Source organism: Stenotrophomonas sp. STEN018 (assembly GCF_056760235.1).
In genome coordinates this window covers 57,672-141,441 of the sequence record NZ_JBRREK010000005.1, presented here as the reverse complement: position 1 = coordinate 141,441, position 83,770 = coordinate 57,672, and the positions used below count along the sequence as shown (strand labels likewise).

Sequence of the window (83,770 nt, the reverse complement as noted above, 5' to 3'; positions counted from 1 at the left end):
TATTAAAATACATTTTTTCTTGCGCTTCCCTCCCCCCGCGTGGCGTGGGGGCCGTGGGCCCCCTCCCGGGGTTGGATGCTTTGCCTCCCTCCCCGCCCCCCCCCCCCCCGCCGCTCCCACAAGCTTCAAAGCCTCGTGTCAACTTTCCGACTCCGGCCCATTCACCTCCTCCGGCACAGCCCTTGCATCTGACTGGGCAGCAATCCTGAGGAGCTCCACGTGGCCGTTGCCGCAGATAAAAACCGCAAAGCTGAACCCACCAAGGAAGCGGCAAGCAAACCGCGGCGCTCGTTGTTGGTTCCCGCACTGATCGCCGTGTTCGCTGCCGCCGCAGCCGGCGGCGGGGTCTGGTACTTCACCCAGGGCAAGGCCCACGCCGAAGCCAGCAAGGATGCCAAGCCCAAGACGCCCGCTCCGGCCCAGTACTTCGCGCTGGACCCGGCCTTCGTGGTCAACCTCAGTGGCCCGGTTGACGGCCCCCGCTACCTGCAGGTCGAAGTGCAGCTGATGACCCGTGATCCGCTGGCGCTGACTGCGCTGCAGACCCACGCCCCGGCCATCCGCGCCAAATTATTGATGCTGTTCTCGCAGGTTGAGCCAACCCAGATCGCCGATCGCGCGGGCAAGGAAAAACTGCAGGCCTCCGCGCTGGCCGAAGTGCAAAAGCTGATGAAGGCCGAAACCGGCCAGAACAGTGCTGACGAATTGTTGTTCACCAGCTTTGTGACCCAGTAAGGCGCCACGATGAGCATCAACGACCTACTGTCCCAAGACGAGATCGACGCCCTGCTGCACGGCGTCGATTCCGGCTCGGTCAATACTGCCGAACCGGCGGCGGCGCCTGGCGAAGCGCGTTCGTACGACTTCGCCAGCCAGGACCGTATCATCCGCGGGCGCATGCCGACCCTGGAAATGGTCAATGAGCGTTTTGCCCGCTTGTGGCGCATCGGTCTGTTCAACCTGATCCGTCGCTCGGCCGAGTTGTCGGTACGGGGGATCGAGCTGGTCAAGTTCGGCGACTACCTGCATTCGCTGTATGTGCCGACCAATCTCAACCTGATCCGCTTCAAGCCGCTACGCGGCACCGGCCTGATCGTGTTCGAGCCGACCTTGGTGTTCGCCATCGTCGACAACTTCTTTGGTGGTGACGGGCGTTACCCCACCCGCATCGAGGGCCGCGAGTTCACCGCGACTGAAATGCGCGTGATCCAGCTGATGCTGAAGCAGACCTTCACCGATCTGCGAGAGGCCTGGGGCCCGGTGATGAACGTCGATTTCGACTACATCAACTCCGAGATCAACCCGCATTTCGCCAACATCGTCAGTCCGCGCGAGTACGTGGTGGTCAGCCGCTTCCACGTCGAGCTCGACAGCGGCGGTGGCGATATCCACATCACCTTGCCGTACTCGATGCTGGAGCCAATCCGCGAGCTGCTGGACGCCGGCATCCAGAGCGACCGCAACGACCGCGACGAGAGCTGGGCCATCATGCTGCGTGAGCAGCTGGATACCGCCGAAGTCGAGCTGTCCAGCGTGCTGGCCAAGCGCCGCATGAGCCTGCGCGAGCTGACCAAATTGAAGATCGGCGATGTACTTCCGATCGAAATGCCCAAGCAGGTGCCGCTGTGCGTGGAAGGCATCCCGGTTTTCACCGGTGAGTTTGGTGTATCCAACGACCGCAACGCCATCAAGATCACTGCTACCCATCCTCCGGGAAAGCGCCCGAGCGTCCCCGTGATTCAGGAAAACACCGATGAATGACAACCACTCCCCCGAGACTGAAAACGCCGCAACGCCGGCACAGTTCAGCAACCTGCAAGCCGACAACAGCATCAGCACCGATCTGGACCTGGACGTCATCCTCGACGTACCGGTGACCTTGTCGCTGGAAGTAGGCCGCGCTCGCTTGCCGATCCGCAACCTGCTGCAGCTCAACCAGGGCTCGGTGGTGGAGTTGGAGCGCGGCGCGGGTGAATCCTTGGACGTGTTCGTCAACGGCACCTTGATCGCTCATGGCGAAGTCGTCGTCATCAACGACCGCTTCGGTGTGCGCCTGACCGATGTAGTCAGCCCCAGCGAGCGTATCCGGAGACTGCGTTGATCGCATTGCTCGCCTATGCCGCACCGGCCGCCAAGGCGGCGACGCCGGTGGGCCAGCACGCGGCCAGTGCGCCCGGCCTGTTCGGCGCGTTCTTCACCTTGCTGCTGGTGCTGGGCCTGATCATCGGCCTGGGCTGGCTGCTCAAGCGCATGCCCGGCGGCGCGTTCCGCCCCGCCGAAGGCCTGAAGGTGGTCGCCAGCATCAACGTCGGCGCCAAGGAGCGCGTGGTAGTGGTCGACGTAAACGGCCAGCAGCTGCTGCTGGGCATTACCGCCGGCGGCATCAGCACCTTGCACCAGCTGCCTGAGCCGCTGCCGCAGACGCCCGCTCCGGCCCTGCCCAATCTCAAACAACTACCGAATTTCGCCCAGTTGCTGGCACAGAAGCTGCGCAAGGACTCCTGAACATGTCGGGCCAAGGTTTCAACTCTCGCGGTTTCAACTCACGTGCGCTCTGGCAAGTACTGATCGTGCTGGCGATGCTGGCATTGCCGCTGTTTGCCTGGGCCGCACCCGGCCCGCAGGTACCAGCGCTGCCGGACGTAAACGTCGGCAAGATTGGCGGCGCGCCGGTCAGCCTGCCGTTGCAGACCTTGTTGTTGATGACGGCAATCACCTTGCTGCCGTCGATGCTGCTGGTACTCACCGCGTTCACCCGCATCATCATCGTGCTCGGCCTGCTGCGCCAAGCACTCGGCACCGGGCAGACCCCGTCCAACCAGATCCTGCTTGGCCTGGCCTTGTTCCTGACTGCGATGATCATGATGCCGGTCTGGGACAAGTCATGGTCCACCGGCATGGCACCGTATCTGGATGGCAAGATCGACTTCCAGACCGCATGGCAGCTGTCCACCGCACCGCTGCGCGCCTTCATGCTGGCGCAGGTCCGCGAGACCGACCTGATGACCTTTGCTGGCCTCGCCGGGCAAGGCCCCTACGCCAGTCCGGATGCGATTCCGTTCCCGGTGCTGGTTGCCTCCTTCGTCACCAGCGAGCTGAAGACCGCGTTTGAAATCGGCTTCCTGATCTTCATCCCGTTCGTCATCATCGATCTGGTCGTGTCCAGCGTGCTGATGTCGATGGGCATGATGATGCTGTCACCGATGCTGGTCTCGGCGCCGTTCAAGATATTGCTGTTCGTGCTGGTGGATGGCTGGGTATTGGTAGTCGGCACCTTGGCAGCGAGCTTCAACGCGGTGTAGTTGTCGACCGCTGTTACGACGAACTTCTGCGATGCTCAATGAAAGTCACGGCTGCGTACGTCCAGACTGCCCAATAGCGGGGACAGATCATCCAGGCGGCGTGCGATCAGATGACGCACGCCGTTCTCGGCTTCTAGCCGGCCGCTGACCTGCATCAGCCGTGATTCCAGAAACACCTGCCGCTGGCGCTCGGCCAGCTGCCGCCAGACCACCACATTGATCTGGCCGAACTCGTCTTCCAAGGTGATGAAGGTGACGCCGCTGGCAGTTGCTGGCCGCTGACGCCCGCGCACCAGCCCGGCTACCAGCACATTGCCGGTGCTGCGCATGCTTTCCAGATCCTTGGAGCTGCGGCAGCGGCGTGCACTCAGCTGTCGCCGCAGACGCGCCAGCGGATGCAGCTCCAACGTGGTCCCGAGCAAGGCGTAATCCGCGCTCAGATCCTCGCCAGCGCTGGGCATCGGCAAGGCGACATCGGCTTCGGCAGTCGCCGGTTGGTCATCAAACAAGGGGCGCTGGTCTTCGACGCCGGCAATCGCCCAGCGTGCTCGATGCCGGTTGCCGGCCATGCCGCGCAAGGCACCGGCATCGGCCAGCAGGGCGCGTGCGCGTGCGTCCAGATCAGCCCGTCGACACAGGTCGGCGATATCCGTAAACGTGGCCTGTGCCCTCGCCCGCTCGATCCGCAGCGCGTCTTCGGCATTGAAGCCACGCACCAGGCAAAAGCCCAAACGGATCGCCAGCTGCTTACCGTCGCGCTCCCATTCCAACGAACAGTCCCAGCCGCTGTAACGCACATCCAGCGGTCGTGTCGCCACACCGTGCCGGCGCACATCCTGCAGCAGCTGATCCGGGCTGTAGAAACCCATCGGTTGGCTGTTGAGCAGTGCGCAGGTGAACTCGGCTGGATGGTGGCATTTCAACCAGCTGCTGGCATAGGCGATCAGCGCGAAACTGGCCGCATGGCTTTCTGGAAAACCATAGCTGCCGAAGCCCTTGATCTGCTCGAAGATGCGTTCGGCGAACTCCAGCGGATAGCCGCGATCCAACATGCCTTGGGTGAGTTTCACCCGATGCGGCTCCAGCCCGCCATGGCGCTTCCATGCTGCCATCGAACGGCGCAGACCATCGGCTTCGTTGGCGTTATAACCGGCCGCCACCATTGCGATCTGCATCACCTGCTCCTGGAACAGCGGCACGCCCAAAGTGCGTTCAAGCACCGCCTCCAAGGCTTCGGAGGGATAGCTGACCAACTCCTCACCGGTACGGCGGCGCAGATAGGGATGCACCATGTCGCCCTGGATGGGGCCAGGGCGGACGATGGCCACCTCAACCACCAGATCATAGAACTTGCGCGGCTGCAGACGCGGCAACATCGCCATCTGTGCACGCGATTCGATCTGGAACACGCCGACGGTATCGGCACGGCTGATCATCTCGTAGGTAGGTTTGTCTTCCTTTGGGATCGTCGCCAAGGTGAAATGCAGCCCGTGATAACGCTGGATCAGATCGAAACAACGGCGTACAGCGGTGAGCATGCCCAGCGCCAGCACGTCGACCTTCATCAAGCCAAGTGTTTCCAGGTCATCCTTGTCCCACTGGATGACGGTGCGCGCCTCCATAGCTGCGTTCTCTACCGGCACCATGCTGTGCAGGGCGCGTTCGGAAATAACGAAACCACCCGGATGCTGGGACAGGTAATGCGGGAAGTCGATCAGCTCGTTGGCCAGTATCAGGATGCGCCGCAGCAGCGGGCTGTCCGGATCAAAACCATGCTCACGCAGACGCTCTGCATCGGGCACGCCATCCGACCACTGGCCGATGCTGGAGGTCAGCTGGGTGATCACATCGCCGGGCATGCCAAGCACACGTGCCACATCACGCAGCGCGCCGCGCCCACCGTATTGCGTGGCTACCGCGGCCAAGGCGGCCCGTTCGCGGCCATAGCGTGAGAACACATACTGGATGACTTCTTCGCGTCGCTCGTGCTCGAAGTCGACGTCGATATCCGGCGGCTCATCGCGGTCATCCGAGATGAAGCGTTCAAACAATAGATGGCTATGCGAGGGGTCCAGCTCGGTGATGCCCAGCACGAAGCAGACCACCGAATTGGCCGCCGAGCCGCGTCCCTGGCAAAGAATGCCGATGCTGCGCGCATAGGCCACCAGATCGTGCACGGTGAGAAAGTACGAGGCGTACTTCTTCTTGGCGATCAGGCCAAGCTCTTTTTCGATCAGGGCCTGCGCCTCTGCGCTAGCACCTTCCGGCCAACGCCTGCGCACGCCACGCGCCACCAGCTCCGTCAGCCAGCACTGTGCGGTGTAGCCGGCAGGCACCACCTCGCTTGGATACAGGTAATTCACCGCTTCTTTCAGGTCGAACCCAGCGCAGCGTTCGGCGATGCACAGCGTCTGTTGCAAAAGCTCGGGCGGATAGATCGCCTGCAACGCCGATAGTGGACGTAGATGCCGCTCGCCGTTGGCAAACAAGCGCTGCCCGGCCTCGGCAACAGTGACGCGGTAACGAATGGCGGTCATCACATCCTGCAATGCCCGGCGTCCACGCGCATGCATATGCACATCACCGGCAGCGACCAATGGCAGCTGCAGCTGCTCACCAAGCGCCTGCAGTTGCTGCAGGCGAGCGTCATCATCGGCACCGTGATGCAGCTCCACCGTAATCCAGCAGCGTTGCGGGAACCATTGCCGAAGCTGCATGCCCTCGGCAGGTTCCGGCTGCCCAGCAGGCAACCACAAAGCCAATAGGCCGCTGCGATCAATCGCCGCAAGGTCCTCTGCCAACAGGCGATATTCGCCCTTTTCCGCGCGTCGCCGTGCCTGCGTGATCAACCAGCACAACGCCTGATAGCCTGCAGCGTTTTCCACCAGCAGCACCAGCTTGGGCCCGTTCTCCAGCTGGATCTCACTGCCGACGATCAACTGCAAGCCGGTTTCCTTCGACGCACGCCAGGCACGCACAATGCCGGCCAGCGTGCATTCGTCGGTGATCGCCAGCGCTTGATAGCCATGCGCCTTGGCCCGCGCAAACAACTCATCCGCAGTCGATGCACCGCGCTGGAAACTGAAGGCGGACAAGCAATGCAGTTCGGCATAAGCGGCATTCATGCGAACCAGCCCTGCAGCATGAAACCACCCTCGCCGCCCACCTCACGCCAGGCCCAGGCCTGCTGGCCGAAGCGGGTGCTGACCCGGTAGTAATCCCGGCGTACGTCATCGCCGTCCCACCAGCCACTTTCGATCCGCTCCGGTGCCGACAGCAGTTCCGGGCTTGCTCCCGGCCACGGCTGTGGCGTGCGCAGCAACCAACCGGGACGTATTGGTGACGGCAAGTTACTGGCTGTTGCAACTGCAGCAGGGGCAAGCTCGCCACGCCAGGCATATTCAGGCCGATGGTCGGCATGTACACGCAACCCGTGCACGGATTGATCGCCCAGCCGGGCGCGCAGACGTTCGCGCAGCTGCTCCCACGGCATGCTCTGCTGCGGACGGGTATCAAACAACTCGCGGTGTTCCGGCACAAACGCCGGCAACTGATCGGCGCGCAGGCCAAACTGGCGTACCGGTGCCGGGATCTTGGCTTGTTCCAAACGGCTGCGGGCGATCTCGAACAACAGGCTGGCATCGCGCTCGGCCGCAAGCAGGCCGATTTCCAGCGTGGTTGCAGGCCGGTCTTCGTGCTCCAGCAACAGCACAAAACGCTGCACGCTGCCATCGCGGCCAGCAAGAAACGCGGCAAGATCCGAGGTCAAACGCCGCAACGGGAACAGCAAGGCCTGCGAGGACTCCACTTCGTAACCCAGTTCGATGCGCAGCTCGAATACATCCGGCGGCTGATACGGTTGCAATACAAAAGCCCGCTCGCCGAGCAAGGCATCCAGCTGCCGCAGTACATCCGGCGCAAAACGCCGGTTGACGCTGGCCCGTGGCAAGCCCTGCAATTGTTTGACGGTGCGGATGCCCATGCGCGCGAATGCCGCCGAGGCGCTGGCACCAAAGCCAGCCCGCGCCACCGGCAGCTGCCCGAGTAATGCGGGCAAGCCAGCTTCATCCACGTTCAGACCATCGCGCGCATTGGCCAATGCGCGTGCGGCTACCGGATTGGGAGCCAAGGCGATCCGGTGGCGGAAACCCAGCGCGTCCAATTCCTGCCGCAGACGCGCCTCGAACTTCGGCCACGGCCCGAACAGCGCCAAGCTGTGCTCGATTTCGATGATCAGCGCCTGCGCATACTGCAGACTTACCTGCGAACTGAATTGATAGGCCCAGGCCGCCAGAAACTGGTGCCAATGCAACTGCGCATCGGGCTCGTACGGGTGTATTTCAAAGCCGGTTGCCAGCGCTTGCGCGGTCACCAGCGATTGCCCCGCCTTCAAGCCCAAAGCCGCCGCTGCGGGATTGACCGCGTGCAGCACCCGCCGCTGGCTCGGCCCACTGATCAACACCCGCGCCGCTTCCGGCTCGGCACAGGCGCGCAACACGCCGTCCATGGCCAGATGCGGCAATAGAATGCAGGCCCAGCGCATCGCTTACTGCCCCCGGGCAAAGGGCAATGGACGCGTTGGCACCATGCCACCACGACACTTCAAGACCCGCAGCTGCGCCGGCTGCGCATCGATGGCGATACGCAAGGCGGCCGGCGAAGGATTCCTGGCCGCTTGCAGCGGCCGACTGGCAAAGCCCAGCGTCTGCCCCGATTCGGCGGCCACCTGCAGCCGTCGCAAGGCCTTGTCTTCGGCCATCTGCGGCCAGCACAGCACGGCACCGCAACTGCCAGAACGCAGGCATTGTTCAGTGGCCCACAGCGCATCGCGCTGATCCGCGGCCTGCACCACCTGCAACTGGCGCAGGTCGATACCCGCTGCCTGCCAGGCCGGTGCGTACGGAATATGCGGAGGTGCCACCAGCACCACGCGTTCGCCAGCCTGGGTCAAACGTGCCAATGACGGCCACAGCAGACGCAGCTCACCCACGCCTTCGGCTGGCAACAGGATTTCGCTCAGCGCGGACTCCGGCCAACCACCAGTAGGCAGAACCTCATCCAGTTGCGCATAACCCGTGGATTGGCGGCTGGCCGGCAACGGCGCAGGCCGGCCACGCCAGATCCGGCGCTCATGCAGCAGGCTATCGAGGGCAACAACCGCACCCATCAGCCGCGCCGCACCAGGCCACAGAACACGCCCTCGATGGCGAAATCCTGATCGTGCTGCACTTCAATCGGCGCATAAGCCGGATTGCGTGGCAGCAGGCGCAACTGGGTGCCGCTACGTGACAGCCGCTTGATGGTCAGCTCGCCATCCAGCCGCGCCACCACCGTCTGTCCGTTGCGCGCATCACTGCTGCGCCTGACCCCGACCAGATCACCGTCGAAGATGCCGTCGTCGATCATCGAATCACCCTGCACCCGCAGCAGGTAATCCGGACGCGCAGCAAACAGGCGTTCATCCAACGCGAGGGTATCGACCAGCTCGGCATCGGCGCCGATCGGCGTGCCCGCCGCGACCCGGCCAAGGATGGGCACCTGCAGCAGCTCCGCACGCGGCGCCAGCCCGACCGGACGAATCCCACGTGCCTGCCCGGCAGCCACCTCGATCAGGCCGGCCTCGCTCAAGGCCAGTACGTGTTTGCGCGCCGCACCGCGTGATGCCAGCCCACAGGCGGCGGCAATCTCGGCCAACGAGGGCGCCTGTCCGTGCCCATTCACCTGGTCACGGATGTAGCGAAGGATAGCGGCACGACGCGGGCTGAGGTCAGTCATGGAGTACATTTGTACTCCATCTACACAAAGCTCGCCAGAGGCTGAGCGCCGCTATTCAGGTGAATACGAAAAACACAGCGCCGCTGCTATCTTTTGCTGCATATGGACCCTAAAACCTCCATAAAATCGCATCCGTCCCTGCCTCAGGCATTGCGCAGCGTGCCGCTGCGTACCATTGCTCCGGTCACCACGCTGGCCTTGCTGTTCTTCTCGATTTGGCTGTGGTTTGACGGGCAGCACCTTGTTGCCGCAGCCAGCTGCCTGTTGTCAGCACTGGCCCTGCTGGCCAGCGTATGGATCCATCAGCGCAAGCCCCGCTTGGAGACAGGCGGCGTGCTGCTGTGCCTGAGCACGGTAGGCGGCAGCCTGCTCTCCGCCTGGCAGCTGGGCAGCGACGCACTGCCGTGGACTTACCTGACCTTGATGTCCAATTTCTTCATCGTCCGCAACCAGATCGCCACCCCGCTCAATCTGTTGCTGGTTGCTGGCCTGCTGCTCATGCCAAACGTGCTGCTCGGCCATCCTGCACACCTGCAGGCACTGACCGTGATCGTGCTGGTGTTCGGCTTTGGCTACCACTTTTCACGCCGCCTGCAAGGCGACCGCACTCGCCTGGAGATGCTGGCATCGCTGGATGCACTGACCGGCGTCCCCAACCGACGTGCTTTGGAAAAATCATTGCAAGCGCATATCGATGGCGTCCGCGATGAACGCTACCGGCAAGGCCTGGTGGTGATCGACATCGACAACTTCAAAGAGGTCAACGACCACTACGGCCATGGTGCAGGTGATACCGCCCTGTCAGATCTGGCTGCCATCCTGCGTTTTGAACTGCGTGAGAACGACCAGGTATTTCGCTTTGGCGGCGAGGAGTTCGTGATTCTTGCCGATACCGGCAGCCATGAAGCGCTGGTCCGGTTTACCGAACGCCTGCGCAAGGCGGTCCATGAATCGCTGCGCGGGCCAGGCGGCCGCATCACCATCTCGGTAGGTGCGGCGATGTATGCCGGCGAGCAGCGTTGGCAGGACTGGTTTGCGCGTGCCGATACCGCGCTGTATGAGGCCAAGGGCAAGGGGCGTAACAGCGTGGTGGTTGCGGAGTAGCTTTGGCTTCGACTCCCTCCCTTGCGCCGCAGGCGTAGAGGAGGGTTGGGGAGGGGTAGCTTTCGCTTTTGCCCTTGCTTCCGCAGTGCATGCAGCGCTTTTCCCGCGAGCCAAAGCCAGAGCCCCCTCATCCGGTGCTGCGCACCACCTTCTCCCGCAAGCGGGAGAAGGGAGCGAAAGCGAAATCAACAGCTGCAACAGCAACCAAAACCAAAGCAACAGCCAAAGCAACAGCCAAAGCCAAAGCCAAAGCAGCAACAGCCAAAACTACCCCTCCCCAGCCCTCCCCTGCGCCTGCGGCGCAAGGGAGGGAGTAAAGAAGGGCCGCTTGCGCGGCCCTTCTTTTAAATCATCAAGCAACTGCTTCGATCAGGAACGCAGCGGGATCACCCGGATCTCGACGCGGCGGTTCTGCGCGCGGCCCGCATCGGTGCTGTTGTCGGCGATCGGATAGGCCTTGCCTGCGCCCAGGGTTTCAATGCGCTCGCGCTGTACACCCTGCGCGGTCAGGTACGCCGCCACGGCATCAGCACGCTCCTTGGAAATACGGTTGTTCACCGCATCGGTGCCGATACTGTCAGTGTGGCCGACCACTTCGATCATGGTCTGGTTGTACTCGCTCAAGGTGCTGGCAACACCATTGAGTGCACCGTAGAACTGCGGCTTCAGCGTGGTCTTGTTGAAATCGAAGGTAATGCCGTCGGGCAGGCTCAAGGTGATGTTGTCACCATCGCGCTGCACGTCGATACCGGTGTTGGCAGTGCGCTCACGCAGTGCGCGTTCCTGACGGTCCTGGTAGTTGCCAACTGCAGCACCGCCGAGTGCGCCGATACCGGCACCCACCATTGCGCGCTGACGACGCTCGGTGGCGTTGCCGCCGCTGAGCAGGCCGGCAGCAACACCGATGGCCGAGCCGATCAACGCGCCCTTGCCGGTCTTGTTCTGCTGCTGGGTCTGATTGCCGTACTGGTCCTGCTGCACATACGAGCCACCGGTGGCACAGGCCGAGAGGACGGCTGCCGCCACCAAGCCAATGGAAAGATTACGAACAACAGTAAGGGTGGTCATCTGAGTCTCCTGATAGGCCGGACTGGCCAGCGTGGATTTGCCGGGCAAGCATAAACATCACGACGCACTACCTGCGTGATCCTCAACCTTCGTCACAGGTGTCCATTCATCTAACTGTCTTGCGCGTTAAGCCAGTGTCAGCGACAACGCTGGTAGGCGGCCAAGGCCTCATCGCGGCCCTGCGCAAGGTCCACCAGGGGCCGGGTCGGGTAGCTTGGCGCATGCTCGGCCAGCAGCTGCGGGAACTGCCAGGGCGCGAACCGCGCCTTCAACGGCAGCGCGGCCAGTTCGGGCACCCAACGGGTGATATAGCGCGCGTTCGGGTCGAACTTCTGCGCCTGCGTCACCGGGTTGAATACGCGGAAATACGGCGCCGCATCCGCGCCGGTACCGGCGATCCACTGCCAGCCCATGCTGTTGTTGGCCAGGTCGGCATCCACCAAGGTATCCCAGAACCAGCGTGCGCCTTCCTTCCAGTGCATGCGCATGTGCTTGCACAGGAAGCTGCCCACCAGCATCCGCACCCGGTTGTGCATGTAGCCGGTGGCCCACAACTCGCGCATGCCGGCATCGACGATGGGGATACCGGTACGGCCCTGCTGCCACGCTGCCAACATCTCCGGCTGCGCCGGCTCCCAGGCAAAACGCTCGAAGCGCGGATTGAGATTGACGTCGCTGGTCTGCGGGAAATGATGCAACAGGTGGCAGGAGAACTCGCGCCAACCCAGCTGGCGGATATAGCCATCGATGTCCGCATCACGGCCGGCGCTGCGCATGCCTTCCAGCGTGTACGCGATCCGCCACGGCGCGATCTCACCGAAATGCAGGTGCGGCGACAGCAGCGAAGTACCAGTGCGATCCGGCAGGTCGCGCTGTTCGCGGTAGCCATTGAGTGCGCCTTCGGCGAATACTTCCAGCGCTTCCTGTGCCCCGGCCTCGCCGGGCTGCCAGTGTTCCCAGAAGCCGGCATCCCAACCCAGCCGCGGCTTCAGCGCGAGTGCCTGCAAGGTAAGACCAGACAGCTTCACCGGACTCAGTTTGCGCGGCGCTTCGGACAGCTCAGGCAGCCGCCAACGGGTCAATGCGTTGCGCCAGAACGGGGTGAATACCTTGTACGGTCCGCCTTGCAGCGTGGTCAGTTCCCACGGTTCGAACAACAGATAGCCGTTATGGCTTTCCACCTGCAAACCCTGCTCGCGCAGGCCACGCTTGATCGCCGCATCGCGCGGTTGCGTGGCCGGTTCGTACTTGCGATTCCAGTAGACCGCTTCAGCACCGCTTTCAGCAATCAGCGCCTGCAACTGCGCCATGCTGTCGCCACTGCGCAGCACCAAGGCCGAACCGATGGCGCGCAGCTGTGCATCAAGCTGCTGCAGTGAATGATGCAGCCATGCGTCGGAGGCCGCGCCCGGCGCCCAAGCCCCCTCTTCCTGCGGTGCATGGATGTAGACCGGCACTATCTGGTGACCCGCGTTGATCGCGGCCTGCAACGCCGGGTTGTCACGCAGCCGTAGATCGCGGCGGAACCAGACAATGGCGGTGGACATGCAGCAACTCCCGCTTATTCGAATGAACCGACCGAATCGTGGCTCAGATTGTCAAAGCGGGTGTACTCGCCGAAGAACTTCAATTTGCACGAACCGGTGGGGCCACCACGGTGCTTGCCGATGATGATCTCGGCCAGGCCCTTATCGGGCGAGGTTTCCTTGTTGTAGTAATCGTCGCGGTAAATGAAGACGATCATGTCCGCATCCTGCTCGATAGCGCCGGATTCGCGAAGATCGGCCATCACCGGGCGCTTGTCGGTACGGGTTTCCAGGGAGCGGTTGAGCTGTGACAGTGCAATCACCGGCACGTTCAATTCCTTGGCCAGACCCTTCAGACCACGCGAGATTTCCGAAATTTCGGTCGCTCGGTTCTCGCTGTTACCCGGCACGCTCATCAGCTGCAGGTAGTCGATCACGATCAAACCAAGATCGTGTTCGCGCTTGAGTCGGCGGCACTTGGAACGCAGGATTTCCGGCGACACACCGGGGGTGTCGTCGATGAAGATCTTGGTTTCCTTCAGCATGCGGATAGCGCCGGTTACACGGCTCCAATCCTCGTCTTCAAGCTGACCGGTACGCAGGCGCTGGGCGTTGATGCGGCCGTTGGAGGAAATCAGACGCATCGCCAGCTGCGATGCCGACATTTCCATCGAGAAGATCGCCACGCCCTTCTTTGACTTGATCGCCGCGTACTCGGCGATGTTCAAAGCCAGCGTGGTCTTGCCCATGGCAGGACGTGCAGCCAGGATGATCAGATCGGTCGGCTGCAGGCCGGCGGTCATCGCATCGAAATCGTTGTAACCGGTCGGCAGACCGGTGATGTTGCCACCGTTCTCGAAGCGGTTGCGCAGTTCTTCGAAGGCGTCCTTCAGTGCACCCGGCATGGCAACAAAGTCGGTACGCCCGCGCGCGCCCTGCTCGGCAATGGCGAACACCGACTTTTCCGCAGTCTGCAGCAGCTCGGAGCTGTCGCGCCCTTCGGGCTGGAAACCGTCGTTGACGATATCCGTACCCACCTGGATCAGCTGCCGCAACACTGCCTTGTCGCGCACGATTTCGGCATAGGCGCTGATGTTGGCCGCCGACGGCGTGGTGCTGGCCAGTTCGATCAGGTAGGCACCATCACCGACCAGATCCGACTTGCCCTGCGATTCGAACCACTCGCCCAGGGTGACGGCGTCGAACGGACGGTCACGCTCGGACAGATCGTGGATCGCCCGGTAGATCAGCTGGTGGTCGCGCCGGTAGAAGTCCTTGTCGGTCAGCACCTCGTTGACCCGGTCATAGGCCTCCGGGGCCAACATCAAGCCACCAAGCACGGCCTGCTCGGCTTCCACCGAATGAGGGGGAACGCGCAAGGAGTCGATGCGCTGCTCGCTACGATCAGAACGATCGTTGCGGTCACCGCGGTCGCGGTCGGAACGGAAACCAGTACGGGCGGACATGAAAAGCGTTATTCCTGCAATAAGGCCGTGCGGCCATGGTAGGTGGGCATTGCCCACCGGGATACGTACAAGTCTGTGGATAACCTGTCTACAACCCAAGCCTGCAAGGACTGGGGATTGGGCTGGCATACAGAAACAAGCACCCGGCGCCGTTGCAGCGCCGGGCGTGGATTATCGCATGGGTGGCGCCAGGCCCGCCCGGCCGCGCCTCAGGCCTTGTGCTGGCGCTCGATCCAGAGCAGGAACTTGTCGACAAAACCCTGCAGGAACTGATGGGTGCCGTCGTTGCTGATGCTGCCATCAGCCTCGATCAGGCCCTCCTTGAAGTGCAGGAAGGCCTCCGGCTGCGGCATAACCGCCAGGTCAACGAACACCAGTACATTGCGCAGGTGCTGCTGGGCCAGGGCACTGCCGATGGCACCGATGGAGGCGCCCACCACCGCTGCTGGCTTGCCGGCAAAAGCGTTGTCGCCGTAAGGGCGGGAGGCCGTGTCGATGGCGTTCTTCAGCACACCGGGGATAGAGCGGTTGTACTCGGGAGTGACGAACAGCACCGCATCGGCAGCGCGCACCTGGTTCTTCATGCGCGTGCCCTGCGCCGGGAACTGGCTATCGTGATCCTGATTGTAGAGCGGGATGTCACCGATCTGGATGTAGTCAAACTTGACCCGATCACCTGCCAGCTTCTCCAGCGCCAGCGCCAACCGCCGGTTGATGGATTCCTTGCGCAGACTGCCGACGAAAACCGCGATCTTGTACTGGCTCATGACGACCTCGCTCGGTAAGAAGGGCACAGGCTAGCCAGAATGGGCTTCGTAGCAGGTGAAGGCAACGTCTTGGCGAACCATCAGCGCCGGATGCGCAGCATCAAAGGCGCAGACGCCCGGTAAGCCCGCCATAGGCCAGCCTCACGGTGTCGAAGCCGTACTTCGATTCCAGTCTTTTGATGATGAAGTGACCGCGCGCCATGTCCTGGTAATAGGCAGTGAACATGGTGTTCAAGGTCGCTCCGGCCACCGCACCAATCACCGGCACGGCCTGCGCAACAAACTTCTCCGATACCACCACACCAAAGCGCGCAGCGATCTTCTCCACGATCCTGGCCAGCCACTTGCCGGCCTCTTTCGGGCCCAACCCGAGCAGCACACCGTGACTGCCGCTGACCGCACTGCCTGCCAGCTCCGCTGACAGGTGCCGCATTACCTCGGTGGTGAAGCCACGCGCCAGGTAATAGCCGGTCTCGCTGGCGTCGTCCTGACCGGAGTCACCACCCAGCGCGAACACCTCCAGACAGGCCTGCCGGGTCGCCATCTCGTTCAGATCGAAACCTTCGCTACGGGCAACATCGGCCACCGCGCGCATGATGATGGTAGTGGACAGTGGCAACTCGATTGCCAGCGCCGGCAGACCACCCGCTCCGCCCAGCGCACCAGATGCGGCCGCCGCCAGCTTGTGCAGGCGCGGTGATGCCGGTTTGCCGGGCTGCTTGTTGTCCATCGTCCACAGCGCCGTCTGTGCTGCCTTGTACAAGGCCGCCTCGGTCACACCCTGGATGCGTGAGGACACTGCTGTTGGCAGCTTGCGCACGGCGAACTCCAATGGCCCGCCGATCAGGTTGGCCATTTTTGCGGTAAGCGTGGGCGATTCCAGCAGGCCCACCGCACGCTCCAGATCGGCCAGATCCTGCGCGTTGTCGTGCAGACGAAGGGCGATCTCGTTCATTGTGTTCAGCCGGCTTCCGGCAAGCCCGCCAGCACGCCCATGAACTGCCGGTAATGGCGCAGTTCGGCAATGGAGTCGTGCACGTCGCTGAGCGCGGTATGGCTGGAGGTCTTGGTGACTCCAGCAGCAACCACAGGCGACCAGCGCTTGGACAACTCTTTGATCGTCGACACATCGAGATTGCGGTAATGGAAGTACTTCTCCAGCCGCGGCATCTGCCGGTGCAGGAAACGCCGGTCCTGACAGATCGAGTTACCGCACATCGGCGAGGCGCCGGCCTTGATCCAGTCCTGCAGGAACGCGATGGTCTTGGCTTCGGCCTGACCCAGCGTGGTGCTGCTGTCCAGCACCCGCTGCCACAGGCCCGAGCGCTGGTGCTGATTGCGGTTCCATTCGTCCATCGCTTCCAGCGTGGACAAGGAATGGTTGATGGCGTACTCAGGGCCTTCGGCCAACACATTGAGTTGACCGTCGGTGACGACGGTTGCGATCTCGATGATGGAATCGTTGTCCGTATCCAGACCGGTCATCTCCAGATCAATCCAGATCAACCGATCATTGCCCGCGCTGTTGTCCGCCATGTGCTGCCTCATGCTTGGGGCCGGCGGTCAAGCGCCGCACGGCCAGAATATCGAAGCGCACATGATACCCCTGCCAAAGGTGGGGGCTGCGTCAAAGGTCGTCGAGGGTCAGCAGCGGTCGCCCGCGCTTGGCCCGGAAATAGTTGGTAAGGCGCAGGCTGGCCTCCTGCGCCAGCACCCCGCCCTGCACCTGCACGCGATGGTTATGGCGTGGATCGGTGAGCAGATCGAACACGCTGCCGCAGGCCCCGGTCTTGGGATCGGTAGCAGCAAACACCACCCGTGCGATACGCGCATGCACCAGCGCCATCGCGCACATAGCGCAGGGCTCCAGCGTCACGTACAGGGTGCTGCCAATCAGCCGGTGATTGCCCAGCGCCTTGCCAGCCTGGCGCATCGCCACGATCTCGGCATGCGCACTGGGGTCATGGTTGGCGATATTGAGGTTCCAGCCCTCGCCTAACAGCACGCCGTCAGGGCCCACCAGCACCGCGCCGACCGGGATTTCATTGAACTCAAGCTGCGCGCGATCGGCCAAGGCCAGTGCGTGGCGCATCCAATGTTCGTCGCTGGGGGCTGGATCGATCTGGGACATGCGGGGAATACAGGGGTGGAAGCGGCGCAAGGGTAACGCAGATGGCTACCACCTGCTGCTTCAGTGCCTGTCACCCAAGCCGGAAGAAGCCGTGATGCGTTCTACTTCAGCGAAGAAGGTAGCGAACGCGCCGGGCATCTATCTGTGGGAGCGGCGTAAGCCGCGAAGCTGACCTCGCTCAACCCGTGGCTCCAGTGTCATCTCATGACCCGCTTGCTCCGCGGCTTACACCGCTCCCACAAAAATCGAATGCCCGCGGACCTCATCATCTGAACAGGCAACCTGGCTCTACGGGGTCGCAGCGTTCTCGCGTTCCTGCACCGAAACCCGGTTTCTGCCACTGTGCTTGGACGCGTACAGCATTTCATCCGCTGCCTTCAGCACCGCCTCGATCGCAAAACTGCTCTGCGGCCAATTGGCCAGGCCCAGCGAAATCGTGATCGCGCCGACCTTGGCGATGTTCATTTCCTCCACCGCCACCCGCAGACGCTCGGCTACCTGCCCCGCTGTTGCCAGGGTGGTGGATGGCAGCAGTATCAGGAACTCCTCGCCGCCGACGCGCAACGGCACGTCATAAGCGCGGCAGGCCTCGCGCATGCGCTGGGCGAGCTGCTGCAGGACGAGGTCGCCGACGTCGTGGCCGTGGCTGTCGTTGACTCGCTTGAAGTGATCGATATCGATCGAGATGACCGAAAACGTACTGCCCTGGCTCTCGAAGTTCGCCAGCGCTTCATCCAACCGGCGGCGGTTGCCCAGTTTGGTCAGCGGATCGGTGGTGGTGTCCTCGCGCAGCTTGCTGAAACTCTTGTGGATCGCATCAACACCGATCAGCAAGGCCTTCTTGAGCTCGCGTGACTCGAAGTACCAGGACTTCACCGAGCGGATGTCCTTGGCCGAGGACGGATCCTCCATATTGCGCGCACCATCGGCCAACAAGCGCAGCGGACGCGAGATAAGCCGCGCGCTCCACAGCACCAGGATCAAGGTCAGGATCGTCGCCGGCAGCGCTCTGTACAGCGTGCTCTGCATCAGCTGGGTCAAGGGTGCGAGCGTGACCTCTTCGGGGCGTTGGGCGACTATGCCCCAGCCGGTCGAGGCTACCGGCGCGTAGCCAGCCAGCATTTTCACGCCTTGCGAGTTGACCGCATGCCCTTTGCCCGCCTGCCCCGAGGCGACGCGGTCGACCACGACGTTCTTCTCGACAAAATCACCGATCCGGTCCGGATTGGGGTGATAGATGATGCGCTTCTGCTTGTCGACCACGAACAGGTAGGAGCCATCGACATAGAAATGCTGGCCGAGCAGGCGGTCGAGAATGTTTTCTTTCTGCAGGTAGATCGCGCCACCGACCGCACCAAGATAGCTGCCAGACGCGGACACGATCGGATGATTGATGAAGACGATGAAGTTACCTGTTGCCGACTGATACGGCGCACTGATCAACGGCTGCTTTTCACGCAATGCGGTCTTCACCGCCTCGCTGTTGAGCACCCGCCCCTGCAGACCCATTGTTTCAGGCGAGGTCGCCAGCACCTTGCCGCTGGCGTCGAAGATGGTGATGGAGTTGAAGCTCTTGCTCATCATGCGCAGGCGCGCAGCCTCCTCCCCCAACTGGGAGACATCATCCATTTTCATCGCGAGCAGCTGCGCGGTATAGGCAAGCTGCAGCTGGGACGCCTGCAGGAAGTCCTCGGTGCTCTTGGCCAGCTTGTTGGCGTAGGCGTAGTTGCCGTCCAGCGTGGTGTCGACCAGCTGCTGACGCTGCACGGTGTAGCCGGCATAGAACGTATTGGCGAACGGCACCAGTGCTCCGATCAACGTGAGCACCAAAATAAGTTTTCGTAAATCCATGGATCCCAACGCGGACGCTTGAAGGTAGTGCCGCGACGAACCCACGCATGCCCGGGCGCGCAGCTCCCCCAAGCTGGGCCCATTTTACCAGCGTAACTGTCCTGATTGACCGATACCGGTGTCATCCCGGCGCAACCAACCAAGCAGACGATTTGCCTTCGCGCACAAAAAAGCCGCTGGTGTCAGCGGCTTTTCTGAATATCTGGCGGGCAAAGTGGGATTCGAACCCACGGAAGGTTTAACCCTTCGCCGGTTTTCAAGACCGGTGCCTTAAACCGCTCGGCCATCTGCCCGTAACGTACTGCTACCCCGGATAACGCTCCGGGGCGCGCATTCTCGCATGCCTGCGGGCTTTTTTGTTCAACCTGCTTCGATTGCCAGCGAACCGGCCATCGAGGCGCGGATCTTCTCCTTGGCTCGCTCGCAGGCGCCGCCACAGTGCAGGCGCGAGGCCTCCAGCTCGGTCGGCAGGTGTTCAGCCAGGAAGTCGATGAATACCCGCACCGCCGGCAATAGGCCGCGACGCGAGGCAAACACCGCGTGGCAGATGCCCTGCGGCAGCGACCAGTCCGGCAACACCACTTCCAGCTCGCCGTTGCGAACGGCTTCGGCGCAGACGGTTTCCGGCAGCATGGTGATGCCGAAACCATCCTTGACCATGGCCTGCAGCAGCGGGAAGTCGAAGCCCGCAACGCGTGGCTGCAGTTCGACCCGGCGCACTTCACCGCCAGGACCGTGCAGCTCCCAGCGCTGGCGTGCTTCGTCTTCGCTGATGCTCAAGGTGACGTGATTGCCGAGGTCTTCCGGCGAGGACGGCCGCCCTGCCCGATCCAGATAGGCAGGGCTGGCAACCAGCAACTCCTGCACCTGGCCAAAGCTGCGCATCACCAGACTGCCGTCATCGTCCAGCCGCGAGCGCACCCGCAGCGCCACGTCATAACCTTCATTGATGATGTCGACGCGGCGATTGCTGATGTTCAGCTGCAGCCGCACTTTCGGGTATTGCTCGAGGAATTTCGGAAGCAGTTTGGGCAGCTGCATCTGCGCCAACGACACCGGCACGCTGGCACGCACCAGCCCACGCGGCTCGGCACTGAGCCTGTCCACGACTTCGCGCGCAGCCTGTGCTTCGGCCAGCATGGTCTGTGCATGCCGATGCACGCTGGTGCCAACGTCGGTGACCGCAAAGCGGCGGGTAGAGCGTTGCAGCAGGCGTACGCCGAGGTCGGTCTCAAGCTGGCTGATGCGTCGGCTGAGACGTGATTTCGGGATGCCCAGCGCCCGCTCGGCTGCAGCAAAGCCGCCATGGTCGACCACCATGGCGAAGTAGTAGAGGTCGTTGAGGTCCTGCATGGATTGAGCCCATCATTGGAACGAACTGGTAAATTTAATCACCTTTGTCCTGTATTTACAAATCAGACCACAAACAGTCCTGATTGGAGCCGGTCCGGGGGAAGTGATCGCTACGGGCGATGCCTATTCATTTTCCAGGGCGTAGCCATGCTGCGCTGAGGCATTACCAGCCACGCCCGGTTTTGTGGGAGCGGCGTCAGCCGCGAAGCCTGCAATCCATGAGATTGCCGGCTTTGCGTAATTTCGACGAACCGGGCTTCGCGGTTCATGCGCTTCCGGCGGGCATCTCTGGGCTTGCGGGGATCGGGGGCTGACCTTTTGCCGGACAGGTCCTGCCGAGCATGGCTCGGCACTACAGGCGATGGCGGTAGCTGTGCGCATTTGTAACAGCGGCATAAGCCGCGAAGCCCGCAATCTTTGAGATTACGGGCTTCGGTGCAACTTCGACGAACCTGGTTTCGCGGTTTATAGCCCCTGCAGGTATTTCGGTCCCTGCAGGCCTTGGGGCTGACGCTTTACCGGGCAAGCCCTGCCGAGCATGGCTCGGCACTACATCGCTGGATCGGCAATTCGTTGCTCAGACGATGCTTTCGGCGCCGCCCATGTACGGGCGCAGCGCTTCCGGAATGGTGATCGAGCCGTCGGCGTTCTGGTAGTTCTCCATCACTGCGATCATTGCGCGGCCTACCGCAACGCCCGAGCCGTTGAGGGTATGCACCAGCTCCGGCTTGCCGTTGGGGTTGCGCCAGCGCGCCTGCATGCGGCGCGCCTGGAAGTCACCACAGTTCGAACACGAGGAGATCTCGCGATAGGTCTGCTGCGACGGTAGCCAGACTTCCAGATCGTAGGTCTTGATCGCCGAGAAGCCCATGTCGCCGGTGCACAGCAGCACCTTGCGGTACGGCAGGCCCAGCTTCTGCAGCACCGCTTCGGCGCAGCCGGTCATGCGCTGATGCTCGGCATCGCTGTCTTCGGCGGCGCAGATGCTGACCAGTTCCACCTTCTCGAACTGATGCTGGCGGATCATGCCGCGCACATCGCGGCCGCCGCTGCCGGCTTCGGAACGGAAGCACATCGAATGCGCGGTCATGCGCACCGGCAGACGCTCGGCGTCGATGATCTCGTCGCGGACGATATTGGTCAGCGGCACTTCCGAGGTCGGGATCAGATAGCGCGTGGATTCACCCAGCGCAGTCTTGAACAGGTCTTCCTCGAACTTGGGCAGCTGGCCAGTGCCGCGCAGCGAGTCAGCATTGACCAGCACCGGCACATTGGTTTCTTCGTAGCCATGCTCGTTGCTGTGCAGGTTGAGCATGAACTGGCCCAGCGCACGGTGCAGGCGCGCGATCGAACCGCGCAGCACGGTGAAACGCGCGCCGGACAGCTTGGCCGCGGTTTCCGCGTCCAGGCAGTTGTTGCGGGCACCCAGTTCGACATGGTCGAGCACCGGGAAGTCGAACTCACGCGGGGTGCCCCAGCGCAACTGTTCGACGTTCTCGCTCTCGTCCTTGCCGGCCGGCACATCGGCGGCGGGCAGGTTCGGGATACCCATCGACAGGGTTTCGATCTGCTCGCGCAGCACGTCCAGCTGGGCTTCCGAGCTCTTCAGCTCATCGGCGAACGCGGCAACTTCGGCCATGATCGCCGACACGTCCTCGCCCTTGGCCTTGGCATGGCCAATCGACTTGGAACGGCTGTTGCGCAGGCTCTGCAGCTCCTGGGTGCGCACCTGGATGCGCTTGCGATCAGCCTCCAGCGATTCGAAGGCGGCCACATCCAGCACGTAGCCGCGCGTACTGCGCAGGCGTTCGGCAAGTTCGGCGGGCTGCTGGCGAAGAAGGGCTGGATCAAGCATGGCTGGGCACTGTGTACGGGTGTGAGCTGTAGATTATCGCGCGAACTGCGTCTGTCTGCCGCGTGATTCACCTTTCCTGTGCAAGAATCGGCCTGATCCACACGGTCAAGACCATGTCTGCCCCAAGCTCCCGTTCCGACCAGAATTTCACTTTTCATCTGCCTCGCAGCAGTTTGAAGATTGCCGGCATCGCCTTTGGCGTTGGCGTATTGCTGTTCCTCGTGGTCTGGCTCAGCGCCCGCCGCGACAACGAGCTCTACCGCGCCGATCCGGCCCAGCCGCAGGCCAACAGCGCCGTACTGGCGCCATTGCCGGCGCCACTGCCCGCCGGCGCAGGTGCCAGCGAGATGCCCGATGCGCGCCCGGAAGCCGTGGAAGAAACCCCTGAACTGGTGGAAACCGCGCCCGCCCCGCCACCGCAACCCATCGCCGAGACTGCACCCGTCGAGCCCTCTCCCGTAGCACCGGCTGCAGCCGCCGCCCCCAGCGACCAGCCAGTACCACTGCCAGGCCAGAGCCCTGCCCCGGAATACCCTGCTGCGGCGCTGCGCCGTGGTGAAAGCGGCACGGTGATCGTGCACGTGGATGTCGATGCCAGTGGCGCGCCGCTGGACGTGCGCCTGGTTCAGCGCAGCGGCTCCCGTGATCTGGACCGTGCCGCCCAAGAGGCGGTGCGCAACTGGCGTTTCCAGCCGGCGCAAAGTAATGGCCAGCCCATGCAGGGCAGCCTGGAAATCCCGTTCGACTTCAAACCGTCGCCTTAAACTGAACCCCGGCTCCCCAAGGGGGCCGGTTCATGCCAAAAGTCATTCGCCGTTTGGGAGTGCAGGACCAGACTTGCTGCGTAGACGTTACGCAGAGCCAACATGTCGATGTCCAGCATCCCGCAGCACAGCACAAGTCATCATCCAGTACCGGCCCGCCCACATGGCGTTGCTGCGGCTTGGCTGTGGGGCCTGTTGGTGCTGGCGGTTGTGAGCGTCTTCAGCCTGTTGGGCTACCGCACCCTGCAGACGCCTGTGGCAACTGGCCCGGTGTCCATCACCACGGCCGATACCACCTCGGTGGTCAGCGTTGCCGGCAATCGTGACGCTGAGCCGCTGGCCAGCAACCCAACGCCCGCCTACCCTACCGCCGCACTGAACGCCGGTGTCGAAGGCGATGTGATCGTGCGCCTGCAGGTGGATGCCAACGGTCGGGTCAGCCAAGCCGCGGTGATCGGACACGAGGGCGGCGTTGATCCAGCCCTGGATCAGGCCGCCATCGCAGCGCTGCAGCAATGGCGCTTCCAGCCCGCGATGCGGGATGGACGCGCAATCAACAGCGTCGTACAGGTACCGGTGGAATTCAGGACCGGACGCTGAGTCCGAAGCCGGCACCACTGGCCAGGCTGTCGAAGCCCGGGAACGAGGTCGCCACGTTGGCGACATCATTGATACGCACTTCACCGGTGCTGAGCTGACCGGCAATGGCGAAGGCCATCGAGATACGGTGATCGCCGTGGCTTTCGATGGTGCCGCTGCCCAGCGGGCCGCCGAAAATGGTCGCACCATCGTCGGTTTCATCCACACGCAGGCCCAGATTACGCAGGCCGGTCGCCATCGCCGCAAGACGATCAGACTCCTTCACCCGCAGCTCGGCCGCACCGCGTACGACGGTCTGGCCTTCGGCCGCAGCTGCAGCCACGAACAAGGCCGGGAACTCGTCGATCATGTCCGGCACCAGCGCCTCCGGAATCTCCACGCCCTTGAGCTGCGCATAGCGCACAACCAGGTCAGCGACCTGCTCGCCACCGTGCTCGGCGTGGTTCTCCTCGGTGATATCCGCACCCATCAAACGCAGCGCAGCCAGCAGGCCGGTACGACGCGGGTTCAAGCCAACCGAGCGCAGGCGTACTTCCGAGCCGGGAATGATGCTGGCGGCAACGATGAAGAACGCCGAGGACGAGAAGTCCGCCGGCACCGAAATATCGGTCGCACGCAGACGCTGGCCACCGCGCAGGCGCGCCTTGCCCGGCTCGAACTCGATCTCCACGCCGAACGCGCGCAGCATGCGCTCGGTGTAATCGCGGGTCGGATGCGGCTCGACCACCGAGGTTTCGCCCTGCGCATACAGGCCAGCCAGCAGCACGGCGGACTTCACCTGCGCACTGGCTACCGGCAGTTCGTAATCGATGCCCTGCAACGCCTGCCCGCCATGGATATGCAGCGGCGGGGTGCCATCTTCCTGGGTGTCGATACGTGCGCCCATCTGCGCCAGCGGCCCGGTCACACGACGCATTGGTCGCTTGGACAAGGACGCATCACCTATCAGAACGGTGTCGAACGGTTGCGCGGCCAACAGGCCGGCCAGCAGGCGCATTCCGGTGCCGGCGTTGCCGCAGTCCAGCTCACCTTGCGGTGCCTTCAGGCCATCCACGCCTACGCCATGGACGATCCGCTGCGAGGCCGATGGGGTTTCAAATCGCACGCCCATCTGCTCGAAGATATGGGCGGTGGCGCGGGTGTCCTCGCCTTCAAGAAAACCATCGATATGCGATACGCCATCGGCCAGCGCGGCAAACATCACCGAACGATGCGATACCGACTTGTCGCCGGGAATGGCGAGCGTGCCCTGCAGGGCGGAACCTTTGCGTGCAATCCAGTAGGGCTGGGAACTCATGCGGTCTCTCTAGTATTCAGTGCGCCAGCGGCGCGTCAGCAAACCCTTCTCCCTCCGGGAGAAGGTGCCCGAAGGGCGGATGAGGGTAAGGGCGAAGCCTGTCTGCACTGATTTGAACAGCGCGTGCCACCCAACCCTCACCCCAACCCCTCTCCCGCAGGGAGAGGGGCTCGAAACTCAGGGCACGGCGACCGGGTAGGAGCCGAGTACCTTGATCTGCGCCGAGTGCGCCTTCAGCTCGGCCAACGCAGCCTGCATCGATTCGTCTTCAATATGGCCAGCCAGGTCGATGAAGAAGCCGTACTCCCACTTGGCCTGGTGCGAGGGCCGTGACTCGATGCGGTTCATGCTGATGCCGTGCCGCGCGAACGGGCTGAGTACGTCGAACAGTGCGCCCGGCTTGTCGTGGATGAAGACCAGTACCGAGGTGCGGTCATGGCCCGAGGACGGGAACAGCTGGCGGCCAATCACCAGGAAGCGCGTGGTGTTGTCAGCGTCGTTCTGGATCGGTTTGGTCACCACTTTCTTCAAACCGTAAACATGCCCTGCACTCTCGCCACCGATGGCCGCTGCGTCTTCCGCATTGCGGGCGCGGCGGGCACCTTCGGAGTTGCTGGAAACCGGCACCTTCTCGGTCTTGGGCAGGTTCGCCCGCAACCACGCCGAGGTCTGCATGAAGGCCTGCGGATGCGCGTAGATACGCTCGATATCTTCGATGCGGCCGGTACGCGAGAGCAGATACTGCTGCACACGCAGCTCGACTTCGCCGCAGATCTTGAGGTTGGAGGTCAGGAACATGTCCAGGGTGATCTGGATCGTGCCCTGCCCGGAATTCTCCACCGGCACCACGCCGAAATCGGCGTTGCCGTTTTCCACTTCCTGGAAGATCTCTTCGATGTTGGCCAGCGGCAAGCCCAGCGCGGAGCGGCCAAAATGCTTGTGCGTCGCCTGTTCGGTGAACGAGCCTTCCGGGCCGAGGTAACCGATCTTCAGCGGCTCCTGCTGGGCAAGACAGGCCGACATGATCTCGCGGTACACATGCACCAGCACTTCGTCACTGAGCGGACCTTCGTTGCGGTCCACCACCATGCGCAGCACTTGCGCTTCACGCTCCGGGCGGTAGTAATCAACAGCTGCCGCGAGCTTGCCCTTGGCCTTGCCCACCTGATGGGCGAAGTTGGCCCGCTCGGCGATCAAGGCCTGGATGCTGCGGTCGATCTGGTCGATCTTGGCACGCACATCCGACAGTACCGGCTTGGCGACGGTCAGCGTTTCGGCGGCAGCTTTCTTGCTGACGGCGACTTTCTTGGCTGCAACCTTCTTGGCCGGCGCTTTCTTGGCGGCAGGTCTGGCTGCGGTGGCCGGCTTGGCTTTGCTGGCGGTCTTGCTTGGCTTGGTCGCCATGGAATCGTCTACCTGTTACAGGCCGGCGCACTGCGCACGGCGGGAGTGGTTCAACCGTTGCGCTGCTGGAAGTCACGCATGAACGCTGCCAGCGCCTGCGCACCTTCCAGCGGCATGGCGTTGTACAGCGAGGCACGAATGCCACCGACAGCCTTGTGGCCCTTAAGCGCCAGCAGACCGGCAGCCTTGGACTCGCTGACAAAGCGCGCGTTGAGCTCGTCGCTGGGCAGGAAAAACGGGATGTTCATACGCGAACGCACCGCCGCAGCCACCTCGTTGCGATAGAAGCCACCGGAACCATCGATGGCGTCATAGACCGCCGACGACTTCGCAACACTCAGCTTGGCAAAGGCTTCCACGCCGCCCTGGGCCAGCATCCACTTGAACATCAGCCCGGCCAGATACCAGTTCCAGGTCGGCGGCGTGTTCAACATCGAATCGCGTGCGACATGCGAGCGGTAATCGAAGATATCCGCACGCGGCTGGCCGGCACGCTCCAGCAGGTCGCGCCGGATGATGACCACGGCAATACCTACCGGGCCCAGGTTCTTCTGTGCGCCGGCATAGATCACGCCATAGCGCGACACATCGATCGGCTCGGAGGCGATCGACGAGCTGAAATCGGCGATCAACGGCACTTCGCCCACATCCGGCACGTCGCGGAATTCGATGCCGTGGATGGTCTCGTTGGCGGTGATGTGTACATAGGCCGCGTCGTCCGACAGCTGCCATTGCGAGCGCGCCGGGATATCACGGTAGCCACTGGCCGCACCGCTGGCGGCGATGTTGACATCGACATAGGGCTGGGCCTGCTTGACCGCGGTGTTGCCCCAGTGGCCACTGACCACATAGTCCACGCGCTGGCCGGGGCTGGCGAAGTTCAGCGGCAACAATGCCTGCTGAGTGGTGGCACCGCCACCGAGGAAAAGCACCGCGTAATCGTCGGGAATGCCGATCAGACGCCGTAGATCGGCCTCAGCCTCGGCCGCCACGGCCATGAAATCGGCGCTGCGGTGGCTGATCTCGACAATGGACGCGCCTACGCCATTCCATTCCAACATCTCCGCCTGCGCCTGACGCAGGACCGATTCCGGCAATGTCGCAGGGCCGGCACTGAAATTGAATGCGCGCGTCATGTCACACCTGTTGAGCAGAACCCCTAGTATGCCGCAGCGCAGCAGCCTTGGGCCATCCGGAAAAGGTTGCATCTGCACCCATTTCGGCCTGCCGCTTCAGCCCTGCCCGGACACCAGGTCCACTGCTGCTGAAGCCGCTGCTCAGCGTGCGCCGAACAGCAGCAGCGCACTGATCGCCGCGCCCAGCAGCAAGGCGCTGAGCAGCAGCCAGGGCCAACGCCGTGGCAGCTTGGGCTTTGCCGTTGCCAACGTCGATGGCTTGAGCGCTACCGGCTCGTCCTCATCCTCGACCGGGAATGCAGCCCCCGCAGAGACCGGACCCAACGGAATTTCCAGTACAAATCGGTGGTTGCCTTCGAACACTACCTGGTCCCCAGCCTGCAGCCAGCAATGCCGGGCGATTACGCCATTGACCAGACTGCCGTCGGCCGAGCCCAAGTCGCGCAGCAACACCTTGTCGCCGTGCCGCTCGAACCGGGCATGGCGCTCGGCGAAGGCCGGGTCGTCGATAAGAATGTCGCTGGCCGGATCACTGCCGATGACGCGCGGCTTGTCCAAGGTGAAGCTACGCCCGTGATGGCGCCCACCTACACCGCGCAGCAGCACCCGCAGATCTTCACTGCCATCACTCGGGGCTTCGGGCGGATGCGACACCTGCTCGCAGTCACCGCGCAGCAGCATTTCCGCGCCGTCTGCGTAGACCGAATCACCTGCGCGCAGCAGGGCCATACGCCGCACCGGGCGGCCATTGACGTGGATGCCGCGGCCACCATTGGCAACCTGCAGCCAGACCCCCCGCTGATCGGTACAGAACTGCGCCAACAGCAATGGGCCGACGCTGCCGTCGCCCAAGCGGACTTGACCCGAGGCATGGCGCACAATGCGCTGGACACCCGGCATCAATGACTGATCCGGCTGCTGACGATTACTGAAATGAACTTGCAGAGTGCGCACCGGCAGCAGACTAGCAGGTCATCCGGTCATGCAGAAGATGTACGCGAGGCTTGGACTACGCCGCGCAGGTCCGCACAATGGCGCATCTTTCTTACAAACAGCAGTTCAGGCCACACGCCATGTCCAATATTGATATCCAGCACCCCCATTCCCTGTCCGATGACAAGGCGCGCACCGCCATTGCCGAAGTCGCTGAGAAACTGCAGGAACGCTTCGACGTGGTCACCCGCTGGGACGGCCCGGTGCTGCACTTCAACCGTTCCGGCGTGGACGGTGCCATCGAGCTGTTGCCGGGCGCTGTGCGGGTCAAGGCCGAGCTGGGTTTCCTGCTGTCGGCAATGAAGGGCATGGTGGAATCTGAAATTCAACGCGTGCTGACTGACAAGCTCGGCTGAGCTGGCCCCGTCACACAACTCAAGCCGCCAAGCCGTTACGGTGTAGCTGGACTCTTCAACCCCGCATAGGAGCATCGTCATGACCACGTACGAGCAACGCCCGGAAGACGAGGACGACAGCATTGGCGCGCAAGGCCAGGCCGAGCGTTTGACCAAAAAGGTGACCGAGTCGGCGCAGCAGGTATGGCTGGCCGGCTTGGGTGCGCTATCGCGTGCACAGGCCGAAGGCAGCAAGCTGTTCGAAACCCTGGTCAAGGAAGGCCAGAACACCGAAGCCCGCTCCCGTGAGCAATCGCGCAATGGCGAAAGCCTGCGCGACACCGTGGAGAACACCCTGGGCCAGGCCCGTGAGCGCGCCGCCGACACTTGGGACAAGGTCGAAAAATCGTTTGAAGACCGGGTGCACAGCGTGCTGCGGCGCATGGACATCCCCTCGCGTTCGGATATCGAGGCGCTGAACGATCGCCTCGACGCCCTCAACCGCCGGCTTACCCGCGCTGAAAGCCGCGCCGCCCACGATGAGCAACAAGCTGAAGATCAGTAATGTTGCAAAGCAGCAATGCTTGCGTAAGAATCAACCTACCCGCCAGCAGTACCGCGCCGTAAGTCTCCCTCCCCTCACGGCATCGGATGGCGGGTTTTTCATGCCTGCGATTTGTCCAGGCCGCCAGATGCCGGGTTTCGAACCTGCCAGCGAGCGATAATCCGCTGTTAACCGCGCCGCTTCCGCAGCATCAGGCGGCGGACGCAATCGCTGGAGGCACGCATGCAAACCCCGCACCCGGACGCTGATTCCGGCACCCAGACCCGTCACGCCCTGCACGGCCACTACCCGCGCGCCGAGACTGTGGATGACTTCCGCCACAATCTGGGGCTGGTCCGCGAGCGGATCGCTGCGGCCTGCCAGCGCGTCGGCCGCGACCCTGCCAGCGTGCGCCTGTTGCCGGTCAGCAAAACCATCGACGAAGCGCATATCCGTCTGGCCTATCAGGCCGGCTGCCGCCTGCTCGGCGAGAACAAAGTGCAGGAAGCGCACCACAAATGGGAGGCCATGCAGGATCTGGGCGACCTGCGCTGGTCGGTCATCGGCCACCTGCAGACCAACAAGGCCAAGCTGGTGGCGCGCTTCGCCGACGAATTCCAGGCCTTGGACAGCCTGCGCCTGGCCGAAACCCTGGAGCGTCGGCTGCAGGCCGAAGGCCGCTCGCTGGACGTGTTCGTCCAGGTAAACAGCTCCAACGAGGCCAGCAAGTACGGGCTGGCTCCCGACGCGGTTGCCGATTTCCTGCAGGCCTTGCCGCGCTCCGGCGCGTTGCGGGTCCGCGGCCTGATGACCCTGGCCCTGTTCTCCGCCGAGCCCGAGCAGGTCCGGGCCTGCTTCGTCCGCCTGCGTGAGTTGCGCGATCAGTTGCGTCAGCACGCACCAGCCAACATCGCGCTGGACGAGCTGTCGATGGGCATGTCCGGGGACTTCGAGATAGCCATCGAGGAAGGCGCCAGCGTGGTCCGGGTCGGCCAGGCCATTTTTGGTGCACGGGCGCTACCAGACAGCCATTACTGGCCGACCACCACGCCTGCAGATTAATTCGCAGGCGCAGCTCAAAAAAGGCGAAGTCAGCCTGCTCTTACGGTCATCAGGGAAGATAGACTGGGCCCCTTGTCTGAGCTTTACAGGTATGTCGATGTTTTCGTGGATTTTGGCCCTGTTGCTTGCATTGCTTTTGTGGGGCCTGGCTTCGGTATACCTGTGGCTGGTCGCCCGTCGTCAAACCGAGCGTCAGCATGGTCTGGCGGCACTGGCCGGCATGCGTTGGCGCGAGTTTTCCCGCATCGTGCATCAAGCCATGGCCGAACAGCGCGATCTACACCCGCTCACCGATGCCGAAGAAAACGACCGCGGCACCAGCAGCGATTTCCTGCTGCAGCGTGACGGCCAGCGTTGGTTGGTGTCGTGCAAGCACGGCCGCGCCTATCGCTTCGATGCTGGCGCGATCCACGAACTGGCATCGGCGATCAGCCTCACCGGCGCCGTTGGCGGCCTGCTGATCACCGAGGGTCATGTTGAACGCGACGGTCTGGTCGAGGCGGAAAAGCATTCGATAGAAGTCATCGATGCGCGCCAGTTGTGGGAGCTGCTCAAGCCTTATATGCCCACCGAAACACGCGAGACCGTTACCGGAATCGCCCGCCGCGAAGCCGTTCGGCACACCGGTATTGCTGGCTTGGCAGCAGTCACGTTGGGCCTGCTGGCCGGCATGGGCTACATGACCATGCAAGGAGATCCCCCAGCAACTGCGCCGATCGCCACGGCGCCGCGCGTTGTCGCCGAACCCGCTGCCGAATCAGCAGCTCCGGCTGCAGCCGAGCCTGCCACTGAGCCGGGCACGGCCAAACCTGCGGCCACCGCTGCAGCCAAGAGCGCCCCTCACCCGGGCGATCTGGTCCAGGATCCGGACGCTGCTACCTTGCTGCGCTACCAGCAATCCGTTTCAAAATCCCTGGCCGCTACCTCTGGCGTGGTCAGCGGTATCTGGTTGACCCGCTCCACGCTCTCGGTCGAACGCAGTGGCGATGATGCCCAGGTATGGCCGCTGATCTGCCAGCAGCTGCAGCGCTACCCCGCGCTGCGCACCACCCGGGTGCAGCTCAACCCGCGCCCGGGCGTGAATGAGCCGGTCCGCTGGCGGCAGTGCAGCACGATCTGAGCAACAGCGGCATCCAGCCAAGCCACCGGCTTGGCTGGACGTTGAATGAGACGGGTTGAATCAGACGCGTAGAATCAGCGTGCGCCCGGCGCAAAGCGGGCAATCAGGTCGTAGGCGTCGCCGAGGAACATCTGCCGCACCCAGGTGATGGGCAGCTCGCCGCGCCAGGTCTGCCGGTCGATGACCAAGCAGGCCGTGCCCACCGGCACCTTCAACAGTGCAGCTTCATCGGCGGTTGCGGCCACCGCACTGATGCGGTGCTGGCCGCGTGTCCATGACACGTTCTGCAGCAGCCAGCTGCCCGGCGCATGGATGGAGAAATCCACTTTCAGGGTTTCCGGTACCGCTTCGGGATTGATCAGGCGGCGCTCCAACGCCAGCGGCTTGCCGTCGGCCAGGTGCAGGCAGCGCATCGCCAGCAGCTTGCCCTCGCCTACCAGCAGCAGCTCTTCAGCCAAGGTTTCCCTGGCCTTGCGATGCGCGCGCTCCAGCAGCTGGAAGCCATATTCGTGGCCGCGATCAGTGACCGCCACCTCGATATCGGGAATCTCCAGTGCCACCTGCTCAAGATGCGGTGGCTGCCGTGCAACGAACGAACCGGCGCGACGGCGGCGCTCGATCATGCCGCTCTCGGCCAGCGCGGTGAGCACTTTGTTCACCGTCATCCGCGAGCAGCCGTACTGCTCCATCAACTCGTGCTCAAACGGAATACGGAAGCCAGGCTCCCATTCGCCGCTGAGGATGCGGCCTTCGATGTCACTGCGGATGCGGTGATTAAGGGTGGGAGCTTTCTTGCCCTTCACTCGGGTTTCCTGAAAGAGACGGCGTCTGGTTGATACCGGACCTTAGCCCAGTATCCGCGCAAGCGCGGCACGGTAACGCGCGTTGATCGCATCGCGGTTCACGTGGCGACCATCGCGGACCACGGCCCGGCCGTTGCGCCAGACGCTGCGAAGGGCGCCATTACGTGCGGCGAACAGCCAGCTGTCAAGCAAAGCGTCGCCACTGCGGTTGAGCATGGCCGGATGCTGGGCATCCAGTTCCAGCAGGTCGGCGGCAGCGCCCACACTCAAACCGGCCTGCACGCCCAATGCCTGTGCGCCACCCTCGCCAGCCTGCTGATAGAGCCAGCGGCCGCTGGACAGGTCGCCAGGTGAGAGCACATTGCGCCCGCGCAGCTGCAGACGCTGGCCGTATTCGAGCAGACGCAGCTCCTCGGCTGCATCGATCAACACATTGGAATCGGAACCCACACCGAAGCGACCGCCGACCTGTACGAACTCGCGCATCGGGAACAGGCCGTCGCCCAGATTGGCCTCGGTGATCGGGCACAGGCCCACCACCGCGCCACTGGCCGCCATCAACTGCACTTCCTTGTCGTTGACGTGGGTGGCGTGGACCAGACACCAGCGCGCATCGACGGCGGCATTGGCGTACAGCCACTCGACCGGTCGTTGGCCGCTCCAGGCCAGGCAGGCGTCCACTTCACGGGTCTGTTCTGCGATATGGATATGGATCGGGCCCGGCGCCAACGCGACCAGCGCCTGCAATTCTTCCGGCGTGCTCGCACGCAGGCTGTGCGGTGCCAGGCCAAGCACCGCATCTGGCGTATCTGCCAGCGCCCGCTTGCAACCTCCCAACAAGTCCGCAAAACCATCGATGTCATGCAGAAAGCGTCGCTGCGCGGGGGTCGGGGCGGCCCCGCCAAAATCACTGTGTGCGTAGAACACCGGCAGCAAGGTCAGACCCAGACCGGTTTCATCCGCAGCTGCTGCAACCCGGACCGACATCTCGGCGTGATCGGCGTAACGGCTGCCGTTCTCGGTGTGATGCAGATAATGGAACTCGCCGACGCGGGTGAAACCGCTTTCCAGCATTTCCATGTAGGCCTGCGCGGCGATGGCCTGGAAGGTGTCCGGATCAAGCCGGTCCAGGAACCGGTACATCAGCTCACGCCAGCTCCAGAAGCTGTCGCCCGAGCGCCCTCCAACCTCGGTCAGCCCTGCCATCGCGCGCTGGAAGGCATGGCTGTGCAGATTGCCCAAGCCAGGCACCACCACGTCCAGACGCTGCGACTGGCCGTCCCAGACTTCACCAGCAGCCACCGCCGTGATCACACCGGCGACGCTGTCGATACGCACATCCTGCGCCCAGCCCTGCGGCAACAAGGCTTGGGCAGCATGGAAACGAACAGTTGGGGCCGGCTTGATCGTTGTCACTGGACACTCTCCGATGGTCACCGTTATTGTATATACAAATAGGCACGGAGAGGGACAATGCGCTGCGACACGCTATGGCATAACGCCAACCTGATGACCCTGGACAACGCCTCGGGCGGACTGGGCAGCATCCGCGACGGCGTGATCGCCGCCCGCGACGGCCGCATCCTGCATGTCGGCCCTGCTGCAGATGCCCCTGTATTTGAAGCCGATAGCCGCATCGACTGCAATGGCCGTTGGATCAGCCCCGGCTTGATCGACTGCCATACCCACCTGGTCTATGCCGGCAACCGCGCAGGTGAGTTCGAACAGCGTCTGCAGGGCGTGAGCTATGCGCAGATCGCCAAGGCTGGTGGCGGCATCGTTTCCACCGTCAGCGCGACCCGCCTTGCCGATGACGATGCCTTGATCAAGGCCAGCCTGCCTCGGCTCGATGCAATGCTGGCCGAAGGCATCACCACCATCGAGATCAAATCCGGCTACGGCCTGACCCTGGCCGACGAACGCAAGCAGCTGCGCGTTGCGCGTGAGTTGGGCGTAATGCGCAAGGTGGAGATCGTGCCGACCTTTCTTGGTGCACATGCAGTGCCACCCGGCCACGAGGCACAGGCTTATATCAACGAAGTCTGTGCAGTGATGATTCCCGCCATCGCGGCCGAAGGATTGGCTGAAGCGGTCGATATTTTCTGCGAGAACATCGCGTTCTCGCCAGCGCAGGCACAACAGGTTTTTGACGCCGCCAAGCAACACGGCCTGGCAATCAAGATCCACGCCGAGCAGCTGTCCAACCAGCACGGTGCGGAATTGGCTGCGCACAATGGCGCGCTGTCCGCCGACCATATCGAACACCTGGACGAAGCTGGCATTGCTGCGATGCGCGCGGCTGGCACCGTCGCCGTGCTGCTACCCGGCGCTTACTACTTCACCCGCGAGACCGTGTTGCCGCCCATCCAGGGCCTGCGTGATGCAGGCGTACCGATGGCCTTGGCCACCGACAGCAACCCCGGCACCTCGCCGCTGACCAGTCCGCTGTTGACGATGAACATGGGTGCCACCTTGTTCCGCATGACCGTGGCCGAGTGCATCGCCGGCTTCACCCGCGAAGCTGCGCGCGCACTGGGCCGCGCCAATCGTGTCGGCAAGCTGGTGGCCGGCATGGAGTGCGATCTCGCCATCTGGGACATCGACGCCCCCGCCGACCTGGTTTATCGGATCGGCTTCAATCCTTTGCATGCCCGCGTCTGGCGCGGGCAAACCGTTTGAATCTCCCCGCTTCAATCTCCCACGTTGAATCTCGTACTTTGAACCTCGCACTGCTGGAGCATGCATGAGCACTACCTTGACCCTCCTCCCCGGCCACGTTCCGTTGGCGCAATGGCGGCAGATCTACCGCGGCGCCAATGTGCGCCTGGACGAATCGTCGCAAGCGGCGGTTCTGCGCAGCGCACAGGTGGTGGATGCCATCGTCGCCAAGGGCGAACCGGTGTATGGCATCAATACCGGCTTCGGCAAGCTGGCCAGCGTTCGCATCGAGCGTGAGGATCTGGAAACCTTGCAGCGCAATATCGTGCTGTCGCATGCCGCCGGTGTAGGCGAGCCGATGCCGGCCAACGTAGTGCGGCTGATGATGGCGCTGAAGCTGACCAGCCTGGCCCAGGGCGCCTCGGGCATCCGTCCGCAGACGCTGGCGCTGCTGGAAGCGATGCTGCAGAAGGACGTGGTTCCGGTTGTGCCCTGCCAGGGTTCGGTTGGCGCTTCCGGCGACCTCGCGCCGCTGTCGCATCTGGCCAGCGTGATGATTGGTGTTGGCGAAGCCTTTGTCGGCGGCGTGCGCATGTCGGCCGAAGCGGCCTTCAAGCAGGTCGACCTGCAACCGCTGGTGCTGGGCGCGAAGGAAGGTCTGGCGCTGCTCAACGGCACCCAGTACTCGACTGCCTACGCACTGGCTGGTCTGTTTGAAATCGAAGTGGTCTTCCAGGCCGCACTGGTCACCGGCGCCTTGTCGGTGGAAGCAGCCAAGGGCTCGGATACGCCATTTGATCCGCGTATCCACAGCATCCGTGGTCAGCGTGGGCAGATTGTCACCGCCGCTGTGCTGCGCGAGCTGATGCAGGGCTCGGCGATCCGCGAATCGCATCGCGACAACGACGTGCGCGTGCAGGATCCGTACTGCCTGCGCTGTCAGCCGCAGGTAATGGGTGCGGCGCTGGATGTGATGCGTCAAGCAGCTACCACGCTGGAAATTGAAGCCAATGGCGTCTCCGACAACCCGCTGGTGTTCACCGATACCGGCGAAGCGCTGAGCGGCGGCAACTTCCATGCCGAGCCGGTGGCTTTTGCGGCAGACATGCTGGCGATGGCGATCTGCGAGATCGGCTCCATCAGTGAGCGCCGCACCGCGATGCTGGTGGACCCGGCACTCTCTGGCCTGCCGGCCTTCCTGACCCCGAAGCCGGGCTTGAACTCCGGCTTCATGATTCCGCAAGTCACCGCAGCGGCGCTGGTGTCGGAGAACAAGCAGCGCGCCTACCCGGCCAGCGTCGACTCGATCCCGACCTCGGCCAACCAGGAAGATCATGTATCGATGGCGGCGCATGGTGCACGTCGTTTGATCGCCATGGCTGAGAACGCCGCCAACGTCATTGGTATCGAACTGCTTGCTGCGGGCCAGGGCTGCGACTTCCATGCACCGCTGCGTTCGAGTTCACCGCTCGAGCAGGTGCGTTCGACCTTGCGCGCGCAGGTGCCGACCCTGGTAGACGATCGTTACTTCCATCCGGACATGGTTGCTGCGACCGCGTTGGTGCGGGCTGGTGCGTTGACGGCTGGCTTGGCAGTGCAGTTGCCGGGCGTTGATGTGAAGGACAAGGCCTGATTCAAGAGTATGCAGAGCTGCTGGCTAGCGCTGGGGCGCTATCGCAAAGAGCGCCCTCAGCTGCCCTTCGGGCATCCTCTCCCGCGAGCGGGAGAGGCAACAGCAAGCGGCTCTGCAATCTGTCAGACCAGGCTCAATTCACCGCAAGTCGCGACGCGCCCCCTTGACCCGCCTGCGGGAGAAGGTGGCGCGCAGCGCCGGATGAGGGGAGCTTTTGACCTTCACCGTGTAAAGCGCCCCCTTCTGCCCTTCGGGCATCTTCCCCCGCTAGCGAGGGAAGAACAAAGCCCGCCATGCCCCAGGAATCCCCATGACGAACTCCACTGACTGGCTGCAGATTCACCATGGTCACGCTCCGCTGATCGTCAGCTTTCCGCATACCGGCACCGAACTGCCGGCATCGCGTGTCGGCCATTTTGTATCGCCGTGGCTGGCACGCCGCGATGCCGACTGGTGGGTGCACGAGCTCTACGCCTTCGCCAAGGCATTGGGCGCCACCACCGTGCGCACCGCCATCTCGCGCTCGCTGATCGACGTAAACCGCGATCCGTCCGGTGTCTCGCTGTATCCCGGGCAGAACACCACCGGCCTGTGCCCGCTCACCACCTTCGACAATCAGCCGCTATACCGCACCGGGCACGAACCCGACGAAGCAGAAATCCAGTATCGACGCGAGACCTGGTTCGACCCCTACCACGCGGCACTGGCTGGCGAAATCGCGCGCCTGCGCGCTCAACACGACACTGTAGTGGTCTACGACGCGCACTCCATCCGCTCGCTGATCCCGCATCTGTTCGACGGTGAGCTACCGCAGTTCAACATCGGCAGCGCCGGCCCCAGCGGCGCGCCGGATACCTCCTGCGACAACGCACTCACCGACGTAGTCGAAAACCTGTGCGCAATGAGCAGCATGTCCCACGTGCGCAACGGTCGCTTCAAGGGTGGCTGGATCACCCGGCACTACAGCAACACCGCCAACGGCGTGCACACCTTGCAGATGGAGTTGGGCTGCCGTGGCTACATGCACGAACCCGCACCTGAAGACGTGGACGAGCACAGCTGGCCCACTCCCTACGACCCCGAACTCGCTACCCCCGTCCGCAACACCTTGCAGCAAGTGCTCGGCGCTTGTCTGGAATTTGCTACCAGGAGAAATGCATGACCCGCCACGACCCCACCCGCAACCCGCGCGCACCGCGCGGCAACACGCTCAACTGCAAGTCATGGCAGACCGAAGCGCCGTTCCGCATGTTGCAGAACAACCTCGATGCAGAAGTTGCCGAAGACCCGACCTCGCTGGTGGTCTACGGCGGCATCGGCCGTGCCGCACGCGACTGGGAAAGCTACGACAAGATTCTGGAAACCCTGCAGCGCCTGGACGACAACCAGACCCTGCTGGTGCAATCCGGCAAGCCGGTTGGCGTGTTCCCCACCCACCCAGATGCACCGCGCGTGCTGATCGCCAACTCCAACCTGGTGCCACATTGGGCCAACTGGGAGCACTTCAACGAGCTCGATAAGAAGGGCTTGATGATGTACGGGCAGATGACCGCCGGCAGCTGGATCTACATCGGCAGCCAGGGCATCGTCCAGGGCACCTACGAGACTTTCGTGGAAATGGGTCGCCAGCATTACGGCGGCAGCCTGACCGGCAAGTGGATCCTCACCGCCGGTCTGGGCGGCATGGGTGGCGCACAACCGCTGGCCGCGTCGCTGGCCGGCGCCAGCAGCCTGACCATCGAATGCCGCCAGAGCAGCATCGACTTCCGACTGCGTACCCGCTATGTCGACGAACAGGCCACCGACATCGACGATGCACTGGCACGCATCGCCAAGTACACCGCCAGCGGTGAAGCCAAGTCGATTGCCCTGCTCGGCAATGCCGCCGAAATCCTGCCGGAACTGGTACGTCGTGGCGTGCGTCCAGACTGCGTCACCGACCAGACCAGCGCCCACGATCCGGTGCACGGCTACCTGCCGATCGGCTGGAGCGTGGAGCAATGGCTGGCCGAACAGCAGGCCAATCCGGAGAAGGTCCGCGATGCCGCCAAGGCCGCGATGCGCGTGCACGTGGAAGCCATGCTTGCCTTCCATGCCGCCGGAATTCCAACCGTCGACTACGGCAACAACATCCGTCAGATGGCGTTCGACGAGGGCTTGAAGAGCGCCTTCGATTTCCCCGGTTTCGTGCCGGCCTATGTACGCCCGCTGTTCTGCCGCGGCATCGGTCCGTTCCGTTGGGTGGCGCTGAGCGGCGACCCGGAGGACATCTACAAGACCGACGCCAAGGTCAAGGAAATCATCGCCGATGATCCAAACCTGCACCGCTGGTTGGACATGGCACGTGAGCGCATTGCCTTCCAGGGCCTGCCAGCGCGTATCTGCTGGGTTGGCCTGGGCTTGCGCCACAAGCTCGGCCTGGCCTTCAACGAGATGGTGCGCAATGGCGAACTGAGCGCGCCGGTGGTGATCGGTCGCGATCACCTGGACAGCGGCAGCGTCGCCTCGCCCAACCGTGAAACCGAATCGATGAAGGACGGCTCCGATGCAGTCTCCGATTGGCCGCTGCTCAACGCCATGCTCAATGTCGCCGGTGGCGCTACCTGGGTAAGCCTGCACCACGGCGGCGGTGTTGGCATGGGTTACTCGCAGCACTCCGGCGTGGTCATCGTCTGCGACGGCAGCGAAGCTGCAGATCAGCGCATCGCGCGGGTGCTGTGGAATGATCCGGGTACCGGAGTGATGCGTCACGCCGATGCCGGCTATGACATCGCCATCGACTGTGCCAAGGAAAAGGGATTGGACCTGCCTGGCATTCTGGGCTGAGCGGACTGATCCGACTTTAAACACAACGGGCAGGCCTTTGGCCTGCCCGTTGTGCATTCTGCGTTACGACACACGTGCTGGTTGCAGGCAGTACGCTCAAGCGCGACGGCCATAGCGCCAGCCATCCAACGGCTCTCTTTGCACCGGCACATGCGCTTTTCAGCTGCCATTTCATGTCCGAACAAAGACCCGCGTAGTTGCGATATGCCAACACCGCGCCAGCTTGCAACCGACCTCTACATTCTTCTACCCGTAGCCGCGCTAGAATCCGCGGGTAACCCACAATGAGATTTGCCATGCTGGATCAGGATGCCCTGCTGGCCCCGATTGACGGACACGCGGCGACCGGTGAAGACCTGTCGTTCTCGGTTGAGTTTGATCGGATCATCGAAAACCGTCGCGCCGACGACCCCACACTGGACCAAGGGGCGTGGCAGACCGACATCAAATATGCCGACTGGGGCAGCGTGCTACGCGATTGCAACCAGTTGCTGTTGACCCGTACCAAAGACCTGCGGCTGGCCGGCTGGCTGTGCGAGGCCGCGACCCAGCAGGAGGGCTTCCCGGGCCTCGCTGCTGGCTTCCGGGTGACCGCAGGACTGTGCGAGCGCTATTGGGATGACGTGCATCCGCTAGCGCAGGACGGCGACTACGAGGAGCGCATCGGCAACCTGAGCTGGTTGTTGACCAATACCTCGCAATGGCTGCGCGCGATACCCATTGCGGTCGCACCACAGGGCCGCTTCAGCCTGGCCGACTTCGAGCATGCGCATGCCAACAGCGGCGATCAAGCCGACGGCCGCCCCAGCCTCGACACCCTGGAAGCTGCACGACGCAGCACCTCGCACGATGTCTACCGCCAGCTGGTAGCCGCCCTGCCCGATTGCAGCCTGGCGCTGGATGAACTGCAGGCCGCAGTGGACAGCCGCTTGGGCATGGACGGCCCCAGTTTCAGCTCGGTACGCGAGCAGCTGGATCACCTGCAGCGCACGGTTCGGCGTTTTGCGCGCGAAGCCGGCATGTTGCTTGATGGTGAAGTCGACGACACGGCTGATGAGCACAGCGACACGTTCTACACGCCGACCGCTGCCAGCGCCGAACCGGCAGTCAGCGGTTCCGCACCGCGCGGCCCTGCCGGTGCCCCGACCAGCCGCAAGGAAGCCCTGGCACAGCTGCGTCAGGTAGCCGAGTTCTTCCGCCGCACCGAGCCGCACAGCCCGGTGGCCTATCTGGCCGAAAAGGCTGCCAGCTGGGGCGAGATGCCACTGCATGTTTGGCTGAAGCGGGTCATCAAGGACCACACCACACTCGAGCAGATGGAAGAAATGCTCGATGTCAAAAACGACAACGACGGGCTGTAAGCCCGTCGTTTTCTTTTCAGCGCCGACGCCGCGCGCTTACTGGATCTTGAACTCGATACGACGGTTGCGCGCACGGCCGTCATTGCTGGTGTTGTCCGCTACCGGCTCGTCCGGACCCTTGCCGAGCACGTCCATATGCGTGTTCGGAATGCCCTTGGACATCATGTAGCTCTTCACCGCCGCCGCGCGTGCATGACTCAGCGACAGATTGGACTCACGCTGCCCCACGTTGTCGGTGTGGCCAATGATCAGGAAACGACTGTCCGGCATCTGTGCCATCTTGACGACCATCTCATCGAGGATGCTCATACCGAACGGCGTGAGCTTGGCGCTGCCACTCTGGAACTCGATGATGCGGTTGGCCAGGGTCTGATCCAGCACGCCTTGTTGTGAGCCCACCTTCAAGGCATTGCTGACCGTATAGCTGGTATTGCTGGCCAAGCTGAGATCGCTGGCCACCTGCTGACGCAACGCCTCATTGGCAACCTCGCCAGTGACGCGCACCGACTGCCCGTTGACTTCGAGCTTGCCGGGAGAAACGCGCTTGAGCCCGGTGTTGATCATGCCTGCCACGTAGTCGCCCCAATTGGGCGGCGTAGCGATGCTCTCGACCTGGATGCGATCAACCACACGCTCCGCGCCATAGACAGCACGCAGATTATTGAGCAGCTTGGCCTTGGTGGCCTGATCGGGCACAACACCCTCGATCACCACCGGTCGCTCAGCGGCAGCGGGCGTTGCTGCAGCTGCGGGCGCAGCGGTCTGTGCGAAGACCGGCGTTGCCGCCAACAACAACGCGGCGAGATAAGTAACGTTGAACAAATGCATCGTCAGGTTCCCAGGAAAGTCTCGCCAAACAGCCGACGCGCGGTGACCAATGCAAGATCGTCACGCTCAAGGAAGCTGCCGAAGCGGTTCAAGTTGTAGTCGCCGTGCAGGTAGTCGTCCACCCACTCCGAGTGCTGCAGATGAATCAGATAGTCACCAGCCTCGGACGGATCCAATGCCGCGCGCAGCACCATGCGATCAGCGCCATTGAAGCCGATGACCATGTTCGGTATGGCGTCGTTGCGGATCAGCACCGCCAGCTCAAAGTCGCCGCGGCTGACGAAGCTGGAAACCAGGTCCAGCCAGAACGCAGCGACCAGCGGCCGATACGCTGGATCGCGTACCAGCGGCAGCACCAGCGCCTTGTCGATGCTCACCTCACCACCGCTCAACACAGGCTGCAACAGCAAGCCCAAGGCCGGCAGCACCTGCCGCAATGACACATCGCCATGGCCTGCCTCTCGCAGACGCTGCTCGAAGCTGGCGATGGTGGTGCCTTCAAGGAAATCATGGAAGCTGGCGTTGTAGTCGGCCGGATCCGTACTGATGCTGAAACGGGCCTCTGCAAGCTGGCTCAGGGCCTGCGTCGCATCGGCATCTTCATTGGCCTGCCGCGCCAACCGGGCAAGCCCCGACCATGCATTGGACAGCGCCAACGGGCTGCGGCCGATGAAAGGCAGCGGCTCGGGGGCCTCCAGGCGCAAGGCGGACAGCAACGGAAAGCGCCGTTCGGAGGCATCGCGGCTGGCAAGAAAGTGCCCGCAGACCAACATCTTGCTGCGCGACCCGAGGAAGGCGTAGTTGATCTCCGGCGCCTCGTCGTAACGCTGTTTCCAGTCCGGGCTCTGGCTCAACAACTCCAGTGACTCGCCGGCCCAGCGGTCCAGCCAACCCAATAGCTGGTGATTGTCGGCGGCGCGCACGAAGTCACCGCGCGACGGTACCTTTCCGAAGTAGGAAACCCCGGCACTGACAACACGATTCATCGTGCACCTCCAGCAGCTTGCTGCGGCGCCGCTGGCGCAGTGGCGGGTGATTGCGTTGCAGGCGCAACGGGCGCCGCGGTTGCAACAGGCGCACCACCGGCTACCTTCTCCGGCAACTGCAGGCCGCGCTGCCAATCACTGCCATCCGAGCCGGCACCGGCGCGGCGCACAACCCGCATTTCCACGGTGACGGCGACGCCATCACCTTCCCAGGTAATGCGGCTGGAGTCATCAAGACGCTCGTACTGACCTTCCGACATCAGGCGCTTGAAGCCGTTGGAACCCGGCGCACTGAACACCTCTACCGAACGTCCATCGCCGGTAACCGCGGTAATCCGCACGCCCGGAATCTGGCCAGCATTTGGGTACTGCATGGTGGTCCACTGCGGCGGCGTGTTGCGGTAACGCAACTGCTGGCCATCGATCTCAATGGTGTATTCCACCGCACCGGTTGCAGGCGACGGCAACAACTCGAAGATTGTCGTGTCCTGCGCTGCACCTGCGCCCGCACCACTGACCCAATTGCCATAGTTGGCGACCAGCTCAGCGGACAGGTTGATGCCGATGCCAGCCCAGCGACGCGCTTCAAGCAAGGGCCCACGCTGGATGACCAAGGCACCCATCGCATCCTTGTTGAAGGTGGCGATGCTGCCGCTGGCACCGAAGATGGCGGCGATGTCGCTTGCGGCAGAATCCACGTCCGAGTTCAGGTTGAACGGATACTGCAAGCCAATACGCGCCTTGAACGGATCGTAGACCTGCGCCTTCCAGGTCTTGTTGACCTCGTCTTCGGTAGGCGGCACCAAGGCGGTAAACGTCTGTGTCAGCGGACGCAGCAACAACGGGCGCAATGCGTCGCGCTGTTTTTCGTCCAGCCCATTCAACACCTGCTCGTCGACCAGCGCCAACGCCACGCTCAGCTCGGAACCTTCATTGCTGAAGGTGTCCTGCATCAGCTTGCGCGCGCCAACGCCCACATCACCCTGCGACTTGATCGCATTCAAGCGTGCCCGCAGTTTGCCCAGCGTATCGAAGTAGGCCGCGATCACCGCTGGCTGATCGCCACGCGGCATGGTCAGCCGTGCGATGCCTTCAAATGCCTTGCCAATCGGCCCAACCGGCGCCGCTGCTGCAGCGGCTGCCGGGTCCTTGCGCAGGATGGTGCGCTGGAACCAGGCCACGAAGCCCTTGCCGGACTTGCTGGAGCGCGCCTGCGCAGGCGGGTTGTCCCAGATGGTTTCCTCGTTGATCTTTTCCAGCAAGGTGCGCAGCGGCGAGTTGCCAGCATCGCCCAAGCGATTGACGCGCGCGGCGGCCTCATCAAACGTGTTGAACTCGGCAATGCTCAGGCCTTGGACGAACTTGGCCCATTCGCGGGCGTATTCCTGCTTGTACAGGGTCACCAGCTCACGCGAGACGTGTTCCGGGCTGCCGGCCAGCGACAGATCGCTCTGCTCGGTCGTCCCCAGCACCCAGTCGGTGGTGCTCAGCTGGGTATTGGCTGCTTCCTTGATCGCGTCCTGCACATAGTCTTCCCACGCCTTGCGGCTGAAAGCACCGGAGATGGCATAGCTGCCGTTGATCAGGCGCGCATTGCGCTCCTCGCCCACAAGGCCATCAACGGTCACTGTGCCAAAGCGTGCGCCTGCGCGGGCCTTGATCTGCGCGAACACGCGTTCCATCGCCGGCTGGCCCTTCATCACCCCCGACAAGGCCTGACGCGAATCGGTAACCAAGGTGACCTTGTTCTGCACCTCTGGCCAGCCGGGCTTGCCCGCCTGCGCCACATAGAAGGTCATCAGCTTCTCGGCAGCGCGCACCATTTCCTCGCGACTCATCTGGCCACGGTTGGCTTCCAACCAATTGCGCCAGAACAGCGTCAGCTGCTGCGATAGGTGTGCACCTTCCACATACTTTGGATTGCCCAGCATCAGGTAGGTCTTGAGCGCGTTATATGCGTCGTTGGTACTGGTTGGCGAAGCGTTCTGATACAGCGTTTCGCTTTCCGCTGCAGTGGCGTTGGCCTGACCGAGCTTGTCGCGCTCGGCAACCACCTGCCCCAGATAGTTCTCAAGATTGGCTACGGTAGGCGCAAGCATCACTTGCTGCATGCCATGGTTGTACTCGCGCAGCAGCTTCTCGCGGATCGCATCACCCTGGTACAAGCCAAGGCTGGTGGTGATACCACCCTCCTTCTTGTAGCGATCCAGCTGCTCCATGCGGTCCTGCAGGAGCAGCAATGCATCGACGCGTGACTTCAGGTCCATGCGGTCCTTCTGCACGCGCACAGCCTGATCCAGATCCTTGGTAGCGTTGGCCACCAGCTGTGCATTGGTGGTGTACGACCAGGTCCATAACCCCAGCCCAAGCGCCAGCACGCCAACCGCGCCGAGGAACACGCCATAGCGCAGGCGATTCTGATGCGGGCTTGCATACTGCCGCACCAGCTCGCGGTCGGCAAAGATCACCTTGCGGAACAGATCCTTGAGGAAGAACGCCGTTTGTCCGCTCGGCGCTTCATCCACGTTGGAACCCCGTTGCAGGCCAAACTGACGGCCAACCCGCTCGGAAGCGTGGTGCACCGAGCGCCCTTCCTGCAGCGCGCTGCTGAAGTAGAAACCACGGAACACCGGTTTGAACTGATAGGGATTGTCTTCAAACAGCGTCGCAATAAAGGTGCGCAGCGCCGGCTTGATGCCCACAAATTCCAACGGCAGCGACAGCAAGCCGGGCGATACTTCGCGCCCGCGCTGCATTGCCATATGAGTGAGGCTCATTTCCTTGATGCCTTCAGCCAGCTCATCAAAGTGCGTATCGAAAGCAGTCAGCGCATCGCTCTGTTGCTTCACATCAGCAGGCAAAGTTGCGCCCCACACGTTCTCGCGCTCGCCCGGATCGAGGTTGCCGAAAAACTCGCTGAAGCCGGCAATCAGATCTGCCTTGGTAAACAGCACATACACCGGTGCAAATACTTCCAGCTGCTCGGTGACTTCCTGCACGCGCTGGCGCAGGTTCTTGGCCAGCTCCATGGCAAATTCCGGCTTGCTGCCGGACAGCTCGGCGATGCTGACCGCAATGACCACGCCATTGATGGGCGCGCGCGGGCGGCTCTTTTTCAGCAGCCCCAGGAAGGTCAGCCACTCCATGCGGTCTTCGGTGCTTACCGAGTAGCGCCCTGCGGTATCCAGCACGATGCCGTTGGTGGTGAAGTACCAATCGCAGTTGCGGGTACCACCAATGCCTTGGATCACATTGCTGCGGCTATCCTCGAACGGGAACTGCAGACCCGAGTTGAGAATGGCCGTGCTCTTGCCCGCGGCAGGATTACCGATGATCACGTACCAAGGCAGCTCGTACAGCGCGGCATTGCCCTTGAGCATGCCCATCCGCGAAGTCTTGATCTGCTTCACCGCATCCAGCATGCGCTTGCGCAGTGCTTCGGTATCGGCCCGCTGCGATGGCTGCGCGTTGGCTACGGCCTTGTCGGCCTCGCCCTGCACCATCGCCTCGACGCGGCGTGCTGCACGCCGCGCCATGATCCGTTTGATGATCCAGACGATCAGCGCAACAACCAACAGCGCAGCTAGCGCGATCGCCGCCCATATGCCGATCTGCCGGGCCTCCGCCTCGCCGTATTTGGCCAGCCCAGCGGCGCCGATAAGACCGATCACCATCCACAGGCGATAGTCGCGCAGGTAGTAGCTGAAATTGCTCAAACTCATGCAAGGAATCCAGGGTTTAGTTGGCTGTTGGCATTTCAGCCACCAGCGTCGGGGAAGGAAGCGGCTCTACGAGGCCAAACAAACGTTGCTGCGGGTCAGCAACGCCCAACAGCAGCACAGCCTCGGACTGACGTTGCAACTGCGCATAGGCCAAGGCCAACTGCGCAACCGGCAAGACCGGACCGAGTTCACCTGAACACAGTGCCAGGGCAAGGCTTTGTGAACTGAAATCGAGATCCGGGTTGATCGCAGCGGTGACCGCTGCAGTATCAACGATGGATTCAGGGCGTTGATCGGTGTCATGCAGCACAAACTGCACGCGCTCTGCATCGGCGAGCAAAGGCTTCAGCCACTGCTTTGCGGCTACTGCAAGCTGCCGGCGCACTTCCGCTGGACGGCTACCGTAGACCGGATCCAAGCGTTCGAATTGCGGCCGCCACAAACGCCCCGCACCTTCACCTGCGAGCCGGGCATTAGCCAGCAGCACACCGGCTGCGCCCTCGCCCGGCACCTGGCCATCAGCATTCTGCGCGGTCGCCAACAAACCCTGAGCCATCCATGCATTGATGACCGCAGCGTCAATCGAGGAGTAGATGGAAACCAGAAGATGCCAGCGCGGTGTGCCCGAGCTCAAGGCATCAACAACACGCTGCAGATGCGCCCAGACATCGCCGGAACGTTCGAACACGCTGATGCGCACATCAAACCGGCGCGCATCCAGCCCAGCCTGCAGCGCCTGCTCCTGCAACCATGCCTGCGCCCAATGACGCAAGCCATCGGACCACGTCGGTGAAACGATGAGCTCAACGGTAAGAATATTCTCAACCCGTTCTTCTTCGCGACGGCGCAAGCCCGCAACCACTACCTCTTCGCCGCCAACTATCGCCGGCATCACCAGGCAGGCCGAGTCCAGCAACTGCTCCAGAACGGGCTGCAACAGTGCCATCGCACGCCGTTCATGCACGGCGGTATCGATATTGCCTTCACGTTCGGAGAGAACCAGCCACTCTTCAAGATCAGCCACGGCGCTGACCCGGATTGGAAGATTGTTGGCGTCGCGGAAACGATTGTCCAACTGCGGCCTCGGCAGCGCCGAGGCGGCCGCCAACATTGCGCCTGCGTCCGCACCCGCGGCCAGATGAATGCTTCCTGCGGTTATCGCTATCGATGGCACAGCAGCGCCGGTGGAGACCACCGTCGCTTGCGGAGACGCCTCATCGGCGCGCGCGCTTGCTTCCACAACTTTGTCCACGCCACGGAAAAGCGCGCCACGCAGCATGTACCCCGCACCACTCAAGCCAACCGGCAGTACGCCGAGATAGCCCAGCATCTGCATGCCATTGGGGGTAGTGCCACTGCTGCGCCAATACATGATGGCCGTCGCCCAGGTGGCAACGAAAACCATCATTACGCTCCCCGCGTTCTTCAACCATCCTGTCATCAGTCGCCGTGCTCCATGCCTGCTCCTGTACCGCGTGTCGCGCTTAGCCCAATCCAGTGCTGCTCTGTGTGGCCATCAATGTGGCCCCACACGCAGTGCGATCTCCGTCCCGTGCTACAGGCTGCCCGTCGATTACGACGGTAGCGTCACCACTGATGATTGAAGTTGCCCCGTGCACCGCACAGATAGCGCGGTCCCCGATTCGGGATACAGGTTTGCCATTGACGTCGGTCTGGCCGGTGCCAGACACCACGCTACCGCCATGACTCAATTTGTCGCCGACAACGATAAACGGTCGTGCCATGCATCATGCTCCTTGATTCGCCGTGACCCGGTCTTTCCATCGCCCCTGTCCAACGGCGACCCGGATCATCACCGGCTTACGATACCAGCACTTGTGCGCGCTTATAAGCCTTGGCGTCGCAGTTCATCACGCTTCGCGTTACGTGCGGCCTTGCATTGCGCTGTGGCCTCCACGTGCACGTAGTCCTTGATGCTGCGCCAGTTACCACCCCAATCCAACCCTGCCTGTTCAGCAAGCTCGCCGTACAGAAAGTAACCGCGCCGGGTCCAGGGGTCTTCCATGTCCCATTGCAGACGGCCGTCACGGATTGGCGCGCTATCCACGCCCAGTCCGTACTGGTGGCAGCTTTGCCAAGCGCCGGCGCGTGTCGCCTTGCCGCCCGCCATCAACTCCGCCTGCCGCTCGGGGCTTCGATAACCTTCGATCAGCACCATCTCGTAACCATACTGGCGTCGCATCACTTCGTAGATAGCCAGAACGCGTTGCTGCAGATCCGGATCAATCTGATTCCATTTGCGATCGGCTGTAACTATCTCTGGACGCAGGCGCTTTATCTCGACGGTAGTGAACACTTCCGGCGGCGGCGCAGGCGGCGGCGTCAGCCGCTCTCCGCGCAGCAACTGCGCAACCATCGATCCCGATTCAGCAAGATCATCACCGCTGAAATCAGACAGCACCACCGTCTGTCGTGACATCAGAATTATCACTGGAGGAATGGACAACAACCCTATTGCTATCGCCAGTACAGGCCAGTGACGGCGCAGCGCACTGCGCACACTAACAACTTCTTCACGAACCCCACTACGCATGCGTGCAGCACCTTGCCCGGCGCGATCGCCCGCACGCCCTGCCCTTTGCCGCGCAGCGGTCCAACGCGTGCGCACACGCATAAACACCGGCCCCAGCGACTCCGGGAACAACAAGCCCCAACAGAGCAGCGCAACAAGCAGCAACAGCGCAATAGCTACAACGAGAATTACAGTCACCGGTCCTCCATGACGACAATGCAGGTTGACGCATCGAGAGGCTTACTCTACAAATGCGCGTATTCGTTTCGGCACTAGCCGACTCAAACCAAGGGCTGGAAGCACTTGAATAATGGCGGAATAAATCGGCCGAGTCTGCTCTCAGGGGGAGCGCAGACCAACGGCCCGGCACCGAACACGGGCCGCATTCTCGCAGACATGGAAGGTCGACAGGTTGCCGCATCATCGCGCGCCACCAAAGACCGGCCAGCTCGCAGTCGGCGCGTCTGGCTTTGGGTTGGCGCATGCTGCGCCCTGTTGCTGGCGTTCACGACGGCAACGCTGTGGTGGCTCTCAAGCAGCCCATCGCATGACAGCACCGAGTACTCATTGGACCCGGCTGCAAATCCAGATTCGTCTGTAAGTGCAGCTACCGGGCACCCCGACACACCGTCAGCCGCACCCAGCGATGGCGCGGCGATGATTGTTGATGCGCCGGAAACCGCTGACGCAAAGAGCCGCAACACGGCCACGCTGCCGCCAGAAGCCGCTGCAACGAATGCATCGCCAGCACCGGTAGCAAGAGATGCGCGTGCGCAGCGCACACCGGCAGCTGCACGCCCTGTTGCCGGCAGCAGGACCCCCGACGAGAACCTGCTGGGCACGCTACTGGGCATCATCAAGGAAGAAGAAAGCAAGAAAAAGAAAAGCGCTGCGGCACCGCAGCCTCAGACCATGGATGATCTGATCGCAAAAATTGAAGCCGACGACAAGAAGCGCGCCGACGACGAGCGCCTCGCGTTCGAACAGGTGGCGACGCGGAAGACCGCTTCAACCGAATCCACTATCCAAACACAGCTGCGTGCGTGTCCTGGTGCGAATACGACCAAGGGCCTGGAGTGCCGCGCGAAGATCTGCGCGGGTGTACGTGGAAAAGATCCGGCTTGCCCGGCGATGTGATGGTGCGCGCGACGAGCCCTTGCGGGCTTTTTGCGCGTCTGAGAATCGGCCGGAAGTCGCCAACGTTCAAGCTAGTTCTTGATCGACGCTAAGGCAGGCGCAGAGAAGACCCCTGCCCTGCCATTTTCATTGCATTCCAACAAGCCCGTCAGTACGGGCTTTTTGTCTTGCATGCGTGACGACACACCCATCTGTGAATCTGCCCTTGCGCAGACCAGGACGTCTTGGCAACGTCACGTGATCCCGAGGCTAAACCTTTGGCCATCGGCACATGGGCTGCCTGCCAACTTCCGCCAGCATCGGTGGACGAGTGCAGCACCGGATCAACTGGTCGCCTCCAAGATACTCCAGACGATCCAAACGCCAGATACAACTCCAATTGCCGTACAAATCAGCGGCCAGATCAACTCCACGAATCCAAGCTTGATGTTGTCTCTCCAGTCGCGCTGGAAAGGGTCTTCCGCGCGTATCTCATTTGCGGCCTGCACTTCCGCCGGCCACACCGGGATGCGAGACGTCGACATCGCGAGCCAGCGGCATAGCGCTATGAACCCAAAAGGAAGCGAGAAAATCAAGTGCAAAATGGGAAACCGCATGAAGCTTGCGAAGGCTCGAAAAACCCCGAATAGAAACCCTTCCCTGCGATCATGGATCGGCAGGAAGATAGGCACCTCCGCGGCCGCAAGCTCCGGCCCGTTCTCATACTCCATGTACTGTCGGATGAACTCCCAAAGCCGCATCAGATCGTTCTCATCCGACATATACGCGTAGCCCAAGGTGTATGTCTCCAGGACGACCTTCCCGTCATCAGACAAGAGATGCATGCGCAAGTCGTTTGTTTTGCCTACCGGCGGAGTAGTCGACTCGCCGATAAAAAAGAACAATTTATCCCAATCAGCGCAAAGCACCGTTCCGTTCTGTCGAAACACGTAAACATTTCGGGATTTCCGGTTTAAACGAATTGGATAGTGCGTCCAACGGAAGCATTCGCTTCGTACCAGCCAGAAAATCCCACCAACTATGAACAGGGATACTGGAACGATGAATAACCAGAAGGCCCATGGAATCCAACGTTCATCCGCCCTGAAAGGCGGCCCCATAACCATAACGTGAAACAACAATACGCCAAGTGGCAGGTAAGCAAAACCTCCAATCAGCCCAAGAAAAACATTGAATCCTTTCCCTGGATACCAACGATCAACCAGCTCCACGAATGTCGAGTTGGAACGTATAACCGACATTATGCTACATGGGTCTTCGCTAGCCTTTACACCCTTATTAAGTCGCCGCTTCCGCTCGCTATCACTAAGCGGGCGATTTACAGGAAAACGAAGGTTCCGTACGTCAAGTCCAGCATAGTCCACGTCCAGCCTCCATGCCAATTCGCCCATCAAGCGATATCAAAAGATCAATTCAATGCTAGAAACCACGATAAACGCGAAGCTGGAGAATGAAGAGTCATTGAAAGACCTGCGGACGATCCCCATCACCGATTCAACTCGGAAAACCAAGGAGGTATAGCAACCACTCCAAGCATCATGAATACGATCGCCGTGCAAATCGCACCGAGCACAAACCAACGACGGTTCAAATATCCCAGCTTGCCAGCGTACGCAAGCCGTTCCGCATCTGTAAGTTCCCTCACACGGAACGAGCTCGCCAAAATGGGGCCTGACATTTCGGAGCGAATATCCAGGGGCCAATCGGGCCTGGGAGCAATCCGAGATATCCAGAGCCCAGCGCGCTCGAACCAATACATGAGCGCACCAACCACATGGACATAGGCCATCGGGAATACACCGGGTTTGACCTGATGACGATCATCTACCAAGTCACCAAAAAGCCGCCGGTCCAACAAAGCGAAATTCGCTCGTGGATCGTCGGTTGGCGGCATTGGGTCTGCAGCCGGCAAAGAATCCGGATCGCCATCCATATAGTTGCGAATGAACTCCCATATCATCTCTGGTGCTCGATAGTCACGATGTGGTTGAACCAGAGGTACATATGATCGGATAGATCGACTGGAGGCATCCATATCTACTACGGCAAGCACGTACCCAGTGGCAGCACCCGCCAAGCTATAGCTCCTTGAAACCATGGACACAGGTTGCACTGCGTCGTATTCAAGGGCAACCCATCCCTCCTTGGGCCCAATCCAGCAATAGAACTTTCTAAGCCTTCTGCTCAGCACGATGGGAGGCGGCAGAGTGCGCCTGACGGATGTAATCGACCACCCAATGAACGCCCCTGCAATCAGAAGCAGCATTGCATAGGCGCCGGCGAGGTGAGGCCAGAAATCTGCCCTGGAAAGTACTCCACCGAGCACGACGTCAGCAAGAACCATGCTAATGCCCGCGCATCCGACTACCAAACCTAAGACGAATGCAAACCCCCGACTCGACGCCCCAGTGGTGGACGCAAACACCATGAAAGAATCGTTTATGGATTGAATAGCCTTGACAGAGGCGGGTCTGAGTCGCGGTGCTTCGTCAGGAGCATTCAACAGCCTTCCCCAGCCCCCGCTCCTCGCGGGAAGCTCAACCATCCCAGACAGTAAATCGCTGTCGACCCCTTTCATTTATGCAGCTTCTTCGGCATTTTTTTCAAAAGCAAGGGCGCAGAAAGACTGCAAATTCCCAAATAGCAGCATGACGGCACCAACGTATTTTGAAACAAAACTGATGGCACCAACGCAAGCCAACAAGGCATAGCAAGAACCAAGCTCTCGCATCAAAAAGCCGCTCTTCCATAGATCTTTGCTTTCAAATCTGCGTCCAAGGCTTTTGCCTCCCGTACCGATTCCTTCCAATAGGCCATCATCGCCTCTGCCTTGGAACCTTGCCTCACTCGCCCAAAGACTGCCGGCGCCTTGAGCCCCCCGAGCTGACCGCCGTGAGGTTGGCAATCCGCAAGCACAGACGCAGGCCAAATCGGCTTACGGCAGAGCATCATCGTTAGATAGCGCGACACTGCCCAAGGGAAAGTCAACGGCAGACCCAGCAAGATCATTCCCGAACCAGAAGAAGAGACGTGAATGATGAAAGAGTTGCGAAAACTAGGTACTACTGACGTGAATAGCTGCATAGGCGGGAACGGCAAAGCATCAGGCCCTGACTCCATGAAGCGCTTGATCATCTCCCAACTAGCCAAAGATACCCCCAGACTACTTCCGCTGTCCGAACCCACAGCAAACGTATGAACCACAGTGCCATCACGCATTATATTCCCGCGCAAGTCATAGGTATGACCTTCATCTGGCCCAGCAGGCTTGTCCCGTCCGATGTAAAAGTACACATCCTCCCAGGGGACAGATATGGCACGACGGTTACCGCCTACAAAGACGTGCACCATCCGTGTCTCTCGATTGAATCTAATTGGGTAGTATTGATACCTAAAAATATCCCGCCCCAATAGCATCCAGTATGCGAGACCTGCGACTAAGAGGCAAAGTAAGACCAAGAAACCAACGGCATAGTACTCACCCTGTGCAATTACCCGCTCGCCCCCAATCTGCACCTGCCAAAGCGTCCATATCATTCCGGCGGCGAACGCAAATACCAACACAATCATCAGCGCTCCCCACATCGACGCCCAGCCGCGATAGTCGAAATGACGATCCACATATTCAATGTACGTCGAATTTATCGCGATCAAGCCCTGATCTATGGGTTTAGATACACTGAATGAGCGAAGGTTATCAAACCCAGCGGCAACCTCGTAATCTGACAGAGGACGCCCTACCTTGTAACGCTGGGCTAGCCAGCCCGCAAACTGACTCATACTTTAGGCCTCTGCCGGCATTAACGCGTTGTAAGCAATCTCCTGATCTTCTACGGATCCGAAATTGCCATGCTTGTGAGCGCCAAATGGAGTTCTGTCTATCCATATCTCAATCTTGTCGTCGCGAATTAAATTTATCAACCATTCTCCCAGCATACTGAGAAGCCCGAGAACGAGCAGCACTACAAAGCCCACCCCGACGGTGATAACGCCAGCCAGCATCAAAATACTCACCAGTACTCCGGAGACCGCAGTGACACCGTAGAAAACAGCCATTGGGATATCACCTTTTCTTATTGCATCCATTGCCTTCCATCCGTCGACGACAGCACCCAGGATACCCCCTACCACTCCAAATGCGCGTGCATAGAAACCAATTGCTCCTGCGCGAGTGGCTGCACGTGCAGCACCGAACCTAATCTCGTTCTGCAACGCGGTTCTACCCCACTGCGTCTTCTCCAAGCCAAGTCCAGCAAGCTCCACACTTGTCGCGACAAATCCCATCAAGGCCGAGGCCATTGAGAGCCCCCTGCGAAGCTCCGGGCCTTCAGACTTGACATCCAGCTTCCCATAGGCGTCGCAAGTGTTCCAAGCGTCTAGTACAAGACCAACCACACCGAGACGCACGTCCAAGCTTACCCGCGGTCCCAAATGCTGCGATGTCCGATTCTGAACCAGAGACCTTACTTGGTCTTCCGTCATTAAAAGGCTCCCAAGCGCGCCTGGACTGCCCCCTCTCGCAGCACTGATGGCGCGCTGATCCCAAAACACCGCCCACTGAAAAACCTTACGCCCTCGGGCGTTCCGTTCACCGGTAGCCGTTCGTGCGCCACTTCTTTCACTTAGTTCCTGTCGCAGATGCTGATCAATTCGTGCACGCAGCTGCTGTTTGTCTATGCCAGGCTGACCTTGACTCAACGCTTCGGTTAGAAAATGTACCATTTCCCTCTCGGAAGCCTGAACTCCAATGCGCTCGATTCTCTTTCCAGAGAGGACTCCCAGTACGCCTAGCATGTTGTTACGCGCTGCCGCCGTAATGGCAACGTTGACAGCGCCTCGCCTAAGATTGGACCCCACCTTAGAAAGACAAGTCACGATCCCACCGGAGATTTTGTACACCAGGCTTGCGACGAGACCTAATCCTCTTCGAAGCTCCTCAGGTTTCTCTCGTCCCCTTGCCAAAACATGGCCATAACTTTTGAGAAGGTTGGACCAAGCTCCGGGATTATCCATTAGCGATTTTGATTGCAGCTGAATTGCCTCAGCAGCAAGGCTGTCGTTCAGAGTCAGGGCGCGCATTGTTGCATTCTTCAAATCGTTGAAGTTTCCAACTAGATCCTGCAGGACCGCAGCCTGAATAGCCTCATGCCCAACAATTCCATCTAACGAATTTTCGACGATTTCCGTCAGCCGCATCGAACTGTAAGAGACTTCGTCGTGGTGATTGCAGGCAAGCCACGACCGAAAGAGATCGTGCTTGTACCATCTAACGAAACTCAACGCCAAGGGCGTTATGTGCGCCACAGTATAGTCGAGCATCTCCTTCTCTAGGCTCGACTCAAATGCCGTCAGCGCTTTATCGTCATAGTCGTCTCGATATCTCTTCCATGCAGAATCGCGCGCATTCTTATCTTGCTCCGGCGTTAATTTATCCGGAATCTTAGTCACACCAGCGGCATAGAGCTCAATCGCGGCTCGGCCTGTATATACTCTCGACCTGACTGAACTCAATTCTTCAGCGGCGGCATGGTCTTCAATCGCCTGCCGCATGCCATGAATAGCAACTGCACTCGTTTGCTTCCAGGCTCGATCATTTTCGTCCTCGAAATCACGAGCCTTCTTCCTCATCAGGGCCGATAATTCTTGGGTTATACCTGCCGGATCGTTGAGCGCCAGCATCATCGGCCGGCCCATCGAAACAGACTTTTTCAGCCAGACTTCCATCCCGGGTAAGTCCTGTTTACTCCTGCAAAATGGGAGGAACGAGAAATCAAACCCAGGATTTCCGTAAATAGTGACCGTTTCAAGAACGGAAGAAACAACGCCTTCGACCAGAACAGGCTTTACAGGTACGGCGGCCGGCGGACCATTTGAAGCTGCGAAAGGGATATTGACCCCACTACTTTGCCGAGGCTGTTTACCGAACTTGAATTCACTCACCTGTGCCGATGCATCAAGCGCACTACCCGCGTGGTCGACCACTTTTCCGCCGAGCCAGTTCTGTACATTAACGCAACGCATGTGCTTTCTACGCTCGGCGGCACTTCGATTGCGCTTCAGCACCTCTGCCGGCCAAGGCGCCTCGGTGAACCCGAACCATACATTGCCCGCACGACTGGGATCTGGAATCGTCACAAACCTCGCGACCTGAGAGTCCGCCATTCGGGCACAACTTGGCTCAAACTCCTCACGAGGTGGTGGAGCACCATGAGGGTCGAACTCAAGGAGATAAGAGTCACTTGTTATCTGAAAGCCCTTCCACTCACCTCTTACCTCATTGAACACATAAAGATATCCATAGCGCGCGAGCCTGAGCGTATAGTGCGCCTCGCCGCCAGGCAGCGATACCTCAGATACCTCCTTGCCGAAATTACCGCTCAGACGGGGACCTTGCCAACTATCCTTCACATCCGAACGACAAACAGCATAACGCACGGGTAGTATCGGGAGACCCACCTGATCGCAAACATCACATTTTTTTGCGGGATCGCACGACTGTGTCGGCTTACTTTCCATGCTATCTAGCTCCTTAACTTTCGCAAATATTCAATGACTGGACACGCAGGCGCCCAACCAAATTTGTCACGACGCTGCGATACGCGCCGGGATTGTTCTTCGCAATGTCGATAGCTTCTTGAAAAGCCGAATCTTCGTGAATGGCCGGCGACTCGGAGATGGAAATATAGGCAAAGGCCTCTAGATCACCCGAGTCTGTCAGACCGAAACCCCGCGCCAGCTCCATTTCTCTATAAATACGATGAGAAAGATCTTCCTCGATCACCGCCTGTTCAACATCAGCATTCAGACGTGCCGCAGTACGATTTACCGAAGCCAGCGATGCAATAGCTCGAAGTTGCGCAGCATCGAATGCCAATGCCTCTCGAGATAGACCTTTACTAAAGTACGGAGTCCAGTTTCCGCCTCTATCCAACGGCGCGGTCCAGCGAGCCACAGGCCCCAACAAGGAGCTCAGTTGCGCGTCGCGCAGTATCCACAGCAGACAAGTCCAAACTCGTGGGTCGTAATAACGAAAGAGCATTTTTTCGCCCTCAACTTGCCTGACCATAGCTCGTGAGAGGTGGCCTCGCAATCGCACATCGTTCTCTTCACTAACGATTAGTGCGGAGAACGGCGTTCTATCATGGCATTGAGCGTAGCCAACCGTCTCGTCCAACGCATGCAATCGCTCATCGGGCGACATGTCTCTAAGATTAATCAGGTAGGGAAAAAGGTGCTGCTGCGATCGCAATTCTGCTGGCACTATCGGAGCGCAAGGCCACAAACGCGCAATGCGTCTATCAATCTGTAGTGGATTGATAAGCGCATATTGATGCTCATTGAATAGCCTGTGATCCAACTTCATACGGTGCCGCCGAGGGGAACAAGGCCAGCTCCGGAAACCTCCGCTGCACGGACGCGATACTCGCAAGCCTTGTGGGAACTTTCTGGAATTGTGGCTTTACCCGTCACGCTAGCTGGCCCCACCCAATCCCTCTGACTAGCCTTAAACTCGATCTTTCCAGGCGCGCCCAGCTCGATGTTGTCGCCCTCAATCCGAATATAGGCACCCGCCGCTGTAGCCAGCAGATGCTTGCTCGGTGCCGCTATCTCGACACTGGCTTCGGTGCTGGCGATCCGAACATTGGTTTTCGCTGCGATCGTGGCCTGATTCTTATGCGCACGTGCACTCACCTTCCCCTGTGCCGCATGCAGCGCGATGCCGCGCTCCTGATTCGGGCTGTCTTTCCTGCCCTCGCTGCCGACCGTGTAAAGCACTAGACCTTGCGCGACTGCCAGGCTAAGCGAGCCCTGCGTCATCCAGTTCAGTGCAACGCCGCTGCTCAACAATGTATGGGTACCGCTGACCCACGCTTGGTCGGCCGGAGTCAGGCTCATCACGCCGGCTACGCCACTGCCAAGCAGTACGGGCGCGCTCCAGCCGGGTGCTTCGCCATCGCCGCCGTTGATGCTGCCAGCGCTGCTGCCGCTCTGGGTTGCTTTCAGCTGTTCCTGCAGCTCGGTCAGGGTTTGATCGATGGGTAGTTCGGCTGGGTCTTTGGGTAGCTGTGCTGTCTGGTCGACGGCGGAGTCGGCCAGAGTTTTGAGCAGGTCGTGGCCTTGCTGCAACTGTGCGATGGCTTGTGGTGCTGCCATCTGCGGTGTGCCTTCCTCGGTTGTGAGCAACAGGCCACGCCCGGCGCGTAGGCTGCCGTGTGCCTGGGTTGAAAGCTCGACGCCGAAGCCGCGTTCGCCTTCGCGTACGTTGTCGCTGCCGCCTTTCAGGTGCCCAAGGGTCAAGGTGGTGTCGTGCTGCGTTGTGGACAGCTGAGCGCGGCCTTGTCCTGGCGTGTCGTCAAAGCGCAGCTGCTGGTAGCCACCGGTGCCGCTTTGACTGTCCGCCATTGCTTGGCTCTTGAAGCCGGTATACACGGCGGCGTGATCGTTGCCTTCGAACCATGCGGCAGCGTTGCCTGTAGCGTTTGCGCCGCCGTTGTTCAACTTGTTGTGCGGTGCGTCCTGTTGGCCGCGTCCGTTGTAGAGCGCGCCAACTATCACTGGCCGGTCGATATCGCCCTCCAGAAATGCGACCAGTACTTCCTGGCCGCGTCTGGGCAATACCACACCGCCCCAGTTGTCGCCGGCCCACGGGGTCATCACGCGTACCCACGTCCACGCATTGCCATCGGCGGGCGCGTTGTCGTCGCCAGCGGGGTGCGACAAGCCGTTGCTGGCATTGCCGCCTCGTTGCCACGGGAACTGCACTTTGATGCGGTGGTCGCGATCGGACAGCAAGGGCTCGCCGTCGCTGACCACGATCGCGCTCAAGGTGCCGGTAATGCTGGGACGTGGATGAAGATGCACACCGTGGCCATTCTCGGTCTGAGGACGATAGTTGACCTCCGCCGGAATCAACGCGAACTGGTTGTCGTAGAAACCGGTGTCGATGTCGTTACGTTCTGCCCCATTGCTGATTCCGGCAAGGGCGGCTGGCAGCGCTAGTGCACGCTGGTTGATCGGGTCCAGCGTTTGTTCCAAGGCATCGAATACGTCGGCGTCCAGATTGTTACGCGCCTGATGCCGCACCGAGATACAGAGGAAGTCCGCATCACCGGCCACCTGCGGATGCTGCGACAGCGTGAGCTTTGCGCCCGGCGCGAGTGCACGCCATTGGCCTGCACCTTCGATCAGGTGGGAACGTACCCGCAACGCGTCCAAGTGCTGCTGCGCGCGACGTTGGCCGCGGGCATTGTCCTGCCAGCCGTACGGTCCGCTGGTGTCCTGATCAACGATGCCAAGATCGCTGCCCTGCTCTGCTTGGGCACTTGCTTGGCGACGCTCCATGCTTCGGTAGTCCCAAGTGGCGCGCTCCACTTTAGGAGTGCACCAGCTTCGCCCTTCCTGCCAACGCTGGATGGTATCGCTGCGCTCGCTCTCATCACTGCGATGGAAACGCACATTACCAAGATCAGTGACATCGTGGCTGTGGTCGGCGAACACCAACGTGTGCTTGCCAAAGGCGGATGCATCGGCGTCGCCTTCATGCTCGAACCAGTAGAAGATGCCTTCTTCGGCGAGCAGCCGTTGTATAAATGCCAAATCGCTCTCTTGGTACTGGGTAGTCAGGCTGCGCTTGGCATATTGACTGGCATCGGTGAGTACCCAGCGCCACTCGGGCGCCAGTGCACCGTAGTCGGCGAAGATGTCCTCGATGATCTCGACCACGGTTTTGTCGTGGAAAACATAGCTGTCCACGCGCTGTGACAGAAACGCCAACCATGGCTGCAGGCGCAGGCGATAGCGCGCAAGCCCGCCATTGCTGCCGATCCGCTCGGCGGCGGTGATACGGCCGTGCAGTGGGCGATGGCTACCATCAGCCTGCTGAAGCTGGAGCAATGCCGGCTTGCCAATCAGCGGTTGCAGTTGCAGACCGGCATCAACAGATAGCGCGGTGATCGTCCATTGAAAGCCGATGCCGTCGATCTGCTCGACGCCATCCAGGGTTTCCGCAATCAACACCTCGCTGCCCAGCGCGGTGTGCAGCCGCAGGAAGCGCTGTCTCTGTGCGGGCCCAGCCAGGGCTGCCAATACGTTATTTACCAAATCCATGGTGTTGATCTGCCTTCATGGAACGCAGTGCGCACTACGCCCCGGACTGAAAACGGGTGGGTACATACCTTTGTTGCCACCATTCCCGGTGCCCGCCGGCACCGGAATGACGTTGTTACCTGTGCATCAAGCGCTCTGCACGATCTCTTCGAGACGCAGACGCACGCCTTCGCTGATCTGCAGGCGGTAATCACGTCCGCCTGCGGAAATCAGAACTTCACGCATGTTGCTCACCAGCTGTGGTTTGCCCACCGGCGAGCTGTCCATATGGATGCGCCAGGAGCCACGGCTGATCTGGCCAGCGACGTTACGCGCGTCCTGGCGTGCGGCAGGCACCGCGCTCTCCAGCAGTTCGACAATGTGTTCAGGGCGCAGGCGGTTCCATGCGCGCACGCGGTCGAGGTCACGCCCCAAGCCCAGCTCAAGGCTGTCGCAGTGGCTCAGTGCTGCTTTGCGGTCAAATCCGAAAAATTCCATGTTGTTCTCCTTCGTCCGTTATCAAGAAACTTTGTATTTGAAGTCGCCCTTCTTGCCGGCGCTGACTTTGATGCTGTTGATGCGGGTACCTTCGGCCATGGCCGTGAGCACGCTCTCTGCGATCTCCGGCAGCAAGGTGCCGTTGAGGATGTGGTCCACATTGCGCGCGCCCGAATCGACTTCGGTGCAACGGGCCAGCACGGCCTCAACCAGACTCTCGTCCCAACTGAAGCTGGCCTTGTGGTTGGCACTGACGCGGTCACGGATGCGGCCGAGCTTGAGGCTGATAATGCGCACCAGCACGTCGTCGCTGATCGGGTAATACGGCACCACCTTCAAGCGACCGAGGAAGGCCGGCTTGAACGTGCGCATCAGGATCGGCCGCAGCGCTTCGGCAAGCGCTTCGGCGCCAGGGATTTCTTCGGCCGGCTTGTTCAGGCAGGACTGCATGATCTGCGAGGAACCGATGTTGGAGGTGAGGATGATCAGGGTATTGCGGAAGTCGATCTCGCGGCCTTCTGCGTCATCCATCATGCCCTTGTCGAATACCTGGAAGAACATTTCCAATACGTCCGGATGGGCCTTCTCCACTTCGTCCAGCAACACCACGCTGTACGGGTTGCGGCGCACGGCTTCGGTCAGCACGCCGCCTTCGCCGTAGCCCACATAGCCCGGCGGCGAGCCCTTCAGGCCAGACACGCTGTGCGCCTCCTGATACTCGCTCATATTGATGGTGATCAGCTTGCGCTCACCGCCATAGAGGATGTCGGCCAAGGCCAGTGCGGTTTCGGTCTTGCCCACACCCGATGGCCCGACAAACATGAACACGCCTCGCGGCTTGTTGGGGTCTTCCAATTTTGCGGTGGCAGTACGCACGCGCTGAGCGATGGCGTCGAGTGCATGGTCCTGGCCGATGACCCGCTCCTCCAGCAAGGTGCCAAGCGAGCGGATGGTGCGGATTTCATCCTTGACCATGCGGCCCAGTGGCACGCCGGTCCATGCCGAAACAATCTCGGCAACCACGGTGCCATCCACCTGCAGCGGGACCATCGGAGTTTCGCCTTGCAGTTCGCGCAACTCGGCCTGCAGCTTTGCCAGTTCTGCATGTTGTGGCGAGAGCTCACGCGTTGACTTGCTGCGCTTGCCAGTTGTTTTTGCGACAGCGACGTCGGCCTGATCGTCCGCCGAGGCCTCTGCATCGCCCTCGCCCGCCGGGCCTTGTTCAAGCTGCTGGCGCAGCGCTGCAACCCGCCCGGCCAATTCGCGCTCGACACTCAAACGCTGCTCATTGCTGGCAAGCACCGCCTGCGCTTCAATCTGCTGCGCCTTCAGTTCGGCAAGACGCTCCTCATGCAAGGTGCTGCCGCCGGCAGTCTCGCGCTGCAACGCGGCCAGCTCGGCCACGAGCCGATCCAGATGCTTGCGGGTGTCTTCGATGATCGCCGGCGTAGCGCTCTGCCCAAGCGCGACCTTGGCACAGGCGGTATCAAGCACGCTGACGGCCTTGTCCGGCAGCTGGCGGCCGCTGATATAACGATGCGACAGGCGCACGGCTTCGGTCACCGCTTCATCCAGCACGCGGATGCCAAAGTGCGCCTCCATCAGACTGACCATGCCGCGCAACATCGCTGCAGCCAGCACTTCGCTGGGTTCTTCCACCTTCACTACCTGGAAGCGGCGCGCCAATGCGGCATCCTTTTCAAAGTGCTTTTTGTACTCGCTCCAGGTGGTGGCTGCGATGGTACGCAACTCACCGCGCGCCAAAGCCGGCTTGAGCAGGTTTGCGGCATCGTTCTGGCCGGCAGCGCCGCCAGCACCAATCATGGTGTGGGCCTCGTCGATGAACAGGATGATCGGATGCGGGCTCTTCTTGACCTCGTCGATCACGTTCTTCAGGCGGTTCTCGAACTCGCCCTTGACGCTGGCACCGGCCTGCAACAAGCCCATGTCCAAGGTGTGCAACTCAACGCCTTGCAGCACGTCGGGCACATCCTTCTCGGCAATGCGACGGGCCAGGCCTTCTACGACAGCGGTTTTACCGACGCCGGCCTCACCGGTGAGGATGGGGTTGTTCTGGCGGCGACGCATCAGGATGTCGATGACTTGACGGATCTCGGCATCACGGCCGATCACCGGGTCGATCTTGCCGTCACGCGCACGCTGGGTAAGGTTGGTGGTGAACTGGTCCAACGCCGGGGTCTTGGACAGACCGCCCTTGGCCTCGCCGGTTACAGCATCCGCATCTTCGCCAGCGCCTTCGCCCGTTGCCGAAGCATCGGCGAAGCGAACGGTCTGCGCTTCCTGCGAGCCTTCGGTCAGCTTGGCAAAATCGTGCTTCAGCTCTTCACGCTTGAAGCGCACGAACAATTTGGAGCCGCGGTACGCCAGCTGCGCAAGGTCAGGCTCGGTCAGCAGCGCCAGCAGCAGGTGGCCACTGCGGATGCGGGTGGTTTCCGAATCCAACGAGGCGATCAGCCATGCGTGCTCGAACAAGGCCGGCAGATGCTGGGAGAACACCGGCGTGCGTGTGTTGCCGGTCTTGAACTGGCTTATTTCATCGCTGAGATCACGCTCAAGCGATTCCGGTGAAATGCCGCTACGCTGAGCGATCAACACGAAGTCGCTCTTGGGCTGCTCCAACAGGGCCAGGAACAGATGCTCCAGATCCACCTCGTAATTGCCACGCGCCATGCACAGATTGGCTGCGCGCTGGGTCGCCTGACGGCAGGTGTCGTCCAACTTGCTGATAAGTGTTTTGAGGTTGATGCTCATTCGGAACCACGCACTCCCTGCTGAAACCGTTCAATTACCGCTAGCGTCATCGCTACCGGCGCCTCGTTATTGCAATGTATGGATGCCATAGGTGGTGTCATCGCGCGCGCCGGATTGCTCACGTGTGCACATATAACTGTCCCAGCCCAGGCGCGCTCCATTTCCCAGTGCGCTGCCTTGGACGTCTTCGGCGCGCAGTACCAGCCGCACCTCGTATTCAAGCGTTCCGCCGGTGAGCAGTGACAGCCACTTGGCCAAGGCCAAGGCTGCGGAGCCGCCGGGCAGGAAATCGTCAAATTCCTCCTTTGAAAGCGGACCAAAACGCAGCCGCAGGCGCAGGTCGCGCTGCCAGACGCGGTCGCCGGCCAATGCACTTGCACCGAGCACGGCATTAGCCTGGCCCAAGCGTGTCGCCTGCCCTGCCGGTACGCGGTACCACGCGCCGACAAACTGCTCCACCTCAAGCGGCACCTTGAAGTAGTCGGAAAGCACACGTTGCATCAGCGCGGCCGATACCGGCCGCTGCCGGATGGCGCCAGCGTAGTACGCCACTGCCTGATCGAAGATGTCGCCCTCGCCGTCGTGCAGGCGATCGCGCAGCTCATGCATGCCCATGCCGAGCAACGACAGCACCAAGGGCAAGAAGCGCTCGCGCCGGTCCAGCTCGTACTGCAACGCCAGCCGGTGCTTCTTCCACGCCGCATAGTGCAGCGCTACGGCGCGGGTTGAGAAAATATCGAGGAAGGCACGTGCGGTTCGATCGCGCTCGTACAGCTCGCGGATCTGCAGGGTTTCGGTGTAGTGCAGCGGCAACGCACCCGCCGTACCCAGCAAACCCATGAATTGCGGCGTCAGGTGAACTTCGCCCAGAGTCTCGCCGGCCAGTGCCTGCTCGATGTCGTCGGGTTCCTGCAGGCGGTCACCAGCCAGCGAGTACACCTCGCCGTCGGCGGACAACTCGGTTGCCGGGAAGCCCAGCGACAGGTTGTTGCGGAAGCGGACCCGCATCGGAATGGCTTGGCCCGACTTCACGCCTTGCCGCTCAAACACCTGCTCAAGCAGCCGCACCGCCTGGAAGAACTCGAAGCGGTGCGGCTCGGCCAGCAGCTGCTGGGCTATGCCAGGATCGATTCGCCGCTGCGCGCTTCGCATCGGACGATCTCCTCCCCGCTGTCGCCGGAGATCAGCACCAGTCGGGTAAAACTGTTGGCATGCACATACAGTGCAAAGAAGTGATCCATCACCTGCGCGAATGCAGCTACGCCGGTGCCGACGAAATGGGCCTCGTTGATGGTCAAGCGGATCTCAAGGCCGCGTACGACAGATGCGAATTGGCGCCCGGACATCCAGGTCGTCGCCGGCACCTGCTCCAGCGCAAGAATGCCGTCCACCTGTCGCGCGGAAACATTGCTGCCGGACAGGTCGTATAGGCGCAGCATTTCCTTCAACGCCGCCAGCCCGCTACCACTCAACGACAGCTGATTCAGTGACAGATGCGAGATCAAGCGCCATTGCGCACTGCGGCCGTGGCGGAAGCGCAGCGGGCGCGTTGGCTTGCGCAGCAAGGTGATGCCCTTGGCCGGACTGCCACCTTCGATGCTCAGATCACCGCCAGCCACACCATGGGCGAGCTGATGTGGAAGATCGCGGTTACTGCAGGTCAGCTCCAAGCTGACCGTATCGGTCTGCGGCAGCACCGGGTTGAAGGAGAGATCCACGAAGCTGATCTCCATCTCGAAACCCGGGCTCTCCCGCGCGATGTTTTCATCGTGGCGTGCCACCCAGTATTGCCCGGTGCGGTCGGGGTCCTCGCCGTGGTGCAGCGAGTAGAACGGCCGGAATTCGTGGATCGCCTCCCCCTGCGGCGTCTGGCGGATGCGATGCACCGAATCGATGGAATGCACTTCGAAGGCGTAGGCACGGCGTGCATCGGCCAACACAGGGTAATTCACGGTGCGATGGGTTACCCGGATCGGCTCGCCGTTGATCTTGAATAGATTGACGATAGGCGTGCAACCCAGCCGCACGTTGTTCAGGCCGATATCTTCCAGCACCATCGCATTGCCACGCTCCTGCTGACCGGCCTGCAGGATCAGGTGCAAGGTGAAACGCCGACTGGCACCGGCACTGCTCGCAGCCAGGTCCAGATCAACAAAGCCGAATTTTTCCGGATAGCCGAACAGCTCGGTCAACAAACGATAGGCGGGGTGCGAGCGCGCCGGGAAATCAATCAGCGCCTCATTGTCGGCAAAGCCTACCGGTGTGATCGGCGCCGAATCCAGTCGACGCCAACGGCCGTCACCATCGGATTCGACATAGGCCGCCTTCACTCCAAGCAGCAGTGCATCACGCAAGGCGGCGCGCACCGACGGCTCACCATCGAGGAACAGGCGCAGCTTGTCGGTACCGAGCTGGCCGAAGCCGAGCTGATCGGAAAGCAACTTGAAGCTCAATGAAATCTGCGCACCACTGCCGGCCGGCAACGCCGTTGCCATGGGTGCGTCAGCCACCGCGCGATAGGTCACCCCGGAAATACCGATCGGTGCCAGCACCACGTCATAACTGGTGCGAAAGTCACAGGGAACGCCGCGAACCGCGCGGCTTTGCAACGATGTGCCGCGTGGAATCCGCACCGGCGCACTCAGCTTGGAGGCAACGCCGTCCATATCGAAATAGGCGATGGAGCACGACGGAAATGGCCGCAGATAGTGCGGGTACAGCACATCCAACAGCGCATCGGTGAACTCGGGATAGTCGTCATCGATACGCTTGGACACGCGCGCGGTCAGCAGCGCGAAGGCCTCGATCAGGCGTTCGACATGCGGGTCCTGGCTGCCATCGGCAGATAGCTGCAGGCGCCCGGCAATTTTGGGGTAGCGCTCGGCAAACTCGCGTCCGTAGCGGCGCAGGTAGGCAAGTTCACGTTCGTAGAAGGGCAGCAGATCCTGCATCAGAGCGCCTGCTGCGTGCGCCGGGCGCGGGTGACCTGGTACTGCAGCGTAGAGGGCTGCAGCATTGCGTCGAAACTCACCGGCTCACGTGCGGGCTCAAGATCCAGCAGCGCATGAATGGTGAAATGCAGCCCGCCAGCGAACTGGTTGCCCGCGTCGAGCTGCACACTGACATTCTTCAAGCGGCGCTCATGGCGGCCAACGGCCTCCTCCAGCGAGCGGCAGATGGCGGCCCGGTCATAGGCATTGGCCAAGCTCATCGCCGAGAAATCGCCGAGCCCGTAGGTCAGCACGGATTGGCGGCAATTCGGGAACTCCGCCATATCGCTCTCCTGGAATGCGGCGCGCGAATTAAGCAGCCCCTCCAGGTCGCGTGCGATGGAATCTTTGTACTGCTCCAGCGATATCGACTTGAACATCGAGCCGGCACCCGCACTGCGCGGGTTATCGTCAAACAGTTTTTCCAGCAGGCTGGGTTCGAGTCCCTTCATCGTTGTTTCCGGTAGCTAGGCATCCGTGCGTCAAGGCAGCGATGCAATTGCAGGGCCTGTCCTGGCCTTGCCGGGATTGAGACTGCGATGGCGCTTAACGCGCCATCGCAGAACACATCATCAAACGGTGTAGTTCGGGATGTTCTTTGTTGCGCTCCACTGTGCCACGGTCTTGCCACCAACTCCGCCTTCCGGCTTCTGCTGCTGGTAAGTCCACTTGATCGCACCAAAGCTCAACTGAACCACTTCCTGCGGCATACCTTCCTTGTCGACCGTGGTGGTGACGCGGTGTACCAGCACGTTCAGCAGCTCGACCAGGTAGTAATTGATCGCGTTGCCGTCCTTGTCAGCGCGCATGAACTCAACGCGTGCCTTCGGGAAGGTGGTGCCGTTTGCGGCGGCCTGGTTAAGGGCCGTGGAAGCGAGGTCGATCGACTTGATGATTTCGATCGGCGACAGATTCACGCGGGCTGCCGTAGTACCACCAGAGGTGGAGGCAGTGGCCGAGCGAGGCTGCAGCAGATCCTGCGAGAAAGACTGGATTTCAATCCAATCCTTGTGCTTGTCGTCGTGCGACTCACCCTTGATGGTGTCAATAGAAAGAAAAGCATGTTGCATATCTGGTCTCCTAAATTCCGTTCTTCCGTGAGATTGTTTGCCGAGCGGGGGCTCAGCGGTTGAGGGGGGCTTTGCCCTCTAGAAATGTGCGCCACTGCGAGGCAGGGACCGAGGTCCCTACCTGACGCTACAGCAACAGCCAAACGTTACGATTTCTTTGCTGACGCCGGCAGTTCAGCAACAAGTCGCAACGAAACAGACAGCTCATCGAGCTGGAAATGCGGCCTGATAAAGGCCACCGCGCGGTAGACACCGGGTTTCCCCGGAACTTCCGAAACCTGCACAGATGCTTCACGCAGCGGGAACTGCGCCTTGGCTTCCTGGCTGGCGTTGTCGTCCAACAATACGTACTGGGCGATCCACCGGTTCAGGAATTCTTCGACGTTGCCCGCTGATGCGAAGCTGCCGATCTTCTCGCGCATCATCGCCTTCAAGTAGTGAGCGATACGCGAAACCGCAAAAATGTACTGCAGCTGCGCAGACAGAATTGCGTTGGCATTGGCCGAGTCGGTGTTGTACTTCTTCGGCTTCTGTGCCGACTGCGCGCCAAAGAAGGCGGCGTAGTCGGTGTTCTTGCAGTGCACCAGCGGCATGAAGCCGAGGTCACTGAGTTCTTTTTCACGACGGTCGGTGATGGCCACTTCGGTCGGGCACTTCAGCGCCACTTCGCCGTCGTCGGTACGGAAGGTATGGGTCGGCAGGTCTTCGACCAGGCCGCCGCCTTCTACACCGCGGATCGCCGCGCACCAACCATAGCTCTCAAATGCCTGGGTCAGGCGCGCACCGGCCGCATAGGCGGTGTTGCACCACAGGAACTTGCTGTGATCTGCGGCTTCAATTTCTTCAACAAAGTTGAAGCCTTCAACCGTAGTGCCATCCTTTGGGTTGTACGGCAGGCGACCAAGGAAGCGCGGCAGCGTCAAGCCGACGTAGCGGCTGTCCTCGCTTTCGCGGAACGACTTCCATTTGGCGTACTCCACCGTGTCGAACACCTTGGCCAAGTCACGCGGCTTGCCCATATCGGTGAACGTTTCCAGGCCGAACATGCCTTCGCTGGCAGCCGACAGGAATGGCGCATGCGCAGCGGCAGCCACGTGCGACATCTGTTCGATGAAGTACATGTCTTCCGGCTGGCGGCCCAGGTAGTAGTCACCGATCAGTGCGCCGAACGGTGCGCCACCGAAGGTACCGAACTCTTCTTCGTAGACCTTCTTGAACAGTGCGCTCTGGTCGAAATCAATGGCCGACTTGAAATCCTTGACCAGATCCTTCTTCGGCGAATTGAAGACCTTGATCTTCATGTTCGGGCCGGTGGAGGTCTGCGAGCACAGGTAGTGCAAGCCGCGCCAGCTACCTTCCAACGCCTGGAACTCCTGAGCGTGCATCACCGCGCTGAGCTGCTCGGAAATGATCCGGTCAATCTCGGCGATGCGCGCATCCAGGGTCAGGTTGAGGTTGTCAGACACCACAACCGTGCCATCCATCACCTCCTGCGCAAGTGCAGAGATGATGTCCTTGGCACGCTCGTGCTCGGTGCGCGACTTGGCGACCTTGCTCTTCTCTACAATCTGATCGAGCAGATCGATTTCCTCAGTCACCGCGTCCTGCGCGGCCAGTTGTGTGGCTTCAGATGCCATCGCTTACTCCTCCTTCGCCGCGCCGAGCTTCTTGAGCTGCTCGGTGTTGTTGAGCACATCCGTCAACAGGTCCTCGAGCTTTTCATTGCCCGCCAACTTGTTGCGCAGATCGGCCAGCTTGGTGCGCGACTCAAGCAGGCGACGCAACGGGTCAATCTGCTGGACCACGGATTCCGGGCGGAAATCGTCAATAGAGTTGAACTTCAACTCGACGCCGAACTCGCCACCGTTATCACTGATCTTGTTGGCCACGCGATAGACGGCACGCGGGCCAGCCGCTTCCATCACTTCGTCGAAGTTATCCAGATCGACGTTGACGAACTTGCGGTCCTTGACCTTGGGCAGCGCGGTTTCAGGCGTGCCGCTGAAGTCACCCATCACACCAACTACGAATGGCAGCTCTTTCTGCTCGATCGCGTCGCCCTTTTCCACGTCATACGTAAGCTGCACGCGCGGCGGCCGGATCTTTTGTAGCCGCTTTTGAACGCTGTCCTTCTTGGCCATGAGTGTCTCCTGACTGGTCCTGTAGATCCGGCTTAGTTGCCAATATTCTGAAAGGGGTCGGCGCCGGTTGGGCGGGCCGGACGCGGCGCGGGCGGCGTAGCAGCCGGTGCGGTGCCAGTACGACGACCGGCCCCGGCTTGGCGCGTAGGCTGGCGCACAGGCGGGCGCACCTTAGGCTTACCCGATTCAAGAATTGCTTCACCCATGGTGGTACGCAGCGTGGCGACCAGTGCCTGCGCCTCACGCTGTGCCGTATCCGATGCCAGCGCACCACGCCCGTCCAGGCGCTGCAATGATTCATTGGCAATACGGAAGCCGGCGACGGTCAGTACACCATCGGCAACAAGGTCATCGGGATCACGCTGCAGCACTTCTTCAGCCGCGACAATGGCACGTGCGTAGCGATTCTGGTCGAACTGCAACTGGGCAATACGAACCCACGGCTCTTTGCGCGTAGGGTCAGCCTTTGCTGCAACTTCAAATGCGTTGATTGCCGCATCAGCGCCCGCCGTGGAGACCTGCGCCTCGGCATTGGCCATGCTTACATCGAAAGGAATTGCTGCTTTCTTGGGCGTGCTTTCGCAAGCAGCCAACCCCGACAACAGTGCCAACGCCAACACCGAACGACACGCTGCCGCCCCAAACACCTTCACATCCATAGTGATTCCTTCGTCGAAATAAGTTCCTAAAGGGAGCCGCATTTCCGCCGATACATCTTGCGGGAATCCAGTCCCAGCGGCGGCAGTGTACATTCGGGAATGCGCGCCGGTATAGTCATTTTCGAAATCGCGATTTGTTTGCTCCAAACATTTCCTTCACATCGGCGTGCGGCACCCGCACCCTGATGTAGTCACTCACCCGCTGTTTTATAGGCATCCATCACTAAATGAATGCGTACATGAGCAAACTTTTGCGTGTGGTTTCCGTCACAACTTTCATCCTCGTTAATACCATTGGATTAGCCGGCTGCGCTTCCGGCGGCAAGCTGAGCAAGGCGATGGACAGTACACTGCAAGCCGTTGGTCTGCGTGAAGCCAAACCTGAGAAACCTCCTGTAATTCCGCTGAAAATCTATGCCGGGACAAATCTCAATGCCGGCAATGACAAGCGCGCAAGCGCTGCCGTACTGAAGATCTATCACCTGCGTAGCGCACAGCGGTTTGAACAGGCCGCGTTCAATTCATTCCTCGACCAAGCCGGTGAGCAAACCGCGCTCGGGGCCGACCTGCTTTCGGTTAACGAAGTAGTACTGACACCGGGTGTACGACAGGAATTGTCCGAACAACTTAGCGATGGCACCACTGTCATTGGCGTGGTTGCCCTGTTCCGTTCGCCAGCGGAAGGACGCTGGCGTATGGCCTTTGATGCCCGCACCAAGAATCTTCCCAACGATGGCATAACCATTGGCGTACATGCCTGTGCGCTCACTACTGATAGCAAAGCACTAAGCTCGCGCAGCTCTGGCGACCCGAGCAGTTTGGCCTCCGTGCGCTGCGCCGGTGCCCGCTGAACCAGCACAGCTTTTTGCTGCAACCCCAACATTGCAACGCATGCATGCGCTAGTATCTTTCGCATTCGAACCACAAGACGTGATGAGAATAAGGGTGTGAATGGAGTTTTCACATCAAGCTGCGAAGCTGCTTGTGCAGTAGTTATGCGCCATGGCGCAGTACGCTCAAAGCGACGCGCCAACAGAATTTCCAAGGACTGAAATGTGGCTTACGTAAGCAGGATGTCGAAGGTCTTATGGGGTGAAGGTTTATTCCTGCGCCCGCAGCACTTCCAACGTCAAGACGCCTATCATGAGGCACGCCTGCAGGATCTATCGCAGACGTTGCACCCGTATGCCTGGGGCGCTCGTCGCGTGCGTTTTGATCCGCATGCATTGACCGGCGGAACCTTGCGTCCACTCGACCTGTCTGCGGTATTCCCTGACGGTGAAAGCTACGATGCACCGGTGCACGACAGCCTACCCGATGCTGTGTCCCTGCAGGACCTTCCGCCAGGGGTGCAGGCAACCGTTGTGTATCTCGCATTACCGTTATTGCGTGATGACGGTCGCAACTGCGCTGATGTAGAAGGCAGTGTGCTTGCGCGCTATCGGCAGGCCAACCGGGTTTCGGACGATCTGTTCACCGATGCCGCGGAAGCTGAGTTGGCCTATCTCAGCAAGGCAGTGAAGCTGCTTACCGACGACCAACCCAAAGATGCCTACGCCACCGTACCGGTTGCGCGCGTGCGCAGAACATCCAGTGGTGGCTTCGAACTGGACGATGAGTTCATTCCGCCCTGCGCGCAGTTGCAGGCTTCGCCCTTCCTGCATCGCGAGCTGCGCTCCGTACTGGATGCACTGCAAGCAAAGGTAGATGCGCTGTACGGCCTGCATCGGCAGACCTCGCAGAACATCATCGAATTCCGCTCCGGCGATATTGCGTCCTTCTGGCTGCTGCACACCATCAACTCCTCGTTCAGTGCGCTGGCGCATCTGCTGCATCACCCGCAGCTGCACCCCGAGCGCCTGCATCAGGAATTGCTGCGCATGGCGGGCGCCTTGCTCACCTTCTCCAACACCTACCAGCTCAACGACCTTCCCGTATATCGCCACGATCAACCGGAGGCCTCGTTCCGCAAGTTGCTGGAAATCGTGCGTGCCCTGCTGGAAACCGTGATCTCCACACGCTACTTCAAGATCGCCCTGAACGAGATCAAGCCCTCCTACCACCTGGGCCGACTCGACTCGCAGCGCATAGACGGAGAGGCCTCGTTCTATCTTTCCGTATCGGCTTCCATGCCTGCACAGGACCTTATCCAAACGGTACCGATCCGCTTCAAGATCGGCGCGCCGGATGATGTGGAGAAGTGCGTCCTTTCCGCGCTGCCTGGCGTGAAGCTCACGCATGCAGCGCAGGTTCCGGCCGCCATTCCGGTACGGCCAGGTAGTCATTATTTCGAGATTGACCCACGCGGTGCACTGTATGAGCGCATGCTCAAGTCACAGTCGCTGATGATCTACGTCCCGGCCGGCATTGCCGACCTGAAGTTGGAACTTGTTGCGGTGACCACCTGATGAACTCACACCTGCCTCCAACCCCCGGCCCGATGCCGTCGCTGACTGGCAATGCGGCAATGGCCAGCAGCACACCGATCTCTGCAACGCCACAAAGCCTGCAGGACTTGATGTCCGATGGCTTCTACCTGTTGCTGCTGTTGAAACGCGGCCAGCTGCCCAACGATGCCGAAGGATTCGTGCAGACCGTGCAGAAATTCCTCGACAGCGTTGAACGCAGTGCGATGCGCCTTGGCATTGCTGCCGAAGACGTCTACGCATCCAAGTACGCATTCTGCGCCGCGGTGGACGAAGCCATTCTCTCTCAGCCCTCTGCCCTGCATGAAGTGTGGGAGCGCAGTCCGCTGCAGCTGCGCATGTTCGGCGAGCATCTGGCCGGCGAGCACTTCTTCGACAAACTCGAAGAACTGCGCCGCCAGGGTGGCGCACGCCTGCCGTCGCTGGAGGTTTACCACTATTGCCTGCTGATGGGCTTCGAAGGCAAGTACCGCCTGGAAGGCACCGAGAAGCTCGGCTATCTCACCGCGCGACTGGGTGATGAGCTGGTCTACCTCAAAGGCAAACGCCACGGCTTCGCTCCGCACGCGCTGCCGCCGGACAACATCCGCAATCAGCTGCGTCGGGTAATTCCACTGTGGTTGCCGGCTGCAGTTGTCGGCTGCTTCGGCGTCCTGGCCTTCATCGGCCTGCGCACCTACATGGGCCACGATACCCGCCAGCAGCTAGCCGCATACAACAACGTCGTGCAGATGCCAGAACGCACTGCGCACATCACGATCACCTTGCCATGAGCCTGTCGATATGGACGTCCCGAGCTCCTCGTTGTCTGCCGCGCTCGCGGCACTTTCACATCACAACCGGTTGATCAAACTACAGGCCCCACATGAGGGTCTGGTAGTTGAACGCTTCGACGGACAGGAAGCCCTGTGCGGGGATATGCGGCTGCAGATCGACTGTCTGAGCACCGATGCATATCTGCAGACCGACGGCTGGCTGGAGCAGCCGCTGACCCTGCAGCTGGAGCTTCCCGGCGGCTCACAGCGGCAGTGGCACGGCCTGTGTACCGATGTGGCACAGCTCGGCAGCGATGGCGGGCTCGCCCGTTACCAGCTTGCGCTGGAGCCGTGGACCGCCCTGCTACGCCTGCGCCGCAATTCGGTTATTTTCCAGGATCTCGATGTACGCGCCATCTGTGGGCAGATCTTTGATGACTACCCGCAGGCAGCGTATCGCTTCGATATCGAAGCTGCACTTCCGCAACGCGTAGTCACCACGCAGTACCGCGAGACCGACTGGGAGTTTGTCAGCCGGCTGCTGGCTGAAAGCGGGCTTGCGTGGCGTATCGAGCAGACCCAGGACGGCGATGGCGCGCATACCTTCGTGGTGTTTGAACCACAAGCCGAATTGCCCGACATCGGCAACGTCCGTTTCCATCGCATTGCCGCCAGCGAATCCAGCGATGGCATCACCAGTTTCGCCGAACGGCAGCAGCTGGTTCCCAACGCCAGCACCATCGCCAGCTGGCACGGCGACAAGCTCAATGCCATCGCCGCACAAGCCAACGCTGACAGCAGTGACGTTCCGCCACTGGAAGTGTACGTACAGCCGCGCGCCGGCCGCTTCAATGAATCCAGCTGGGCGCAGACCGAGGCACAAGCACGGCTTGATGCACTGCAGGTTGCGCAGCTGTTGCACAGCGGCAGCAGCAGCGAGCGACGCATGGCAGCCGGTGCACGCTTCACGCTGACTCAGCACCCGCAGCATGAAGGCAGCCAGTTCCAGATACTGGTCGTCGCGCATGCCGCAGTGAACAATCTGGACAGCGGCATCGCCGAGCTGCTTGGCAACAGCGCGTTGGAACGCGGCAGCTACCGCAATCATTTTCTTGCAACCGATGCCAGCATCCCGGTACGCGCACTGCCGCATGACCGCCCTACCCTGCACGGCCCGCAGACCGCGCGCGTGGTGGGTGTGGCCGATGCCGCACTCAGCCCCAATCGCGAGCACCAAGTACGTATCCAGTTCGGTTGGCAACGTGGCAGCGCACCAAACTCCGGCGGCTTGAGCGAAACCGGCAGCGCACAACCAGGGCACGCACCTGGCGACCATACCAGCGGCAGCTGGGTGTCCGTCGCCGAATGGGTGGCCGGCCCAAACTGGGGCACCGCCTTCCTGCCGCGCATCGGCAGTGAAGTGCTGGTCGAATTCCTGCACGGCGATATCGATCAACCACGTATCACTGGCCAGCTGTACAACGGCAATGTTGCCCCGCCCTTCGGCGGCGGCGTTGATGACAGTGCAAAGCATCCCGGCGTACTCAGTGGCCTGCATACCCAAGCCCACGATGGCAGCGGTAGCCAGCAATGGGTGATTGACGACACTCCAAGCCAGCTACGCACACGCCTGCACAGTTCACTGGCCGACAGCCGGCTTGAACTTGGCTACTTGATCCAGCATCAGAACACCGAGCGCGGCGCATTACGTGGTGAAGGCTTTGAACTGGCAACGCAAGGCTGGGGCAATGTACATGCCGCCGAAGGCCTGTTGCTGTCCGCCAGCACCCAGGAGCGTGCAGGCTCGACGGTGATGGACAATGCCGAGGTTGTCGCCCAGATCAAAGGCGCCGAGCGCAGCCTGGAGCAGATGCAGCAGACGCTGCAGCAACAGCAGGTTCCTGGCCTCAAAGCCTGGCAGCACACCGGCCAGTTGCGCGAGCAGATCGACCCGGCCGTGGACGGCCGCTTCCAAGCCGTGGTCAATGGTCAATCCCAGTTCAAGCCCAGCGATGGCCGTGCACCCGGCGATCAAGCGGTTGAACGCTTCGCCAAGCCTGTGCTGCTCGCCGAAGCTCCGAACCACATTGCCTGGACCACACCGGCAAGCGCGATCGCCTTCGCTGGACAGAACCTGCAGCTGACCGTCCAGCAGGATCTGCACGCCAGCAGCGGCGAAACCATTGCGGCGGTTTCCGGCGGCCAAGTTTCACTGTTCGCGCAAGCCGGTCCGGTACGGCTGATTGCCGCCAACGGCCCGGTCAGCCTGCAGGCCAACGACGGCGAACTGGAACTGCTGGCCGATCAAGCCATCACCGTTACCGCCACCGACCAGCGCATCGATGTACTCGCCAAGAGCAAGGTCGTACTGCAGGCGGGCAGCAGCGCGATAACGCTGGAGGGCGGCAATATCACCTTCAGCTGCCCGGGTGAGTTCAAGGTCAAGGCGGGCGAGCATCCGTTCATGAGTGGCAGCAGCGCGTCACCAAAGCTGCCGCCACTGCCTGCGTTCAAGATCAAGCCCGACCCCGCGCGAAAGATCGAGAGTACCTTCGCCTACGACCAGCTCCGCAGCGTTGCTGAAAATTCGACGACCATCGAGTTCGTGATGATGATGGCGCCGACATTCGGCTTCGACGTGCCCGCCAAAACCTATATGAAGCTGCAGGAAGCGCTGAAAAGTGGCAGCTTTCCGCCGCCCGAGCACGAGGTGCTGACCGGCGGGCCCTACCCGGCCGACTACGACAACGCCAAGCGCCTGATCCGCGTACACGCGTCCGCAGCAGACCAGGCGTCGACCTCAATTGAAGCTTCGCGCGAGTTGCTGGCCGTTCTGCTGCATGAGTTTGGCCACCACGTCGACAACGTGCTCCGTAGCGATCTTGCCGAGAAGGATGCCAACGGGAAGCCGACCGTTGCTGCCGACAGCCCTCATGAAGAGGGCACGAGCCTGGCTTACCGCTTTGCCTTCTTCGACCTTGAAGGCACACACGAAGCAACCTACGCCAACTACACCTCGCCCGAGTTCAGCGGCCCGTTGAAGGTCAACTACGCTGAAGTGCAGGCCGCGCTGCGCCAACAAGGTCCAGTTGCCAAACAAGACAATCAATCCCAGGACGGCCGCTACGAGGGATTCAGCGCTGGCGACGGTGAGAACCACGCCAAGAACCCTGGCCAGTCATTCGGGCACCGCTCGATCGAAGCCGTTCTGGGCAAAGTGGGATTCAGCCGCAAGGAGCTGGCCGCCATCTACTTCGGCAACTGGTTACGTGACTATTCCCAGCTGCTTGACCCAAAGATCGTCCGCCCGCCGAACCTGCCAAAAGATCTGGGCAAATACATTTCCCGCGAGGCGCTGACCAAGATCGTCGATATTCTTGCCGGCGGCGAGTTCCATGAACTGCGCTACCGCGACAAAGCCCACTACGAAGTCACCCCTGCGCGCCTGGGTGTCTACCGGCCGAGTGAGCACATCGACAATCCAAAGAACATAAAGCCCGACCCGGCTGACCCGAAAACCATCGACAAGGATTTCGAGCCTTGGGTGACTGCCAAGAGTCCGCTGCTTGGTATAGACAAGACGACATCGCTGAAGCGTTACATAGCGAGCTCCAGCGCCTTCATGGCCTCGGAACTGAAGAAAGCGATTTCGCTGGGCCGCACGGCCGACGGCATGCGCCACTTCGGCTCCGCGCTGCACGTGCTGGAGGACTATTTCGCCCACTCCAACTTCTGCGAGCTGAGTCTGCGCAAGATTGGGCACAGCAAGGTCCTGGTCTGGACATCTGCTGCGGACTGCACGCATAAGTACCCAGTAGTAACCGGCATGTTCGGCTCCACCGATGTGATTGCCAGTTTGGCCGAGCCAATCGCGCACAAGTTGTTCAGCGTGGAAAGTTGGGAGTTCAAGGCCAGCAAGCCGGGCGATCGCTCGGACAGTGAAAGGATCATGCTGGTTCTGCTTTCCGAACAAAGCGATCAACGCTACTACAAAGGCTTCCAGAATTTTCTGAAGCTGCGTGATCGCATGCTCAGTATTCCGGGCCACGAGTACCTTGAACGCGCAGGCTGGCTCGCTGCCGCCCCCATGCGATTGGTTCTGAACAGCTACAACCTTGTCTACCAACAATTGCTGCTACTGATTGGCAACAGCGTCGACGACGCACAGACGATGTTTGACTCGAACCCGAACAAGAATGGCTCTACCGACCCAAGCCATTCGCAGTTGGCGAAAGATCACGACGTCCATCCGCTGCATACGCTTGCGGCAAAGCTTGCGCAGCAGGCGGTGACCGAAGTTGGTAAGGCCATGCTTGCCAGTTGGAACGGAAACTCCGCTTCTGATCCGGTGAAAATCGCCCAAAGCTATCTGGTCCACCCCTACGACAGCACCTGGCAGTGCCCTCATGTTTCCGCCTGGGCGAAAGGCCACGCAGCGAACATACGCAAAGCCGCATCCGCGACCGAAATCGAGCACTTGCACGAAGAGCACGGCAAAGATGCGCTTGAGGGAATTCGCCGTGTTGGTCGCTACGGTACCGACAGCTGGGATTACATCACCAACTTCTACGAAGATCTGTTCGGCGAGAAGAACCAGGTCAAGGGGAGCGGAAAGAAGTGACCAAACGTCTACTGGCAACAGCCATGCTCGGCATGGCACTCATCGGCTGCGATCTGAGCTCTTCGCGGGCCGAGCCTTCGGCAGCAACTAGCGCCCCGGCTGCCAGTACAAAACCTGTCCTCGAAACAACGACGACCGGGTTGATCTACCAGGGCAAAGCGCTGGACCTCGGCGCGCCGATGAGCGCGTGGATACAAGCGCTGGGCTCAGATCACCGAAGCACCCAGCCCAATCCCAGCCTTACCGTGCTCGTCTGGGACAAGCTTGGCATCCGCGTCTATCCCGACAACGCCAAGAATCCTAACGCCAGCATCGTCACCATCGTCCTGAACCATATGGACAATGAAGCGGCTGGGTTTGAAGTCTCTGCGCCTGGCACCGAGCTGGAGCCGCTGCGCGTCTTCAATCAGCCTCTGTCCTTGCAGGGGCTCCCGATCACCAACAGAACGACGGTACGCGATCTACGCGCTGCCGGCGGCGACGCCTGGGATTTCAGCTGCACCAAAGGTGTAGCAACCTGTTTCACCCACCGGACTGATCTTGCGCCGGACCAGCTATCCATCGCCTTTGCCGTCGATGGCCGCATAGAAGACAGCGTGATCTATACGTTGGAGTTGCAGAGGGCTGCGGAGTAGTCGGTAACTACCTGCAACCTAACCTGGCATCGAAATACGGGGAGCCAACACAGCGCTTCGCTCAGCGAGCATTCGGCGCGTTCCAACCTCGCCACGCGCGGCTTGTCTAAGCCTCGCCATCATCAATACCCCAGCGAGTTGCGCAAGCAATTTCCTTGAATTTTTCGACAAGCTTCGAAACATCCAGCCCTTTGAATTTGTATTTATTAAGACTCTCCTCCAGATAGTCAAATAAAGCGGAAGCAACCGCGATTTCCTGCTCTTTCGCGGACATCTCTTTGAAAATGTCCTCGGAGAAGTTCATGTCCAAATACAGCACATTCTCCGCCTTGGAATAACGCCGCGTTGTTTTCCTGCCCAGCGCATCAGGCAAACAACGGAGCACGAAAAATATCTCCAGATCCACATCCGAGAAATAATTTTCGATCTCCGGAAACATCATTTCCAGCCGATTTGAAATCCCGTAGACATCAGACGCACCACTGGTATCGGTCGATTTTCCAAGTTTCATTTTTCAATGCCTACATTTGTTGCCAGGAGGAAGGAATCCCTTCCAGTTCAAAAATCCTGAGATGCGAATTTTTTCGACAATACGGTTGAAAGATTTTGCGGTACCACGATGTATCGCAAAATAATCAAGATTATTCCTCCTCAGCCAAGCCGCGGAGTATCTTGTTTTCGGATTTTTGGTCTCGCCAAACTTCCAAACCTCGCCTTTTTTAAGATACCACTGCCCGACCGGCTGCTTTTTCCCCCACTCCATAATAGGGTACCACCCATCCTTGCTTGCCAAAAGCGCGTACAGTTCGTCGAGTCCGAGCGGATCGACCCATCCCAGAGCATTTGGTGCATAGAAGTATGGATTCTCGCCGCCCTCAAGACCAATCGGATCCAGCCCAGCAAAAGCTCCGCTAAATGGATCGAAGTATCTGAATCTGTTGTAGTGAAGGCCGGTTTCCACATCATAGTATTGCCCTTGAAACCTAATGTTACTCGAAAGTCCACTTTCAACCCGCACTCCACCCCAGGCAGACCAGGATCCTGCCCATAGCACTAACCCCGACGAATTCAGAATCCTCGCCGGCGCACCATTAGGTTGGCAGTCAAAATAGCCTATTTGTCGCTGGCAACCCATTAGCTGATCAAGCACAGGAGAGTCGCCAGTCCCTTGCCGAGGAGGCTCGGCATCTTCCTTTCGCCGACTCAAAACCTTATCTTTCTGCCGAATACCCGGGGAAATAGAAACTTCGAAATCTTTCATTGGCACAGTGCCACCAGCCAATGCCAGCCCACCAAGCACGCCAAAGCCCCCGCCATGCAACCGCTGCTTCTCCTGCACTTCGCACTGAACCGCGCGCGAAAGGTTACCCATGGAGTGTCCATGACCCGCCGGCTCAAGTCCTGAAACAGTGCGATCTTCCTGAAGAACTCTCTTCGTTAACTGACTCCCTTCCTGAATTTCTTCAACAGCGTCACAGCCTAGCCTTAGCAACGGCACGAACGTGCCGGGATAGTAAACATACTCAACAATACTTTCATGCAGAACCACTAATTGCTGCTGCCGCGCTTTGACCTCCATCAAGCTCGCAACGTTGCCAATCCAGATCGGCGCCGCACCCTCCGCATCATTGGCCTGCTGCACTTCGCCCAGCAACGCATCGCCATCCCAGAAGAACCACGTCGTCTGCGTTGGGTTGCGCTTGAACACCCGCCTGCCCAGCGGGTCGTGACCGTAGTGAGTCGCTTGTCCGTTGCGCCGGCTTTCCGCCAAACGATGATTGGCGTCCCAGATCAAAGTCAGATCATCAGGCGCGGTTCCATGCGGTGCGCCTTTGCTGATCAGATCGCCGGCCCGATCAAAGACGTAGTGCACGCCTTGATAGGTGCCCTCTCGCGTCCAGGTCGTCAGGTTTTGATCATCCCCACCAACCACTTTGCGCGCCTGTACCTGTTTGATCTCGGTGCGCAGGCGATCACCGGCCGGGTCATTGAAGAAACGCTCCAGCTTTCCCTTCGGGTCGGTATGCTGCAGCAGGCGACCAATGGCGTCGTAGCGGTATTCGTCCGTGCCTTGGGTGCTGTCGCTGCGCTTTGTCAGGTTGCCGCTACGGTCGTAGTCGTAGCTGGTTTCGAATAGCGGCGCAGCATCCTTGAGGATGGACTGCGACGTCATCAGGTTGCGGCTGTCGTAGCTGAAGTTGCGTTGCAGATGCGGACTCAGCGTTTCCTGCGTGGTCCGTCCCAACGCGTCACGTTGCATGAGGATCGGTGAGTCGTCGTTGATTGCTATCGACACCGCCTGATCACGCAGGTCGTAGCCAATTGCCATGCTGTTTCCAGCAGAGGTTTCGCGCGCTACGCGATTGCCTACTTCATCGTAGCCATAGCCAATGCGAAATCCATCCTGTAGTTCCTCGATTAGCTGCCCAGCCGGGTCGTAGCGGCGTTTGACCGTACGCGACGGATTGCGCAATTCGATCATCTGGCCGAGCTTGTCGTAGACAAAATGCTCCTGCAGCTGCTGCCCGGGATGACGCACATCCGGCAAGGCCTTGCGGGTGATCCGCCCCATCTTGTCGGTGTTGAACGCCACTTTCTGGCCCAACGGATCGACTGTAGTCGTCAGCCGCCCAGCTGCATCGTAAGCGTAATGCCGCGTTTGGCCCCAATAGTCGACTTCCTCAACGATGCGCCCGAGTGGATCGCGCAGCAGCTGATAGGCCTCGCCGCGCTGGTTGATGACTGCGATCAGTTGCTCTTCGCTGTCGTAGCGGTACTCCACCACATGACCATCGGCCTGCAGGCGCCGGCCAATCTGGCCGATGCCCACGTACTCCAGCCGGGTCTGTGCACCGGCTTCGTCGATGTAGCGTAATAACTGGTCTTCTGCATCGTACTCGCAGCGCACGCCGCCACCGTCTGGCGTCACCGTTGCAAGCAAGCGTCCCTTGGCATCGTATTCGTAGCGACTGATCTGACCCAACGGATCGACCTGACGCAGCAGATTGCCCAGCGCATCCTGCTCGTATCGGCTCTCATGCCCCAGCGCATCGACCACGGCGGCGATAAGACCATGACGGTCATAACGCAACTGCGTGATCGCTTTCCTAGCATTGGTCTGCACGAGCAACTGCCCGCTCGCGTCATAGTCATAGCGCGTGGTGGCAGCCAACGGATCGGTCTGCGCCACCATCAAACCACGCCCGTCATAGGTCTGCTGCCACGTCGCGCCATCGGGCGAGCGCAGCGCGATCATATGATCGTTGTCGTCGTACTCCATCTGCAACGTGCTGCCATCGGCGCGCGTCAAGCAGCATAGGTTGCCGTGCGCATCATAAGCGAAGCCGGTGCGCAGGCCTTCCGGGTCCGTCACCGCCACCGTTCGCCCGAAATCGTCGTACTCGAAGATGGTGACACCATCAAGCGGATCAATTTCGCACAACGGCAGTTGGTTTTCGTCGAACTTGATGATGCTCAGATGGCCGAGCGAATCAGTCACCCGGGTTTCACGCAGTAGTGCGTCGTATTCGAAGTGATAGTCGTACAGACCGCCATCACCCCAGGAGTGCACCACCCGCCCCTGCACATCAAAGGTATAGAAGAACGACAGGCCCACACGGTCGGTGTGTTGCACGATGCGATGTTGCTGATAGACAAACGTGCGGGCAGCGCCCAGCGGATCCAAAGCAGCAACCAGATCGCCCTCGGCACTGTAGCGGTAGCTCACCAGCGGGTGCGCAAGACCGGTCGCCGGGTCATGCAAGGCCATGCGCTCGATGCGGCCGTGGCGCGAATCCACGTGGATGAAACGGCCTTGCAGGCCATCAACACCGCTCTCGACAATACGAACCAGGTGTCCGTCGCGGCGCTCGAAACGCCAGTAGTTACCACTGGCATCTTCGATGCGCTCCAACGCCACCACGCCCTGCGCTGGCAATGCGGCAACGCCGGTCGGCAGATCGCTGCCGAAGACATACTCCAACCCGCCTTTGAAGCGTACCCGCAGCTGCCTCTGGCTGCGCAGCAATCGCGCGCCATCCACGAAATCTAGTATCGCCGCCGCTTCACCATCAATGGGTGGAAGCTCGGGAAAGAAGGCCACTTGGCCCGGGCCGGACATCCACACCGAGCCATCGGCCAGCACTTCCAGCGTGATGTCAGCAGGCGTCTGCCAACCGATGCCGCACGCACCGCCGCGTCCGATCTGCGCGGAGCTGTAGCTACGCTGCCATGCAAACGGTAGGCGACCCGGGATATCAAAGTCCTGATGGCTGACCACCACGCTGCCGTCGCGGATATCCACCGGTTCGGCGCGCAGGATCTTGCACTTGAGCGTGCCAGACGGCAGGTGCCCCCATTTGTCTTGGCGCCACTTCTTGAAGGAAGCCATCTTGCCTTGAAAGAACTTGCTTTTGCGCAGCTTCCCAAGCCCGGCGAACGCGGCACGGAACGCCATTGCTGTCCACGAGATTGTCGGCGGTCCGCCCACGGTCACGCTGGTCGGAATGGCGACGTTCAAGCCGGTCGGCAAGGACATCGCGCGCAGCGGCTTCTTCGGCTTCTTCATCCGGAACGGATTGATCATACCGGCAAGATTGCAGTCCAGTACCGGCATCGCCAGCCGCGAGAATGGCTCGCCATCCGCCGAAACGGTGCGGCTGCCCATGAAGATTTCTTCGCCGTCGAACTGCGGCCCCATCGGCGCGGCCAGCGGTGGTGCCCACACGCCCAGCGGAATATGCACATCCAGCCCACCGGTGCCGGCGGTGGCACGATGTACGCCATTGACCTTGATGGTCGAACCGATGAAAGGAATGTAGTCGAACGGATCCAATACCAGCCCGATGTGCGGCGTCGGCAGCGGGCTGGGCGGCAACGCATACATATGGATGTCGATGCCCAACTGCGGGTCGAGATGCTTGGCCGCGATGCTCATGGCAACCCTCCTTGTCGCTTAAAGTGCGCGCAACAGTGCGCGCAGGAAGGCCTTGACCTCGTCGCGATAGTCCGCGCTGATCCATGCCACCACGATGATCCCGATCACGATGGCCACTGCCATCACCGCTGTTTTTCTGCTTGGCGTCATGCCAGTGCCGCTCCCGCTGTTGTTGGGTTGTGGTTGCCCGCTGACGGTGCTTGCAGCAGTGATGTGGGGTCCGGTAACGGCTGCATTGCCG

Annotated in this window: 69 protein-coding genes and 1 tRNA gene (1 of these 70 running past the window's edge); 23 read left to right on the top strand and 47 right to left on the bottom strand. The window is 61.0% G+C overall.

The genetic code is table 11. The features are described 5' to 3' along the window. The first annotated feature begins 219 nt into the window (after nucleotides 1-219). From ACVOMB_RS03695 to fliP, 5 genes are all read left to right on the top strand, one after another. Nucleotides 220-735 carry a flagellar basal body-associated FliL family protein gene (locus ACVOMB_RS03695; protein ID WP_481529929.1) on the top strand — a complete coding sequence of 172 codons (516 nt, stop codon included), beginning with the start codon at nucleotides 220-222 and terminating at the stop codon, nucleotides 733-735. Between the two features lie 9 nt (nucleotides 736-744). Further along, entirely contained in the window at nucleotides 745-1,761 is a 1,017-nt protein-coding gene (gene fliM, locus ACVOMB_RS03690; protein WP_481529928.1) for a flagellar motor switch protein FliM, read from the top strand. Further along, entirely contained in the window at nucleotides 1,754-2,101 is a 348-nt protein-coding gene (gene fliN, locus ACVOMB_RS03685) for a flagellar motor switch protein FliN (RefSeq protein WP_481529927.1), read from the top strand. The genes fliM and fliN overlap by 8 nt, the downstream gene beginning before the upstream one ends. Beyond that, the gene (fliO, locus tag ACVOMB_RS03680; RefSeq protein ID WP_057628148.1) at nucleotides 2,098-2,505 is read left to right on the top strand and encodes a flagellar biosynthetic protein FliO; all 408 of its coding nucleotides are present in this window, start codon (nucleotides 2,098-2,100) and stop codon (nucleotides 2,503-2,505) included. The genes fliN and fliO overlap by 4 nt, the downstream gene beginning before the upstream one ends. Before the next feature lie 74 nt (nucleotides 2,506-2,579). Then, complete coding sequence (gene fliP, locus ACVOMB_RS03675) at nucleotides 2,580-3,302, top strand: flagellar type III secretion system pore protein FliP (protein ID WP_481511369.1); 723 nt, start codon at nucleotides 2,580-2,582, stop codon at nucleotides 3,300-3,302. A gap of 35 nt (nucleotides 3,303-3,337) precedes the next feature. On the opposite strand, the gene ACVOMB_RS03670 is transcribed toward fliP, so the two are convergent. The 4 genes from ACVOMB_RS03670 to lexA are packed head-to-tail and all read right to left on the bottom strand — an operon-like array spanning nucleotide 3,338 to nucleotide 9,077. After that, nucleotides 3,338-6,427 carry an error-prone DNA polymerase gene (locus tag ACVOMB_RS03670; RefSeq protein ID WP_481529926.1) on the bottom strand — a complete coding sequence of 1,030 codons (3,090 nt, stop codon included), beginning with the start codon at nucleotides 6,425-6,427 and terminating at the stop codon, nucleotides 3,338-3,340. Next, on the bottom strand, nucleotides 6,424-7,845 hold the full coding sequence (locus ACVOMB_RS03665) for a Y-family DNA polymerase (RefSeq protein WP_481529925.1): 1,422 nt from the start codon (nucleotides 7,843-7,845) through the stop codon (nucleotides 6,424-6,426). Before ACVOMB_RS03665 ends, ACVOMB_RS03670 begins: the two co-directional genes overlap by 4 nt. Before the next feature lie 3 nt (nucleotides 7,846-7,848). Continuing rightward, complete coding sequence (imuA, locus tag ACVOMB_RS03660; RefSeq protein WP_481529924.1) at nucleotides 7,849-8,469, bottom strand: translesion DNA synthesis-associated protein ImuA; 621 nt, start codon at nucleotides 8,467-8,469, stop codon at nucleotides 7,849-7,851. Next, the gene (lexA, locus tag ACVOMB_RS03655; RefSeq protein ID WP_481529935.1) at nucleotides 8,469-9,077 is read right to left on the bottom strand and encodes a transcriptional repressor LexA; all 609 of its coding nucleotides are present in this window, start codon (nucleotides 9,075-9,077) and stop codon (nucleotides 8,469-8,471) included. The genes imuA and lexA overlap by 1 nt, the downstream gene beginning before the upstream one ends. A gap of 159 nt (nucleotides 9,078-9,236) precedes the next feature. Between lexA and ACVOMB_RS03650 the strand changes: the two genes are divergently transcribed. Beyond that, the gene (locus ACVOMB_RS03650) at nucleotides 9,237-10,181 is read left to right on the top strand and encodes a GGDEF domain-containing protein (RefSeq protein ID WP_481529923.1); all 945 of its coding nucleotides are present in this window, start codon (nucleotides 9,237-9,239) and stop codon (nucleotides 10,179-10,181) included. A 127-nt stretch (nucleotides 10,182-10,308) separates the two neighbouring features. On the opposite strand, the gene ACVOMB_RS03645 is transcribed toward ACVOMB_RS03650, so the two are convergent. The 12 genes from ACVOMB_RS03645 to serS form a co-directional block, all read right to left on the bottom strand. Beyond that, nucleotides 10,309-10,446 (bottom strand): hypothetical protein, encoded by a 138-nt coding sequence (locus ACVOMB_RS03645; RefSeq protein WP_481529922.1) that lies wholly within the window; start codon nucleotides 10,444-10,446, stop codon nucleotides 10,309-10,311. A gap of 104 nt (nucleotides 10,447-10,550) precedes the next feature. Further along, the gene (locus tag ACVOMB_RS03640; protein ID WP_282267016.1) at nucleotides 10,551-11,249 is read right to left on the bottom strand and encodes a YiaD family glycine zipper/OmpA-like lipoprotein; all 699 of its coding nucleotides are present in this window, start codon (nucleotides 11,247-11,249) and stop codon (nucleotides 10,551-10,553) included. A gap of 137 nt (nucleotides 11,250-11,386) precedes the next feature. Continuing rightward, complete coding sequence (locus ACVOMB_RS03635) at nucleotides 11,387-12,796, bottom strand: cryptochrome/photolyase family protein (protein WP_481529921.1); 1,410 nt, start codon at nucleotides 12,794-12,796, stop codon at nucleotides 11,387-11,389. A gap of 14 nt (nucleotides 12,797-12,810) precedes the next feature. Next, complete coding sequence (locus tag ACVOMB_RS03630; protein WP_481529920.1) at nucleotides 12,811-14,241, bottom strand: replicative DNA helicase; 1,431 nt, start codon at nucleotides 14,239-14,241, stop codon at nucleotides 12,811-12,813. A gap of 209 nt (nucleotides 14,242-14,450) precedes the next feature. Continuing rightward, a complete protein-coding gene (locus tag ACVOMB_RS03625; protein ID WP_481529919.1) occupies nucleotides 14,451-15,008 on the bottom strand; it encodes an NADPH-dependent FMN reductase in 558 nt (185 codons plus the stop codon). A gap of 100 nt (nucleotides 15,009-15,108) precedes the next feature. Next, on the bottom strand, nucleotides 15,109-15,963 hold the full coding sequence (locus tag ACVOMB_RS03620) for an EcsC family protein (protein WP_481529918.1): 855 nt from the start codon (nucleotides 15,961-15,963) through the stop codon (nucleotides 15,109-15,111). Nucleotides 15,964-15,968: 5 nt separating this feature from the next. After that, nucleotides 15,969-16,544: an oligoribonuclease gene (orn, locus tag ACVOMB_RS03615; protein ID WP_481529917.1), complete on the bottom strand. Its 576-nt coding sequence runs from the start codon at nucleotides 16,542-16,544 to the stop codon at nucleotides 15,969-15,971. A gap of 91 nt (nucleotides 16,545-16,635) precedes the next feature. Beyond that, nucleotides 16,636-17,139 carry a tRNA adenosine(34) deaminase TadA gene (tadA, locus tag ACVOMB_RS03610; protein WP_481529916.1) on the bottom strand — a complete coding sequence of 168 codons (504 nt, stop codon included), beginning with the start codon at nucleotides 17,137-17,139 and terminating at the stop codon, nucleotides 16,636-16,638. 288 nt (nucleotides 17,140-17,427) lie between these two features. Beyond that, on the bottom strand, nucleotides 17,428-18,966 hold the full coding sequence (locus ACVOMB_RS03605) for a sensor domain-containing diguanylate cyclase (protein WP_481529915.1): 1,539 nt from the start codon (nucleotides 18,964-18,966) through the stop codon (nucleotides 17,428-17,430). A 227-nt stretch (nucleotides 18,967-19,193) separates the two neighbouring features. After that, a tRNA-Ser gene (locus ACVOMB_RS03600) sits at nucleotides 19,194-19,283 on the bottom strand. A 67-nt stretch (nucleotides 19,284-19,350) separates the two neighbouring features. After that, entirely contained in the window at nucleotides 19,351-20,343 is a 993-nt protein-coding gene (locus ACVOMB_RS03595) for a LysR family transcriptional regulator (RefSeq protein ID WP_481529914.1), read from the bottom strand. Nucleotides 20,344-20,920: 577 nt separating this feature from the next. Further along, nucleotides 20,921-22,198, bottom strand: coding sequence for a serine--tRNA ligase (gene serS, locus ACVOMB_RS03590; protein WP_481529913.1), 1,278 nt, complete (start codon nucleotides 22,196-22,198; stop codon nucleotides 20,921-20,923). A 113-nt stretch (nucleotides 22,199-22,311) separates the two neighbouring features. Between serS and ACVOMB_RS03585 the strand changes: the two genes are divergently transcribed. Beyond that, complete coding sequence (locus tag ACVOMB_RS03585) at nucleotides 22,312-22,962, top strand: energy transducer TonB (protein ID WP_481529912.1); 651 nt, start codon at nucleotides 22,312-22,314, stop codon at nucleotides 22,960-22,962. A gap of 102 nt (nucleotides 22,963-23,064) precedes the next feature. Beyond that, on the top strand, nucleotides 23,065-23,562 hold the full coding sequence (locus tag ACVOMB_RS03580; protein ID WP_481529911.1) for an energy transducer TonB: 498 nt from the start codon (nucleotides 23,065-23,067) through the stop codon (nucleotides 23,560-23,562). On the opposite strand, the gene aroA is transcribed toward ACVOMB_RS03580, so the two are convergent. The 4 genes from aroA to ACVOMB_RS03560 form a co-directional block, all read right to left on the bottom strand. Then, on the bottom strand, nucleotides 23,546-24,859 hold the full coding sequence (aroA, locus tag ACVOMB_RS03575; protein WP_481529910.1) for a 3-phosphoshikimate 1-carboxyvinyltransferase: 1,314 nt from the start codon (nucleotides 24,857-24,859) through the stop codon (nucleotides 23,546-23,548). The two genes, ACVOMB_RS03580 and aroA, sit on opposite strands and share 17 nt — an antisense overlap. Before the next feature lie 177 nt (nucleotides 24,860-25,036). Next, entirely contained in the window at nucleotides 25,037-26,263 is a 1,227-nt protein-coding gene (pheA, locus tag ACVOMB_RS03570) for a prephenate dehydratase (RefSeq protein ID WP_481529909.1), read from the bottom strand. Nucleotides 26,264-26,313: 50 nt separating this feature from the next. After that, nucleotides 26,314-27,399 (bottom strand): 3-phosphoserine/phosphohydroxythreonine transaminase, encoded by a 1,086-nt coding sequence (gene serC / locus ACVOMB_RS03565; RefSeq protein ID WP_481529908.1) that lies wholly within the window; start codon nucleotides 27,397-27,399, stop codon nucleotides 26,314-26,316. Between the two features lie 141 nt (nucleotides 27,400-27,540). Beyond that, a complete protein-coding gene (locus ACVOMB_RS03560; RefSeq protein ID WP_481529907.1) occupies nucleotides 27,541-28,353 on the bottom strand; it encodes an FHA domain-containing protein in 813 nt (270 codons plus the stop codon). Nucleotides 28,354-28,472: 119 nt separating this feature from the next. Here ACVOMB_RS03560 and ACVOMB_RS03555 point away from each other — a divergent pair, with 119 nt between their 5' ends. The 4 genes from ACVOMB_RS03555 to ACVOMB_RS03540 all read left to right on the top strand — a co-directional run bounded on the left by ACVOMB_RS03555 (nucleotide 28,473) and on the right by ACVOMB_RS03540 (nucleotide 31,453). Beyond that, nucleotides 28,473-28,748: a polyhydroxyalkanoic acid system family protein gene (locus ACVOMB_RS03555; RefSeq protein WP_481511312.1), complete on the top strand. Its 276-nt coding sequence runs from the start codon at nucleotides 28,473-28,475 to the stop codon at nucleotides 28,746-28,748. Nucleotides 28,749-28,827: 79 nt separating this feature from the next. Next, nucleotides 28,828-29,292 (top strand): phasin family protein, encoded by a 465-nt coding sequence (locus ACVOMB_RS03550; protein ID WP_481529906.1) that lies wholly within the window; start codon nucleotides 28,828-28,830, stop codon nucleotides 29,290-29,292. A gap of 222 nt (nucleotides 29,293-29,514) precedes the next feature. Next, on the top strand, nucleotides 29,515-30,333 hold the full coding sequence (locus ACVOMB_RS03545; RefSeq protein ID WP_481529905.1) for a YggS family pyridoxal phosphate-dependent enzyme: 819 nt from the start codon (nucleotides 29,515-29,517) through the stop codon (nucleotides 30,331-30,333). Between the two features lie 97 nt (nucleotides 30,334-30,430). Then, nucleotides 30,431-31,453, top strand: a complete 1,023-nt coding sequence (locus ACVOMB_RS03540) for a restriction endonuclease (protein ID WP_481529904.1) — start codon at nucleotides 30,431-30,433, stop codon at nucleotides 31,451-31,453. Nucleotides 31,454-31,527: 74 nt separating this feature from the next. On the opposite strand, the gene hutC is transcribed toward ACVOMB_RS03540, so the two are convergent. After that, nucleotides 31,528-32,256, bottom strand: coding sequence for a histidine utilization repressor (hutC, locus tag ACVOMB_RS03535; RefSeq protein WP_481529903.1), 729 nt, complete (start codon nucleotides 32,254-32,256; stop codon nucleotides 31,528-31,530). Between the two features lie 42 nt (nucleotides 32,257-32,298). Further along, nucleotides 32,299-33,663 carry a formimidoylglutamate deiminase gene (locus ACVOMB_RS03530; RefSeq protein WP_481529934.1) on the bottom strand — a complete coding sequence of 455 codons (1,365 nt, stop codon included), beginning with the start codon at nucleotides 33,661-33,663 and terminating at the stop codon, nucleotides 32,299-32,301. Nucleotides 33,664-33,729: 66 nt separating this feature from the next. Between ACVOMB_RS03530 and hutI the strand changes: the two genes are divergently transcribed. The 5 genes from hutI (at nucleotide 33,730) to tssA (ending at nucleotide 40,734) form a co-directional block, all read left to right on the top strand. Then, nucleotides 33,730-34,935: an imidazolonepropionase gene (gene hutI / locus ACVOMB_RS03525; protein WP_481529902.1), complete on the top strand. Its 1,206-nt coding sequence runs from the start codon at nucleotides 33,730-33,732 to the stop codon at nucleotides 34,933-34,935. A gap of 64 nt (nucleotides 34,936-34,999) precedes the next feature. Next, nucleotides 35,000-36,547: a histidine ammonia-lyase gene (gene hutH, locus ACVOMB_RS03520; protein WP_481529901.1), complete on the top strand. Its 1,548-nt coding sequence runs from the start codon at nucleotides 35,000-35,002 to the stop codon at nucleotides 36,545-36,547. Nucleotides 36,548-36,857: 310 nt separating this feature from the next. Next, entirely contained in the window at nucleotides 36,858-37,709 is an 852-nt protein-coding gene (hutG, locus tag ACVOMB_RS03515; RefSeq protein ID WP_481529900.1) for an N-formylglutamate deformylase, read from the top strand. Then, complete coding sequence (gene hutU / locus ACVOMB_RS03510; protein ID WP_481529899.1) at nucleotides 37,706-39,373, top strand: urocanate hydratase; 1,668 nt, start codon at nucleotides 37,706-37,708, stop codon at nucleotides 39,371-39,373. Before hutG ends, hutU begins: the two co-directional genes overlap by 4 nt. Before the next feature lie 296 nt (nucleotides 39,374-39,669). Further along, entirely contained in the window at nucleotides 39,670-40,734 is a 1,065-nt protein-coding gene (gene tssA / locus ACVOMB_RS03505; RefSeq protein WP_481529898.1) for a type VI secretion system protein TssA, read from the top strand. A gap of 36 nt (nucleotides 40,735-40,770) precedes the next feature. Here the strand turns inward: tssA and ACVOMB_RS03500 are convergent, their stop codons facing one another. From ACVOMB_RS03500 to ACVOMB_RS03475, 6 genes are all read right to left on the bottom strand, one after another. Beyond that, nucleotides 40,771-41,562 carry an OmpA family protein gene (locus ACVOMB_RS03500; RefSeq protein ID WP_481529897.1) on the bottom strand — a complete coding sequence of 264 codons (792 nt, stop codon included), beginning with the start codon at nucleotides 41,560-41,562 and terminating at the stop codon, nucleotides 40,771-40,773. A 2-nt stretch (nucleotides 41,563-41,564) separates the two neighbouring features. Then, nucleotides 41,565-42,548: a type VI secretion system-associated protein TagF gene (tagF, locus tag ACVOMB_RS03495; RefSeq protein ID WP_481529896.1), complete on the bottom strand. Its 984-nt coding sequence runs from the start codon at nucleotides 42,546-42,548 to the stop codon at nucleotides 41,565-41,567. Beyond that, nucleotides 42,545-46,270, bottom strand: a complete 3,726-nt coding sequence (tssM, locus tag ACVOMB_RS03490; protein ID WP_481529895.1) for a type VI secretion system membrane subunit TssM — start codon at nucleotides 46,268-46,270, stop codon at nucleotides 42,545-42,547. The genes tagF and tssM overlap by 4 nt, the downstream gene beginning before the upstream one ends. Before the next feature lie 16 nt (nucleotides 46,271-46,286). After that, nucleotides 46,287-47,675, bottom strand: a complete 1,389-nt coding sequence (locus ACVOMB_RS03485) for a hypothetical protein (protein ID WP_481529894.1) — start codon at nucleotides 47,673-47,675, stop codon at nucleotides 46,287-46,289. Nucleotides 47,676-47,754: 79 nt separating this feature from the next. Continuing rightward, the gene (locus ACVOMB_RS03480; protein WP_481514723.1) at nucleotides 47,755-48,015 is read right to left on the bottom strand and encodes a PAAR domain-containing protein; all 261 of its coding nucleotides are present in this window, start codon (nucleotides 48,013-48,015) and stop codon (nucleotides 47,755-47,757) included. Between the two features lie 101 nt (nucleotides 48,016-48,116). Beyond that, complete coding sequence (locus ACVOMB_RS03475) at nucleotides 48,117-49,001, bottom strand: M15 family metallopeptidase (protein WP_481529893.1); 885 nt, start codon at nucleotides 48,999-49,001, stop codon at nucleotides 48,117-48,119. Between the two features lie 297 nt (nucleotides 49,002-49,298). Here ACVOMB_RS03475 and ACVOMB_RS03470 point away from each other — a divergent pair, with 297 nt between their 5' ends. After that, complete coding sequence (locus ACVOMB_RS03470; RefSeq protein ID WP_481529892.1) at nucleotides 49,299-49,940, top strand: hypothetical protein; 642 nt, start codon at nucleotides 49,299-49,301, stop codon at nucleotides 49,938-49,940. 323 nt (nucleotides 49,941-50,263) lie between these two features. Here the strand turns inward: ACVOMB_RS03470 and ACVOMB_RS03465 are convergent, their stop codons facing one another. The 15 genes from ACVOMB_RS03465 to ACVOMB_RS03395 form a co-directional block, all read right to left on the bottom strand. Further along, nucleotides 50,264-51,181 (bottom strand): DUF6708 domain-containing protein, encoded by a 918-nt coding sequence (locus ACVOMB_RS03465; RefSeq protein WP_481529891.1) that lies wholly within the window; start codon nucleotides 51,179-51,181, stop codon nucleotides 50,264-50,266. Nucleotides 51,182-51,426: 245 nt separating this feature from the next. Next, nucleotides 51,427-51,900 carry a hypothetical protein gene (locus ACVOMB_RS03460; RefSeq protein ID WP_481529890.1) on the bottom strand — a complete coding sequence of 158 codons (474 nt, stop codon included), beginning with the start codon at nucleotides 51,898-51,900 and terminating at the stop codon, nucleotides 51,427-51,429. A gap of 770 nt (nucleotides 51,901-52,670) precedes the next feature. Beyond that, nucleotides 52,671-53,720, bottom strand: coding sequence for a DUF6708 domain-containing protein (locus ACVOMB_RS03455; protein ID WP_481529889.1), 1,050 nt, complete (start codon nucleotides 53,718-53,720; stop codon nucleotides 52,671-52,673). Nucleotides 53,721-53,723: 3 nt separating this feature from the next. Continuing rightward, a complete protein-coding gene (locus ACVOMB_RS03450; RefSeq protein ID WP_481529888.1) occupies nucleotides 53,724-56,456 on the bottom strand; it encodes a T6SS effector BTH_I2691 family protein in 2,733 nt (910 codons plus the stop codon). A gap of 13 nt (nucleotides 56,457-56,469) precedes the next feature. Continuing rightward, nucleotides 56,470-57,303 (bottom strand): DUF4123 domain-containing protein, encoded by an 834-nt coding sequence (locus tag ACVOMB_RS03445; protein ID WP_481529887.1) that lies wholly within the window; start codon nucleotides 57,301-57,303, stop codon nucleotides 56,470-56,472. After that, on the bottom strand, nucleotides 57,300-60,047 hold the full coding sequence (locus ACVOMB_RS03440; RefSeq protein WP_481529886.1) for a type VI secretion system Vgr family protein: 2,748 nt from the start codon (nucleotides 60,045-60,047) through the stop codon (nucleotides 57,300-57,302). The genes ACVOMB_RS03445 and ACVOMB_RS03440 overlap by 4 nt, the downstream gene beginning before the upstream one ends. 126 nt (nucleotides 60,048-60,173) lie before the next feature. After that, a complete protein-coding gene (locus tag ACVOMB_RS03435; protein ID WP_481529885.1) occupies nucleotides 60,174-60,524 on the bottom strand; it encodes a hypothetical protein in 351 nt (116 codons plus the stop codon). Between the two features lie 21 nt (nucleotides 60,525-60,545). Beyond that, nucleotides 60,546-63,296, bottom strand: a complete 2,751-nt coding sequence (gene tssH, locus ACVOMB_RS03430) for a type VI secretion system ATPase TssH (RefSeq protein WP_481529884.1) — start codon at nucleotides 63,294-63,296, stop codon at nucleotides 60,546-60,548. A gap of 66 nt (nucleotides 63,297-63,362) precedes the next feature. Then, on the bottom strand, nucleotides 63,363-64,448 hold the full coding sequence (tssG, locus tag ACVOMB_RS03425) for a type VI secretion system baseplate subunit TssG (protein ID WP_481529883.1): 1,086 nt from the start codon (nucleotides 64,446-64,448) through the stop codon (nucleotides 63,363-63,365). Next, on the bottom strand, nucleotides 64,412-66,247 hold the full coding sequence (gene tssF / locus ACVOMB_RS03420; RefSeq protein ID WP_481529882.1) for a type VI secretion system baseplate subunit TssF: 1,836 nt from the start codon (nucleotides 66,245-66,247) through the stop codon (nucleotides 64,412-64,414). Before tssF ends, tssG begins: the two co-directional genes overlap by 37 nt. Next, nucleotides 66,247-66,738 (bottom strand): type VI secretion system baseplate subunit TssE, encoded by a 492-nt coding sequence (gene tssE / locus ACVOMB_RS03415; protein WP_481529881.1) that lies wholly within the window; start codon nucleotides 66,736-66,738, stop codon nucleotides 66,247-66,249. Before tssE ends, tssF begins: the two co-directional genes overlap by 1 nt. A 120-nt stretch (nucleotides 66,739-66,858) precedes the next feature. Further along, nucleotides 66,859-67,356, bottom strand: coding sequence for an Hcp family type VI secretion system effector (locus ACVOMB_RS03410; RefSeq protein ID WP_057628616.1), 498 nt, complete (start codon nucleotides 67,354-67,356; stop codon nucleotides 66,859-66,861). 146 nt (nucleotides 67,357-67,502) lie between these two features. After that, nucleotides 67,503-68,993 carry a type VI secretion system contractile sheath large subunit gene (gene tssC, locus ACVOMB_RS03405; RefSeq protein ID WP_481511280.1) on the bottom strand — a complete coding sequence of 497 codons (1,491 nt, stop codon included), beginning with the start codon at nucleotides 68,991-68,993 and terminating at the stop codon, nucleotides 67,503-67,505. Between the two features lie 3 nt (nucleotides 68,994-68,996). Continuing rightward, on the bottom strand, nucleotides 68,997-69,497 hold the full coding sequence (tssB, locus tag ACVOMB_RS03400; RefSeq protein WP_481529880.1) for a type VI secretion system contractile sheath small subunit: 501 nt from the start codon (nucleotides 69,495-69,497) through the stop codon (nucleotides 68,997-68,999). A gap of 32 nt (nucleotides 69,498-69,529) precedes the next feature. Continuing rightward, nucleotides 69,530-70,156 (bottom strand): tetratricopeptide repeat protein, encoded by a 627-nt coding sequence (locus ACVOMB_RS03395; protein WP_481529879.1) that lies wholly within the window; start codon nucleotides 70,154-70,156, stop codon nucleotides 69,530-69,532. A gap of 239 nt (nucleotides 70,157-70,395) precedes the next feature. On the opposite strand from ACVOMB_RS03395, the gene tssJ reads away from it, so the two are divergent. From tssJ to ACVOMB_RS03370, 5 genes are all read left to right on the top strand, one after another. Next, complete coding sequence (tssJ, locus tag ACVOMB_RS03390; RefSeq protein WP_481529878.1) at nucleotides 70,396-71,007, top strand: type VI secretion system lipoprotein TssJ; 612 nt, start codon at nucleotides 70,396-70,398, stop codon at nucleotides 71,005-71,007. A 222-nt stretch (nucleotides 71,008-71,229) separates the two neighbouring features. Beyond that, the gene (gene tssK / locus ACVOMB_RS03385) at nucleotides 71,230-72,564 is read left to right on the top strand and encodes a type VI secretion system baseplate subunit TssK (RefSeq protein ID WP_481529877.1); all 1,335 of its coding nucleotides are present in this window, start codon (nucleotides 71,230-71,232) and stop codon (nucleotides 72,562-72,564) included. After that, entirely contained in the window at nucleotides 72,564-73,355 is a 792-nt protein-coding gene (gene icmH / locus ACVOMB_RS03380; protein ID WP_481529876.1) for a type IVB secretion system protein IcmH/DotU, read from the top strand. Before tssK ends, icmH begins: the two co-directional genes overlap by 1 nt. Before the next feature lie 10 nt (nucleotides 73,356-73,365). Continuing rightward, complete coding sequence (gene tssI / locus ACVOMB_RS03375; protein ID WP_481529875.1) at nucleotides 73,366-77,958, top strand: type VI secretion system tip protein TssI/VgrG; 4,593 nt, start codon at nucleotides 73,366-73,368, stop codon at nucleotides 77,956-77,958. Continuing rightward, nucleotides 77,955-78,593 carry a DUF7738 domain-containing protein gene (locus ACVOMB_RS03370; protein ID WP_481529874.1) on the top strand — a complete coding sequence of 213 codons (639 nt, stop codon included), beginning with the start codon at nucleotides 77,955-77,957 and terminating at the stop codon, nucleotides 78,591-78,593. Before tssI ends, ACVOMB_RS03370 begins: the two co-directional genes overlap by 4 nt. Nucleotides 78,594-78,699: 106 nt before the next feature. Here the strand turns inward: ACVOMB_RS03370 and ACVOMB_RS03365 are convergent, their stop codons facing one another. The 4 genes in view from ACVOMB_RS03365 to ACVOMB_RS03350 are tightly spaced (at most 18 nt apart) and all read right to left on the bottom strand, a layout consistent with a single transcriptional unit that may run on beyond the window. Next, nucleotides 78,700-79,104 carry a hypothetical protein gene (locus ACVOMB_RS03365; protein WP_481529873.1) on the bottom strand — a complete coding sequence of 135 codons (405 nt, stop codon included), beginning with the start codon at nucleotides 79,102-79,104 and terminating at the stop codon, nucleotides 78,700-78,702. Between the two features lie 3 nt (nucleotides 79,105-79,107). After that, nucleotides 79,108-83,529: an RHS repeat-associated core domain-containing protein gene (locus ACVOMB_RS03360; protein ID WP_481529872.1), complete on the bottom strand. Its 4,422-nt coding sequence runs from the start codon at nucleotides 83,527-83,529 to the stop codon at nucleotides 79,108-79,110. 18 nt (nucleotides 83,530-83,547) lie between these two features. Further along, nucleotides 83,548-83,679, bottom strand: coding sequence for a hypothetical protein (locus ACVOMB_RS03355; protein ID WP_481529871.1), 132 nt, complete (start codon nucleotides 83,677-83,679; stop codon nucleotides 83,548-83,550). Continuing rightward, on the bottom strand, nucleotides 83,676-83,770 hold the final stretch of the coding sequence (locus tag ACVOMB_RS03350) for a hypothetical protein (protein ID WP_481529870.1). The gene runs 1,522 nt beyond the window's last position; the window shows 95 of its 1,617 coding nt (coding positions 1,523-1,617); its start codon lies off the right edge, out of view — the gene reads right to left on this strand; it ends in the stop codon at nucleotides 83,676-83,678. The genes ACVOMB_RS03355 and ACVOMB_RS03350 overlap by 4 nt, the downstream gene beginning before the upstream one ends.

Coding starts and splice junctions, on each gene's coding strand:
- fliM (WP_481529928.1), top strand. CDS start 745: ATGAGCATCAACGACCTACTGTCCCAAGACGAGATCGACGCCCTGCTG.
- fliN (WP_481529927.1), top strand. CDS start 1,754: ATGAATGACAACCACTCCCCCGAGACTGAAAACGCCGCAACGCCGGCA.
- fliP (WP_481511369.1), top strand. CDS start 2,580: ATGCTGGCATTGCCGCTGTTTGCCTGGGCCGCACCCGGCCCGCAGGTA.
- ACVOMB_RS03670 (WP_481529926.1), bottom strand. CDS start 6,427: ATGAATGCCGCTTATGCCGAACTGCATTGCTTGTCCGCCTTCAGTTTC.
- ACVOMB_RS03665 (WP_481529925.1), bottom strand. CDS start 7,845: ATGCGCTGGGCCTGCATTCTATTGCCGCATCTGGCCATGGACGGCGTG.
- imuA (WP_481529924.1), bottom strand. CDS start 8,469: ATGGGTGCGGTTGTTGCCCTCGATAGCCTGCTGCATGAGCGCCGGATC.
- lexA (WP_481529935.1), bottom strand. CDS start 9,077: ATGACTGACCTCAGCCCGCGTCGTGCCGCTATCCTTCGCTACATCCGT.
- ACVOMB_RS03640 (WP_282267016.1), bottom strand. CDS start 11,249: ATGACCACCCTTACTGTTGTTCGTAATCTTTCCATTGGCTTGGTGGCG.
- ACVOMB_RS03635 (WP_481529921.1), bottom strand. CDS start 12,796: ATGTCCACCGCCATTGTCTGGTTCCGCCGCGATCTACGGCTGCGTGAC.
- ACVOMB_RS03630 (WP_481529920.1), bottom strand. CDS start 14,241: ATGTCCGCCCGTACTGGTTTCCGTTCCGACCGCGACCGCGGTGACCGC.
- ACVOMB_RS03625 (WP_481529919.1), bottom strand. CDS start 15,008: ATGAGCCAGTACAAGATCGCGGTTTTCGTCGGCAGTCTGCGCAAGGAA.
- ACVOMB_RS03620 (WP_481529918.1), bottom strand. CDS start 15,963: ATGAACGAGATCGCCCTTCGTCTGCACGACAACGCGCAGGATCTGGCC.
- orn (WP_481529917.1), bottom strand. CDS start 16,544: ATGGCGGACAACAGCGCGGGCAATGATCGGTTGATCTGGATTGATCTG.
- tadA (WP_481529916.1), bottom strand. CDS start 17,139: ATGTCCCAGATCGATCCAGCCCCCAGCGACGAACATTGGATGCGCCAC.
- ACVOMB_RS03595 (WP_481529914.1), bottom strand. CDS start 20,343: ATGCAGGACCTCAACGACCTCTACTACTTCGCCATGGTGGTCGACCAT.
- serS (WP_481529913.1), bottom strand. CDS start 22,198: ATGCTTGATCCAGCCCTTCTTCGCCAGCAGCCCGCCGAACTTGCCGAA.
- ACVOMB_RS03585 (WP_481529912.1), top strand. CDS start 22,312: ATGTCTGCCCCAAGCTCCCGTTCCGACCAGAATTTCACTTTTCATCTG.
- ACVOMB_RS03580 (WP_481529911.1), top strand. CDS start 23,065: ATGTCGATGTCCAGCATCCCGCAGCACAGCACAAGTCATCATCCAGTA.
- aroA (WP_481529910.1), bottom strand. CDS start 24,859: ATGAGTTCCCAGCCCTACTGGATTGCACGCAAAGGTTCCGCCCTGCAG.
- pheA (WP_481529909.1), bottom strand. CDS start 26,263: ATGGCGACCAAGCCAAGCAAGACCGCCAGCAAAGCCAAGCCGGCCACC.
- serC (WP_481529908.1), bottom strand. CDS start 27,399: ATGACGCGCGCATTCAATTTCAGTGCCGGCCCTGCGACATTGCCGGAA.
- ACVOMB_RS03555 (WP_481511312.1), top strand. CDS start 28,473: ATGTCCAATATTGATATCCAGCACCCCCATTCCCTGTCCGATGACAAG.
- ACVOMB_RS03550 (WP_481529906.1), top strand. CDS start 28,828: ATGACCACGTACGAGCAACGCCCGGAAGACGAGGACGACAGCATTGGC.
- ACVOMB_RS03545 (WP_481529905.1), top strand. CDS start 29,515: ATGCAAACCCCGCACCCGGACGCTGATTCCGGCACCCAGACCCGTCAC.
- ACVOMB_RS03540 (WP_481529904.1), top strand. CDS start 30,431: ATGTTTTCGTGGATTTTGGCCCTGTTGCTTGCATTGCTTTTGTGGGGC.
- hutI (WP_481529902.1), top strand. CDS start 33,730: ATGCGCTGCGACACGCTATGGCATAACGCCAACCTGATGACCCTGGAC.
- hutH (WP_481529901.1), top strand. CDS start 35,000: ATGAGCACTACCTTGACCCTCCTCCCCGGCCACGTTCCGTTGGCGCAA.
- hutG (WP_481529900.1), top strand. CDS start 36,858: ATGACGAACTCCACTGACTGGCTGCAGATTCACCATGGTCACGCTCCG.
- hutU (WP_481529899.1), top strand. CDS start 37,706: ATGACCCGCCACGACCCCACCCGCAACCCGCGCGCACCGCGCGGCAAC.
- tssA (WP_481529898.1), top strand. CDS start 39,670: ATGCTGGATCAGGATGCCCTGCTGGCCCCGATTGACGGACACGCGGCG.
- ACVOMB_RS03500 (WP_481529897.1), bottom strand. CDS start 41,562: ATGCATTTGTTCAACGTTACTTATCTCGCCGCGTTGTTGTTGGCGGCA.
- tagF (WP_481529896.1), bottom strand. CDS start 42,548: ATGAATCGTGTTGTCAGTGCCGGGGTTTCCTACTTCGGAAAGGTACCG.
- tssM (WP_481529895.1), bottom strand. CDS start 46,270: ATGAGTTTGAGCAATTTCAGCTACTACCTGCGCGACTATCGCCTGTGG.
- ACVOMB_RS03485 (WP_481529894.1), bottom strand. CDS start 47,675: ATGGTTTTCGTTGCCACCTGGGCGACGGCCATCATGTATTGGCGCAGC.
- ACVOMB_RS03480 (WP_481514723.1), bottom strand. CDS start 48,015: ATGGCACGACCGTTTATCGTTGTCGGCGACAAATTGAGTCATGGCGGT.
- ACVOMB_RS03465 (WP_481529891.1), bottom strand. CDS start 51,181: ATGTCGGTTATACGTTCCAACTCGACATTCGTGGAGCTGGTTGATCGT.
- ACVOMB_RS03460 (WP_481529890.1), bottom strand. CDS start 51,900: ATGATATGGGAGTTCATTCGCAACTATATGGATGGCGATCCGGATTCT.
- ACVOMB_RS03455 (WP_481529889.1), bottom strand. CDS start 53,720: ATGAGTCAGTTTGCGGGCTGGCTAGCCCAGCGTTACAAGGTAGGGCGT.
- ACVOMB_RS03450 (WP_481529888.1), bottom strand. CDS start 56,456: ATGGAAAGTAAGCCGACACAGTCGTGCGATCCCGCAAAAAAATGTGAT.
- ACVOMB_RS03445 (WP_481529887.1), bottom strand. CDS start 57,303: ATGAAGTTGGATCACAGGCTATTCAATGAGCATCAATATGCGCTTATC.
- ACVOMB_RS03440 (WP_481529886.1), bottom strand. CDS start 60,047: ATGGATTTGGTAAATAACGTATTGGCAGCCCTGGCTGGGCCCGCACAG.
- ACVOMB_RS03435 (WP_481529885.1), bottom strand. CDS start 60,524: ATGGAATTTTTCGGATTTGACCGCAAAGCAGCACTGAGCCACTGCGAC.
- tssH (WP_481529884.1), bottom strand. CDS start 63,296: ATGAGCATCAACCTCAAAACACTTATCAGCAAGTTGGACGACACCTGC.
- tssG (WP_481529883.1), bottom strand. CDS start 64,448: ATGCGAAGCGCGCAGCGGCGAATCGATCCTGGCATAGCCCAGCAGCTG.
- tssF (WP_481529882.1), bottom strand. CDS start 66,247: ATGCAGGATCTGCTGCCCTTCTACGAACGTGAACTTGCCTACCTGCGC.
- tssE (WP_481529881.1), bottom strand. CDS start 66,738: ATGAAGGGACTCGAACCCAGCCTGCTGGAAAAACTGTTTGACGATAAC.
- ACVOMB_RS03410 (WP_057628616.1), bottom strand. CDS start 67,356: ATGCAACATGCTTTTCTTTCTATTGACACCATCAAGGGTGAGTCGCAC.
- tssC (WP_481511280.1), bottom strand. CDS start 68,993: ATGGCATCTGAAGCCACACAACTGGCCGCGCAGGACGCGGTGACTGAG.
- tssB (WP_481529880.1), bottom strand. CDS start 69,497: ATGGCCAAGAAGGACAGCGTTCAAAAGCGGCTACAAAAGATCCGGCCG.
- ACVOMB_RS03395 (WP_481529879.1), bottom strand. CDS start 70,156: ATGGATGTGAAGGTGTTTGGGGCGGCAGCGTGTCGTTCGGTGTTGGCG.
- tssJ (WP_481529878.1), top strand. CDS start 70,396: ATGAGCAAACTTTTGCGTGTGGTTTCCGTCACAACTTTCATCCTCGTT.
- tssK (WP_481529877.1), top strand. CDS start 71,230: ATGTCGAAGGTCTTATGGGGTGAAGGTTTATTCCTGCGCCCGCAGCAC.
- icmH (WP_481529876.1), top strand. CDS start 72,564: ATGAACTCACACCTGCCTCCAACCCCCGGCCCGATGCCGTCGCTGACT.
- tssI (WP_481529875.1), top strand. CDS start 73,366: ATGGACGTCCCGAGCTCCTCGTTGTCTGCCGCGCTCGCGGCACTTTCA.
- ACVOMB_RS03365 (WP_481529873.1), bottom strand. CDS start 79,104: ATGAAACTTGGAAAATCGACCGATACCAGTGGTGCGTCTGATGTCTAC.
- ACVOMB_RS03360 (WP_481529872.1), bottom strand. CDS start 83,529: ATGAGCATCGCGGCCAAGCATCTCGACCCGCAGTTGGGCATCGACATC.
- ACVOMB_RS03355 (WP_481529871.1), bottom strand. CDS start 83,679: ATGACGCCAAGCAGAAAAACAGCGGTGATGGCAGTGGCCATCGTGATC.